Genomic DNA, 115,343 nt, shown 5'->3' with positions numbered 1-115,343 from the left:
TTGCTGGTTGCGCAGCTGCTCTACGGTTTCCGACAGATGCTGGTCGATGAACATCACCTGCCCGGCGTTGATCGCTTTGCGCAAGGTGCTGTCGACCTGGAATGGCATGCGTCGCGACAGTACGCCGGCTTCGGTCAATTGCTTGTCGAGGTCATTGCCCAGGCTGGCGCCAGTCATCAGGCTGATCTTCAGCGGCGTGACCTTGGCGCGCTCGGCCAATGCGTGGGGAACGGCTTTGGCTTCGCCGGCGCGGGTGAAACCGCTCATGCCGACGGTCATGCCGTCCTCAATCAGAGCGGCTGCGTCGGCAGCGCTCATCACTTTGTCCAACAACGAAGGCAGGCGAATACGGTCACGGTACATGGATTATTATCTCGGGCAACGAGTAGCAGGATGCGCAGTCTAGTGAATTTGACGGGCGCCTGTCCCGCTACCAAGGTCGCAAACGAGGCGTCTATTTAGCGGGTTTCAAGTAAAACACCGTTACTGGATCTGCAACAACGCGGCAAATTGTCAGACGTGTTGCGCAAGCAAAAACGCCCCGACGAGTCGGGGCGTTCGGTATCGCAGCGGGGGTGTTACTCGACCGCTTTGACCATGTCTTCGATGACTTTCTTCGCGTCGCCGAAGACCATCATGGTCTTGTCCAGGTAGAACAGTTCGTTGTCCAGACCGGCATAGCCGCTGGCCATCGAGCGTTTGTTGACGATGATGGTCTTGGCCTTGAACGCTTCGAGAATCGGCATGCCGGCAATCGGCGACTTCGGATCGTTCTTCGCGGCCGGGTTGACCACGTCGTTCGCGCCGAGCACCAGCACCACGTCGGCCTGGCCGAACTCGGAGTTGATGTCTTCCATCTCGAACACCTGGTCGTAAGGCACTTCGGCCTCGGCGAGCAGCACGTTCATGTGCCCCGGCATACGGCCGGCAACCGGGTGAATCGCGTACTTCACGGTCACGCCACGGTGGGTCAGCTTCTCGGTCAGTTCCTTCAGCGCGTGCTGTGCACGGGCTACCGCCAAGCCGTAACCCGGCACGATGATCACGGTATCGGCGTTGGTCAGCAGGAAGGTTGCGTCGTCAGCCGAACCGGATTTCACCGGACGCGCTTCTTTCGCACCGGCAGGACCTGCGTCGGCCGTGTTGCCGAAACCGCCGAGCAGTACATTAAAGAAGGAACGGTTCATCGCCTTGCACATGATGTACGAGAGGATCGCGCCGCTCGAACCCACCAGGGAACCGGCAATGATCAGCATCGAGTTGTTCAGCGAGAATCCGATACCTGCCGCCGCCCAGCCGGAATAGCTGTTGAGCATCGACACCACCACCGGCATGTCGGCACCGCCAATCGGGATGATGATCAGCACGCCCATCACGAACGCCAACGCCAGCATCAGTGCGAACGCGGTGAGGTTGCCGGTGAACATGAAAGTCAGGCCGAGTGCCAGCGTGGCCAGACCCAGCACTGCATTTAATTTGTGCTGACCGGTGAACTGTACCGGTGCGCCTTGGAACAGACGGAACTTGTACTTGCCCGACAGCTTGCCGAACGCAATCACCGAACCGGAGAAGGTGATCGCACCGATGGCCGCACCGAGGAACAGCTCCAGACGGTTGCCTGTCGGGATCGAGTCGCCCAGCTGTTTAACAATGCCCAGTGACTGCGGCTCAACCACCGCAGCGATGGCGATGAACACGGCCGCGAGGCCGATCATGCTGTGCATGAAGGCGACCAGTTCCGGCATCTTGGTCATTTCAACGCGTTTGGCCATGATCGAACCGGCGGTGCCGCCGACCAACAAGCCAACGATGACATAACCGATACCGGCAGTCGCGAGCTCGGCACCGAGCTTATAGATGAGGCCGACGGTGGTGATGATCGCCAACGCCATGCCGAGCATGCCGAACAGGTTGCCGCGCCGCGAGGTGGTCGGGTGCGACAGGCCTTTGAGGGCCTGGATAAAGCAGATCGACGCGATCAGGTAGAGCGTCGTGACGAGATTCATGCTCATTACTTCGGCGCCTCTTCTTTTACTTTCGGGGCTTTCTTCTTGAACATCTCAAGCATGCGGCGGGTGACCAGGAAGCCACCGAACACGTTGACCGCCGCCAGTGCCACGGCGAGGGTGCCCATGGTTTTGCCCAGCGGGGTAACGGTCAGTGCGGCCGCGAGCATGGCGCCGACGATCACGATCGCCGAGATGGCGTTGGTTACCGCCATCAACGGCGTGTGCAGCGCAGGTGTAACGTTCCAGACCACGTGGTAGCCGACATAAATCGCCAGCACGAAGATGATCAGGTTGTAGATACCGGGGGAGATAAGCTCTTCCATCGTCTGAATCCCTGCTTAGGCGTTTTTGCGGATGACTTGGCCGTCGCGGCACATCAGGCACGCGGCGACGATGTCGTCTTCGAGGTTGACGTCGAACTGGCCTTCTTTGGTGAAGACCAGCTTGAGGAAGTCCAGCAGGTTGCGTGCGTACAGTGCCGAGGCGTCTGCGGCGACTTCACCGGCCAGATTGGTTGGGCCACAGATGGTCACGCCATTCTCGACGACGACTTGGTCTGCCACGGTCAGTGGGCAGTTGCCGCCCTGAGCCGCTGCGAGGTCGATGACCACCGAACCCGGTTTCATCTGCGCCACGGTGTCCGCGCTCAACAGCGTCGGTGCCTTGCGGCCCGGAATCAGCGCGGTGGTGATGACGATGTCGGCCTGCTTGGCGCGTTCGTGTACGGCCTGAGCCTGACGCTGCATCCAGCTTGCCGGCATTGGCCGCGCGTAACCGCCGACACCGACGGCGCATTCACGCTCTTCATCGGTCTCGTAAGGCACGTCGACGAACTTCGCACCGAGGGATTCGATCTGCTCTTTTACCGCCGGACGCACGTCGGACGCTTCGATCACCGCACCCAGACGTTTCGCCGTGGCGATCGCCTGCAACCCGGCAACACCGGCGCCGAGAATCAGCACACGCGCCGCTTTCACGGTACCCGCAGCGGTCATCAGCATCGGCATAAAACGTGGGTAGTGGTGAGCAGCCAGCAACACAGCCTTATAGCCGGCAATGTTCGCCTGCGACGACAACACATCGAGACTCTGCGCGCGCGAGGTGCGCGGCGCCGCTTCAAGGGCGAATGCGGTAATCCCGCACTCGGCCATCTTCGCGATGGTTTCGTTGTTGAACGGGTTGAGCATGCCCACCAGCACCGTACCGCGCTTGATCAGCGTCAGTTCGGCATCGCTCGGGGCGACCACCTTGAGAATCAGCTCGGCGCCAAACGCATCATTGGCACTGCCAATGGTTGCGCCTGCCGCTTCATAGGCACTGTCGACCACACTGGCTTTTACGCCAGCGCCGGTTTGCACAGTGACCTTATGACCTTGGCTGATCAGCTTTTTAATGGTTTCCGGGGTTGCAGCAACCCGTGTTTCACCGGTCTGGGTTTCGAGAGGAACACCAATGTGCACGTCAAATCTCCTGCGTGATCTTATTGAGTAAACCCATGCACTACGGATGGTGCGACTGGGGCGGCCGATCAGCACGATCCCGCCAAATCAGGGCGGGGCGCGGCATTTTGCAGGCGAACTTTATGCCCTTCAAGGGATTATGACGGGTGACGGAAAATTAACTACAAGTCATGCCGTGACCGAATGTCGCAGATGGCCAGCTGAATCCCTTGCAGGCCGTGCCTTGCAAGGATTCTGGCCGATTATGGAAAAATTTCTCATCGGTGACGTGAATAGGCATCAATGCGTCGCCGATGGAGGCTCAAAGCCACGTCGTCAGGCGCTTGTGGGACGTCTGTACGACTTTCGGATACAGTCTGTGCAATTGCGACAAATACTTATATCTGTAGGGCTTTTGATTTCCTGACTACGGGGTTAGATATCGCCGATAGCCTTTATCCTTCTAAGCTGTAGCTCTGCGCCTGAGTTACCAACCAGTCACGAAATGCCTTCAATGACGCTGATTCGACCTTTCGTTCGGGAATCATCAGGTAATAGGCCTTGATGCTGGAGAGTGCCTGCGGGTTGGCAATCACCAAGCGTTTTTCGGCCAGTTCACGCTGGATCAGGAACGGTGGAATCAGCGCAATGCCCATGTCGTGCATGGCGGCTTGGGCGAGCATGGAGAATAGCTCGTAGCGTGGACCTGTCATGTCGCGGGGGATATTCAGGTGTTGTGAGTTGAACCATTGGCGCCAGGCATAAGGGCGGGTGGTCTGCTGCAACAAAGGTAGCTCGGCGATTGCCTCGGCTGTCAGATGTGTCTTGTCACCGAGGAGGACCGGGCTGCACACCGGCATCGGATTCTCGCCCATCAGTCTGTGGGATTCGGTACCGGACCAGTCGGCATCGCCGAAGTAGATCGCGGCATCGAACTCAGTATCGGCAAACAGGAAGGGGCGAGTGCGATTGGTCAGGTTGACGGTGACCTCCGGGTGTTTGAGCTGGAAATCCTTGAGCCGTGGCAGCAGCCATTGCGTGCCGAAGGTTGGCACCACAGCCAGTTCGATCACGTTGGTGCCTTGCTGGCCCATTACCGAGAGGGTGTCGCGCTCGACCGCATCGAGTTGCGTGGCGACGCGGCGGCTGTAGGAAAGTCCCGCCTCGGTCAGTTTCACGCCACGTCGCGAGCGTCGGAACAGTTCCACGCTGAGGAACTCCTCTAGGCTGGCGATCTGTCGGCAAATGGCGCCCTGGGTGAGGGAAAGTTCTTCAGCGGCGCGGGTAAAGCTCTCGTGACGCGCGGCGGCCTCGAAACTGATCAGCGCTGCGGTGCTGGGGATCTTCCTGCGCATGTACATCAACCTCACTAATGCGCCGCATAAAAGGCATTTCACGACGTTTCGGAGTGAGAAATTAGCACAACAGAATGCGAAATCCTCGTTTGCCGCGACCGCGAACCGCGCCTAGGATCAATACCACGTTAATTCACCCGATTTGCGAGGACACACTCATGGGCGGTAAAGCTAGCTTCAACTGGATCGATCCCCTGCTGCTGGATCAACAGCTCACCGAAGAAGAGCGCATGATCCGCGACACCGCCGAGCAGTTCGCTCAACAGAGCCTCGCACCGCGTGTTCTCGAAGCTTTCCGTCATGAGAAAACCGATCCGGCGATCTTCCGCGAGATGGGCGAAGTCGGCCTGTTGGGCGCGACCATCCCTGAGCAATATGGTGGCAGCGGTCTGAACTATGTCAGCTACGGTCTGATTGCTCGCGAAGTGGAGCGTGTCGACTCCGGCTACCGCTCGATGATGAGCGTGCAGTCCTCCTTGGTCATGGTGCCGATCAACGAGTTCGGTACCGAAGCACAGAAACAGAAATACCTGCCGAAACTGGCTTCCGGCGAGTGGATCGGCTGCTTCGGCCTGACCGAGCCAAACCACGGTTCCGATCCGGGCGCGATGATTACCCGTGCACGTAAAGTCGACGGCGGCTACAGCCTGACCGGCGCGAAGATGTGGATCACCAACAGCCCGATCGCCGATGTGTTCGTGGTCTGGGCCAAAGACGATGCTGGCGACATCCGTGGTTTCGTACTGGAGAAGGGCTGGAAAGGCCTCAGCGCTCCAGCGATTCACGGCAAGGTCGGCCTGCGTGCGTCGATCACCGGTGAGATCGTCATGGATAACGTGTTCGTGCCGGAAGAGAACATTTTCCCGGACGTGCGTGGTCTGAAAGGTCCATTCACCTGCCTCAACTCTGCACGCTACGGCATCTCTTGGGGCGCACTGGGCGCTGCCGAATTCTGCTGGCACACCGCCCGCCAATACACACTGGATCGCCAGCAGTTCGGTCGCCCGTTGGCCGCCACTCAGTTGATCCAGAAGAAGCTGGCGGACATGCAGACTGAAATCACACTGGCCCTGCAAGGCTGCCTGCGTCTGGGTCGCATGAAGGACGAAGGTACCGCTGCGGTCGAAATCACTTCGATCATGAAGCGCAACTCCTGCGGCAAGTCGCTGGACATCGCCCGTATGGCGCGCGACATGCTCGGCGGCAACGGTATCTCCGATGAGTTCGGTGTGGCCCGTCATCTGGTCAACCTGGAAGTGGTGAATACCTATGAAGGGACTCACGACGTTCACGCGCTGATCCTGGGGCGTGCGCAAACCGGCCTGCAAGCGTTCTATTAATAGGAGAGCGACCATGGGCGCGCTGTCGCATCTGCGGGTACTGGATTTATCGCGCGTGTTGGCCGGGCCGTGGGCCGGGCAGATCCTCGCCGACCTTGGCGCTGAGGTGATCAAGGTCGAGCGTCCGGGCAATGGTGACGACACTCGTGCCTGGGGACCGCCCTTCCTTAAAGACGCTTATGGTGAGAACACCTCGGAAGCGGCTTATTACCTGTCGGCCAACCGCAACAAGCAATCGGTGACCATCGACTTCACCCGCCCTGAGGGTCAGAAGCTGGTGCGCGAGTTGGCGGCCAAGTCGGACATCCTCATCGAGAACTTCAAGGTCGGTGGTCTGGCGGCTTATGGGCTGGACTATGAGTCGCTGAAGGCGATCAATCCGAACCTGATCTATTGCTCGATTACCGGGTTCGGCCAGACCGGGCCTTATGCCAAGCGTGCTGGCTATGACTTCATGATTCAGGGGCTGGGAGGGTTGATGAGCCTGACCGGTCGTCCCGAGGGTGATGAAGGTGCCGGCCCGGTGAAGGTGGGTGTGGCGTTGACGGATATCCTCACCGGTCTGTATTCGACGGTGGCGATTCTGGCGGCGCTGGCTCATCGCGATCACGACGGTGGTGGTCAGCACATCGATATGGCGTTGCTGGATGTGCAGGTTGCGTGTCTGGCTAACCAAGCGATGAATTACCTGACGACGGGCAACCCGCCGAAGCGTCTGGGCAATGCGCATCCGAACATCGTGCCTTATCAGGACTTTCCTACGGCCGACGGCGATTTCATTCTCACCGTGGGTAATGACGGGCAATTCCGCAAGTTTGCCGAAGTGGCCGGGCAGCCGCAGTGGGCTGACGATCCGCGGTTTGCTACTAATAAGCTGCGAGTAGCGAATCGGGCGGTGTTGATTCCGCTGATTCGCCAGGCGACGGTATTCAAGACGACTGCCGAGTGGGTTGCCGAGTTGGAGCAGGCGGGCGTGCCTTGTGGGCCGATCAATGATCTGTCGCAGGTGTTTGACGATCCGCAGGTGAAGGCGCGTGGTCTGGCGATAGCGTTGCCGCATGCGTTGGCGGGAATGGTGCCCCAAGTAGCTAGCCCGATTCGTCTTTCGCAGACACCGGTTGAATATCGCCGAGCGCCTCCTTTATTGGGTGAGCATACGCTGGAGGTTCTACAGAGTGTGCTGGGCCTGGGGGCGGGTGCGGTGGCTGAATTGAAGGCGGCTGGGGTGCTCTGACGATCCCTTCTATATAGAAGGGATCGTGCTTTCTCGCTATACGTCGAGGTTTCTGGTCGATTTTTAACCAATCTGCAAGTGATTGAAGGAAAAGCGAAATTAACGGTTGACGGCAGATTTCAGGTGTCTATAATTCGCCCCACTTCCGGCGCAGTCGAAACGGAAAACTCCTTGAGATTCAATGAGTTATGCAGGTTTCGGCAGCAGGTTGCTTCAGTTCATCGAAGCCAAAAAGAAGTTGAAAAAGAGGTGTTGACAGCAGCGTGTAACGCTGTAGAATTCGCCTCCCGCTGACGAGAGATCGGAGGCGCAAGTGGTTGAAGTTGTTGAAGAAATCTTCGAAAACTTCTGAAAATAATCACTTGACAGCAAATGAGGCTGCTGTAGAATGCGCGCCTCGGTTGAGACGAAAGATCTCAACCAACCGCTCTTTAACAACTGAATCAAGCAATTCGTGTGGGTGCTTGTGGAGTCAGACTGATAGTCAACAAGATTATCAGCATCACAAGTTACTCCGCGAGAAATCAAAGATGTAACCAACGATTGCTGAGCCAAGTTTAGGGTTTCTTAAAAACCCAAAGATGTTTGAACTGAAGAGTTTGATCATGGCTCAGATTGAACGCTGGCGGCAGGCCTAACACATGCAAGTCGAGCGGATGAGAGGAGCTTGCTCCTGGATTCAGCGGCGGACGGGTGAGTAATGCCTAGGAATCTGCCTGGTAGTGGGGGACAACGTTTCGAAAGGAACGCTAATACCGCATACGTCCTACGGGAGAAAGCAGGGGACCTTCGGGCCTTGCGCTATCAGATGAGCCTAGGTCGGATTAGCTAGTTGGTGAGGTAATGGCTCACCAAGGCGACGATCCGTAACTGGTCTGAGAGGATGATCAGTCACACTGGAACTGAGACACGGTCCAGACTCCTACGGGAGGCAGCAGTGGGGAATATTGGACAATGGGCGAAAGCCTGATCCAGCCATGCCGCGTGTGTGAAGAAGGTCTTCGGATTGTAAAGCACTTTAAGTTGGGAGGAAGGGTTGTAGATTAATACTCTGCAATTTTGACGTTACCGACAGAATAAGCACCGGCTAACTCTGTGCCAGCAGCCGCGGTAATACAGAGGGTGCAAGCGTTAATCGGAATTACTGGGCGTAAAGCGCGCGTAGGTGGTTCGTTAAGTTGGATGTGAAATCCCCGGGCTCAACCTGGGAACTGCATTCAAAACTGTCGAGCTAGAGTATGGTAGAGGGTGGTGGAATTTCCTGTGTAGCGGTGAAATGCGTAGATATAGGAAGGAACACCAGTGGCGAAGGCGACCACCTGGACTGATACTGACACTGAGGTGCGAAAGCGTGGGGAGCAAACAGGATTAGATACCCTGGTAGTCCACGCCGTAAACGATGTCAACTAGCCGTTGGGAGCCTTGAGCTCTTAGTGGCGCAGCTAACGCATTAAGTTGACCGCCTGGGGAGTACGGCCGCAAGGTTAAAACTCAAATGAATTGACGGGGGCCCGCACAAGCGGTGGAGCATGTGGTTTAATTCGAAGCAACGCGAAGAACCTTACCAGGCCTTGACATCCAATGAACTTTCCAGAGATGGATTGGTGCCTTCGGGAACATTGAGACAGGTGCTGCATGGCTGTCGTCAGCTCGTGTCGTGAGATGTTGGGTTAAGTCCCGTAACGAGCGCAACCCTTGTCCTTAGTTACCAGCACGTAATGGTGGGCACTCTAAGGAGACTGCCGGTGACAAACCGGAGGAAGGTGGGGATGACGTCAAGTCATCATGGCCCTTACGGCCTGGGCTACACACGTGCTACAATGGTCGGTACAAAGGGTTGCCAAGCCGCGAGGTGGAGCTAATCCCATAAAACCGATCGTAGTCCGGATCGCAGTCTGCAACTCGACTGCGTGAAGTCGGAATCGCTAGTAATCGTGAATCAGAATGTCACGGTGAATACGTTCCCGGGCCTTGTACACACCGCCCGTCACACCATGGGAGTGGGTTGCACCAGAAGTAGCTAGTCTAACCTTCGGGAGGACGGTTACCACGGTGTGATTCATGACTGGGGTGAAGTCGTAACAAGGTAGCCGTAGGGGAACCTGCGGCTGGATCACCTCCTTAATCGACGACATCAGCTGCTCCATAAGTTCCCACACGAATTGCTTGATTCATTGAAGAAGACGAAAGAAGCAGCCCGAAATTGGGTCTGTAGCTCAGTTGGTTAGAGCGCACCCCTGATAAGGGTGAGGTCGGCAGTTCGAATCTGCCCAGACCCACCAATTTTGTGTGGGAAACGCCTGTAGAAATACGGGGCCATAGCTCAGCTGGGAGAGCGCCTGCCTTGCACGCAGGAGGTCAACGGTTCGATCCCGTTTGGCTCCACCACTACTGCTTCTAAAGTTTGAAAGCTTAGAAATGAGCATTCCATCGTTGTGATGATGAATGTTGATTTCTAGTCTTTGACTAGTTCGTTCTTTAAAAATTTGGGTATGTGATAGAAAGATAGACTGAACGTTACTTTCACTGGTAACGGATCAGGCTAAGGTAAAATTTGTGAGTTCTCTTAGTTGAGAAATTCGAATTTTCGGCGAATGTCGTCTTCACAGTATAACCAGATTGCTTGGGGTTATATGGTCAAGTGAAGAAGCGCATACGGTGGATGCCTTGGCAGTCAGAGGCGATGAAAGACGTGGTAGCCTGCGAAAAGCTTCGGGGAGTCGGCAAACAGACTTTGATCCGGAGATGTCTGAATGGGGGAACCCAGCCATCATAAGATGGTTATCTTGTACTGAATACATAGGTGCAAGAGGCGAACCAGGGGAACTGAAACATCTAAGTACCCTGAGGAAAAGAAATCAACCGAGATTCCCTTAGTAGTGGCGAGCGAACGGGGACTAGCCCTTAAGTGGCTTTGAGATTAGCGGAACGCTCTGGAAAGTGCGGCCATAGTGGGTGATAGCCCTGTACGCGAAAATCTCTTAGTCATGAAATCGAGTAGGACGGAGCACGAGAAACTTTGTCTGAATATGGGGGGACCATCCTCCAAGGCTAAATACTACTGACTGACCGATAGTGAACTAGTACCGTGAGGGAAAGGCGAAAAGAACCCCGGAGAGGGGAGTGAAATAGATCCTGAAACCGTATGCGTACAAGCAGTGGGAGCCCACTTTGTTGGGTGACTGCGTACCTTTTGTATAATGGGTCAGCGACTTATTTTCAGTGGCGAGCTTAACCGAATAGGGGAGGCGTAGCGAAAGCGAGTCTTAATAGGGCGTCTAGTCGCTGGGAATAGACCCGAAACCGGGCGATCTATCCATGGGCAGGTTGAAGGTTGGGTAACACTAACTGGAGGACCGAACCGACTACCGTTGAAAAGTTAGCGGATGACCTGTGGATCGGAGTGAAAGGCTAATCAAGCTCGGAGATAGCTGGTTCTCCTCGAAAGCTATTTAGGTAGCGCCTCATGTATCACTGTAGGGGGTAGAGCACTGTTTCGGCTAGGGGGTCATCCCGACTTACCAAACCGATGCAAACTCCGAATACCTACAAGTGCCGAGCATGGGAGACACACGGCGGGTGCTAACGTCCGTCGTGAAAAGGGAAACAACCCAGACCGTCAGCTAAGGTCCCAAAGTTATGGTTAAGTGGGAAACGATGTGGGAAGGCTTAGACAGCTAGGAGGTTGGCTTAGAAGCAGCCACCCTTTAAAGAAAGCGTAATAGCTCACTAGTCGAGTCGGCCTGCGCGGAAGATGTAACGGGGCTCAAACCATACACCGAAGCTACGGGTATCATCTTCGGATGATGCGGTAGAGGAGCGTTCTGTAAGCCTGTGAAGGTGAGTTGAGAAGCTTGCTGGAGGTATCAGAAGTGCGAATGCTGACATGAGTAACGACAATGGGTGTGAAAAACACCCACGCCGAAAGACCAAGGTTTCCTGCGCAACGTTAATCGACGCAGGGTTAGTCGGTCCCTAAGGCGAGGCTGAAAAGCGTAGTCGATGGAAAACAGGTTAATATTCCTGTACTTCTGGTTATTGCGATGGAGGGACGGAGAAGGCTAGGCCAGCTTGGCGTTGGTTGTCCAAGTTTAAGGTGGTAGGCTGAGATCTTAGGTAAATCCGGGATCTTAAGGCCGAGAGCTGATGACGAGTGTTCTTTTAGAACACGAAGTGGTTGATGCCATGCTTCCAAGAAAAGCTTCTAAGCTTCAGGTAACCAGGAACCGTACCCCAAACCGACACAGGTGGTTGGGTAGAGAATACCAAGGCGCTTGAGAGAACTCGGGTGAAGGAACTAGGCAAAATGGCACCGTAACTTCGGGAGAAGGTGCGCCGGTGAGGGTGAAGGACTTGCTCCGTAAGCTCATGCCGGTCGAAGATACCAGGCCGCTGCGACTGTTTATTAAAAACACAGCACTCTGCAAACACGAAAGTGGACGTATAGGGTGTGACGCCTGCCCGGTGCCGGAAGGTTAATTGATGGGGTTAGCTAACGCGAAGCTCTTGATCGAAGCCCCGGTAAACGGCGGCCGTAACTATAACGGTCCTAAGGTAGCGAAATTCCTTGTCGGGTAAGTTCCGACCTGCACGAATGGCGTAACGATGGCGGCGCTGTCTCCACCCGAGACTCAGTGAAATTGAAATCGCTGTGAAGATGCAGTGTATCCGCGGCTAGACGGAAAGACCCCGTGAACCTTTACTATAGCTTTGCACTGGACTTTGAATTTGCTTGTGTAGGATAGGTGGGAGGCTTTGAAGCGTGGACGCCAGTTCGCGTGGAGCCATCCTTGAAATACCACCCTGGCAACTTTGAGGTTCTAACTCAGGTCCGTTATCCGGATCGAGGACAGTGTATGGTGGGTAGTTTGACTGGGGCGGTCTCCTCCTAAAGAGTAACGGAGGAGTACGAAGGTGCGCTCAGACCGGTCGGAAATCGGTCGTAGAGTATAAAGGCAAAAGCGCGCTTGACTGCGAGACAGACACGTCGAGCAGGTACGAAAGTAGGTCTTAGTGATCCGGTGGTTCTGTATGGAAGGGCCATCGCTCAACGGATAAAAGGTACTCCGGGGATAACAGGCTGATACCGCCCAAGAGTTCATATCGACGGCGGTGTTTGGCACCTCGATGTCGGCTCATCACATCCTGGGGCTGAAGCCGGTCCCAAGGGTATGGCTGTTCGCCATTTAAAGTGGTACGCGAGCTGGGTTTAGAACGTCGTGAGACAGTTCGGTCCCTATCTGCCGTGGACGTTTGAGATTTGAGAGGGGCTGCTCCTAGTACGAGAGGACCGGAGTGGACGAACCTCTGGTGTTCCGGTTGTCACGCCAGTGGCATTGCCGGGTAGCTATGTTCGGGAAAGATAACCGCTGAAAGCATCTAAGCGGGAAACTTGCCTCAAGATGAGATCTCACTGGAACCTTGAGTTCCCTGAAGGGCCGTCGAAGACTACGACGTTGATAGGTTGGGTGTGTAAGCGCTGTGAGGCGTTGAGCTAACCAATACTAATTGCCCGTGAGGCTTGACCATATAACACCCAAGCAATTTGCGAACTCGAGAGAGACCAGATTGCGGTGTGTGAAGACGAAACGAACCGAAAGTTTGATGTTCACAAAACACCGAAAGCTGTCACATACCCAATTTGCTGAAGCGAGGCCCTCTGGTCACGACTCAGTACCCGAATTTCTTGACGACCATAGAGCGTTGGAACCACCTGATCCCATCCCGAACTCAGCAGTGAAACGATGCATCGCCGATGGTAGTGTGGGGTTTCCCCATGTGAGAGTAGGTCATCGTCAAGATTAAATTCCAAAACCCCAATTGCGAAAGCAGTTGGGGTTTTGTTTTAGTAGAAACATCCGTTTTTGCTGGCTTGTTACCGTGTTGACGGGCCAGATACAGAATTTCTTGACGACCATAGAGCGTTGGAACCACCTGATCCCATCCCGAACTCAGCAGTGAAACGATGCATCGCCGATGGTAGTGTGGGGTTTCCCCATGTGAGAGTAGGTCATCGTCAAGATTGAATTCCGAAACCCCTGTCTGCTAACGCAGACAGGGGTTTTGTCATTTCAGCGCCTGCAAAAACCAATCATCAAACTGCTTTGCGTGCCTTGCTGATACGTCGAGCCTGCCATTTTCGCCACCAGATGTAGACGCCAGTCGCTGACAGTCCTGCAATTAAAACACCTAACACCGCGATCATTACCTGCCCGGTCACACCAATGATCCGTCCACCATGTATCGGGAGCTGCAACCGATAAAACTGCTCTCCCAACGTTCCCCGCCCTGCAATCTCCTGCCCTAACAAGCGCCCGTCCGTACCGTGAAAGAACAACCAGGATTTACCATGGGCTTCAGTGTCGTGCTGCCCAAATCCAGCGCCGTAGAAGTTGTACTCAAAGCTGTAATACAACTCCCCGATCGCAGCAGTCAGTCCTAACCTTTTCCCCTCCTGTAGTGCCCTTTCGTACGCTTGCTGATAACTCAACTGCGTCACCCCAAGATCACCAACAGGCATTCGCCCTCGAGCCTCATAGACGCTCGGCTCAATCGGCGAAAACAGCGACACCGCAGGCTTGAACACCTGGCTCGGTAAGTTCATCGCTACGCTGCTGATGGCGATCGGCAACAACAACAGCCACAACCACAATCCCCCCGCACGATGCAGATCGAAGTTCAGCCGGTAGGCATGCCCACCCTTGACCTTCCAGGCCGTCGACCACTTCTTCCAGAATGGCTTTCCTCTCGGTAATGTCAGCCATAGCGCCACAAAACAATCGATCACCCAGGCAACGGCCACCAACCCCATCAGCCACAATCCCCAGTTCCCCGGCAATGTCAGGTTGTAGTGAAACTCAAGGATGAACGGGACAAAATTCTTCCGTTCAAAACAGCACTCCCCCCAATAACGCTGACCCGTCTGCTCAGCGCTCACCGGGTCCAGATAAAACACCTGATTACGTTCGTCGAATGGCTTACCCGTCGCCGGATCATTACGTGGAACTGCCGCCAGTAAAGCGGTATGCCCCGCCTCATGCGGATACTCCATGTACCAGACCTGCAGCTTCGGATGCGCAGATTGCACCGCATCAACCAATTCACCCGGCGGCAGTCTAGAGCCCTGCGCAGAGGCAGCATAAAACTCCGGGTTCAACCATTCATCCAACTCATGGTTGAACGCCAGAATGCTTCCAGTAATCCCGGCCAACAGCAAAAACACTGCGGTAGCCAAACCGATATATCGATGCAACAACACCAAAAACGCACGCATTGGAATTTCCCCCCAGAAACGACAAAGCCAGCCCCTGAACATTCAGGGGCTGGCTTTTTTATGCACAGGACCAAAGGCTTAGAACTGGTAGCTGACCGTCGCCGCCACGTTGCGCTCTTCACCCATGTAGCAGAAGTTCAGGCTCGCGCAGGAAGCGACGTAGGACTCGTTGGTCAGGTTGTTCGCATTCAGACGCACATCGACGCCCTTCAAGCCGACCTTGCCCAAGTCATAGCCAATCGAGGCATCGAACAGCGTGTAGGAAGGCACCTTCAGGGTGTTTTCCGCATCGGCCCAGCTGTAGCCGACATAACGCACGCCGCCGCCCAGTCGCAGGCCATCGAGTGCCGCGCTGTCGAACTTGTAGTCCGCCCACAACGACGCCATATGACGTGGCGCTTGCGTCGGTGAGTTGCCTTTGTTCTCAATCACGTCGGTCGGGGTGCTCAACGTACTGACCATCGACTTCGAGTATTCGATATCGGTGAAGGTGTAGCTGCCAAGGACTTTGAGGTTATCGGTCAGCTGCATGTGCGCTTCCAGCTCAAGACCTTGGGAGCGCACAGCACCCACCGCGCGATAGAAGTTTTCCTGCGGCAGTTTGGTCGCCAGGTTCTCCTGATCAATGCGAAACAGCGAGGCGGTGAACAGGTTATCAGTGCCCGGCGGCTGATACTTCAAACCGACTTCCCACTGTGTGCCGTCGGTAGGTGCCAGCGGATTACCGGCGCTGTCGGCATAGGAGTTCGGGTTGAACGACTCCGAGTAACTGATGTACGGCGCCAAGCCGTTATCAAACAGGTACAACGCACCGGCACGGCCAGTGAGCTTGGTGCGGCGATCATTGATCTCTGTGCCAACCGGACGTCCGGCTTCAGCGATACGGTTTTCGTCCGAAGTCTCGACCCAGTCCTGGCGCAGACCCAGCGAGAAACGCCACTTGTCCATCTCGATCAAGTCTTGCAGGTAAACCCCGGTCTGTTCCAGACGGCGCAGGTAACTGGTCTCGCCATACATGTCGATCGCCGAGTTGCCATACACCGGATTGAAAGCATTGATCGGCGTGAGTCCGCCACTGGTCCAGTCGACCACGGTTTTACGCCGCTGATAATCCGCGCCCATCAGCACCGTGTGTTTGGTCGCACCGGTAAAAAATTCCGCCTGGAGCATGTTATCGACGATAAACGCATGCAGACGCTCGTCCCCGCCGGTGTAATAGCGGTTCAGCTCGTTGCTGCTCGGCGAGGTCCAGCCATAGGCGTAGACCTGATCCATGTTCACTTTGGAATCGAGGTAACGGAAGTTCTGGCGTGCGGTGAAGACATCGTTGAAGCGATGTTCGAATTGATACCCGAACGACTGCTGATCGCGCGAGTAACCATCAACGCCTGGCTCACCTTCGAAGAAGTGCGGCGAGATGCGGTTGCCATTGCGCTGATGAATCGTGCCGTCGGCGGGCACACCACCGTGGTAACCGCCATCCGGATCGTGTTGCAGATAAGCCTGCAGGGTCAGCGAAGTGTCTTCACTGAAATCGATACTCAGCGTGGGTGCGAGGGCGAAGCGTTTTTCCTTGTTGTGGTCGAATTGCGTGTCGGACTGATCCGTTAACCCGGTCAGACGATAGGCGATACGCTTGTCGTCATCGACCGGGCCGCTGAAATCAAAACCGACTCCACGCTGCCCCTGCGTCCCGACCGTGGCTTGCACCTGATGGTAAGCCTCATAAAGCGGTTTCTTGCTGGTCAGCGCCACCAGGCCGCCGGGCGAACTGCGGCCATACAGCACCGACGACGGTCCCTTGAGAATGTCCACGCGCTCAAGGAAATACGGGTCGACCTGCATGGTGCTGTAAGTACCGCTGTCGCCCATCGACTTGAGGCCATCGAGATAGATGTTGTCCACCGAGCCATCGTTGAAACCGCGCATCGCTACATAGTCATAGCGATGAGTCGCGCCATACGGATTGGTCAGCACGCCCGGGATGTAACGCATTGCCTGCGAGACAGTCTGCGAGCCTTGGTCATCCATTTGCTCGCGAGTGACCACCGATACGCTTTGCGAGGTTTCCAGCAACGCGGTACTGGTCTTGGTGGCGATCTGGCTGTGAGTGGCGTTGTAGCCATCCATGCTGCCCAAAGCGTTGCCGAGGGCGAAGCCTTTGATGTCGGTGGTAGGCAGGGCCAGTGCTTCGGTCTCAGCCAATGGGCGCAGGATGTAACTGCTGCCGTCCTGACTAACCGCTTCCATACCGGAGCCACCGAGCAAATGGCTCAACGCCTGATCGGTCGAATATTCACCCTGTACGCCCAGCGATTGCCGGCCCTGAGTTTGCTGCGGGGTCATCGACAACGTGATGCCAGCCTGACGGGCAAACTGATTCAGCGCCTCACCGAGAGGGCCCGCAGCCACGTTGTAGCGGTGGCTGACTTCACTGCCAGCGGGAGCCGCCGCCATGCTTATTGCAGGCATCACACCAACGCCCAATGCAGTCGAAAACAGCGCCGCTCGAACGGCGTGGCGCAACAGGCCAGATTCGGCAATGAAATTCAGAGAGTTCTTACAGGTGGCGCGGACAGTCATTGTAGGTTTCCGTAGGCAGTCGCGAAGGCTGAGTTGAAGTGCTTACTGACTAAGCCGGACTTGCTGCAAAAACCCGCCAAAAAAATTTCAGACCGCACGTTCCAGAGTCACCCACCAGCGCGTGCGATAGCGCAATTGCACCGGCAACGTCTGCGGCAGAATCGCCAGCAGTTTGTCGGTGTCTTCCAGACGGAATACGCCGGACAGACGCAGCTCCGCCACTTGCGGCGCACAGTTCAGAAAGCCCTGCCGATAACGCGCGACTTCGGCGAGAAAGTCACCCAGACGCATATTGCGTGTGACGATCAAGCCATCGATCCAGGCGCCAGCGTCCATGTCCAGCGTCGGGGCCGGGCGGACCTGGTGATGGTCGATCAGATAACTCTGCCCGGCGAGTGCTTCTACCGAGGTGCCGCCGGAGTGGATGGCAACCTGGCCATGGGTGACGCTGAGCCGCGTGCAGTCATTGTCCTGACGCAGGATGAATCGGGCATCGACGGGCTCATAAGTCCCGTGACGATTTTGTACCCGCAGTGGCCGATCAGTCGGCGCGCCCTCGTCGGAGCCACCACACGTGACAATGATCTCGCCGCGAGTCAGTTTGATCAGGCGCTGTTGCGCCGTGTAATCCAGATCCACCGCGCTGGCCGTGTTCAACTCGATCCGGGTACCTTCCGGCAACTGGAAGGCGCGCCGCTCGCCCGTCGCCGTAGCGTAATCGGCGCTCCATTGCTGCCACGCGGCAGTGTCCTTGGCCAGCCAGGCGGCGGAACCCATCAGCAATGCGCCAGACAACAGCTTCAAAGCCTGCCGACGGCCAAGGCCTTGGGCACTGTTTTCCAAAGTATTGAACGCCACCTGCGCACCGGGTACTGCACGCAGATTGTTGCTCAATTCGGCTTGCAGCGACTGCACGCGTTGCCAGGCCAGTTCATGCTCGTGGTGTTCGGCACGCCATTGCTCACACTGGCGATTCAACCGCGAATTGCCATGGTTATTGCGCAAGCGCAACAGCCAATGGATGGCTTGTTTGACCACGTGTTGCTGTGGCTCGGCACGGCGACCGAGTGCGGTGTGATCTACAGGCATCAGCTTTCGTACCGCAGCACGTAGCAGTGATACAGCGCATCGGCGACGTAACGCTCAACTGAGCGCAACGACAGGCCCATCTGCTCGGCAATCTGCTTGTGGGTCAAACCTTCGCACTGCGCCAGCAGAAAGGCCTGACGCACTTTCGGCTTAAGTCCTTCAAGCATGCGCGCGATGTTTTCTAGCAGTTCGATCACCAGCGCCCGGGCTTCGGCACTAGGCGTCTCGGCTTCGGGCAAATGAGCAATGGTTTCCAGATAGGCCCGTTCGATTTCTTCGCGACGCCAATGGTCGATCACCAGCCCGCGAGCGATGGTCCGCAGGAAAGCGCGCGGCGCCTTGAGTTCGAGGCGTTCGGTGCGTTGCAGCAGACGCAGGAAAGTGTCCTGCGCGAGATCTGCCGCATCCGCCGCATTGCCCAGCCGTGCGCGCAGCCAAGCGTTAAGCCAGCCGTGATGACTACTGTAAAGCGCCTGTACTGCAAACTCAGGTGAGGACATGAACGCGGACGTCACAAATGATAATTAGTCGCATTGTCATGAAGGGTTACGGAATTTGCAACCGTCGCTCGAACATTGCTCCTGGAAAACACCTGGTTGAAAGCTCTGGCACGCCGTTCGGCGGGAATCCGGCAGAAATACCATCCATTTCCCGCTCAACCCTAAGATTTCTCCGACACGTGCCGACAGACTGGTGAGACATGCGTGCACCAAAGTAGAGCGGCCAGAAGAACGCTGCCTGCGCTGTACATGGAATGTTGCATCCGGAACGCATCCCCACTTTTCGCATAAGAAGTCCCATGAAATGAATCTCAAGTTCAGCCATAAAATCCTGTTGGCCGCCTCGGGCGTCGTGGTCCTGGCGTTCGCGCTGTTCACCCTCTACAACGACTACCTGCAGCGAAACACCATTCGCCAGAACCTCCAGTCCTCCGTACAGCAGGCCGGTGATCTGACCGCCAGCAGCGTGCAGAACTGGATGAGCGGGCGGATTCTGGTGCTGGAAAACCTCGCGCAGAATGTTGCGCATCAGGGTAAGGACGCGGATTTCCCGGGTCTGGTCGATCAACCGGCCTTCACCTCGAATTTCCAGTTCACCTACGTCGGTCAGGCCAACGGTGTGTTCACCCAGCGTCCTGACGCGAAGATGCCTGACGGCTATGACCCGCGTCAGCGCCCTTGGTACAAGCAAGCCGTGGTAGCTGACAAAACCATGCTGACGCCGCCGTACATGGCTGCTGTCGGCGGGCTGGTGGTGACCATTGCCATGCCGGTGAAAAAGAACGGCGAACTGCTCGGTGTGGTCGGTGGTGACCTGAGCCTGGAAACCCTGGTGAAGATCATCAACTCGGTGGACTTCGGTGGCCTGGGCCATGCGTTTCTGGTCAGCGCCGACGGTCAGGTGATCGTCAGCCCGGACAAAGACCAGGTCATGAAAAACCTGAAAGACATTTACCCGAACACCAGCGTGCGCATCGAAAAGGGCAACCAGAACGTCGTGCTTAACGGTCAGGAACGTATTCTGTCGTTCACTCCGGTCAGCGACCTGCCGAATGCGCAGTGGTACATCGGTCTGTCGATCGATCGCGACAAGGCCTACGCCGCACTGAGCCAATTCCGCACTTCGGCGTTGATCGCGATGTTTGTCGCCGTGGCCGCGATTGCCTTGCTGCTGAGCCTGTTGATCAACGTTCTGATGCGTCCGCTGACCACCATGGGCCGCGCGATGCAGGACATTGCTCAGGGCGAAGGCGACCTGACCCGTCGTCTGGTGGTTGAGAGCAAGGACGAATTCGGTGAGTTGGGCAGTGCGTTCAACCAGTTCGTTGAACGGATTCACGCGTCGATTTCCGAAGTGTCCTCGGCAACCCGTCATGTGCACGATTTGTCGCAACGGGTGATGGCGTCGTCCAACGCCTCGATCATCGGCTCCGACGAGCAAAGTGCACGCACCAACAGCGTCGCTGCGGCGATCAACGAACTGGGCGCTGCTACTCAGGAAATCGCCCGCAACGCTGCCGATGCTTCGCAACACGCCAGCGGCGCCAGCGAGCAGGCCGATGACGGTCGTCAGGTGGTCGAGCAGACGATCCAGGCGATGACCGAGCTGTCGCAGAAGATCAGCCTGTCGTGCACGCAGATCGAAACCCTGAACGCCAGCACCGACAACATCGGCCATATCCTCGATGTGATCAAAGGGATTTCGCAGCAGACCAACCTGTTGGCACTCAACGCTGCGATCGAAGCGGCGCGTGCCGGTGAAGCCGGACGTGGTTTTGCGGTGGTGGCGGATGAGGTGCGTAACCTCGCCCATCGCACTCAGGAATCGGCGGAAGAGATCCACAAGATGATCACTTCGCTGCAGATCGGTTCGCGCGAAGCGGTGACCACCATGAACGCTAGTCAGGCCTCCAGCGAGCAAAGCGTGGAAGTGGCCAATCAGGCAGGTTTGCGTCTGGTCAGCGTGACTCAGCGCATTGGTGAAATCGACGGGATGAACCAGTCGGTGGCCGCGGCGACCGAAGAGCAGACCGCCGTGGTGGAAACCCTCAACGTCGACGTTAACCAGATCAACCTGCTGAACCAGCAGAGCGTGGCCAACCTCAACGAGACGTTGAAGGATTGTGATGCGTTGTCGCAGCAGGCTAATCGCCTGAAGCAACTGGTCGACAGTTTCAAAATCTGATTTTCAGATTGAAGACCGCGTTATCGTTCTTCGCGAGCAGGCTCACTCCTACAAATTAAATCGGGTTCCATCTGAAGGAACCCGATCAACTGTAGGAGTGAGCCTGCTCGCGATAGCGGTCTAGAACTCACCGCCGAACTCAGGCCTTAAACAAACAGCTTCAGCACATTCCCCATCGCATCATCCGCAAACCCCTGCACAAACTCCTTGAACCCCGGCAGCGCCTCTTCACCCCCCGAAGCAGGCTCGGCAATGATCGTCCACGTCGCCCGGGATTTGCCTGCGCCCAGCGATTGCACATTCATCGCCGCCCACAGATTCGCCACGCCCAAGGTGTTGTAAATCGTCGTCCAGGTCATGCTTCGTGCGTGTTCATCGCGGGAGTTCAGTTGCTCAACCACCACGTTGCCATCCTTGAAGCATTTCTTGCGCAGCGAGGACACGCCCTCGCCGATAGTTTCTATGTGCGACAGCGCCGGAATGAAACGGTCGAAACCGCCGAAGTGGCCGACCACCGCCCAGACTTGCGCCGCGTCCGCCGGCACTTCTACCGAAGAGACAACGTGGCAGCCGTGCGGATTTTTGATCAGAGTGTCGGGTTGCAGAGTGCTCATGGTGTTGCTCCTTTTTTGTGGCTTCAGATGAAGTTGATTTCTTTCAGGTAATCGCAGCCGCGACGCAGCAGCGCTGGGGACTTCTGTGGGTATTGCGCGCCCATCTGCTGCACGCCGGCCTCGGCGTTGGCGTGGCCGATCAGGGAAATGTCGCCGATGTCTTCTTCAAAGCCGTTGAGGTAGAAACCGAGCACGCCGAACAGCGCGTTGGCGGCGTCTACCCGGCCCAGTTGCTGCTGCCAGTCGGCGACGCTGACCAATGCGAACTCGCTGCCGGTTTCGCGGAACGAAACAACGTAGGCGTCCCAGCTCAAAGGCTCGGGGTTGTGCAGGTTGAACACCGCGCGGTCGGGCGAATAACGGCTGGCGTGGAAGGCGATGAAACGGGCGAGAAAGTCCACCGGCATCAGGTCAAAATTAAGCGCGAAGGCCGGCACCTGGCCGAGCTGGATCGAGCCTTTGAGCATCAGCATCAAGCGGTTTTTGTGCGGCTGACAAACGCCGCTCAAGCTGTTGAAACTGATGTTGCCGGGGCGATACAGATTGACCCGCACACCACGCTCCCGCGCCCGTTCGAGGATGCGTTCGCCGACCCATTTCGACAGGTTGTAGCCGTTGCGAATGTAGATCGGTGGCGTTAGCGCGGCGGGCAGTTCCAGCACCCGTCCCGCATCATCGACCGTGCTTGAGGCCGACAGCGTCGAGACGAAGTTGAAGACCTTTTTGCTTTGCCCTTCGCACAAGCGCAGCAGGGCGAAAATCGGCTCGACGTTGTCCGCCGCCAGCGACTCGTAATCGAGCACGTGATTGACGTTGGCGGCGTTGTGCACCAGTGCGCCGAACTCGCGATCAAGGCGCTGATAATCTTCGTCGTTCATGCCCAGTTGCGGGCGCGAAATATCTGCCGCGTAAACCCGCACACGACGCAGATCCAGATGCTCCAGACGGTTTTCCCGCAGTGCCTCGGCAAACCGTTGCACCGCCGTTTTCCCGCCGCCATCACGCACCAGACACGCGACTTCGCTGGCGCCCCAACCGAGTAGCGCCTCGACGATGTGCACACCGACAAAACTGTTGGCGCCGGTGACGATGACCTTGTGCACATCGCCCATGCGGCTGATCGGCAGCGGTTCGATGTCCAGTGCACGCTCGGCGTCGGCCATGGCCTGAGCGCTGAGTACGGCGCTGTCATCGGTGCCACGCACCAGCGTCGCGAGTTTGATGATGGTCGGCAGTTCGATGAAGCGATTGATCGAGATGCTGCGGCCGAACTCCTCACGCAAACGCAGCAACATGCGCGACAGCAAAATCGAGTGACCACCGAGATTGAAGAAGCTTTCGTCGGTGGAAATATCGCTGTTCGGCAACTCCAGCAATTCCGCCCAGATCTCCAGCAGCAGTGCTTCATCAGCATTCGCCGGCAGGCATTTTGGCCCGCTGTCCTGCACGTTCACCGGCAGTTCCAGCAGCGCTTTGCGGTCGACCTTGCCGTTGCTGGCGAACGGCATGCTCGGCAGCTCGGTCCACGCCACGGGTTGCATGTAGTCCGGCAAAAACTGTCGGGCGTGAACCTTTAGTGCTTCGCGCGCGGTGTCTGATTGCGGCTGGGCGAGGAAGGCCAGAATGCGCCGCTGACTGTCGATCACCACCGCCACTTGCCGGTACAACTGGCTCTCGCGCAGGCAGCGCTCGATCTCTTCCGGCTCGACCCGAAAGCCGCGAATCTTCACTTGGTTATCGCGACGTCCGCACAGCTCGATACCGTGCTCGCCCCACTTGGCCATGTCGCCGCTGCGGTAGGCGCGCAACGTCTGCCCGTCCGGCAGATTCAAGGTCAGATAACGCTCGGCGGTCTGCTGTGGATTGTTCAGATAACCGAGGCAGACGCCGGGGCCGACGATGAACAATTCGCCGACGGTGTTCTGCGGCACCGGTTGCAAATCGTCATCGAGAATCAGCACCTGGCTGTTGGCGATCGGCGCGCCGAGGCTGCGATTGCTGTCACCGGGTATCAGTTGACGCGCAGTGATCAGCACCGTGGCTTCGGTCGGGCCGTAAAGGTTATGCAGCGTGCCCTGACGGGTCAGTTGCTCGATGACGAACGGCTCGCAGACATCGCCGCCGGTCATCACTTGCACGCCTTCCAGTTGCTCCAGCGGCAGGATGCTCAACAGCGCCGGCGGCAGGAACGCATGGGTCAGTTGTCGGCGACGGATCAGCGCGATCAGTTGCAGCGGATCACGCCGTTGGGTGTCGTCGGGCACCACCAGTTCGGCACCTTCGAGCAGGGTCGGAAAGATGTCGATCAGTGACGAATCGAAGCTCAATGATGAGAACTGCAAAACTCGACTTTCTGCCTGCAACTGCACGTAATCGGCGTACCACGTGGTGAAGTGCGCAAGGTTGGCCTGACTGAGCAGCACACCTTTTGGATGGCCAGTGGTGCCCGAGGTGTAAAGCGCCATGCACGGCGCATCGAGCTCTGGGCGTCGGCACATCAGCGGTTGGCTCAGATCCGCGTCTGCGCTGGCGATGTGACTGACATCCAGCCCCGCCATGGTTTCGCCAAGCGGATGCTCGCCATCGTGCAGCAGCAACAACGCGCCGGCGTTTTGCAGAATGTATTGCTGACGCTGCAGCGGATGGCTCGGCTCCAGCGGCAGGTACACCGCGCCGCTGCCGAGGATTGCCAGAATCGAGGCGAACAACGCCGGGCTTTTCGGCAGGCAGATACCGACCACCCACGGCTGCGGGTGTTGCTCAAGCAAGGGCTGCAAGCGCTGTTGGATCGCGCGACTGTGGGCGTGTAATTGCCGATAGCTGATCGATTGTTCGGCGAGATGCAGCGCCGGTCGTTCGGCGTGGTGGATCAGGCTTTGTTGCAGGCGCTCGATTGCCGGAGTCTGCGCCTGTTCCAGCAGCGTCGGATTCGCCGTGTCGTTGAGGTGATGGATGTACGCCAGGCTGTCGAGGAACAGCAGGTCTTCCATCCGCTCGAAATCCGCCGCCGGCACCGACGCGGCCTGCTGAAAATAGTCAGCATTACGAGAGAAGCGGCTGACCAGCAACGTCACCTCGTCGATCACCTGCGTCAGAGCTCGCTGGCGCAGTGACTGACCATTGCCGGACGGCTCATCGGCAATCGGCACGCGGCTGATCAGTGAAGAACCGAGGAAGCACAGCAGATCGAGTGAAGGTAAACCGGCCTTGCTGTGCGCATTGATACCCAAGCGCAGGTGCAGGTGGGGGATTGCGCAGCGATCGCCAGCGCCGATGAAGCCATCGTCGATGATCAAGTCCACCGTCGATGCCGCAACGCCGCTGCGCTGCAATGTGTGGCCGTGTTGTTCAAGCTCCAGCGCCAGGTCGGTCATGGCCTGGCTGGCGCCAATCAGCAAAATGTCGAGACGTTTCATGTCGGCCTCCTTGTCAAACCAGGTAGTCACGCAGGGTGTGCTGCACGCAGGGCGTGTCGAGCAGCGAACTGTTGTGGAAGAACTTGACGATGTTGCCCACCAGCGGATGGTGGCGATTGATCGGGAACGCCAGCCCGGCCATTTCATCCCTGAGCGAACGGCGCGTGGCCTCGCTGACCGGCAGTGCGTCGATCAGGCGCAGGTCGAAGGATTTCTGGATGTCGTTGGTCAGGTAATGGCCGATGAACACCGGCAGAATCTGCGCGATGACCTCGCGATCTGCCGCGCTGGCGGTGTGCCAATAGATACGCACCATCCGCGCCCAGAAACTCGAATGGCGACCCTCGTCGAGCAAGTGGTCGGCCATCAGGCCTTTGATCGATGGCTTGACCGTATCGTCGCGTGCGAACGCGGCGACATCGCCGGTCACGGTGTTTTCGGCGATGGCCACGCAGATCAACTCCACCGCGCTGCGCAGGTGCTCCGGTGCCAGCGCTACAGCCGCAGGAATCGCCCGGCTCAGCTCGATTTCATCGGGCAACTGAATCGGTTCGATACCGGTCATCGCGACCGTTTGCTGCATGAAATCCATCGCCACCAGCGCGTGGTAATCCTCGTCGACCACCACGGTCATCGCGTCGTAACGACAGGCAAACGGGAAGGCCACGGCGAAGCGATTCTTGGCGATGCTGCGCGCAGTCTTGTCGACGATCTCGGTCTCGAAAATCACCACATCGTTGATAAATTTGTACAACGTCTGCACCAAGGCGAAATCGCGCTGCTGCGGACACTCGCGCAAGAAGGTTTCGCTGAGCACCAGCGGCTGACGACTGAGCGGGTAGATCAGGCGTTCATCGTCTTCCAGTACACGACGCGGGCGGGTGCGGATGGTGGCGCGGCTCTCCCAGGCGTCGGCAAAGGATTGATAGTCGGCGGCGTTCATTGGGCCACCTCCGCCAACGGTTCGCGCATGCTCAGGCGTAGGCCGTCCCATAAGGCGATGCGGCTTTCCACGGCAGCGATGGCGCTGGCGTAGACCTCGGCCTCGCGTTGCGGATCGCCGTCGACCAGGCGTTCGAGCAGGTGTTCTGCCGCCGGACCGTGATCCTCGGAGTCGACCTCGATATGCCGCTCCAGGTAATAGCGAAAGGTCGGCGCCTGTTCGATACCGATGCCCCAATCGTCAAGAATGCGCTGGAACATGGTCGGGATTACGCTCTCACGGCCATGTAGAAATGCCGCCGCCACGCTGTGTCCCGGTGCGTGCAGGGCGGTGCGCAAGGTGTCGCGGACAAACTGTGCGGCGGCCGAATCAACCTCGACGCTTTGCAGCGCGACGTCATAGCTCACGCCTTCCTGTTGCAGGGTGACGAAGCGCTCCACGGCCGTGGTGCTCGCGCCGATTTCGCGCATCGCATCCAGGTACAACTCGAAATGGCTGTAATGACCATCCGTCAGGCGATCATCCGATTCTTCGCCCAGAACGATCTCATTGATCAACCGGGCGGCGTGAGGATCGCGCGGCGGTAACCACGGCAATCGGGTACACGTCAGTTCCTGCTGCAGGCGTTTGGTCAGCGACATGAAATCCCACACGGCAAATACGTGTGTTTCCATGAAACGTTGTAACACCGATAACGAAGTGATCTCGGAAAAGATCGGGTGAATGCTAAGTTCGGCTTTCTTCAGGGCGAGTTGGTTCTTATTGGGCATCATGATGTCCTTTATCGTTGATGTTGAATGGAACTGTTCTGGCAGCTATGCAATCAGTTAAATGACGACTTACTTGTTTTCTGTCGACGGACGACAGGCTTCTTTGCTGATAGGTAAGTGCGGATCGATATAACTTTGACATGGCGTCATGTCTGCCCATAAGCCGCTACTGCTGAGCCGACGGCATTGGGCTGATACCGAGGTGAAGGGCGAAGTTCACACTTGGCGAAGAAAAGCTAATACACCGGCTAAGTATTTAACAAGAATATTTTTAATTATTTAAAGTTTGCTGTTTTTTGAAGTTGAGTTGTTCCGATAAAACTTCGTGTTGAAGTTTTATTTGGGCGTAGTTGCTCCTTTCGGCGAATAACGGCCAAAATTGATCGACAAGAGTGAATGCCTCACTCGAAGCAACTTTCCAGTAATAAGAGTTGAATGATTTAAAAGGGGCGGAAGTTGGCCGTGACCCCGCGCCATGACTTCCTTTTTCCCGTGGCAAGGCTCCTTCCGTAGGTTCCTGGTGCGGGGACTGCGCCGTCAGTGCGACGCGTCGCCCGTTCTTTATGGGGTTGGCCGTTCAAGAGTGCGGGTAAATGAGCGCCACGGCTATTACCGATTCGTCACCACCAAGGTGCAAATTTCGGGCTGAACGGCGCAGGGAGGTTAGAGCGGGCACGCGGATCCGCCCACCCGAGGGCTGGCAGATCGCGTGGGGATTTGTAAGAGAGTGATTCGCGGAGGGTGCGCGCTCAGCGTGCGGCTTGGCGGCTTTGTGCGGCGGGGGTGGCGAGATAGCGGGTAATCACGTCGACACCGCGATTGAGGTGCTGTTCAAGGAGTTTGATCGACAGTTCAATGTCACGTTCCTGCACGGCTTGCAGCATCGCCCGGTGATCGTCCTGGGACAATTTGCCCAGACCCATGGCCTCAAGGTTGAAACGCAGAAAGCGCTCTTCTTCGTTGAGGCCGTCTTCGACCAGGCGCAGCAAGCGTTTATTGGGCGCCTTGCTGTACAGGGCCATGTGGAACAAACGGTTGAGCCGGCCGATTTCCGTGTAATCGTGCTGCGCCTCCAGTTCCTCGATGTAACTCGCCGCAAGGGCGTGATCGGCAGAAGTCAGCAGCGGGATCGACTGCCGCATGGCTTCGGATTCGAGCAAGATGCGCAGTTCGTAGGTTTCCGTGGCATCGCCTTGAATCAGGGGCGCAACCACTGCGCCTTTGTGCGCAGTAACGCTGAGCAGTTCCTGGGCTTCGAGCTGGCGCAGGGCTTCGCGCACAGGCATGCGGCTGACGCCGAACAAATCGGCCAGATCCTGCTGGCGCAAGGCAGTGCCGCAGGGCAGACGCCCATCGAGAATCGCCGAGCGCAGTGTTTCTTCGATCACCGACCGGGCCAGATGCGCAGGAATCGGTCCGTCGACTTTAATGCTGTGCAGCGGTTTGGGCTTCTGTGTCACGACTACGCACCCTGTATGTCGGCCTGATTTGGATCCAAATGACACTAGTGATTGCTCTACAGGTTGTCAAACCTTGTAAAACAATGTGCTGGCAGCTGAAGTTTAGCGCGCCGGCGATGATCTCATGGTGCCATTGTTTTTTGCCGGGCTAAGCTTCACCATCAAACGCTTTCCTCCCTGCCCTCTGGAAACCTGCTGTGGCGGTATGTTTCGCGATCCCCCGGACGTTGCGCTGGCTAGGCTGCGCACTGTTGCTGGCCGGCATGATGCTGGGCGGTCTGCATGCCGATTGGGATTTTTCCACGATCAGCCGCAAAGCCACGGCGCTCTACGGGCCGCTGGGTGCCGGGCAGCAGCGCATCGATGCCTGGCAAAATCTGTTGGCCACGCAGAAGCAGGTCAGCGAGATGGAAAAGCTCAAAGTGGTGAACCTGTTCTTCAACAAACAGGTGCGCTACGTCGAGGACATCGATCTGTGGCACGAGGTCGACTATTGGGAAACGCCGATCGAAGCCTTATGGAAAGGCGCCGGCGACTGCGAAGACTACGCGATCGCCAAGTATTTCAGCCTGCGCCACCTCGGGGTTTCCAGTGACAAGCTGCGCATCACCTATGTCAAAGCGTTGCGCCAGAACCGTGCACACATGGTCCTGACTTACTATGCCACCCCCGATGCCATGCCGCTGGTGCTCGACAGCCTGATCGATCCGATTCAGCCGGCATCGCAGCGAACCGATTTGCTGCCGGTCTACTCTTTCAATGCGGAAGGGTTGTACTTGCCGGGCGCCAAGGGCAATAAAAAGGTCGGTGATACCAAACGTCTGTCACGCTGGCAGGATGTGTTGAAGAAAATGCAGGCCGAAGGTTTCCCGGTCGAGACGACTAACTAGGAGCACGCGCTCAGATGTCTTTGTTCAAACAGCTGTTGATCGCTATCTGTCTGTTCCTGGTGGTCGCCTTCACCGGCAGCTTCATGGTCAGTCTGGAAAGCTCGCGTACCCAGTACGTCAACCAGTTGCGTTCCCACGCCCAGGACGCCGCGACAGCGCTGGCCTTGTCGCTGACGCCGAATATCGACGATCCGGCGATGGTCGAGCTGCTGGTCAGCTCGATTTTCGACAGTGGTTATTACGCGAGCATCCGCGTGGTGGATCTGAAAACTGACCAGACCATCGTCGAGCGCAGCGGCATTCCGGCCGTCAGCAATGTGCCGGACTGGTTCGTCAAACTGATCGGTCTGGAACCGGCTGGTGGCGATGCACTGGTCAGCCGTGGTTGGGAACAGGCAGCGCGGGTCGAAGTGGTCAGCCATCCGATGTTTGCCGTGGCCAAGCTGTGGCAGAGCGCGTTGGGCAGCCTCGGCTGGCTGCTGATCTGCGGCGCAGTGAGTGCGGTGCTCGGGGCACTACTGCTGCGCCGGCAGTTGAAGCCGCTGGATTACATGGTCAAGCAATCCCACGCCATTGCCCGCCGCGAATTCCTCAGCCTGCCGGATCTGCCGCGCACGCCTGAGTTGCGCCGCGTGGTGCAGGCGATGAACCAGATGGTCGAAAAGCTCAAGGCGCTATTCCAGGAGCAGGCCGAGCGCAGTGAAAAACTGCGCGCCGAGTCCTATCAGGACAATCTCACCGGGCTGGCCAACCGGCGTTATTTCGAGATGCAGTTGAACAACCGGGTGAGCAACCCGGAGCAGGCCAGTTCCGGTTATCTGCTGCTGTTGCGGGTTAAGGATCTGGCGGGGCTCAACCAGCGCTTGGGCGGTCAGCGTACAGATGAATTGTTGAAAGCAGTAGGCGAGCAACTGTCGCGTGAATGCGCCAAATACCCGGAAACCCAGAACCTCGTCACGCGTATTCGTGGCGGTGAATTCGCCGTGCTGGCGCCGGGGCTGGTGCGCGAGGAAGCGCTGCAACTGGCGCAGAATCTCGACAGTGCCCTGAGCAGCCTGCACGCCACGGGCGCTACCGATGTGGCGGCGGTAGCGTCGATCGGCCTGGCGCCGTTCGCTCACGGCGATTCGCCGCAACAGGTGCTGACGCTCGGCGATCAGGCGCTGGCGCAGGCTGAAGGGCAGGGTGAGCAGAACTGGGCCTGCATCGATCAGAGCCTGACGGCGGACGTTGGCGACGATCACCACGCCTGGCACCGCTTGCTCGATCAGGCCTTGAGTCAGCAGCGTTTCGAGCTGTATTTCCAACCGGTGGTCGCCGCCGCAGACACGCAACTGGTGCTGCATTACAAAGTGCTCTCACGCCTGCTCGATGATCAGGGCCAGACCATTCCGGCCGGGCGCTTCTTGCCATGGTTGGAGCGCTTCGGCTGGACCGCTCGACTGGATCGCTTGATGCTGGAACGCGTGCTGGAACAGATGAAAGTGCATGAGGATTCGCTGGCGCTGAACCTGTCCTCGGCGACCCTGGCTGATCCGCAGGCGCTGAACAAAGTCTTCGAGATTCTGCGCGCGCATTCCAATCTGGGCGCGCGCCTGACCCTGGAAATCGGTGAGGAACAATTGCCGGAGCAGGCGGTGCTGGAGCAGTTGACCCGGCGTCTGCGTGAACTCGGCTTTTCGCTCAGCCTGCAGCGCTTTGGTGGGCGCTTCAGCATGATTGGCAACCTGGCGCGGTTGGGGCTGGCGTACCTGAAGATCGATGGCAGCTACATTCGTGCGATTGATCAGGAGAGTGACAAGCGTCTGTTCATCGAGGCGATCCAGCGGGCGGCGCACAGCATTGATCTGCCGCTGATTGCCGAGCGGGTCGAGACGGAAGGGGAGTTGTCGGTGATTCGCGAGATGGGTTTGTATGGGGTTCAGGGGCAGTTGTTGGGTGAGCCGCGGCCTTGGCGGTAAGAGCAACCCTCACCCTAACCCTCTCCCAGAGGGAGAGGGGACTGTCCGTGGGATATTGACGCAATACGCCGACGTGAGCGATTTGCGCTGAATCCATAATCGACTCGATTGCTCAGGTCGATGTACAGCGCCAGACACCTCGGTCAGCTCCTGCTGAATCCATAATCGACTCGATTCCTCAGGTCGGTGTATGACGCCAGACACCTCGGTCGGCTCCCTCTCCCTCCGGGAGAGGGCTGGGGTGAGGGTCGGCTTTTGATTCTGACGGGATCAGATCAACCCGCCCTCATCCTCATCGATCAACTGACTCAACCCGCCCAACGCCTCACGCGCCTGAGTCCGGTCCATCAGCTTGGCCTGAGCCGCCGGCGGCAGATCGGTGACGCGGATCACGCCTTTCTGGGTCAGCACCTGAATCAGGTCGTCGAGGACCCGAATCATTTCGAAGTCACTCTGCTTGAGCTGTTTCAGGCTGGTTTCCACCACTTCGTTGGCGAACCAGGCCTGGATTTCATGGCTGTCGGCCGGCAGCGTTTCCGTGGCCTCGGCGTAGGCCGCGGCTTCCACGCGAATCAACAGACCTTGCGCATCGCGTTGCACGTAAAACATTGAGCATCCCTCGGAAATGAACCAGCGTCATGCTGTCAGCAGCATAGCCAACTGCACGCGAGTATGCGGTGCGGCGACGTAATCGTCACCGTCGCGGTAGGCGCAAACGTGACGGCCGCCCCAAATGGGGCGGCCGTTTTGTTCACGCATCAGCTGTTGTTGTGGTCGACCTTGATGGTCGGATCGCTGCCAGCAATCAGGTTATGAATGTTGGCGCTCGACCAGTTGTTGCCTTCCAGTTTGATCGTCACGTCCGGGGTTGCAGCAGCGGCGTCGCCCGAGTTGAACTTGCCCGCCGAACTGACCTGCAGCGACGACGTGCCATCGACCGTGGTGATCTTCAGGAAGTTGTCGATGGTGCTACCGGTCTCGCCCTGCAGCAGATCGCGCAGATCGATACGATCACCTTCACTGGCCTTGAAGTCCTTGATCACGTCGTTGCCGGTGTCGCCCGCTTTCCAGACGAAGGTGTCGGCACCCGAACCACCGATCAGGATGTCGTTGCCCTGACCGCCGATCAGCGTGTCGTTGCCGGTACCGCCGAGCAGGATGTCATTGCCTTTGCCGCCATCGAGCCAGTCGTTGCCGCCCGAGCCGAAGAGGATGTCATTGCCCGCGCCACCCAACAGTGTGTCGTTACCGTCATGCGCACCGGACACATCGAACGCCTGATAGTGCTCGGTGATGTACTGGTGCACGTTGCTGGTGGTGACCTTGCTGACGTCGACCCCGGTTTCCTTGGCAACGAACGCCTGCATCGCCTGATAACCCTCGCCGGCAATGCCGTTGAAGCTGACCAGATCGCCGAAGAGGATGTCGTTGCCCTCGCCACCGCTGACGGTGTCGTTGCCCGGCATCGTTGCTTCGGTGTGGCCGATGATCGAGTTGGCCAGATCCTTTGGGTCGATGTTGGTCTGCGGTGTTTTATCCGAATCGTAAGGTCTCAGATCGTTGAGGCTGACGTCGTTGTTCAGTCCGATAGCCTCGACGCTCGACAGACCGCTGAGCAAGGCAAAACCACTGGTCGAGTTGCTGGTCGTCGACGAGTTAGTGCTGTTGCCGGTACCCGCCAGGCTCGACAACTCATAAGTGCCGTCGCCCTGCGCGTGGATGGTGCCCAGATTAGAGCTGCTCCAGCCCCACCACGAATTGTAGGTTTGCAGGGTTACGGTGCCGGCGCTGTTGATCGTCAACGCATGGGTATTGTCGATGTAGGTGCTGAAGGTGTCGCCCGGCTTGTAGTTGCTGGTTTTCACTACATCGTCGAGCTTCACGTTGCCGTACAGCGTCGGGTTGGTCTGCTCGCCGCTCTGGTAGTAGGTCGGCTGGCCATCGGTGATGAAGTACGTAAGGTTCTTCGCGCCGCTGTTGGCCAACGCTTCCGTGCTCTGGAACCAGTTGGCCGTGGTCTTGAAGACGTCCTCGTAGTTGGTGCCGCCGCCGGAGGCCATCGAGTCCAGTACCGCTTTAAGTTGCGTCAGCGCGTTCGGGTCGTTGAGGTTTACCGACACCGACTTGTTGACCTGGGTATCGAAGTCGACGAGGAAAATGTTCACTGTGCCCGAATTGCTGCCGCCCAGGCTCTGCTTGAGGCTGTTGAACACCGACGTCAGAGAGTCTTTGGCGGCGTTGAGCGACGACGCGCTCATGCTGCCGGAGCTGTCGACCATGAACGCGATGTTGTAGTTGGTGCCCGGGACCACGGTCAGGCCACCGATGTCGGCGACGATGATGTCGTTGCCATCGGTGCCGGTGACGGTGTCATCGCCCGAGGTCGCCACGACCGCGTTGTAGACGGCCGGCACCACGCTGACCGGAATGGTCGCGGTGCTGCTGGCCGAGCCGCCGACCATCTCGGTGGAGGTCGAGGTCACGGTCAGGTTGAACTGGCCGTTGTAGTACGGCGGTGGCGTTACGGTCAGGCTGCCGAGGTTCCAGCCGGTGACGTTGGCGTCGCCGCTGCTGGCGGTAACAGTAAAGGTATGACCCGCACCATCGCTGAGCACCGAGCCGACTGGCGCGCCGCTGATCTTCACGCTCAGGGTTTCCGAGCCGTCGGTGTCGGTCAGGGCGGTGGTGACCGCCGACAGTTTCACCGTGGTGCCTTCGGCGCCGGTGTTGAGTTTGTAGCCGTCGTAATAGCCTTCGCCGTTAGTGCCGTGCAGATCGGAGACGGTCACGCCCGAATTCACCAGATCCTTCACGCCGGTGTAGATCGGTACGCCGGCGCTGCTCAGGTCGATCGGCGTACTGCCGTTGACCGACAGGTTGACGTCGTAGCTGCCCGGGCCGCTCTGGTTGTGGTGGTAGATGTCCAGGGTGTAGTAGCCGCTGGTGGTCGGGGTGAAGGAACCGTTGAGGTTGCCGCCCACGCCCCACGTGGTCGATGCCACATTCTTGCCACCAATGGTGACCAACAGGCTGTCATCGCCGATGCCGCTGAAGGTGTAGGTCTTGCCGGCTTCCAGATAAATCAGGCCGGAAGTCTTCGACGCGGTGCCGGCGGTCACGCTGCCGTCGGACTGGACGTTGTTCACGTTAGTGCTGGTGTTCGGTGTGCCGGCGCCGTCGATGACGTTTTTCAACGTGGTCGAATCCGCGCCGTTGCCGTTGGTGCCCAGACCCGACAGGCCGGTCCAGACTTCCTTGATCAGGCCGGTGGACTTCACGCTGTTGTCGGCGACGCTCACGGTCGGCGCATCCGCCACCGGAGTGACATCGATCTTCACGGTGCCGGTGTTACCCAACAGTTGGCCGTCGGTTGGCTGGAATTTGATCTGCGCGTAGTCCGCCTGATTGTTGCCCAGGCCGGTGCCGCCGTAACCGTTGACGCCCGACTCGTTGGCATCCGGCAGGAAGCGCAGCTTGCCCGCGTCGATGTCAGCCTTGCTGAAGGTCTGGTTATTGGCGACGTCTTTCCAGGTCGAACCGTCCAGATACTGCAGTTTGCCTTCGCCCGGCAGCTGGGTGATTTTGATGCCGAGGCTGCTGGCCGGGCTGTCGACGTCGGTGACGCCGAAGGTCGACCAGCCGAGTACCAGCGGCGTGTCTTCGGTGCCGGTGACATTGCTCGGTGCAGCCACCGGAGCGTCGTTGACCGCCACCACGTTGACCGTGGTGGTCGCGGTGTTGGAGTAATTGCCGCCATCGGTCACGGTCACGGTGATGATCCGCGGCACGGTGCTCGGGTTTTCACTGCTATTGGTGAAGCTGATGTTCTTGATGGCCTGCATGTAATCAGCCAGTGTCGCGTTGCCCGACAAGGTCAGGGTCACGGTGCCGTTGGTGCTGTTGGCATTGATGGTGATGCCGTTGACGCTGTTGCCCAGGTTCAGCGCATCGCCGTCCTGACGGTTGGTCAGGACCACGGTGGCACCGGTGAGCAGGGTGCTGTCCGGGTCGGTGATGCTGATGTCAGTGTCGGCAATCGACACGCCCGCGCCCGGGGTGTTTTCGGTGAAGGTCACCTTGTAGTCGGCACCGGTGGCGCCGCTGGAGTTGTTGGCATCCAGGTCGAGCACGGGCGGCGCGTCGTTGTCGATGATCGAGGTGCTGACGCTGCCGTTGGTGGCGCTGACCGCGAGGTTCTCGAAGTTGCCGCCGGTGGCGGAATCGATCTTGACCACGAAGTTCTCGGTGCCTTCGGTGATCTTGTCATCGATGGTGGCGACGTTGAACTGCGCGCTGCTCGCACCTGCCGGGATCTTCACGGTGTACACGCCGGTGAAGTCCGAACCGTCGGCGGCGGTACCGCTGTAGACGATTTTCAGGGTCACTTCGGTTTGCGCCGGGTGGTTCAGGCTGACCGTGTAGCTGGCGGTCTGGCCTTCGGTCACCGAACTGCTGCCAGTGATGCTGACGGTGGTGGTGTCGATGGTGTCGGTGACGCTTGTCACGGCTGGCGTGTTGTTGGTCACCAGATTTTCGAAGCCGCCGCCGCTGGTGCCGGTGATGCTTGCCTGCACGTTGCCGGCGTCTTTGTAGACGTCATCGGCCGGAGCCGGGACGGTCACGGTGCCGGTGGTTTTGCCAGCGTCGATGGTGATTACCGAGCCGTTGCTCAGGGTTACGGTGACTGGCGAGCCAGCGGCGTTGGTCAGGGTCGCGGTGTAGGTGATCTGGCCACCTTCGGCCACGGTGCCGGTCGCGGACAGCGTCAGGTTGGTGGTGTCGACGGTGTCGGTCACGGTGGTGCTGACCGGGGTTTTGTCGGCGACGAGGTTTTCGTAGTTGCCGCCCGTGACGTTGTTGATCGAGTTGGTCAGCGGGGCGTGACCGGTCAATGCGTCGTTAGGCGCAGTGGTGGTCGCGGTGCCGGTGGTCTGGCCAACACCGATGGTGATGGTCTGACCGTTGGCCAGCGTTACCACAACTGGCGAGCCAGTCACTGGAGCACCGACCGTGGCGGTGTAGACGACGTTGCCGCCCTCTGCCGCAGTGGTCGTTGCCGTCAGCTTCACGGTAGTGGTGTCGATGGTGTCGGTGACGCTGGTGATAGCCGGAGTCGTGCTTGGCACCAGATTTTCGAAGTTGCCACCGGTGGCGTTGCTGATCGTGGCCTGCACGGTGCCGGCGTCTTTGTAGACGTCGTCCGCTGGTGCAGGAACGGTCACGGTGCCGCTGGTTTTGCCGGCGTCGATGGTGATCACCGAACCGTTGCTCAGGGTTACGGTGACTGGCGAGCCAGCGGCGTTGGTCAGGGTCGCGGTGTAAGTGATCTGGCCACCTTCGGCCACGGTGCCGGTCGCGGACAGCGACAGGTTGGTGGTGTCGACGGTGTCGGTCACAGTGGTGCTGACCGGAGTCTTGTCGGCGACCAGGTTCTCGTAGTTACCGCCGCTGACGTTGGTGATCGCGTTGGTCAGTGGCGCGTGACCGGTCAATGCGTCGTTAGGCGCAGTGGTGGTCGCGGTGCCCGTGGTCTGGCCTACACCGATGGTGATGGTTTGACCGTTGGCCAGCGTTACAACCACAGGCGAACCGGTCACCGGAGCACCGACGGTCGCGGTGTAGACGACGTTGCCGCCCTCTGCCGCAGTGGTCGTTGCCGTCAGCTTCACGGTAGTGGTGTCGATGGTGTCGGTGACGCTGGTGATAGCCGGAGTCGTGCTTGGCACCAGATTTTCGAAGTTGCCACCGGTGGCGTTGCTGATCGTGGCCTGCACGGTGCCGGCGTCTTTGTAGACGTCGTCCGCTGGTGCAGGAACGGTCACGGTGCCGCTGGTTTTGCCGGCGTCGATGGTGATCACCGAACCGTTGCTCAGGGTTACGGTGACTGGCGAGCCAGCGGCGTTGGTCAGGGTCGCGGTGTAAGTGATCTGGCCACCTTCGGCCACGGTGCCGGTCGCGGACAGCGACAGGTTGGTGGTGTCGACGGTGTCAGTGACGTTGGTCGAAACCGGTGTCTTGTCGGCCACGAGATTTTCGTAGTTGCCGCCAGTGACGTTGGTGATCGAGTTGGTCAGCGGAGCGTGACCGGTCAACGCATCGTTTGGTGCGGTAGTGGTCGCAGTCCCCGTAGTCTGGCCGACGCCAATGGTGATGGTCTGACCGTTGGCCAGGGTCACGACAACCGGCGAACCGGTGACTGGCGCGCCGACCGTGGCGGTGTAGACAACGTTGCCGCCCTCGGCTGCAGTTGTGGTTGCAGTGAGTTTTACGGTGGTCGTGTCGATCGTGTCGGTGACGCTGGTTACGGCCGGAGTCGTGCTCGGCACGAGGTTTTCGAAGTTGCCACCGGTGGCGGTGCTGATGGTCGCCTGCACGGTACCCGCGTCTTTGTAGACGTCATCGGCTGGCGCTGGAACGGTTACGGTGCCAGTGGTTTTACCGGCGTCGATGGTGATCACGGCGCCGTTTGACAAGGTTACGGTCACTGGCGAACCAGCGGCGTTGGTCAGCGTGGCGGTGTAAACAATCGAACCGCCTTCAGCCACAGAACCGGTCGCACTGAGCGACAGGTTGGTGGTGTCGACAGTGTCGGTCACGGTAGTGCTGACCGGCGTTTTGTCAGCCACGAGGTTTTCGAAGTTACCGCCGGTCACGTCGGTGATCGCGTTTGTCAGCGGTGCATGACCGGTCAACGCATCGTTTGGCGCGGTAGTGGTCGCGGTGCCGGTGATCTGGCCAACACCGATGGTGATGGTCTGACCGTTCGACAGGGTGACCACGACTGGCGAGCCCGTCACTGGCGCGCCGACAGTTGCGGTGTAGACGACGTTACCGCCTTCAGCGGCAGTGGCGGTCGCGGTCAGTTTCACCGTGGTGGTGTCGATGGTATCGGTGACGCTGGTAATAGCCGGAGTCGTGCTCGGCATCAGATTTTCGAAGTTGCCACCGGTGGCGTTGCTGATCGTCGCCTGCACGTTGCCGGCGTCTTTGTAGACATCATCGGCTGGCGCTGGAACGGTCACGGTGCCGCTGGTTTTGCCAGCGTCGATGGTGATCACGGCGCCGTTCGACAGGGTGACGGTCACTGGCGAACCAGCGGCGTTGGTCAGCGTAGCGGTGTAAACAATCGAACCGCCTTCAGCCACAGAACCGGTCGCACTGAGCGACAGGTTGGTGGTGTCGACGGTGTCAGTCACGTTGGTGCTGACCGGGGTTTTGTCGGCCACGAGGTTCTCGTAGTTGCCGCCCGTCACGTTGGTGATCGAGTTGGTCAGCGGAGCGTGGCCAGTCAATGCATCGTTTGGCGCTACGGTGGTTGCGGTGCCCGTGGTCTGGCCTACACCGATGGTGATGGTTTGACCATTGGCCAAATTCACGATAACTGGCGAGCCGGTTACCGGTGCGCCGACGGTTGCGGTGTAGACGACGTTGCCACCCTCAGCCGCCGACTCGGTGGCCGTCAGTTTCACGGTGGTGGTGTCGATGGTGTCGGTGACGCTGGTCACAGCCGGCGTCGTGCTCGGCACCAGGTTCTCGAAGTTGCCGCCCGTTGCCGTCGAAATCGTCGCTTCGACTTTGCCCGCGTCTTTGTAGACGTCATCGGCTGGCGCAGGAACAGTCACGGTACCGGTGGTTTTGCCGGCTTCGATGGTAATCACCGCGCCGTTCGACAGGGTCACGGTGACTGGCGAACCAGCCGCGTTGGTCAGCGTCGCGGTGTAAACAATCGAGCCACCCTCAGCCACGGTGCCGGTCGCGCTCAGCGACAGGTTGGTCGTGTCAACAGTGTCGGTGACGTTGGTCGAAACCGGTGTCTTGTCGGCAACAAGGTTTTCGTAGTTGCCGCCGGTCACGTTGGTGATCGCGTTGGTCAGCGGAGCGTGGCCAGTCAATGCGTCGTTTGGCGCCGTGGTGGTCGCGGTACCGGTGGTCTGGCCGACGCCGATGGTGATCGTCTGACCGTTGGCCAAGGTTACGACAACCGGCGAGCCGGTGACTGGCGCGCCGACAGTCGCGGTGTAGGTGACGTTGCCACCCTCTACTGCCGACTCTGTCGCTGTCAGTTTGACGGTGGTGGTGTCGATGGTGTCGGTGACGTTGGTCACAGCCGGAACAGTGCTCGGAACCAGGTTCTCGAAGTTGCCGCCAGTCGCGGTCGAAATGGTTGCTTCGACTTTGCCGGCATCTTTGTAAACGTCATCCGCCGGCGCAGCGACGGTGACGGTGCCAGTGGTTTTACCCGCCTCAATGGTGATCACGGCACCGTTGGACAGGGTCACGGTGACTGGCGAGCCAGCCGCGTTGGTCAGCGTTGCGGTGTAGATGATCGAACCACCTTCAGCAACCGACCCCGTCGCGCTCAGCGACAGGTTAGTGGTGTCGACGGTATCGGTGACCGTGGTTGAAACCGGGGTCTTGTCGGCCACCAGATTTTCGTAGTTGCCGCCGGTTACACCGGTGATCGAGTTGGTCAGTGGCGCCTGACCGGTCAGCGCATCGTTCGGTGCGGTGGTGGTCACGGTGCCGGTGGTTTTGCCAACTTCGATGGTGATGTTCTGGCCGTTGGCCAAGGTCACGACAACCGGCGAACCGGTTACTGGCGCGCCTACAGTGGCGGTGTAAGTGACGGTGCCGCCTTCAGCGACCGATGTATCTGCCGTCAGTTTGACGGTCGAGGTGTCGATGGTATCGGTGACTTCGGTCACGGCCGGAACAGTGCTCGGCACCAGGTTTTCGAAGTTGCCACCGGTAGCGGTGGAGATCGTCGCTTCAACCTTGCCCGCGTCTTTGTAGACGTCATCGGCTGGCGCTGGAACGGACACGGTGCCAGTGGTTTTGCCGGCTTCGATGGTGATCACGGCACCGTTGGACAGGGTCACGGTGACTGGCGAGCCGGCAGCGTTGGTCAATGTCGCGGTGTAGACGATCGAACCACCTTCAGCGACCGATCCCGTCGCACTGAGCGACAGATTGGTGGTGTCGACAGTGTCAGTGACGTTGGTCGAAACCGGGGTCTTGTCGGCCACCAGATTCTCGTAATTACCGCCGGTAACACCGGTAATCGCGTTGGTCAGCGGTGCGTGGCCGGTCAGCGCATCGTTCGGCGCGGTGAAGGTCACGGTGCCAGTGGTTTTACCGACTTCGATGGTGATGTTCTGACCATTGGCCAGCGTCACCACGACAGGCGAGCCGGTCACTGGAGCGCCGACAGTGGCGGTGTAAGTGACGGTGCCGCCTTCAGCCACGGAGGTATCGGCCGTCAGTTTGACGGTCGAGGTGTCGATGGTGTCGGTGACTTCGGTCACGGCCGGAACGGTGCTCGGCACCAGGTTTTCGAAGTTGCCACCGGTCGCGGTCGAAATGGTTGCTTCGACTTTGCCTGCATCTTTGTAAACGTCATCCGCCGGCGCAGCGACGGTGACGGTGCCGGTGGTTTTGCCGGACTCGATGGTGATCACGGCGCCGTTGGACAGGGTCACGGTGACTGGCGAGCCAGCCGCGTTGGTCAGCGTTGCGGTGTAGATGATCGAGCCACCTTCAGCAACCGAACCCGTCGCGCTCAGCGACAGGTTAGTGGTGTCGACGGTATCGGTGACCGTGGTTGAAACCGGGGTCTTGTCGGCCACCAGATTTTCGTAGTTGCCGCCGCTCACCTCAGTGATCGCATTGGTGATCGGCGCGTGGCCGGTCAATGCATCGTTCGGCGCGGTGGTGGTCGCGGTGCCGGTGGTCTGGCCGACGCCGATGGTGATGGTCTGACCGTTAGCGAGGGTCACGACCACAGGCGAACCGGTCACTGGCGCGCCGACGGTTGCGGTGTAAGTCACGCTGCCGCCCTCAGCCGCCGATTCGGTCGCGGTGAGTTTGACGGTGGTGGTGTCGATGGTGTCGGTGACGTTGGTCACGGCCGGCGCGGTGCTCGGCACCAGATTCTCGAAGTTGCCGCCGGTTGCATCTTTGATTGTCACTTCGACTTTGCCGGCGTCTTTGTAGACGTCATCGGCAGGCGCTGGAACCGTCACGGTGCCGGTAGTTTTGCCGGCCTCGATGGTGATCACCGAACCGTTGCTCAGGGTCACGGTTACCGGGGTGCCGGCCGGGTTGGTCAGGGTCGCGGTGTAAACGATCGAACCGCCTTCTGCTACCGAATCGGTTGCGGTCAGATTCAGGTTGGTGGTGTCGGTGGTGTCCGAAACCGCGGTGTCGGCGGATTTGCCGTCGACTGCGAGTTTTTCGTAGTTGCCGCCAGTGGCGCCGTCGATGGTCACGCTCAGCGAGCTACCGCCGGCCAACGGGCTGTTCGGCGCGACGAAGTTCACCGAGCCGGTGGTTTCACCGACAGCGATGGTGATGGTCTGACCGTTGGACAGGGTCACGACAACCGGCGAGCCAGTCACTGGCGCGGTCACGGTCGCGGTGTAGACCACGGTTTCGCCTTCGGCGACGTTCGCCGTGGCGGTCAGCGACACGGTGGAGGTGTCGATGGTGTCGTTGACGGTGGTGACGGCCGGGGTCGTGCTGGTAACGAGGTTTTCGAAGTCGCCACCGGTCGCGCCTTTGATGGTCGCTTCAACGGTGCCGGCGTCTTTGTAGACGTCATCTTTAGGTGCGTCGACAGTCACGGTGCCGGTGGTTTTGCCGGCGTCGATGGTGATCACCGAGCCGTTGCTCAGGGTCACGGTGACTGGCGAGCCAGCCGCGTTGGTCAGGGTTGCGGTGTAGGTGATCTGGCCGCCTTCGTTCACCGAACCGGTGGCGCTCAGCGACAGGTTGGTGGTGTCGACGGTATCAGTCACGTTGGTGCTGACCGGGGTTTTGTCGGCTACGAGGTTTTCGTAGTTGCCGCCGGTTACGCCAGTGATCGAGTTGGTCAGCGGCGCATGGCCGGTTAACGCATCGTTTGGTGCGGTGGTGGTCACGGTGCCGGTGGTTTTACCCACTTCGATGGTGATGTTCTGACCGTTGGCCAGGGTCACGACAACTGGCGAACCGGTCACAGGTGCACCGACAGTGGCGGTGTAGGTGACGGTGCCACCTTCAGCCGCTGACTCGGTGGCGGTCAGTTTGACCGTCGAAGTGTCGATGGTATCAGTGACGTCGGTAACGGCTGGCGTGGTGCTCGGAACGAGGTTCTCGAAATCGCCGCCGGTGGCGTCCTTGATGGTCACTTCGACTTTGCCGGCGTCTTTGTAGACGTCATCGGCGGGCGCAGGAACTGACACGGTGCCAGTGGTTTTGCCCGCTTCGATGGTGATCACCGAGCCATTGCTCAGGGTCACGGTCACCGGCGTGCCGGCCGGGTTGGTCAGGGTCGCGGTGTAAACAATCGAACCGCCTTCAGCCACGGTGCCAGTCGCGGTCAGCGTCAAATCGGTGGTGTCGACGGTGTCGGTCACGGTGGTGCTGACCGGAGTTTTATCGGCGACGAGGTTTTCGTAATTACCGCCGGAAACGCCAGTGATCGCATTGGTCAGCGGGGTGTGGCCGTTCAACGCATCATTCGGTGCGGTGGTGGTGACGGTGCCGGTGGTTTTGCCGATTTCGATGGTGATGTTCTGACCGTTGGCCAAGGTCACGACGACAGGCGAGCCGGTGACTGGTGCACCGACGGTGGCGGTGTAAGTGACGGTGCCACCTTCAGCCGCAGACTCGGTGGCGGTCAGTTTGACGGTGCTGGTGTCGATGGTGTCGGTGACTTCGGTCACGGCCGGAACAGTGCTCGGCACCAGATTCTCGAAGTTGCCGCCGGTTGCATCTTTGATTGTCACTTCGACTTTGCCGGCGTCTTTGTAGACGTCATCGGCAGGCGCCGCAACGGTGACGGTGCCGGTGGTCTTGCCCGCTTCAATGGTGATCACCGAGCCGTTGCTCAGGGTCACGGTCACCGGCGTACCGGCCGGGTTGGTGAGGGTCGCCGTGTAGATGATCGAACCGCCCTCGGCCACCGAATTGGTGGCGCTGAGGGACAGATCGGTGGTGTCGACGGTGTCAGTAACTTTGGTCGACACCGGAGTCTTGTCGGCCACGAGGTTCTCGTAGTTGCCGCCGCTGACACCAGTGATCGAATTACCCAGCGACGCCTGACCGGTCAGCGCATCGTTCGGCGCAGTGAACGTCACGGTGCCAGTGGTTTTGCCGACTTCAATGATGATGCTCTGGCCGTTAGCCAGAGTGACCACGACAGGCGAACCGGTGACCGGCGCGCCGACAGTGGCGGTGTAAGTGACAGTGCCACCTTCAGCGACAGTGGTGTCGGCCGTCAGCTTCACGGTCGAGGTGTCGATGGTGTCAGTCACATCGGTAACGGCTGGCGTGGTGCTTGGCACCAGGTTTTCGAAGTTGCCGCCTGTGGCGTCCTTGATCGTGACTTCGACTTTGCCGGCGTCCTTGTAGACGTCATCGGCAGGCGCCGCAACGGTCACCGTGCCAGTGGTTTTGCCGGCCTCGATGGTGATCACCGAGCCGTTGCTCAATGTCACGGTGACTGGCGTGCCAGCCGGGTTGGTCAGGGTCGCGGTGTAAACAATCGAACCACCCTCAGCCACGGTGCCAGTCGCACTCAGCGACAGGTTGGTGGTGTCGACGGTGTCGGTCACCGACGTCACGGCCGGAGTTTTGTCGGCCACAAGGTTTTCGTAGTTGCCGCCGCTGGCGCCGTCGATTTTCACGCTCAGCGTGTTGCCGCCAGCGAGGGCATCGTTCGGTGCGGTGAAGTTGACACTGCCGCTGCTGGCGCCGACCGGAATGGTGATGGTCTGGCCGTTGGACAGAGTCACCACAACCGGCGCGCCGGTGACTGGAGCGGTTACGGAGGCGGTGTAAACCACCACGCCGCCTTCAGTGGTGCTGGCGGTAGCGGTCAGCGAAACGGTGCTGTTGTCGATGGTGTCGGTCACGTCGGTGACCGCTGGAGTCTTGTCGACCACCAGGTTCTCGAAGTTGCCGCCGGTGGTCTTGGTGATGCTCGCATCGACCTTGCCAGCGTCCTTGTAGACGTCATCGGCCGGTGCTGCGACGGTCGCGGTGCCGGTGGTCGCGCCCTTGGCGATGTTGATCACCGCGCCGTTGCTCAGGGTCACGGTCATCGCCGTGCCTGCCGGGTTGGTCAGGCTCGCGGTGTAGACGATCGAGCCGCCCTCGGCAACCGAGCCGGTGGCGCTCAGGCTGATATTGGTGGTGTCGACGGTGTCGGTCACGGTGGTGACCACCGCGGAACGGTTGGCATCGACCTGTTCGAAGTTGCCGCCACTGTGGCTGGCGATCGCAGTCTGTACCTTGCCGCCGTCGATGTACGGCGTATTGGCAGGCGCAGCGAAGTTCACCGAACCGCTGGTGGCGCCGGCGGCGATGTTGATCACCGCGCCGTTGGCCAGGGTCACGGTCATAGCGGTGCCGGCCGGGTTGCTCAGGGTCGCGGTGTAGGTGATCTGGCCACCTTCGCTGACGGTGTCGCTGGCGCTGAGGGTCAGCGTGGTTTTGTCGATGGTGTCATTGACGGTGGTGCTGACCGGGGTCTTGCTGACATCAAGCTTCTCGAAGTTGCCGCCAGTCGCATCGGTCATGGTCACGGTGAGCTTGCTGACGTCTTTGTAGACGTCGTCGCTCGGCGCGGCGATGGTCACCGAACCGCTGGTTTTGCCAGCCTCGATGGTGATGGTCTGGCCGTTGCTCAGGTTGACGGTCACCGGCGTTTGCGCGGCGTTGGTCAGGGTCGCGGTGTAGGTGATCGACGTGCCTTCAAGCACATAGCTTTCGGCGCTGAGGGTCAGGTGCGTGGTGTTGATGGTGTCGGCAACATTGGTCACCGCTGGCGTCGGATTGGCCACCAGATTTTCGAAGTTGCCGCCGTCGGTGCCCTTGATGGTCACTTCGACTTTGCCGGCGTCTTTGTAGACGTCATCGGCCGGGGCTGGGACGGTCACGGTACCGGTGGTCTTGCCGGCGTCGATGGTGATGGTCGAACCGTTGCTCAGGGTCACGGTCACCGGCGTGCCGGCCGGATTGGTCAGGGTTGCGGTGTAAACGATCGAACCGCCTTCGTTGACGTTGCCGGTGGCGGTCAGCGAAACGGTGGTGGTGTCGACGGTGTCGGTCACGGTGGTGCTGACCGGGGTTTTATCGGCGACCAGGTTTTCGTAGTTGCCGCCGCTGACGTTGGTGATTGCGTTGGTCAGTGGTGCATGGCCGGCGAGCACGTCGTTCGGTGCGGTGGTCGACACGGTGCCGGTGGTTTGGCCGACAGCGATGGTGATGCTTTGGCCGTTAGCCAGGGTGACTACGACTGGCGAGCCGGTCACTGGCGCGCCAACAGTGGCGGTGTAGGTGACGGTGCCACCTTCAGCAGCAGTTTCGGTGGCAGTCAGCTTCACCGTCGAGGTGTCGATGGTGTCAGTGACGTCGGTCACGGCTGCAACGGTGCTTGGCACCAGGTTCTCGAAGTCGCCGCCGGTGGCGTCCTTGATGGTGACTTCGACTTTGCCGGCGTCCTTATAGACGTCATCGGCAGGTGCAGCGACGGTCACGGTGCCGGTGGTTTTGCCCGCTTCGATGGTGATTACCGAGCCATTGCTCAGGGTCACGGTGACGGGCGAGCCTGCTGCGTTGGTCAGGGTCGCGGTGTAAACGATCGAGCCGCCTTCAGCCACGGTACCGGTGGCGCTGAGCGTCAGGTTGGTGGTGTCGGTGGTGTCGGTCACGGTGGTGCTGACCGGGGTTTTGTCAGCGACCAGATTTTCGTAATTGCCGCCGCTGACCTCGGTGATTGAGTTGGTCAGTGGAGCATGACCGGTCAGCGCATCGTTCGGTGCGGTGGCAGTCGCGGTGCCGGTGGTCTGGCCGACGGCGATGGTGATGGTCTGACCGTTGGCCAGGGTCACGATGACCGGCGAGCCGGTGACTGGCGCGCCGACGGTCGCGGTGTAAGTGACGGTGCCGCCTTCAGCTGCGGTTTCGGTCGCGGTCAGTTTCACCGTCGAAGTGTCGATGGTGTCAGTGACGTCGGTGACGGCTGGGGCGGTGCTCGGAACGAGGTTCTCGAAGTTGCCGCCGGTGGCGTCCTTGATGGTCACTTCGACTTTGCCGGCGTCCTTGTAGACGTCATCGGCTGGGGCTGCGACGGTCACGGTACCGCTGGTTTTACCGGCTTCAATGGTGATCACCGAACCGTTCGACAGGGTCACGGTGACGGGCGAGCCTGCGGCATTGGTCAGGGTCGCGGTGTAGGTGATCTGGCCGCCTTCAGCCACGGTGCCGGTCGCACTCAGTATCAGGTCGGTGGTGTCAGTGGTGTCAGTCACAGTGGTGCTGACCGGGGTTTTGTCGGCGACGAGATCTTCGTAATTGCCGCCGCTCACGCCCGTGATCGCGTTGGTGATCGGTGCATGGCCGGTCAACGCGTCATTCGGTGCCGTGGTGGTCACTGTGCCGGTGGTTTTACCCACTTCGATAGTGATGTTTTGACCGTTGGCCAGGGTCACCACAACTGGTGAACCGGTCACCGGAGCGCCAATAGTCGCGGTGTAAGTGACGGTGCCACCTTCAGCCGTCGACTCGGTGGCGGTCAGTTTGACCGTGGTGGTGTCGACGGTATCGGTTACGTCGGTGACGGCCGGAGCGGTGCTCGGAACGAGGTTCTCGAAGTTGCCGCCGCTGGCGTCCTTGATCGTGACTTCGACTTTGCCGGCGTCTTTGTAGACGTCATCGGCTGGTGCGGCGACGGTCACGGTGCCGGTGGTTTTGCCGGCTTCGATGGTGATCACCGAACCGTTCGACAGGGTTACGGTGACAGGCGAACCTGCGGCGTTGGTCAGGGTCGCGGTGTAAGTGATCTGGCCGCCTTCAGCCACAGAACCGGTGGCGCTGAGCGACAGGTTGGTGGTGTCGGCAACATCGGTAACGCTGGTTGAAACCGGAGTCTTGTCGGCAACCAGATCTTCGTAATTGCCGCCCGAAACCCCAGTGATCGAGTTGGTCAGCGGCGCATTGCCGGTCAACGCATCGTTAGGCGCGGTGGTGGTCACGGTGCCGGTTGTTTTGCCGACTTCGATGGTAATGCTCTGACCGTTGGCCAGGGTCACGATGACAGGCGAACCGGTCACCGGCGCGCCGACAGTGGCGGTGTAAGTGACGGTGCCGCCTTCAGCGACGGAGGTGTCGGCCGTCAATTTAACGGTCGAGGTGTCGATGGTGTCGGTGACTTCGGTCACGGCTGGAACGGTGCTCGGCACCAGGTTCTCGAAGTTGCCGCCGGAAGCGTCCTTGATAGTCACTTCAACTTTGCCGGCGTCTTTATAGACGTCATCGGCTGGCGCCGGAACGGTCACGGTGCCGGTGGTCTTGCCCGCCTCGATGGTGATCACCGAACCATTGCTCAAGGTCACGGAGACTGGTGTGCCGGCCGGGTTGGTCAGGGTCGCGGTGTAAACAATCGAACCACCTTCGGCCACAGTCCCGGTCGCTGTCAGCGACAGGTTGGTGTCGTCGATCGAGTCGGTAATGGTGGTGGTCGCTGGCGTCGTGTTCGGCACCAGGTTTTCGAAGTTGCCACCGGTAGCGCCAGTGATGGTGGTGCTGACGGTACTGCCATTGTTGTAAACGTCGTTGGCCGCGGTTGGCACGTTGACCGAGCCCGTGGTCTTGCCGGCTTCAATGGTGATGGTCGAACCGTTCGACAGAGTGATCGTCACCGGAGTTTGCGCGGCGTTGCTCAGCGTCGCGGTGTAAGTGATCTGGCCGCCTTCAACGACTGTGCCGGTGGCGGTGAGGCTGACGCTGGTGGTGTCGATCGAATCGGTGACCGTGGTGGTCGCCGGCGTAGTGTTCGGCACCAGGCTTTCAAAATTGCCGCCAGTAGCGCCGGTAATGGTGGTGCTGACGGTGCCGCCATTGTTGTAAACGTCATTGGCCGCGGTCGGCACGTTGACGGTGCCCGTGGTCTGGCCGGCTTCAATGGTAATGGTCGAACCGTTCGACAGGGTGACGGTCACCGGGGTTTGCGCCGGGTTGGTCAGCGTTGCGGTGTAGGTGATCTGGCCACCCTCGACCACTGTGCCGGTGGCGGTCAGGGTCAGGTTAGTGGTGTCGATCGAGTCGGTGATGGTAGTCACCGCTGGCGTCGTGTTTGGGACCAGGTTTTCGAAGTTGCCGCCGCTGGCACCGGTGATGGTGGTGGTGACGGTGCTGCCATTGTTATAGACGTCGTTGGCCGGGGTCGGCACGTTGACGGTGCCCGTGGTCTGGCCGGCGCCGATGGTGATGGTCGAGCCGTTCGACAGGGTGACGGTCACCGGGGTTTGCGCCGGGTTGGTCAGCGTTGCGGTGTAAGTGATCTGCCCGCCTTCGGTGACACTCGGCCCCGCCGTCAGGGTGACGGTGGTGGTGTCGATGGTGTCGGTGACCTGGGTCGTGGCCGGAGTGGTCGGCGGCGTCACGGTGATGCCATTGCCGCCGGTGGTGCCGGTGACGGTCACGTCGATCTGGGTCGGGTCGTTATAAACGGTGTCGTTCGGCGCCAGCGGCACGTTGACGGTGCCCGTGGTGGAGCCGGCTGTAATCACGATCACCACGCCGTTGGACAGGGTGATGGTCAGGTCGGTCAGCGGCGCCTGGGTCAGGGTTGCGGTGTACACCAGCACGCCGCCGGCTTCGGTGATGGTCGGCGTGGCGCTGAGGCTCAGGGTCGACTCACGCAGGGCGTTGGTGGTGGTATCGGTGGTCTGGCCGCCGGTGATGTTTTGCGCGGTTTGACCGGCAGCATTGATGCCTGCGGTCGGGAAACCAATGGTCGGGTCAACGCGGCCAGCGGTGGCGTCGAGCATCACGAAACTGTGACCGCCACCGGCGGCACCGCCAGTGCCTGCGGCGCTCGGGCCGGCAGCGGTGGCATCGAGGGCGGTAGTCGGGTCGACACCGGCGGCGATGGCTTGCTGCAGTTCTGCTACCGACGGCGCAGCCTGCGCGGTGGCCTCAGCCAGGTCCTTGCTGGAGTCGGGCGCGGTGGCGCTCCACTGGGTTTCGCGACCCAGATCGAGGGTGCGGCCATCAGCCAATTCAAGTGACACGGCGCCGGAGAGGCCGGTGTCGATCTGGTCGCCAACGAACAGGCGATCGCCTTCAACGAGTACGCGACGCACGCCCTCTGGGGACACCACGAATACCTGACCGACAATGCTTTTGACGATGGCAACAACACTGCTCATTGAAGACTCTCCGGGTGTCACGTTCAGTTGACTTCCATGGACCTGACGGCATGGGCGCCGATTCAGTCTGGACGTACTTTAAAAATTTGCGAAACAAGTTTGACGCGTGTTTTCGTCAATAATTTGGCTATATTCTTTCGCTATTAACTTTATGCCAAACTATTGACCTTCTGGGTGCCATCCTAAACAATCGCCCCACTAATGTCACATTGATATTTCCGCGGCGACCTGTCCTTCAGCGTGTGATCCAGTTCCTGTTTTGAACTTTCCGACATACGGTCAATCTGGTTGCCATCATCCGACGCAGCGCCACGTTTTGCTGTGATTCAAGACAAGAAGTTCTGGGAAATTCCTATCATGCGTTCGCCCCTGCTTTTCGCCGTACCCTTCGCTCTCGCCGCCTCTTTTGTACAAGCACAATCCTTACCAGAAGCCATGCAGCAGGCACTGGATGTCCATCCGGAAATCCAGGCAGGGGTCAACAGTCGTTTGGCGGCGGATTATCAATTAAGAGCGGCGAAAGGGGGATACCTGCCGAAGGTCGATCTGCTCGGCGGTTATGGCCGTGAGGGTACCGACAGCGTCACCACCCGCGCCAATTCCGGTAACCACTACGAAACCCTGAATCGCAGCGAGTCAAGTTTACGTCTCTCGCAAATGGTCTTTGACGGTTTTGCGACGTCCAGCGAAGTCGGGCGTCAACAAGCCACCGTTAACTCTCGCGCCTATTCGCTGCTTGGCACTTCCGAGCGCACAGCGTTGACAGTTGCCCAGGTCTACCTGGACGTGTTGACCCGTCGCGAATTCGTGCGTCTGGCCGAAGAAAACCTCAAAAGCCACCAGCGCATCTACGACCAGATCCAGCTGCGCACCCAGCGCGGCGTCGGCAGTGGCGCCGATCTTGATCAGGCCGAAGCGCGGATGGCCCAGGCCCGCAACAACCTGATCACCGAGCAAACCAACCTCGCCGACTCGGAAACCAACTTCCTCAGCGCCGTCGGCCAGATGCCCGATCAACTCGAGCGTCCGGCGCCGTTCATGGCGATGATGCCGGCCAACCTCAATGAAGCGCGCCAGCAGATGCTGGAAAACAGCCCGATCCTGCGCTCGGCCGAATCCGACATCGCCGCTGCCGAGAAGCAGTACGAAACCGCCAAGTCGACCTTCTACCCACGTTTCGACGCCGAACTGGGCCGTACCGCCGACAACGATCTCGACGGCCAGAACGGTCACAACAACGAGTGGCAAGCCATGCTGCGCATGCGCTTCAACCTGTATTCCGGTGGCAGCAACAAGGCCGATCTGGAGTCCAAGTCGTACCTGTCGAACCAGGCGCTGGACATCCGCAACAACGCTTTGCGTCAGTTGAACGAAGAGCTGGGTCTGGCCTGGAACGCCTTGAACAACGCTAACGCGCAGGTGCCGATCGCGCAGCAGTACGTCGATCACAGCACCTCGGTGCGCACCGCCTACCAGCGTCAGTTCAGCCTCGGCGAACGCACCCTGCTCGATTTGCTTGACAGCGAAAACGAGTTGTTCACCGCTTCGCGGCGTCTGGCTGAAATCAAAAACATTCAGTTATTTACTCAGTACCGAATCAAGGCGACCATGGGCGAGTTGCTCAGAAGCCAGGGAGTGGTCGCACCGTTGGCATCCGTTGTGCAGAACGACGTGAAGCCCAAGGTCCAGCTGCCTGGGATGAATTGAGTTATCCCTTTTCAACTGTCAAAGAGTGTCGAGCGTGGAATCAGAAGTCAGTCGAGTTCAACTCAGTCATGATCCACGCGCGTTGCACGACGATCCGTTACTGGACGGTCTGCTCGCCCTTTGCATGCTCCATCAGAAACCCGCCAGCGCGGCGATGCTGACCACGGGCCTGCCGCTGCCCAAACAACGCCTGAGTGTCGAGTTGCTGCCCCGCGCGGCGGCTCGCGCCGGTCTGCAAGGTCGAGTGCTGCAGCGCAAACTGGAAGAAATTCCGGCGATCGCCATGCCGGCGTTGCTGCTGCTCAAGGATGGCCGCAGTGCCGTTCTGTTGGGCTGGCAAGGTGACGACGAGGCTCGGGTGCTGCTCAGCGAAAGCGATGGCGGCGAATCCGTGGTCAGTCGCGAACTACTCGCCGACGATTACACCGGCAAAGTGTTCTTCGCCCAACCGCAACACAAATTCGACGTCAACCACGGCACGCTGATTCCGCGTGCGCGCTCGTGGTTTCGCGACACCCTCAAGCGTTCGCGCTGGCTGTACGCCGATGCCATCGCCGCGAGTTTCCTGATCAACATCATCGCCATGGCCGCGCCGCTGTTCGTGATGAACGTCTACGACCGCGTGGTGCCGAACCAGGCCGAAGCCACCCTGTGGGTGCTGGCGTTGGGTATCACCGGTGCCTACATCTTCGACCTGGTGCTCAAGAGTCTGCGCGCCCTGTGCCTGGATCTGGCCGGGAAGAAAACCGACCTGATCATTTCCGCTACGCTGTTCGAGCGCATCGTCGGCATGGCCATGAAGTACCGTCCGGCACGGGTCGGCAGTTTTGCGCAGAACATCCACGAGTTTCAGAGCCTGCGCGACTTCCTTGCCTCGCTGACCCTGACCAGCCTGATCGACCTGCCGTTCACCATCCTCATCTTCATCGTCATCGCCATTCTCGGCGGGCATCTGGTGTGGATTCCGGTGCTGGCGTTCCCGATTGCGTTGCTGATCGGCTACGCCTTGCAGAAGCCGCTGGTGGCCACCATGGAACGCACCATGGCCCTCGGTGCCGAGCGCCAGTCGAGCCTGATCGAAACCCTCGCCGGCCTCGACGCGGTCAAGGTCAACAACGCCGAGAGCGAGCGCCAGTACCAGTGGGAACAGACCATTGGCACCCTCAGCCGCCTCGAGCTGCGAGTGAAAATGCTCTCCGGTCTGGCGATGAACATCACCCTGCTGATCCAGCAACTGGCCGGGGTGATCATGATCGTCTTCGGCGTCTACCAGATCATCGCCGGTAACCTGAGTATGGGCGGTCTGATTGCCTGCTACATGCTCAGCGGCCGCGCACTGAGCCCGCTGGCGTCGCTTTCGGGTTTGTTGACCCGTTACCAGCAGGCACGGGTGACCATGACTTCGGTCGACCAGATGATGGAGCTGCCGCAAGAACGCAACTTCGAAGAGCGCCCGCTGAGCCGCAAGGTTCTGCAAGGCGCGATCGAGTGCCGCCAGCTCAACTTCACTTATCCGGAACAACAGAACCCGGCGCTGAAGAACATCAATCTGGTGATCCGTCCCGGCGAGAAAATCGGCATCATCGGCCGCAGCGGCTCGGGCAAGAGTTCGCTGGCGAAACTGCTGGTGGGTCTGTATCAGCCGGACGACGGCGCGTTGTTGGTCGACGGTGTGGATATTCGTCAGATCGACGTCAGCGAACTGCGTTACAACATCGGCTACGTGCCGCAAGACATTCAACTGCTGGCCGGCACCCTGCGTGACAACCTCGTCTCCGGCGCACGTTATGTCGAAGACGAGCTGGTCCTGCAGGCGGCCGAACTGGCTGGCGTCCACGAATTCGCCCGCCTGCACCCGCAAGGTTACGAACTGCAAGTCGGCGAGCGCGGGCAGAACCTCTCCGGCGGTCAACGGCAGAACGTTGCGCTGGCTCGGGCCTTGTTGCTCAACCCACCGATTTTGCTCATGGACGAGCCGACCAGTGCGATGGACAACACCGGTGAAGAACGCCTCAAGCAACGCCTCGCCGCCGTCATTGAAAACAAGACCGTGGTGCTGGTGACGCACCGGGCTTCACTGTTGTCGCTGGTCGATCGTCTGCTGGTGATCGACCGTGGACAGATTCTCGCCGATGGCCCGAAAGCCGCCGTGATGGAAGCGTTGAAGAAGGGGCAGATCAGTGTTGCTTAAGTCGGGTTTCAAGGATTCGATCCGTCGCTACTTCAAAGGCTCGGCATCGTTGCAGGGCCAGCCCCTGCCGGAGGTCAACAAAGCGCTGATCGAAGACGCCCCGCGCGTCGTACGCCTGACCATCTGGGCGATCATCGGCTTCTTTATCTTCCTGCTGCTGTGGGCCAACTTCGCCGTGATCGACGAAGTGACCAAGGGCGACGGCAAGGCGATTCCGTCGTCGAAGATCCAGAAAATCCAGAACCTTGAGGGCGGGATCATCTCCGAACTGTTCGTCAAGGAAGGCCAGATTGTTGAAGCAGGCGCGCCGTTGATTCGCCTCGACGACACGCGATTTGCTTCCAACGTTGGCGAAACCGAAGCTGATCGCCTGTCGATGCTGCTGCGCGTAGAACGCCTCAGCGCCGAGGTCGATGACCGCCCGCTGAATTTCCCCGAGGACGTACTTAAAGCCGTGCCGGGTCAGGCGAAAAGCGAAGAGTCGCTGTACATCAGCCGCCGCCAGCAGTTGCACGACGAGATCGGTGGTTTGCAGGAGCAGTTGATTCAGCGTCAGCAAGAGCTGCGCGAATTCGCCTCCAAGCAAGCGCAGTATCGTCAGCAACTCGGCTTGCAGCGTCAGGAAATCAACATGTCCGAGCCGCTGGTGGCGCAGGGCGCGGTGTCGCCGGTGGAAGTCTTGCGTCTGAAGCGTGCCGAGGTGGAAACCCGCGGTCAGCTGGATGCAACGACGCTGGCGATTCCGCGTGCCGAATCGGCGATCAAGGAAGTGCAGCGCAAGATCGACGAGACGCGCGGCAAATTCCGCAGCGAAGCGCTGACCCAACTCAACGAGGCGCGCACCGACCTGAACAAGGCCAGCGCCACCGGCAAGGCGCTGGAAGACCGCGTCAGCCGCACGCTGGTGACATCGCCGGTGCGCGGTATCGTCAACAAGTTGCTGGTCAACACCATCGGCGGCGTGATCCAGCCAGGCAGTGACATGGTCGAAATCGTACCGCTGGATGACACCTTGCTGGTCGAAGCGAAAATCCGTCCGCAAGACATTGCCTTCCTGCATCCGGGGCAGGAAGCGATCGTCAAGTTCACCGCGTACGACTACACCATTTACGGCGGGCTCAAAGCCAAGCTCGAGCAGATCGGTGCCGACACCATTACCGACGAAGACAAGAAAACCACGTACTACATCATCAAGGTGCGTACTGAGCGCAGCCACCTCGGCACGGACGAGAAGCCATTGCTGATCATCCCGGGGATGGTCGCGTCGGTGGACATCATTACCGGCAAGAAGTCGGTGTTGAGTTATCTGCTCAAGCCGATCATCCGCGCGCGGGCCGAGGCGTTGCACGAGCGTTGATTTTTTAGTGGCCTCACTGGCCTCATCGCGAGCAGGCTCACTCCTACAGTAATCGCATTTCTCCAGATGGAATGCGATCCCTGGAGCGAGCCTGCTCGCGAAGGCGTCAGTGGGAATACCGCATCCCTGTCAGTAAGTGACAAAAACCGTCACTCACCACTCAGTCCATTCCTCACCATTCGCCATATCGTTATTCATTAACGGTATTTAATTTCCTATTCTTATAGCTATAAAGTCATCCCCCTGCGTACCTGCCGACCAATCGGCGCGCCGCACGACCTGAACCAACACGCAATCCAGCGTGAGTGTCTGATCGACGAGCGCGCCCATGAGCGCGCCGTGCGTGGGAGATGGAAAGATGTCCGCAGCTACTGCTTCCCCAAGCGCCGCGACCGCCGCGCCGCAATCCTTTGAAATTCGTCCGTTCAGCGGTGCCGTAGGCGCCGAAATCATCGGCCTCGACCTCACACGGTCGATCAATGATCAAGACTTTGCGCGCATCCATCGCGCGCACCTGGATCACCACGTCGTGGTGTTCCGCGACCAGCAAATCACCCCGCAACAGCAAATCGACTTCAGCCGCCGCTTCGGCGTGTTGCAGATCCATGTGCTCAAGCAGTTCCTGCTGGCCAACCACCCGGAAATCCTCATCGTTTCCAACATCATCGAAAACGGCCAGAACATCGGCCTCGGTGATGCTGGCAAGTTCTGGCACTCCGATCTTTCTTATAAAGAGCTGCCAAGCCTCGGCTCGATGCTCCACGCTCAGGAGTTGCCAGAGGAGGGCGGCGACACGCTGTTCGCCGACATGCACAAAGCCTGGGACAACTTGCCCGAAGCGTTGCGCAAAGCGGTCGAAGGCCGCAGTGCCGCGCACTCCTACACGGCGCGTTACAGCGAAACCAAATTCGAAGGCAACTGGCGCCCGACGCTGACCCCGGAGCAACTGGCTCAGGTCGCGGAAGTGGTGCACCCGGTGGTGCGCACGCACCCGGAAAACGGCCGCAAGGCGTTGTTCGTCAGCGAAGGTTTCACCACGCGCATCGTCGGCCTGCCGGAAGACGAGAGCCGGCAGTTGCTGACCGAGCTCTACGCCCACAGCGTGCTGCCGCAAAACATCTACCGCCATCAGTGGCAGCCCCACGACCTGGTGTTCTGGGACAACCGTTCGCTGATCCATCTCGCCGCCGGCTGCCCCGCGCACCTGCGCCGCAAGCTGTATCGCACGACCATTCAGGGCGACGCGCCTTTCTGATTCGCCGGAGATTGATCAAATCATGAACGCTCCCTTGCCAGGCCACGCGGCCAGCAACCCGATCGCCCGCAGCGAAGCGCTGCTGGCGGTCGATCACGTCAGCCTCGAATACCGCACGCCGCAACGCGTGGTGCGCGCCACCCACCAGGTCAGTTTTGAAATCGATCCAGCCGATCGCTACGTGCTGCTCGGCCCCTCCGGTTGCGGCAAATCCACCTTGCTCAAAGCGGTCGCCGGGTTCATTCAACCGTGCGAAGGCGAGATCCGTCTGCAAGGCCAGCGCGTCGACGCGCCGGGGCCGGACCGCATCGTGGTGTTTCAGGAGTTCGATCAACTGCCGCCGTGGAAAACTGTCAAACAGAACGTGATGTTTCCGCTGCTTGCATCGCGCACCCTGAAGAAAAAAGAAGCCGAAGAACGTGCGCTGCACTATCTGGAAAAGGTCGGCCTGGCGGCATTTGCCGATGCTTATCCGCACACTTTGTCTGGCGGCATGAAAGCGCGGGTGGCGATTGCCCGAGCGTTGGCGATGCAGCCGAAGATCCTCTTGATGGACGAGCCGTTCGCCGCCCTCGATGCACTGACCCGGCGCAAGATGCAGGAAGAATTGCTGCTGCTCTGGGAAGAGGTGCGCTTCACCCTGCTGTTCGTCACCCACTCGATTGAAGAGGCGTTGGTGGTCGGCAATCGCATCCTGCTGCTGTCGCCGCATCCCGGCCGAGTGCGCGCCGAAGTGCACAGCCATCAATACGATCTGCACAGCCTCGGTGGCGTGGCATTCCAGGAGTCGGCACGGCGCATTCATCGTCTGCTGTTCGACGAAGGCCAGTCGCCGGAAACCGAGCGTGACCACGACTTCAACGATATTCGCATCGCCTATTGAGCGGCCAGGAGGACTACCCGATGAGCCATTCATCATCTGTGCGTGAAGAATTCGAAGTTGTGCTGGAGCCGTTGACCGAAGTGCCGGTCGAGCGTGAACTGTCGCTCGGCACGCGGCTGTGGCAACAGGGCTGGCTGCGTAAAGGCCTGATCCTGATTGTGCTGGCGGTGCTGTGGGAAGTGGTCGCGCGGATCCAGAACAATGACCTGATGCTGCCGAGTTTCCTGCAGACCAGCCACGCGCTGTTCGAGGGCCTGCTCAGCGGTGAGTTGCTGGCCAAGGTGTGGATATCGTTGGTGGTGTTGATCAAGGGTTACCTGATCGGCATCGTTCTGGCATTTGCACTAACCACGCTGGCCGTTTCGACGCAATTGGGTCGCGATTTGCTGAGCACGATGACCTCGATGTTCAACCCGTTGCCGGCGATTGCCCTGTTACCCTTGGCGCTGCTGTGGTTTGGCCTGGGGCAGAACAGCCTGATTTTCGTACTGGTGCATTCGGTGTTGTGGGCACTGGCGTTGAACACCTATGCCGGGTTTCTCGGGGTTTCGGAAACCCTGCGCATGGCTGGGCGCAACTATGGTCTGAAGGGTTTGCGACTGGTGCTGTTCATCCTGATCCCGGCGGCGCTGCCGTCGATTCTGGCCGGGTTGAAGATCGGCTGGGCATTTGCCTGGCGCACGTTGATCGCGGCGGAACTGGTGTTTGGCGCGACCAGTGGCAAAGGTGGGCTGGGTTGGTACATCTTCCAGAATCGTAATGAGCTGTATACCGACAAGGTGTTTGCCGGCTTGGCGGTGGTGATTCTGATCGGGTTGCTGGTGGAGAATCTGGTGTTCGATACGCTGGAGCGAGTGACGGTCAAGCGCTGGGGTATGCAGCGGTAATTTTTGGTGTGGCGGCTGGCCTCATCGCGAGCCTGCTCGCGAAGGCGTCTTTGAAGGCGCCGCCAAAGCTGAAGGATGTTTGCTAGCATTGCGCCCAGATCAATCCTGATCAGCCAAGAGTGCTCAGCATGCAGCTCCCGGACATGAACCTTCTGGTCGCCCTCGACGCCTTGCTCGACGAGGGCAGTGTGGTCGGCGCCGCACGGCGAATGAACCTCAGCCCGGCGGCCATGAGCCGCACCCTGACGCGAATCCGCGAAGCCATCGGTGATCCGATCCTCGTGCGTGCTGGACGTGGCTTGGTGCCGACACCCAAGGCGCTGGAGTTGCGCGAACAGGTGCGCGACGTGGTCGAGCAGGCCGCGCTGTTGTTCCGTTCCGCCGACACCGTAGAGTTGGGCACACTGCGCCGGCGCTTCAGCATTCGCGCCAATGACTTCTTCATCGGTGTCTATGGCGGCAAGCTGTTTGACACCCTCGATCAACTCGCGCCGCACTGCGAACTGCGCTTCGTCCCAGAGGGCGACGGCGATGATGAAGCCCTGCGTGAAGGGCGCATCGATCTGAGCGTCAGCAACACCCGGCCCGTCACCCCTGAAGTCAAAGTGCAAAACCTGTTTTCTACACACTTTGTCGGATTGGTGCGCGAAGATCATCCATTACTCGACGGCGAAATCACCGCCGAGCGCTACGCCGGGTTTTCCCATATCAGCATGTCGCGACGCGGCATCGCGCGCGGCCCGATCGATACGGCGCTGAATGCGCTAGGCCTGGAGCGGCGCGTGGCGGTGATCGCGCCGAGTTTCCATGCGGCGATGTTTGCGCTGCCGGATTCCGACCTGATCTTGCCGGTGCCCAAAGAGGCGTTGCTCAGCGTGCGTCGCCTGGGTTTGAAGCTGCGCTCATTCGACCTGCCGATCCCGTTGCCGACGCTGATGCTGACCCAGGCCTGGCACCCGCGTTTCGACAAGGATCCCGCCCACCGCTGGCTGCGCGAAACCCTCAAGGCCTGTTGCGACGAAACGTGGCTGGCTGCCCAGCCTTGAAGATCAAAAGATCGCAGCCTTCGGCAGCTCCTACACTGGAATGCATATCCCTGTAGGAGCTGCCGAAGGCTGCGATCTCTTGCTTTGAATGATTGCGTCCGGCGCACTTATAAGCTGCCAATAAGTCAATTTTCGTCATTGCCAAGCCCGACTAAGATGCTCCGGTATTTTTCCCTCCGGAGTGAGTATTCATGACATCCCTGACGGCGGCAGCGCCCATCGCTGCGGCCAGCCCGGCGAAGGCGGCGACGCCACCGGTGTTCGGGGCGCGGATCATCATTGGCCTGGTCGGCGTGCTGCTGGCGGTGCTGGTGTCGGGCCTCAACGAGATGGTCACCAAGGTGGCCCTGGCCGACATCCGCGGCGCGCTGCACATCGGTTACGACGAAGGCACTTGGCTGGTGGCTAGTTACACCGCCACCTCAGTCGCGGCCATGGCCTTCGCGCCGTGGTGTTCGGTGACCTTCTCGCTACGCCGCTTCACCCTCTGCGCGATCGGTCTGTTCACTCTGCTCGGCGTGCTGTGCCCGTTCGCACCCAATTACGAAAGTCTGCTGCTGATGCGCATCCTGCAAGGTCTGGCCGGCGGCGCATTGCCGCCGATGTTGATGACCGTCGCCCTGCGCTTTTTGCCAGCGAACATCAAACTCTATGGCCTGGCCGGCTACGCACTGACGGCGACATTCGGCCCCGGCCTCGGCACGCCGCTGGCCGGATTGTGGACCGAATACGTCGGCTGGCAGTGGACGTTCTGGCAAATCATCGTGCCTTGCCTGATCGCCTTGGCGATGGTCGCGTGGGGCATTCCGCAGGACCCGCTGCGTTTGGAACGCCTCAAATCGTTCAACTGGAAAGGTCTGCTGCTGGGCTTTCCGGCGATCTGCATGTTGGTGATCGGTTTGCTGCAAGGCAATCGACTGGACTGGTTCGAGTCGAGTCTGATTTGTGGATTGCTCGGTGCCGGTTCGTTGTTGCTGGTGGCGTTTCTGATCAACGAGTGGTCGCAGCCGATTCCGTTTTTCAAATTGCAGATGCTCGGTATCCGCAACTTGTCGTTCGCGTTGATGACGTTGGCCGGTGTGCTGGTAGTCCTGCAGGCGGTGGTGTTGATTCCATCGAGTTATCTGGCGCAGGTGCAGGGTTATCGGCCGGCGCAGACCGCGCCGATCATGCTGATCGCCGCATTGCCGCAGTTGATCGCGCTGCCACTGGTGGCGGCGCTATGCAACCTGCGCTGGGTCGATTGCCGCTGGGTGCTTGGCATCGGTCTGAGCATGTTGGCACTGTCCTGTCTGGGTGGATCGCAGCTGACCTCGCAGTGGATTCGCGACGACTTCTACGTCCTGCAATGGCTGCAGATTTTCGGTCAGCCGATGGCGGTGCTGCCGCTGTTGATGCTTTCGACCGGCAGCATCACACCGCTGGACGGTCCCTTCGCATCGGCATGGTTCAACACCGTGAAAGGCCTGTCGGCCGTGGTCGCCACCGGGGTGATCGAGGCGCTGACCACGTCGCGCCTGCATTTCCACTCAAGCATGTTGGTCGACAGCCTCGGCAATTCGCCGCTGGCCGACCGCAGCGATCCGGGCCTCGCCCATCGCCTGCACGAGCAGGCCGTGGTGCTGACCTCTTCCGATCTCTACGTGTGCATGGCCGGCGTCGCGGTGGCGCTGATCCTGCTGATTTTCTGGCTGCCGACGCGGATCTTTCCGCCGCGGGCGCCGACCTGATTGCTTCACTGAAACAGAAGGTTTTATGACGACTCAAGCAAAGCAAAAACTCGCGGTGGCCATAGCCGCCGCATTGGCGGTCGGCGTGCTGGTTTACCTGGCGCTGCCCGGCGTGTTTGGCAAACGTACCCAGCAAAACACCAATGACGCCTTTGTCTCCGCCGACTACACGCTCGTCGTGCCGCGCGTGGCCGGGTTTATCAAGGAAGTGCTGGTGGAGGACAACCAGCAAGTGAAGGCGGGCCAGTTGCTGGCGCTGATCGATGATCGCGACTTGCGTGCCTCGGCCGAAGCGGCAGACGCGCAAACCCTGGTGGCGCGGGCACAGTTGCAGAACGCCAAAGCGACGCTGGAACGCCAGACGTCGGTGATCGCCCAGGCGCAGGCCTCGGTGGTGTCGGCCAAGGCTGAAATGGCTTTCGCTCAGCAGGAGTTGAATCGCTACACCCACTTGGCGGGCGTTGGCGCCGGTACGGTGCAGAACGCGCAACAGGCGCGCACGCGCATCGATCAGGCCACGGCGCATCTCGATACCGCCACGGCGAAACTGGCGGCAGAGCGCAAGCAGGTCGACATTCTCACGGCTCAGCGGGATGCCGCCGAAGGCAGTCTGAAACACGCGCAAGCGGCGTTGGAAATCGCCAGTTTCGAACTCTCCTACACGCGTATCACCGCGCCGCAGGACGGCATGATCGGCGAGCGCGCCGTGCGCGTCGGCGCTTATGTGACGCCGGGCAGCAAGCTGTTGGCAGTCGTGCCGCTGAAACAGGCTTACGTGGTGGCGAATTTTCAGGAGACGCAACTGACCGATGTGCAGCCGGGGCAGGAGGTGCAGGTGCGTGTCGACAGCCTTGGCGGCGAAGCGTTGAGCGGTCGGGTCGAGAGTATTGCCCCGGCGACGGGCGTGACCTTTGCGGCGGTGAAACCGGATAACGCCACGGGCAACTTCACCAAGGTGGTGCAGCGGATTCCGGTGAAGATCATGCTGGAACCGGGTCAGCCATTGGCCGAGCGCTTGCGCGTGGGGATGTCGGTGGAGGCGAGTATTGATACCGCCAGCTCGGCGACGTTGGTGCGTGAGGTGACTCAGCGATGAGCCATGTTGATCGAACCGACGCCTTCGCGAGCAGGCTCGCTCCCACAGGGGCTGCGCATTCCAGAATGTGGGAGCGAGCCTGCTCGCGAAGAGGCCAGTGGCAGCAAATCACTCTGAGTGCCTTGCTCACAATGAGTCTCACCGCCTGCACCGTAGGCCCAGACTTCCAGAAGCCCGAAGCCCCACAAATCGCCGACTGGGCCAAACCCGCCAAGTCCGCCCCCAGCCAAGCCGTCAGCGAACCCCTCAACGAACGCTGGTGGGAAGTCTTCCACGACGCGCAACTCTCTGCACTCACTCAACGTGCGGTGAAGAGCAACCTCGACCTGCAACTGGCCAGCAGCCGCCTGCAACAAAGCCGCGCCGCTCGCCAGGTCATCACCGCTGACCGCTATCCAAACACTGCGGCCACCGGCAGCTACGCGCGCCAACGCAACAGCGGCAAAGGCCTGAGCGACCCGTCCGGACACAACGGCGATTCCGCCTTCAACCTGTGGGACGCCGGTTTCTCCGCCTCGTGGGAACTGGATTTCTGGGGCCGCGTGCGCCGCGAAACCGAAGCGGCCGACGCTAACCTTGAAGTCGCTGAGAACGACCGTCGCGGGGTGCTGTTGGCGGTGCTTGCCGACACCGCACAAAACTACATTCAACTGCGCGGCGTGCAGAACACCCGCGCCGTCACCGAGCAGAACCTCGATGTCGCGCGGCACAGCCTGAAACTCTCGCAACTGCGTCTGGCCGACGGCGTGGCGACCGATCTCGACGTCGCCGAAGCCGCCGCGCAAGTCGCGGCCATCGAATCGCGCTTGCCGGCGCTGGAACAACGTCAATCGCAGTTGATCAACGCGATAAGCCTGCTGATGGGCGAACCGCCACAGGCATTGGCCAAGGAGTTATCCACAGACGCCGCCGTGCCGCAGTCGCCGCGGCAAGTCGCCATCGGCCTGCCGTCGCAACTGGCCGAACGCCGCCCGGACATCCGCCAGGCCGAAGCGCGTCTGCACGCCGCCACTGCCAACATCGGCGTGGCCAAGGGCGATTTCTATCCGCGCATCACCTTGTCCGGCAACCTCGGCTCGCAAGCCATGCAACTCAGCGACTTTGGCTCGTGGGGCTCACGCGCGTTCGGCATCGGCCCGCAATTCAGCCTGCCGTTGTTCGACGGCGGACGTCTGCGTGGCGTGCTGCAATTGCGTGAAGCGCAGCAGCAGGAAGCGGCCGTCGCCTACCAGCAAACCGTACTGCGTGCCTGGCACGAAATTGACGATCAACTGACCGCCTACAACGCCAGTCAACGCCGCCGCGACAGCCTCGCCGAAGCCGTACGGCAGAACCAGATCGCCCTGCGCACCGCACAACAGCAATACGTCGAAGGCGTGGTCGATTTCGTCAACGTCCTCACCGTGCAAAGCGCGCTGCTGGCGACGCAGGAGCAGTGGGTGGAAAGCTCCACTGGCGTGTCGCTGGCGATGGTCGGGTTGTACAAGGCATTGGGCGGCGGTTGGCAATCGGTGTATCCAGAGGCGAAAGTCGCCGTCGGGTTGCCGGGTGTCGTGAAAGCGCCAACCGGCATCGACGGTTCCGCCGTGGCTGACCTAAAGTGATGGGCAGGTTGGCGCGTCATACTCTCGTGGCGCTGCGGCGCGGCAAGAGGAAGCGATGGCGGTCAACAGAGTCACGCCAATGGGCGACACGCAAGATCCGTTTGCCGTGCCCGGTTCCTGGTTCGGCAGCCTGCGTTGGGTGCGCTGGGTAAAAAATCACTGGCTGTGGCCAATTCTCGCGCTGGCCGCGTTCGTGCGTTTTTATGATCTGACAGCGGCAGCGATCTGGGGCGATGAAGGTTCCAGTCTGCTGCTGGCGCGCTACTCACTGAGTGAAATCTGGCAGCACGCGGCATTCGATGTGCATCCGCCGCTGTATTTCATGCTGCTGCATGGCTGGGTCGAATTGTTCGGGGACGGCATTCTCGCGGTCCGCGCTCTCAGTGCGCTGGCCGGCATTACGGCGGTCGGGCTGGGCGTGTGGCTGGTGGATCGCCTGGCCACTCGCCGCGCCGCGTTCATCGCCGGATTGTTACTCGCACTGCTACCGACGGCGGTGCGCTACAGCCAGGAAGTGCGCATGTACGCGCTGCTCGGTGCGCTGCTGATTGCCGCAAGCCTGGCGCTGGTCTACTGGATCCGGCGCCCGCAACGCCAGCGCTATCTGGTGTATTACCTGCTGCTGATGAGCGCCGCGCTCTACACCCACTATTTCGCCGTGCTCGCGGCGCTGTGTCACTGGCTTTATCTGATCGCGATCCGCGTACAGCGCGGTTACCGGTTCCGGCATATCCAGCGCGGGAACTGGTGGCTGGCGAACCTGGCCATTGTCGTGCTGTATCTGCCCTGGTTACCCAAACTGCTCGACTTGATGCAGCACATGCAACAACTCGAAGTCGGCGGTGATGTCGGCTGGGAGCCAGCGGTGACGTTGGGGTCGTTGCCGTCGATGATCTGGTCATGGCTGATTCAGGACGATGGTGAGAGTCTGCCGCTGCTGGTCTTTGGCGCGCTGCCGTTGGCACTGCTGGTGCTGGCAGTTGTGGCCGTCATGCGCGATCGCAGTGTGTCGCGCGGCAGCATTCTGCTGGCGCTGTACACCGGTCTGCCGCTGTTGCTGGTGTTCGCGGTGTCGTTCATCACGCCGGTATTCATTGAGCGATATCTGACGGCATTTGCCCTCGGTTTACCGATGCTCGCGGCGTTGGCCATTGATCGTTTGTATAGCCGCGTTCGCATGCTTGCACTGGCGGTGCTGGTAGCGCTGGTCGGCGTGGAACTGGTCGGTGTGAGCAACAACGCCACGGTCGACACTCATGATCAACTCGACACGGTCGTGAAGTACGTCAACCAGCATTTCCTTCCCGGTGACCGCATCGTCACCAGCGACATGCTCTGGTATCTGAGCTACGTCTACTACGATCGCACCGGGGCGCAGGTGCGCCTCTTCACTCCACCGAACGCCGATGGCCAGTCGACGCGGCCAAATGAGTACGGGTTCGGCACGCTGGTAACGAGTGATGTCTATCTGAACAGCCTGACCGAGCTGCCCGCCGGAGGCCGGGTCTGGCTGGTCGGAACCGTCGACGAGCCACAAGAGTTCTCACCGCGACCCGCAACCTGGCGGGCCAGCGCTGAAGTCCATGCGGGCGGGATGCAAGCACGCTTGTTCGTGACCGAACCTGCGGGTGAATAGGCGGGTCATGACTTGCCGGACAAATCCGCCATGCCCTTGAGCAACTCGATCGGCAACGGGAAGACAATCGTCGAACTCTTGTCCCCGGCAATCGAACTCAAGGTTTGCATATAGCGCAACTGCATTGCCCCAGGCTGGCGACCGAGCATTTCCGCTGCCTGCATGAGTTTTTCCGAGGCTTGCAGTTCGCCTTCGGCGTGAATCACCTTGGCCCGACGTTCGCGCTCGGCTTCCGCCTGTTTGGCGATGGCGCGGACCATCGATTCGTTGAGATCGACATGCTTGATCTCGACGTTGGCAACCTTGATCCCCCAGGCGTCGGTCTGCGCATCGAGTACTTGCTGAATGTCGATGTTCAACTGCTCGCGTTCAGCCAGCAGTTCATCCAGTTCGTGTTTGCCGAGCACTGCACGCAAGGTGGTTTGTGCCAGTTGGCTGGTGGCCGACAGATAATCTTCAACCTGAATAATCGCCTTCTGCGGATCGAGCACGCGGAAATACAGCACAGCGTTGACCTTCACCGACACGTTGTCGCGGGTGATCACATCTTGCGGCGGCACATCGAGAACCACCGTGCGCAGGTCGACCCGAACCATTTGCTGGACCACCGGAATCAGCAGGATCAGGCCGGGACCTTTGACTTGCCAGAAGCGGCCAAGCTGAAACACCACGCCGCGCTCGTATTCACGCAAGATGCGAAACGTCGAACCGGCCAAGGCAATGACCAGTAACAGCAGCGCAACAAAACCGATTTGCAGACCCATGATCACTCTCCGAGCGGCGCCGCTTCAGTCGCGGCCACTTGCAGCAACAGTCCCTTGCGCCCGACCACGCGCACCGATTGCCCGGTTTGCAGCGGGGTGGCGCTGAGCACTTGCCAGCGTTCACCTTGCAGTTGCACCCAGCCGTTGCGCGCATCGCCCGGTTGCACCGTGGTGATCGCGGTCACGCTGCCGAGCAGGCCGGCGTCACCACTGACGGCGTGGCGCGGGCGGGTTTTCAGGGCGCGGATCAGCAGCGCGAGCAACAGCAGGGCACTGATAAGACCAAGGCCGATCATCATCGGCGCCGGCAATTCGGCGTTGCTCAGAATCAGCGCGCCGATGACGAACATGATGATTCCGGCCAAGCCGATCACCCCGTAATTGGGCAGCGCCGCTTCGGCGATCAGAAAGACGATGCCCAAGGTAATCAGCCACAAACCGGCCGGACTCATCGGTGGCAACGGGGGGTCGGCGGCGAGGGCTGAGCCACTGATCAGCAGGAGCAAGGCAAACGCACAACATCGGCTGTTCACGTGACCCTCCGCGAGCATCATGTCTGGTTCTTACAGTCTAGTTGAGGGTTGCAGTGGTTGAATTTTGATCAGTGTGAGGATGTGTCCAGTGAGCGGATTTCCCTGCATCGACGGCCCGCCGAACTAGACTCAAAAGCACGGCAACCACCGTTCAGCGCAACACCGAGGTGCATCATGCGTATGGCAAGAAAGGTGCAGAGCAGCCTGAACCGGGCGCACTGCGAATACGACATCGTCGCTCACCGTCACTCGTCCAGCAGCCTGGAAACCGCACGGGTCGCCGGGGTGCCCGCCGAGCGGGTGGCCAAATCGATCATCCTTGACGACCACCACGGTCACTACCTGATGGCCGTGCTGCCGGCCAGCCGTCACCTTGACCTGAGCAAAGTGCGCCTCAGTGGCGAATGGCAACTGACCCGCGAAAGCAATCTGGCGCACATCTTCGACGACTGCGAACGCGGCGCGGTGCCGCCGCTGGGCGACTCCTATGGCCTGGACATGGTTATCGACCCGTTGCTGACGCGGCAGAAGGATATTTATCTGGAGGCGGGCAACCACAACTACCTGCTGCACATGAGCATGCCCGAGTTTCTGAAAATGGTGCCGCATGCCGAGGTGCGGGAGTTGAGTGATTAGGCTTTGTGGCGCCGGCACTGACGCCTTCGCGAGCAGGCTCGCTCCCACAGGTTGATCACATTCCCCTGTGGGAGCGAGCCTGCTCGCGAATAATCTTCCAAACAGCCCATTTTTGAAGGAGTTGATCAATGGAAAGCCCAACGCACAGCTTGCCATCCCTGTTCAAACAACTCGGCCTTCCGGACGATCCGGTCAACATCGACAAATTCATCACCACCCATTCCCCGCTCAAACCCAACCTTCATTTGGCTGATGCGTTTTTCTGGACGAAGAGCCAAGCGGAGTTTTTGCGTGACGAGATTCTGGATGACGCCGACTGGGCGGAGGTAGTGGATCGGTTGGATGTGTTGTTGCGAAAGGGACGGGAAGGCTGACTGGACGCCCACCTCTTGTCATTCAATTGAGTGGAACGGTTGTTGAGGATCAAAAAATAGACCAAAATCACGACCTCAATTGAGGTCCTTTATTATGCAAAGCGTTCTGGCCGATATGGCTGTCAGTGTCTCAGAATTAAAGAAAAACCCTTCCGCAGTGCTGAGCGGTGCACATGGCGGCGCCGTGGCCGTTCTTAACCACAATCGCGTCATGGGCTATATGGTGCCAGCGGATGTGTACGAAGCAATGATGGAGCGACTCGATGATCTGGAGCTTGCTGAAATCGTTCGCGCCCGCAGCCATGAGACGCCAATTTCGGTAAGCCTGGATGACCTATAAGCTCGAATTTTTGCCATCCGCTCACAAAGAGTGGAACAAGTTGGGTCATACACTACGAGAACAATTCAAAAAGAAGCTGGGCGAGAGGTTGAAGCTGCCAAGGGTTTCTGCTGATGCTCTACACGGGATGCCGAACTGCTACAAAATCAAACTCAAGGCTTCCGGCTATCGCTTGGTTTATCAGGTGATCGATGAGCGCGTTGTTGTTTCGGTTGTCGCAGTCGGTAAGCGCGAGCGCAGCAGTGTTTACGAGAATGCAAAAAAGCGCTGAATAAGCTCTCAGCGCCAATTCCTACAGGCAAGCAGGCAATTTGTTTCAAAACTTGACTGAAATTCCCCTCCAATGCGATATTGATAGTTAGCAAACTAACAGTGTGCATTTCCCCGTGCCCGATTCCCTCGACGCTCTCCAAATGAACATCAGCAGTGCCATGGTGGTGGCCGCCAGGCATTGGCGGAAGATCTGCCAGACCACGCTGGTCAACTATGGAATCTCCGAAGCCTGCGCCGTGCCGCTATTGATGATCGGCCGCTTGGGCGAGGGCGTGCGCCAGGTTCAGGTGGCGCAGGCGGCCGGGATGGAGAGTCCGTCGCTGGTGCGTCTGCTCGATCAGTTGTGTCATTCCGGCTACGTCTGCCGCACCGAAGATGCCCAGGATCGCCGCGCCAAATGTCTGAGCCTGACCGACACCGGTCGTGAACTGGTGCAAGCGGTCGAGATCGAACTGGTGCGCTTGCGTCACGAGGTGCTCGAAGGCATCGAGCAAAGCGATCTGGAAGCTACGCTTCGGGTACTCAGAGCTTTTGAGGCGGCCAACCCGCCATGGGTGGTTAATTCTTGAACGGTTTTTTCTCCGGCATTCCGCCGGCCCGTGACTGGTTCTACGGGATCCGGACTTTTGCAGCGTCGATGATCGCGCTGTACATCGCCTTGCTCATGCAAATGCCGCGTCCGTATTGGGCGATGGCCACGGTGTATATCGTCTCCAGCCCGTTTCTCGGGCCGACCAGTTCCAAGGCGTTGTACCGTGCCATCGGTACTTTTCTCGGTGCGGCAGCGGCGGTTTTTTTAGTGCCGATGTTCGTGCAGAGTCCGTTTGTGCTGGTGGTGGTCATTGCGCTGTGGACGGGCATTTTGTTGTTCCTGTCTCTGCAACTGCGCACGGCCAACAACTACGCATTGATGCTCGCCGGTTACACCCTGCCGCTGATTGCCTTGCCGGTTGTGGATAACCCGCTGGCAGTGTGGGACGTAGCAGAGGCGCGCACCGAAGAGATTTTCCTCGGCATCGCCGTTGCCGCCGTGGTCGGCGCGATGTTCTGGCCGCGTCGTCTGGCGCCCGTATTCAATGACGCGGTGAGCAAGTGGTTCGCCGACGCAACGACCTATAGCCTGAAATTCCTCAGTCGCGATGTGCAGCCCGAAGAAGTCACCGCACTGCGCATGGCCATGGTTGCCAACTTCAACAGCCTCGAATTGATGATCGGCCAGTTGCCCCACGAAGGCGCACTACCGCAAACCGTGCGCAACACCAAAGAACTGCGCGGGCGAATGATTCATCTATTACCGGTGATCGATGCGCTGGAAGATTCGCTCTATGCCCTCGAACGGCGCACGCCGGAACTGGTGGAAAAGTTCGAACCGCTGCTGGCCGCAACCCGCGAATGGCTCGCTCATCAGGACGCCGATCTCGACCGCTGGCAAGCCCTGAAAGATCAGCTCGAAGCCCTGCAACCGAGTGCCGAAGCACTGCAAGACCGCAAACAACTGCTGTTCTCCAACTCGATTTATCGCCTCGGCGAATTCATCGATTTATGGCAGGACTGCCGCAGTCTGCAGGACGCGATTCTCTGCGAGCGCCAGGACAGCTGGCGCGCGGTCTACCGTCACTGGCGCCTCGGTCGTCTGACGCCGTTCATTGATCGTGGGCTGATGCTCTACTCGGCGGCCTCGACCGTTGTGGCGATCATCACCGCCTCGGTGCTGTGGATTCTGCTCGGCTGGCCGGACGGCGGCAGTGCGGTGATTCTCGCCGCGGTGGCCTGTAGCTTCTTCGCCTCGATGGACGACCCGGCACCGCAGATTTACCGGTTCTTTTTCTGGACCGGCATGTCGGTGCTGTTCGCCAGCCTTTATCTGTTTTTGATTCTGCCCAACCTGCATGACTTCCCTATGCTGGTGCTGGCGTTTTCCGTGCCGTTCATCTGCGTCGGCACCCTTACCGTGCAGCCGCGGTTCTTCCTCGGCATGCTGCTGACGCTGGTTAACACCTCCTCGTTCATCAGTATTCAGGGGGCTTACGACGCGGACTTTTTTGCCTTCGTGAACTCCAACCTGGCGGGTCCGTTAGGGCTGTTGTTCGCGTTTATCTGGACGCTGGTGGCGCGTCCGTTCGGCGCCGAACTGGCGGCCAAACGCCTGACCCGCTTCAGCTGGAAAGACATCGTCCACATGACCGAGCCGGCCAACCTCGCCGAGCACCGGAAACTGGGCGTGCAGTTGCTCGATCGACTGATGCAGCACCTGCCGCGTCTGGCCCTCACCGGCCAGGACACCGGCATCGCCATGCGCGAAGTGCGCGTCGGCCTCAACCTGCTCGATTTGCTCGCCTACACCCCTCGGGTGAGCGGCGCGCCGAACGCGCTGTTGCAGCAAGTGGTCAGTGAAGTCGGCGAGTATTTCCGCGCCTGCCTCAAGGCTGGCGAACGCTTGCCGGCGCCGGCCCCGTTGCTGATGACCCTGGATCGTACCCGCCGCGCGCTCAATGGCCACGGCGACGATGAAACCCGTCTGAACCTGTTGCACGCCTTGAGCGGTTTGCGTCTGGCGCTGTTGCCCGGCGTCGAATTCGTCTCCAGTGCCGACTCCGAAGAACCGCTGCCCGATGGAGCGCCCCTATGATCGGTGATCTGGACATCAGCGGCATTTTCCTGCCGACCCTGCTGGTGTTGATGGGCATCACTTATGTGCTGTTTTTGCTGGTGCATGCCGTGCTTACGCGCGTGCACTTTTACCGTCTGGTCTGGCACCGGGCATTGTTCAACGTGGCCCTCTACGCGGTACTGCTGTACGGCGTGGACTCACTCAGTCGATACCTGATGACATGAAAAAACCGTTTTTGACCATCGGTCGCGTAGTACTGACCCTGCTGATCGTGACTTTTGCCGTTGTCCTCGTCTGGCGCATGGTGATGTATTACATGTTTGCGCCATGGACCCGCGACGGCCACATTCGCGCTGACATCATCCAGATCGCCCCGGACGTGTCCGGGTTGATCCAGCAGGTGGAAGTGAAAGACAACCAGTTGATCAAGCGCGGCCAGGTGCTGTTCAGCATCGACCAGGACCGTTTCAAACTGGCCCTGCGTCAGGCCAAAGCGGCTGTCGCCGATCGCGAAGAAACCCTCGCTCAGGCCCAGCGTGAGGCCAAGCGTAATCGTGGCCTCGGTAACCTCGTGCCGGCCGAGCAACTGGAAGAAAGCCAGTCGAAGGTCGCTCGCGCGCAATCGGCACTGGCCGAAGCCATGGTCACCGTGGACAGCGCTCAGCTCAACCTCGACCGCTCGGTAATCCGCAGCCCGGTCGACGGTTACGTCAACGACCGCGCGCCGCGTCCGCAGGAATTCGTCACCGCCGGGCGTCCGGTGTTGTCGGTGGTCGACAGCAATTCGTTCCACATCGACGGCTATTTCGAAGAGACCAAGCTCGACGGCATTCATGTCGGCCAGTCGGTGGACATCCGTGTGATCGGTGACCGCGCCAAACTGCGTGGGCATGTCGAAAGCATCGTTGCCGGTATCGAAGACCGCGACCGCAGCAGCGGCAGCAACTTGCTGCCGAACGTTAACCCGGCATTCAGCTGGGTGCGGCTGGCGCAGCGGATTCCGGTGCGGATTGCCTTTGATGATGTGCCGGCAGATTTCCGCATGATTGCCGGTCGCACTGCTACGGTCTCGATCATTGAAGACTCAAAGGTCGACGATAAAAAGCAGGAGCCCGGGCAATGAGCAGGGCGCTGATGATCGCCGGGTTGGGCGTGATGCTCTCGGCCTGTCAGATGGTCGGGCCGGACTATCAGGTGCCTGAGGATGCAGCGGTTCAGCGCAAGGATTTTCAGGGCGAACTGGCGGTTGCCGGAAAACCGGTCGTCTCGGCGCCGGTGCCAGCGGATTGGTGGCGTCTTTATAAGGATGCGCGGCTGGATCAACTGGTGCAGCAAGCCATGGCTTCCAATACCGATCTGCGCGTCGCGGCGGCGAACCTGCAACGGGCTCGAGCTCAGGTCGATGAGGCCGAAGCAGCGGGCGGCTGGAGCGCAGGTGTGAAGATGGGCGCGCAGCGTTTGCAAGAGTCTGGTCAGGCATTCTTGCTGCCGGAAAAAGTCCCGGTCGATAACGTCGGCGACATCGGCATCAGCGCTTCTTATCAGTTCGATCTGTGGGGCACCTTGCAGCGTGGCATCGAAGGCGCCAAGGCCAATGCCGACGCGACCCAGGCCGCGGCAGACACGGCGCGGATCACCTTGGTGGCAGACGTCGTGCGCGCCTACACCCAAGTCTGCGCGGCCAATGAAGAACGTGAAATCGCCGAGCATTCCCTCGACCTGCAATCGCAAAGCACCACGCTGATCCAGCGTCTGCGCGACGCCGGTCGCGGTGACGAAACCCAGGTCACTCGCTCGCAAACCCAGTTCAAATCCTTGCGCGCCGAACTGCCCCGCTATGAAGCCGCGCGTCAGGCAGGGCTGTTCCGTCTGTCGATGCTGTTGGCGAAACCGGTCGATCAATTGCCGGCCGGTACCGCTACCTGCGCAGAACTGCCGAAAATCGCCCAACTGGTGCCAGTCGGCGATGGCGCTGCGCTGCTCAAACGTCGCCCGGACATTCGCCAGGCCGAACGTCGTCTGGCCGCTTCGACCGCCGGGATCGGCGTCGCCACTGGCGAGTTGTATCCGGACATCAGTATCGGCGCGACCATCGGCACTGTTGGTCTCATCGATGACTTGGGTGATCCGTCGACCAACCGCTGGGGCTTTGGCCCGTCGCTGAGCTGGAAGGTGCCGACCAACGGCGCCCGCGCGCGAATCCGCGAGGCAGAAGCGGCGACCCAAGGCGCCTTGGCGCACTTCGACGGCGTGGTGCTCAACGCCATTCGCGAAACCCAGACCGGCCTCGCTCAGTACAGCGCATTGCTGCAACGCCGCGACGCACTGGCCGATGCCGAGCAGTCGGCGAAACTGGCCGCCGACCAGACCCACCGCTTCTTCCAGGCCGGCCGCGAGTCATTCCTCGCTGATCTGCAAGCAACGCGCACCTACACCGATGTCACCGCGCAACTGGCCGCCGCCAACACCCAGGTTGCGATGAGCCAGATCGATTTGTTCCTCGCCTTGGGCGGCGGCTGGGAAAGCGGACGAACGCACGCTCCAAGCCCCAGCAAACCCTGAGGCCGTTGCTATGCTTTGAAGTGTTGGAAGGGCGCCCCGTGCAAAGCACCCTTCCAGCGCACATTGCTAGTGCTGGTCTAGGGGAAACCAATAATGAAAAACCCTTACGCTCTCGGCTTCTGGTGCGCCCTCGCAGCGCTGGTGCTGCTCTCGGCCACCTATTTCTACGGCATCATGCTGGCCCACCAGATCGACAAGGCCATGGTTTTCCTCGACAGCGCCGTCGCGCTGATTGCGGTCATGGCTATCGTCGTCGTGGCGTGGGCGTCGCTCCAGGTGCAGCGGGTCAAGAAACGGCAGCTTGAACAGGGCAAGACCCTGGTGCTGATCTGGGATACCAAAGTCGCCCTGCGCCGGGTCGAAACCGTGTTCGACCGGTATTTCTGGGGCAGTTACTGGCAGCCGGGCCGGACATTCGCCGAAGTCATGGGCGAACTCACCGGCACGCCGCTGGAAAAAAGTCTCGAAGCGCTGAAAAAGCAGTGTCTGGAACTCGACAAGCAGATTGATGGCGAGGGCTGGCACTGGCTCAACAATGCCCGGGAATTGTCCGATGTCGCTACAGCCATGGCCCGCGAGCGTTATCAACTTGATTTCTGCGATCCGCGCGCCGACGTCTCGGGCGGAGCGGTGATTGATCGGGACTTTGAAGTGCTGGTGTACACCTGGACCGCGCGGCTGAAAAGCTTTGATCATCAGCTGGATGAGATCGAGGTTCAGTATTCCTGATTCCCGCCGAATCGACCGGCCTCATCGCGAGCAGGCTCACTCCTACATTTGGAATGCGTTCCCCTGTAGGCCTTCGCCTGCTCGCGATGGCGACTTAAAAAACACCGAAACTCTCGCAGCCCGCTCACTGTCCACTCTCCCCATAGACACTCTTTAACCTTTAAACATTGGGCCACCTTGCGCGCCCGGTGCTAATCTCCACCGCTGAATTCAGCGCAGTCGAGCCGCGACCCGGTCACGGGTTCAGGGAAGACGACCACACTCACAGCCACGGAAATCGATCAGGTCATTCATGAATAAATCAGCAGGCGTGCTCCTCGGAATTGTTGTTGCCATCGGCGCGATCAGCGCAGGCGGGGCCTGGTACACCGGGACCAAGATCGAAGGCGTGCTCAACAACGCCGTCAGCAATGCCAACCAAGAGCTGCAAACGGCCATGGCCGGTTCCAATGGCACTGCGTCGCTGGAACTGGTGTCGCTGGAGCGCCACACCTTCACCAGCACCGCGCACTACCGCCTCAAAGGTGAAGGCGAGATGTTCGGCGATGCACCGGTCGAACTGCTGTTCGTAGACCACATCGAACATGGCCCGCTGCCGTTCTCGCGTCTGGTTTCGCTGAAATGGCTGCCGGTCATGGCCACCAGCAACTACGAGCTGGAAAAGAACCCGGCCACCGAGAAGTGGTTCGCCGCCACCAAGGGCGCCGCGCCGCTCAAAGGCGTGACCAGCATCGGCTACGACGAATCCACCACCAGCACCCTCGACTTGCTGCCGTTCGAAACCGCACTGGATGAGCAGTCGAGTCTGAAGTTCTCCGGCCTGACCATGAACATCTCCGCTAACGCCAAAGCGCAGAAGGTCAAGGCGGACGGCTACATGGACAACCTGAAACTGGTCACCGTCGCTGAAGATCAGGCGCCGGTGCAGGTCGAACTCAACGGTCTGACCCTGGCCAGCAACCTCGCCAAGAGCAGCTACGGCTACTACACCGGGGAAAACACCCTGGTGCTGACCAACAGCAAAACCACTTTCGGCACCAAGCAGTCGGTGCTCGGTGTGAAGAACTTCGAAATGAAGAACCTCACCGAAGAAAACGGCAGCAATGCCTCGGGTCGTGCTGACTACAAGGTTGGCGAAGTCAGCCTCAACGACAAGAAAGTCGGCTCGGCGAATATGGCCATGAGCCTGAAAAACCTCGACATCCCGTCGACCATGTCGCTGATGCAGATTTACCAGACCAAACTGCAGCCTTATGAAAAAGCCGCCGCCGAAGCTGCAGCCCAGGGCTTGCCAGCGCCAGAGCTGAACCTGACCGAAGCGGAAAATGCGCAAGTCAAAGCCGACCTGCAAAAACTGCTGGCCGCCGGCCCACAGTTTGCGCTGGAAAACCTCTCGTTCAACACCGCCAACGGCGAGAGCAAGGCCAATCTGGTGATCGACCTGACCAAGCCGCAATCGATGGATTTGCCGCCGGATCAACTGGGCAAACAACTGATCGCATTGCTGGACCTGAATATTCAGGTATCGAAGCCGATGCTGGTCGATCTGCTCAGCGTGCAGGCGCAACTGGATGGTCAGACTGACGCCAAGGCGATCGTCGATCAGTCCAAGGAAGCGGCCGATATGTTCGCCGGCATGGCGGTCGGTTCGCAGCTGGCGGTCGTCGACGGCAGCAACGTCGTGACCAAGTTGCATTACGCCGCCAATCAGGTCGAATTCAACGGCCAGAAGATGACCGTCGAGCAGTTCGTCGGCTTCCTGATGAGCAAGTTCGCCGGCGTCACGCAAGTGCAGTAATCCTGCGTTCTTGATAGCAACGCCCGGCCTCTGTATCGCACAGACGCCGGGCGTTTTGCTGTCTGGCGTTCGGGTTTTCGGCTGAACCGCCAGCACGATTCTGAACAATTATTGTGTTCTGGATATTGCTCTGCGCTTGCGTGCAAAACTGCCTGACTAAGCTTGGCCGTTGCATGTGCATTGGCGGCCACCGTTACGAAAGGGCAAGGAGGGCATTGCGACCCGGCTGGCCATGTAAGGATGCTGACGAATGCCGCGGATTGATGTTCCCGTATTACATCGTGGTTTACGCCCTTTGTTTCGAGTCGCGCTGTGCAGCCAATTGCTCTGGCCGGCGCTGGCGTTTGCCGACACCCCCTACGATCAGATGGTGCGCGACGCCCGTGCCGGGCAAACCACGCCTGCGCTGACGGTTTTGCGCCAGGTGCCACTTGGGCAGTCGACCACCGGGCAGATCAGCGATCACCTGCAAATCGCCAGTTGGGCTGGCCTCGATGCCGAAGTGGTGCAGGTCTATGAAACCCAGGGCCGCGACCGTGTCCTGCCGGTTCAGGCGCTGACCGCCACCGCCCGCGCTTATCGCAACCTCAAACGTTGGGATCAGGCCACTCAGGTCTACAACAAGGCTTTGGCGTTGGAGCCGGATAATGCCGACCTGCAATTGGGCCTGGCCCTGACTCAGGCTGACGCCGGTAAACCCGACGAAGCGGTGAGCCGCGCCAAAGCACTGGTGGCGGCCAAACCTGATGATCCGTCGCGCCGCCTCGCCTTGGGCTACGCCCTGACCCGTGACAACAAACCTTACGACGCCCTGTTCGAATACGATCAGGCCTTCAAACGCGCCGGCAACAAACCGCAAGTCGCCCGTGAATACGTGGTCGCCCTGCAAAAGGCGCGTCTGCCGGAGCCGGCGCTGCGTCTGGCCAATCAGCGTCCGGGCCTGATCGATCCGGTCACGTTGCGTCGCCTCGAAGGCGATCTGGCCGCCGAGCGCGTACGTCTCGCCGAACTCGCCACCCGCAGTGAAAAAGAACGCTACGTCATCGCCGACCGCGCGCTGGCCGACTACGACAAACTGCTCGCCACCTGGACATCGGACGCGACCGCTCACGACGACGTGATTCGCTGGCGCATCGACCGCATGGGCGCGCTCAAGGCCCGGGCGCGCACCGCCGACGTCATCACTGAATACCAAAAGCTGCAAGCCGAAGGCGTGAAGATTCCGACCTACGCACTGCGTTGGGTAGCGGCGTCGTATCTGGATCAGCGTCAGCCAGAAATCGCTACCGACCTCTATCGCCAAGTGCTGGCGGCGCCGGATGCCGATGTCGGCGACCGACTCGTAGACACCACTGCGCTGTACTACTCGCTGCTGGAAAGCGACCGCGCTGATGAGGCGCGCAAAGTCGCCGAGGACGCCGCCAAGTCCCAGCGTCCGCGTGTCGAACTCAAGGGGTTGCCGATCGGCAACCCCAATGATGAATGGATGGACGCCCAGCAACTGGCTGCGCAGGCCGGCACTTACAGCGCTGACTTGCCCCATGGCGAGGAGCGCTTGCAGACGCTGGTCGATCAGGCGCCGGGTAACGTCGGTTTGCGTCTGGCTCAGGCCGATTTATACCTGGCCCGTAACTGGCCGCGCCGCGCAGAAATGCAGCTCAAGGAAACCGAGAGCATGGTGCCACGCGCCATGGGCCTGGAAATTGGCCAGGCCCACACCGCGATGGAATTGCAGGAATGGCGGCAAATGGATGCGCTGACCGACGACGTCGTCGCACGCTATCCGGATAACCGCCAGGTACAGCGTCTGGCCCGTGAGCGCGAAGTGCATGACATGTCCGAGCTGCGCGTCGAAGCCTACGGCGGCAAGGCCAATGGTGGCGGTAGCGGCGATGCCGGAGCCGTCAGTGGCAGCCGCGATTTTGGCATCCAGACCACCCTGTACAGCCCGCCGATCAATGAAGATTGGCGCGTGTTCGCCGGCGCCGGGTATGCCACCGGTGACTTCGCCGAAGGCACCGGGCACCACCGCTTTCAGCGTGTTGGCCTGGAACGCCGCACTCGTGACATGACCCTTGAAGCCGAAGTGTCCAATCACGATTACGGTTTCGGCGACAAACAGGGCGCGCGGCTGGCGATCGCCCGTGACATCAACGATCACTGGCAGTACGGCGGCAGCCTCGAATACCTCTCGGCCGAGACGCCGTTGCGCGCGCTCAACAGTGACATCAAGGCCAATGGCGGCAGCGGTTTCATTCGCTGGCGCGCCAACGAAAGCCGCGAGTGGCGTCTGTCGGTAAGCCCGTCGCACTTCAGCGACGGCAACAACCGCGTCGAAGCCTTGCTCACCGGCCGCGAGGGCGTCTACAGCGCGCCGAACGTGCAGGTCGATGCAGGACTGGAAGTCGGCACCAGCCACAACTCCAAGTCCGATGACGTGCCGTACTTCAACCCCAAATCCGACTTCAGCGTGATGCCGCTGGTCAACGTCAATCACGTGCTCTACCACCGCTACGAAACGGCCTGGAGCCAACAATTCCAGGCCGGTGCGGGAACGTACAGCCAGCGTGAGCACGGCACCGGCGGCATGGCCCTGCTCGGTTACGGTCAGCGTTATGCCTGGAACGACGTGTTCGAGGTGGGCGGTTTGTTCAGTGTGATCAATCGGCCTTACGACGGTGATCGGGAGACCGATCTGCGTCTGCTCGTCGACCTCACTTTCCGCTTCTAGAAGAGTTTGAAGATGCCTTTGATTTCGCGTTTCATCCTTCTGCTGGGAGCGCTGCTGATCAGCGCCTGCGCCCAGCAAGCTCCGGCCTTCGCGCCGCCGTCCGAGCGTCCGCTGGCGGCCAGCGAAAAACCGTGGCCGAAAAATCACGTGCTCGGCATTGCCTATCACGACGTCGAAGACCTCGATCCTGATCAGGCCGTGGTGGCGGTGCGCACCGAGCGCATGATCGAACAGCTCGCGTGGCTGCGCGAGAATGGCTACAAACCAGTGACGGTCGACCAGATCATGGCCGCACGCAAGGGCGGCCCGGAGCTACCGGCGAAAGCGATCCTGCTCAGCTTCGACGACGGTTATTCGAGTTTCTACACTCGCGTGTTACCGGTGCTTCGCGCCTACAACTGGCATGCGTTGCTGGCACCGGTCGGTAGTTGGATCGACACGCCGCTCAATCAACCGGTGGATTTCGCCGGTGCTCCGCGTGCGCGTTCCGACTTTCTGACCTGGGATCAGATTCGCGAAATCTCACACTCCGGGCTGGTGGAAATCGCTGCTCACACCGACGCCAATCACAAAGGGATTCTGGCCAACCCGCAGGGCAATATGCAGCCGGCGGCGGCGACCCGGCGCTACGATCCAGTGACCAAACGCTATGAATCCGAGGCCGATTTCCAGGCGCGGATTCGCACCGACGTGAATAACATCTCTGAAAAAATCCGTAAGGTCACCGGTAAAAAACCACGCGTCTGGGTCTGGCCGTATGGCGCGGCGGACGGCACATCGCTGACCGTGGTCGGCGAGGAGGGCTACGAAATGGCCCTGACCCTCGAAGACGGTCTCGACGCCCTCGACAACCTGATGAGCAGCCCGCGCTTTCTTGTCGCTTCGGATCCTGACGGCGAGCGTTTCGCCAACAGTATCGTCGACGTGCAGTCGGATTTCGTCATGCGCGTTGTGCATGTTGATCTGGACAACGTTTACGACCCGGATCCGGCGCAGCAGGACATCAACCTCGGAAAACTGGTGCAGCGCATCGCTGACTTGGGCGCCAACACGGTGTTCCTGCAAGCCTTCGCCGATCCCAAGGGCGATGGCCTGGTGCATTCGCTGTACTTCCCCAACCGTCACTTGCCGGTGCGTGCGGATATTTTCAACCGCGTCGCCTGGCAACTGCGTACCCGCGCTAACGTGAAGGTCTTCGCGTGGATGCCGGTGCTGAGTTTTGGTCTCGACTCGAAACTGCCGCGCGTGACCCGTTGGGACCCGAAAACCGGCATCACCTCGGTGGATCCGGATCAGTACCAACGCTTGTCGCCGTTCGATCCTGAAGTGCGACGGATCATCGGTGAAATCTACGAAGACGTGGCGCGCCTGACCTCGGTCAACGGCATTCTTTACCACGACGACGCGGTACTGTCGGATTTCGAAGATGCCGGTCCTGAAGCCTTGAAAGCCTACGCTGCCCACGGTTTGCCGGGTTCGATTGCCGCATTGCGCGACGATCCGGCAGCGATGCAGCGCTGGACGCGTTTCAAGAGCAAATACCTCATCGACTTTACCAACGAGCTGACCGCCAAAGTCCGTGCGATTCGCGGCCCGCAGGTGCTGACCGCGCGCAATATCTTCGCCGAGCCGATGCTCAACCCCGAGAGCGAAGCTTGGTACGCACAGAACCTCGATGACTTCCTCGTGACCTACGACTGGACGGCGCCGATGGCCATGCCGCTGATGGAAAAACAGACCCAGGCAGAGTCCGGTCCGTGGCTGGAAGCGCTGGTGGCCACGGTCAAAAAGCGCCCAGGGGCGCTGGATCGCACGGTGTTCGAATTGCAAGCGCGGGACTGGACGAAAAAGGATCAGGCCGACATCGACGGTGCGCATCTGGCGGACTGGATGGGCCGCCTCAAGCGTCAGGGTGCGACCAGTTTCGGTTACTACCCGGACAACTTCCTCGACAACCTGCCGGACCTGAAAACCGTAAGGCCTGCACTCTCCAACAAATGGAATCCATAACATGCTGGATAGACTGTTAGCCCTGCTTGTTCTGGCGCTCGTTCTCGGCGTGCCGCTGGGCCTGATCTTCCTGGTCACCGGGCAGTTCCTGATGGACTTCGTGTTCTTCTACCCGTTGTTCATGTCCGGGTTGTGGATCGCCGGCGGCCTGTATTTCTGGCTGCACTGGGAGCGCCACTGGCCATGGAAAGACGACACGCTGCCGCCACCGCTGGAAGGCGAGCCGCTGATCTCGATCCTGATCCCTTGCTATAACGAAGGTGACAACGCCGCCGACACCATCCATGCAGCACTGGCCCAGCATTATCCGAACATCGAAGTTATCGCGATCAACGACGGCTCCAAGGACAACACCGCCGAAGTGCTGGATGCGCTGGCCAAGGAAGATCCGCGTCTGCGCGTGCTGCATCTGGCGGAAAACCAGGGCAAAGCCGTTGCTCTGAGGATGGGCGCCATCGCGGCACGCAGTGAGTATCTGGTGTGCATCGACGGTGATGCGCTGCTGGCGCCGAACACCGCAGCCTATCTGGTCGCACCGATGCTGGATAATGCACGCCTGGGGGCGGTGACCGGCAACCCGCGGATTCGCACGCGCTCGACGCTGGTCGGGCGGGTGCAGGTCGGTGAGTTCTCGTCGATCATCGGGCTCATTAAGCGTACGCAACGGGTGTTCGGGCGGATTTTCACCGTCTCCGGCGTGATCGTCGCGTTCCGCCGTACCGCGCTGAACCGCGTCGGTTACTGGAGCCCGGACATGATCACCGAAGACATCGATATCAGTTGGAAGCTGCAACTCGATCACTGGAGCATCTTCTACGAGCCGCGCGCACTGTGCTGGATCCTCATGCCGGAAACCCTCGGCGGTCTGTGGAAGCAGCGTCTGCGCTGGGCCCAGGGCGGTGCCGAAGTACTGTTCAAGAACATTCGTGGCATCTGGCAGTACCGCCATCGTTACCTGTGGCCGCTGCTGTTCGAATACTGCCTGTCGACCGGTTGGGCGTTCACCTTCCTGCTGTCGGTGATTTTCTGGGGCGTCGGCAAGTTCGTGGTCATGCCGGAAGCCATCGCGGTGGATCACTTGATGCCGCCGGCGTTTACCGGGTTGCTGCTGGCCTTCGTCTGCCTGGTGCAGTTCGCGGTCAGCATCGTCATCGACCGGCGCTATGAGCCGGGATTGGGTCGCACAATGTTCTGGGTGGTCTGGTATCCGTTGGTGTTCTGGCTTATCAGCCTGCTGACCACGTTGGTCAGCTTCCCCAAAGTGCTGTTCGGCCAACATCAGAAACGTGCGCGTTGGGTCAGTCCTGACCGGGGCATCAAACCGATCGGCGACGACGAAGAGGAGGTCATCAAATGAAAATCATCCGGACCCGTCAGCGGCCGTTCCTGGTCGTGGTCGATGTGATTCTTACCGTGGTGGCGTGGATTGGCCTGCTGTTTCTGCTGATCCGTGGCTTGTGGCCGCTGGTCGAAACTCACGCGGGCGGCCCGCTGATCGATAAATCGGCGTTCGACGCGCTGGGCACCCTGCAGATTTATTTGTGGATTGCCTTGGTCAACGCGGTGATTCTGATCGGTTGGGCGCGTTATCAGCAGCGCAAAAGTCGCAGTTTCGCCCAGCGTCGGTTGCCGTCGCCGGTGATTGACGATGAAGGGCTGAGCAAGAGTTTCAAACTCTGCGATGACCGCTTTCAGAAACTGCGCACGCCCGGGGTGATGACCATTCACAACGATCAGGAAGGCGACATCAGCCATGTGGTGACACATTTCTGGCCGGTTCAGCCGCAGGAGTTGCCGCCGCCACTGGCACCGCTGGAGCACCCGCGGGTGATCTTTCTGCATGCCGAAGATGATGACAATCGCGAGCCCTTGCTTCGTTAATTGATCGTTCCCACGCTCCGCGTGGGAATGCCTCTAGGGACGCTCTGCGTCCAGTGACGCGGAGCGTCACGGGCTGCATTCCCACGCAGGAGCGTAGGAACGATCAATCGGCCGCTAATCGCGGATCAGTTCCCAAGCCTCTTCCATCGGCAGCAGTTGCTTCATGCGCTCGGTGAGTAACGCCATCGCTCTTTCTTTCTTGCAAGCCACGGCGGCAACTACCATACCGTTTCTACCGAACAGACCAATAAATGGCGGATGTTCAGGCTCGCCGAGAAACTCCACCTCATCCCATTGCTCAGCGTGGCCGAGATAGTCGTAATTCTTGCCAAAATGCCAGGTCCAGAAGAACGGCACGTCGAGGTAATGTTCTTCGCCACCGAGCATGTTGGCGGCAGCGATGCGAGCGTGTTGCTGGGCCAGGCGCCAATGTTCGATGCGTTGCGGCTGGCCGTGCAGCGGGAATGTGGCGATGTCGCCGATGGCCCACAGGCCCTCGGTGACACGCATGCCATCATCGACGCGCAATGACTGATCTTTTTCCCTCGGTAATGACGCAAAAGACTCGGTAGCCGGGTGTACGCCGACCCCGGCCAGCACCAGATCCGCCGAAAGACGCAGACCGTTGTCCAGCAGCACCGCCTCGACCTTGCCATCGCCGATGATCTCGGTGGCTTCGTGCTCGGTGATGAATTTCACCCCATTGTGTTCGTGCAGCGTACGGATTGCTTTGCCCACGGCCTCGCCGAATTGCGCGGCGAAAGGAATCGCGTGGCGAGCCAACACCGTGACGTCGAGGCCGTACTGACGCAGGGCCGAAGCGCATTCGAGGGCGATGAAGCTGTCGCCGATGATCACTGCACGTTGTTCCGGTCTGGCAGTGTTCATGATCCGTTCTGCCTGAGCTTTTGAGCGCAGCACGAATACCTGCGGAAGATCGGCGCCGGGTAAATCCAGCGGATTGGGTTCGCCGCCAGTGGCGAGCACCGCCGCGTCGTAACGCAGCGACTGGCCGTCTTCGAGGTGAAGGGTTTTCGCCGAGGCATTGATTGAGCTGATTTCACCTCGTTGGCGTTCAATGCACTGCTCTTTATAGAAGTCATCTTCACGCAGCGGTGGTACTTCTTGCGGGGGCATGTCCCCGGCGAGAACAAATTTGCTCAGTACCGTACGGTCGTAACCGGCATCGGCCTCGCGGTCGATCATGACGATGCGGCCACCGAAACCCTTTTCCCGCAGCGCCGCTGCACATGCCGTACCTGCCGCTCCGGCACCGACGATTACAAAAGTCCGCGAATCATCCGCTGGAGGTGCATGCGGATCCGGCAACGGCTGATCATCGACCCAAACGTCATCGCCGCGCAGCTCCAGTGGATACCGCTTGAGGCTGTCGAGCGCTGGCGGCTCACATAGTGCGCCGTCTTCTGCGCGAAACGCAGCCTTGTGCCACGGGCAGATCAGGCGTCCCTGACACAACGCACCGTCAGCCAGCGGCGCCCCGGCATGTGGGCATTCGCCTTGAAATGCGCGTAATTGCCCAGCGGCGCGCAGCAGCACAATCTTGCAGTCGCCGATTTCAACTTGCAGGCCACGGTCTTCAGGGACATCGGCGATACGGGCGACGCGGTGCAGGGACATGAGCGACTTCCTCGCAGGCATTTCTCTTGTGAGTTTGCGTCGTAGTGCGAGGTTCAGCCATTTGCTACTGCCACGGCATGAACGGTACGGCTATAGTTTGCAGGCCGAACACGGCCCAACTGCACAAGGTGCTCCCGGAATGACCCGATTGACCTCTCTCAACCCTTGGCTTGCGGCCATTGCCGTCACCCTTTGCGTGCAGTTTCCGGCGCAGGCCCAGGAGCGTTTCACCCTGAGCATTCCGGGTGTTTCCGATAACCGCCTGTTCACCTCGGCCGCGGCCAGCGATGCGGCCGGCTGCGGTGGCAAGAACCAGTCGCCGGCCCTGAGCTGGAACGCAGGTCCCGCCGGCACCCAGAGTTACGCAATCGTCATGCACGACCCGGACGGCCAGAAAGGCCTGGGTGTCGATCACTGGATTCACTACGGCATCAAGTCCACCACACGGCAGATTGCCGCTGGCGTCGGTGCCAAGTCCGCGTTAGAAGGTGTCGGTGGCACCAACAGCAAGGGCAACACCCACTACATGGGGCCGTGCCCGCCAGTGGGCGACAGCGCGCACCACTACGTCATCCAGATCTACGCGCTGGATCTGGCGCCGGACGCCTTGCCGGCCGGTCTGACCCGCGCCGAGCTGATGGAAAAAATCAAAGGCCACGTACTGCGTAACAGCAGTGCGGTGCGGCGTTATCACCGCTGAAAAATTTTTTAGCGGCGTTTAACCCAAACTGAAAGGGCTGCCCGTCTCAGTGGATGAATGATCAATTTCATCCCGAGGTCAGCCCCCATGTCTCATCCTCTCTTGCGTCCTGTTGCGGTTGCTGTGTTACTGGCGCTTGCCGGTTGCGGTGCTTCGTCCACACCCGATTCCGCTGCTGTGCCAGCGCCGGCGCAGCCCGAAGTTCTAGTACAGCAGGAAGCGGTCATGGCCGGTGGGGCGATGGCCAAGCGCATGGCTCATCCTGCGCCAATCGCCAGTTTCGCAGCGATGCCAAGCGCAGACAGTTATCCACAGCGCTACCGTGACGAGCCGCGCGAGCAATATCAAAAACTGGCCGATAACCCGATCCATAGCGTCGTCGAAACCCCGGTTTCAACGTTCAGCGCTGACGTTGACACCGGCGCTTATGCCAACGTCCGCCGCTTGCTCAATCAAGGCCGACTGCCACCGGAAGGCACGGTGAGGCTGGAGGAAATGGTCAATTACTTCCCTTATGACTACGCGCTGCCCGGCGACGGATCGCCGTTTGGCGTGACTACTGAACTGGCCACCTCACCGTGGAACCCGCACACCCGCCTGCTGCGCATCGGCATCAAGGCGTCCGACCGGGCGGTGGCGGAAATCGCCCCGGCCAATCTGGTGTTTCTGGTCGATGTGTCCGGCTCGATGGATCGCCGCGAGGGCTTGCCGATGGTCAAAAGCACGCTGAAATTGCTGGTCGATCAATTGCGCGATCAGGATCGCGTGTCACTGGTGGTGTATGCCGGCGAATCCAGAGTGGTGCTTGAACCGACTTCCGGGCGCGAGAAAGCGAAAATTCGTACAGCCATTGAGCAATTGACTGCCGGCGGTTCGACCGCTGGTGCCTCCGGTATCGAACTGGCCTACCAAATGGCGCAGCAGGCCTTCATCCCAAAAGGTATCAACCGCATCCTCCTGGCCACCGATGGTGACTTCAACGTCGGCGTCAGCGACTTCGACAGCCTCAAGCAAATGGCTGCGGATAAACGCAAAACCGGAATTTCGCTGACAACCCTGGGTTTCGGTGTGGATAACTACAATGAACACTTGATGGAACAACTGGCCGACGCCGGCGACGGTAACTACGCCTACATCGACAATCTGCGCGAGGCGCGCAAAGTGTTGGTGGATCAGTTGAGTTCGACCCTCGCCGTGGTGGCAAAAAACGTCAAATTGCAGGTGGAGTTCAACCCGGCGCAGGTCAGCGAATATCGCCTGCTTGGCTATGAAAACCGCGCGTTGAAGCGTGAGGATTTCAGCAATGACAAAGTCGATGCCGGCGAAATCGGCGCAGGACACACGGTGACCGCGCTGTACGAAATTGTTCCGGCGGGCGAGAAGGGCTGGCTGGAGCCGCTGCGTTACGGCAAGTCGGAGCCGGTTGTTTCCGGGAAAAGCGGAGAATTGGCGATGCTGCGTGTGCGTTATCAACAGCCTGAAGGTGGGAAAAGTCTGCTGATCGAGCGGCCGATAGCCAATCAGACCGCGCCGGCTAGCGAGGATCTGCGTTTTGCTGCTGCCGTTGCCGCGTTTTCCCAGCAGCTCAAGGATGGCCGTTACACCGGCGACTTCAGCCTGAAAGACACGGAGACACTGGCCCGTGGCGCTCGTGGTGATGATCGCTTCGGTTTGCGCAATGAGTTCGTGCAACTGGTCGAACTGGCGCAGAGCTTGCGCAACTCAACCGCATCGAACGCGTTGGCCACTGAACAACGGATTGAATAAGTGAGTCGTCTGAAAGGCTTCATCAGTCAGCTGTTTGCCTCGGCAGACAGCTCAACCGCCAGCAGCGATGAATCGCTGCTGGCGCGTTATCGCGAGGGCGACGGCGCCGCGTTCGAGATCTTGTACGCGCGCCATCGCCAAGGCCTGTACCGGTTTCTGCTCGGCTTGAGCGGCAAACCGGAACTGGCCGACGAAGTATTTCAGGAAACCTGGCTGAGCCTGATTCGCAGCGCCAGTCAGCCACAAGGCCGGGCGACATTTCGTACGTGGCTGTTCCAGATCGCGCGCAATCGCCTGATCGATTACTGGCGCAAGCATGGCGCCCAGCAACCGCTGCACGACAGTTATGATGAGCAAGCGCATGCCGTCAGCGATGAGGCGAACGATCCCGAACAACTGCTCAGCCTGAGCCGCGACAACCAGCGTCTGGAAAGCGCCCTGCAAACCCTGCCCGCCGACCAGCGCGAAGTGTTCCTGCTGCGTACCCACGGCGACCTCGACCTGGCACAAATCGCCAGCCTCACCGAAGCATCGCTGGAAACCGTCAAAAGCCGCTTGCGCTACGCCCAGCAAAAACTGCGTCGGCTGCTGGCCGAGGAGGTACTGACATGACTGACGCCCGCCAGACACCCGAAGATCCGCTGATCAAACATGTGCGCGAACAGCACAACGCCGAACCACCAGCGCACCTCGATGCGTTCATCCTCAACGCCGCGCAGCGTCAAACCCCTGCGCCGACACCAAGCCTGTGGAAACGCTGGCTCGACGTCTGCCGCAAACCGCGCTGGCAAGTCGCATTCGCCAGCCTCGTCGGCGTGGCATTGATGCTGTCGCTTGTCCAGCGTGCTCCTGAGCCGCTGCGTCAGTACGACTACATTCCTGCCCCCGAGCTAGCAGTGCCCATGACCGACACGGACTCAGCGCAACTGCACCGATTGTCCGCCCCGGCCGGCGCCCTGCCAGCCCCTGTGCCGATGATGGAAATGGCCGCGCCGATGCAAGATCAAGCCATCAGCGCCGATGAAACCAAACTCAGCAAACGCGCCACCGCCCCGGCCAACGGCCTCGACGCACAACTGCGCGAAGTCCTGCGCCTGCGCGAATCCGGCCAATCGCAAGCCGCCGACAGCCTGTTCAACAACCTGCACAAACGCTACCCGAACGCCGATCTCGACGCCCGACTCGAACAGTTGCAGAAAAAATGACCGCCTGATCCCCCAGCCATTTGGCATTACCCCGCAAAAACGCGCACTATCGGGGCATTGCCGATGCGCTGGAGGACAACGTGGCAGCAAAAATTGACCGCATCGCCCAACTGCTCAACTGCCCGGAGAAGGGCGAAGAGATGCGGCGCGCGATTACCGAGACGCGTAAGGAGTTTCTGCTTAACCAGTCGGAAGAGGATGTCGTCGATGAAGGCGACGTTTTTGAGGAGGTTGAGGAGGAAGAAGACGACGATGATGATTACGACGAGTTTGACTGGACGACGGAGTAACGTCGTTCCGGTCCCTTTGCGTCACCCACAAAAAAGCCCCGGACCATCACAGTCCGGGGCTTTCTCGTTTAAATCAATGGTGCACCAGGCGGGATTCGAACCCACGACCCCTGCCTTCGGAGGGCAGTACTCTATCCAGCTGAGCTACTGGTGCAGCGGGCGACATCATACCTAGGTCGGCTCGGGGCGTCCATGCTGGGTTTCGGCACGGATTGTCAGTGCGCGTGTCGGCGCAAATCGCTGCATTCCATAAAGCTGTAACGTCCTGCAAAACCCTCGCTTGGCGCTTTCTCGGGACTGTTCTATGGTTTTGTGGCGGCTGAGGCTTTTGGCGCGTTGATCTGAAAAATTCCACAAACACGCCGTTTTTGTTCTTTTTTTCGAACGACCTATTGTCCTTTAACCCCTTTGATCCTACGATCCGTTTGAGATTTCAAACGCTCGTTGACCGGGCGTTGAAGCGCCAGTGTTTCGAATCGTGCACGGTTGAAGCGCCACACCCGGTCACTGATTTCCCTGACGGCAGCCTCGCGAGGCGCCTTTCTACAATCATAATTTGCTCCGCGCAGGCCGCGGTGCTGTTAAGGAAAGCCGACATGCAGCTTAAAGACACCCTGTTGTTCCGCCAGCAAGCCTTCATTGATGGCGCTTGGGTCGATGCGGACAACGGTCAGACGATCAAGGTCAACAACCCGGCCACCGGTGAAATCCTCGGTACCGTGCCAAAAATGGGCGCCGCCGAAACCCGCCGTGCCATTGAAGCCGCTGATAAAGCGCTGCCGGCCTGGCGTGCACTGACCGCCAAAGAGCGTGCCGGCAAGCTGCGTCGCTGGTTCGAACTGATGATCGAGCACCAGGACGACCTCGCGCGCCTGATGACCCTCGAGCAGGGCAAGCCGCTGGCCGAAGCCAAGGGCGAAATCGTTTACGCCGCTTCGTTCATCGAGTGGTTCGCCGAGGAGGCCAAGCGCATCTACGGTGATGTGATTCCGGGCCACCAGCCAGACAAGCGCTTGATCGTGATCAAGCAGCCAATCGGCGTGACCGCTGCGATCACCCCGTGGAACTTCCCGGCCGCGATGATCACCCGTAAAGCCGGCCCGGCACTGGCCGCCGGTTGCACCATGGTGCTCAAGCCTGCTTCGCAAACTCCGTTTTCCGCTTTCGCCCTGGCCGAACTGGCTCAGCGCGCGGGCATTCCTGCGGGCGTGTTCAGTGTCGTTTCCGGCAGCGCCGGCGACATCGGCAGCGAGCTGACCAGCAACCCGATCGTGCGCAAACTGTCCTTCACCGGTTCGACCGAAATCGGTCGTCAGCTGATGTCGGAATGCGCCAAGGACATCAAGAAAGTCTCGCTGGAACTGGGCGGCAACGCGCCGTTCATCGTGTTCGACGACGCGGACCTGGATAAGGCCGTCGAAGGCGCGATCATTTCCAAATACCGCAACAACGGCCAGACCTGCGTCTGCGCCAACCGTCTGTACATTCAGGATTCGGTCTACGACGCGTTCGCCGAGAAGCTGAAAGTGGCCGTGGCCAAACTGAAGATCGGCAACGGTCTGGAAGACGGCACCACCACTGGCCCGCTGATCGACGAAAAAGCCGTGGCCAAAGTGCAAGAACACATCGCTGACGCTGTAGCCAAAGGCGCCACCGTGCTGGCTGGTGGCAAGGCGATGGAAGGCAACTTCTTCGAGCCGACCATCCTCACCAACGTGCCGAAAAATGCCGCCGTGGCCAAGGAAGAAACCTTCGGTCCACTGGCGCCGCTGTTCCGCTTCAAAGACGAGGCCGAAGTGATCGCGATGTCCAACGACACCGAGTTCGGTCTGGCTTCGTACTTCTACGCTCGTGACCTCGGTCGTGTGTTCCGTGTCGCTGAAGCGCTGGAATACGGCATGGTCGGCGTCAACACCGGGCTGATCTCCAACGAAGTCGCGCCGTTCGGCGGCATCAAGGCCTCGGGCTTGGGCCGTGAAGGCTCCAAGTACGGCATCGAAGATTACCTGGAAATCAAATACCTCTGCCTGGGCATCTAAGCTCGGACAAGGATCGCTGCAAACGCAAAGGGCACGAGAGCGCTGTCCCTTTGCGTGGTTTCAAACCGGAATTTTCTCTGCGGCCAGGAACGCCGTGGCAGTCGATCATCGCATGCTGCCACCGTCGATTTCTCCCGCTTAATCCTTGAACCACGCCGCCCGATGAGCGGCGAATGAGGACTGTAATGAGCAAGACTAACGCTGAACTGATGGCCCGTCGTACCGCAGCTGTTCCACGTGGTGTTGGCCAGATTCACCCGATCTTCGCTGAATCGGCAAAAAACGCTACCGTGACTGACGTTGAAGGTCGTGAGTTCATCGACTTCGCCGGCGGCATCGCTGTACTGAACACCGGCCACGTGCACCCGAAAATCATCGCCGCCGTGACCGAACAGCTGAACAAGCTGACCCACACCTGCTTCCAGGTACTGGCTTACGAGCCGTACGTTGAGCTGTGCGAAAAGATCAACGCGAAGGTCCCAGGTGATTTCGCCAAGAAAACCCTGCTGGTCACCACCGGTTCCGAGGCCGTGGAAAACGCCGTGAAAATCGCCCGTGCCGCCACTGGCCGTGCCGGCGTGATCGCCTTCACCGGCGCTTACCACGGTCGTACCATGATGACCCTGGGTCTGACCGGTAAAGTCGTGCCGTACTCGGCCGGCATGGGCCTGATGCCAGGCGGTATCTTCCGCGCGCTGTACCCGAACGAACTGCACGGCGTGAGCATCGACGACTCGATCGCTTCCATCGAGCGCATCTTCAAGAACGACGCCGAGCCGAAAGACATCGCCGCAATCATCATCGAGCCTGTGCAGGGTGAAGGTGGTTTCTACGTTGCGCCGAAGGAATTCATGAAGCGCCTGCGCGCGCTGTGCGACCAGCACGGCATCCTGCTGATTGCTGACGAAGTGCAAACTGGCGCTGGTCGTACCGGTACGTTCTTTGCCATGGAACAGATGGGCGTTGCTGCCGACCTGACCACGTTCGCCAAATCCATCGCTGGCGGCTTCCCGCTCGCCGGTGTTTGCGGCAAGGCCGAATACATGGACGCCATTGCGCCAGGCGGCCTGGGCGGCACCTACGCCGGTAGCCCGATCGCTTGCGCCGCTGCTCTGGCAGTGATGGAAGTGTTCGAAGAAGAGCAACTGCTGGACCGCTGCAAGGCTGTCGGCGAACGTCTGGTCACTGGCCTGAAAGCTATCCAGGCCAAGTATCCGGTGATTGGCGAAGTCCGAGCCCTGGGCGCGATGATCGCGGTCGAGCTGTTCGAAAACGGTGACAGCCACAAGCCAAACGCTGCAGCAGTAGCGTCGGTTGTGGCCAAGGCTCGCGACAAGGGCCTGATCCTGCTGTCCTGCGGCACCTACGGCAACGTTCTGCGCGTCCTCGTACCGCTGACCTCGCCGGACGAGCAACTGGACAAAGGCCTGGCGATCATCGAAGAGTGCTTCTCCGAGCTCTGATCACCCCGTGTGACCTGATCGACAAAAACCCGCTTCGGCGGGTTTTTTTACGCCCCTTGAAACACATCGAGCGCTTTAGCGCTGTATCGAATGGCCAGCATTGGCTAAGGTTCAGGCATTGCAAGGGAGAGCGCGCATGACTGCCGTTGATTTACCCGCCGTACCGCGAGTGCTGATTGCCGAGGCTGATCCGTGGTCTCGCGACTTGCTCAAACAAGTGTTGCTGAACGTGCGTTGCGATGCACGGCTGGATCTGTGTGCCGATGGCCAGCAAGCCATGTCGATGCTCAGCGAAATTCCGTATGACCTCGCCATCGTCGATTGGGAACTGCCCGGCGTCGATGGTTTGAATGTGCTGCGCAGCGTGCGTCAGCGCAAGCGCAATCCACCGCTGCCGTTCATTCTGATGAGCAACCGCAACGACAGCGCCAGTGTGCGCGAAGCGATTCCGCTGGCGCCAACGGCGTATCTGACCAAGCCGCTGAATATGGAAAATCTGACTGAGCGTTTACAAGGCTTGTTGCTGAATGCCGGTGAAGAGGTGTTCTGTGAGGTGCCGGCATTGGCGCCGGGCATGACCTTGGCAGTATTTCTTGAGCGCCGCCGCGAGCAAGCCGACGGCGCACCGTTGATGACCGATGTGCAGGTGGCGGTGAAGCGCAGCCTCAATCCCAATGGCCTCGATCTGAAGTTGCTGGAAGATGAGATCAAAACCGATCCACAGATCACGGCGGTGTTGATCGCTGCGGCCAACAGCGCGGCGCAGCACCACGGCGCGCCGGTGCAAACACTGGCGCAAGCCCTGCATCGCTTGGGCACCGGACAGAGCATGAACCTGATTCTGGGGTTGGCACTCAAACGCAGCGCCAGACTCAGTGATCCGTGCCTGGCGGATTACGCCGAACGTTACTGGGGGTTGTCGCTGCACACCGCTGAATACGCCCGCACGCTGGCGCGCTTGCTCGATCTCGATCAGGAGCGCTGTTACTGCGCGGGCATGCTGCATCGCTTGGGTGATCTGGCGTTGCTGCGTTGTCTGCAGGAATGGCAGCAGGCCGGTGGTGAGCTGGATGAGCTGGAGGAAGTCGGCGAGGCGCTGGCGGAATTTGGCGCGGCATATGGTTCGGCCCTGCGTACTCGCTGGCGATTGCCGCTGGAGCTGCGTGAGCTGATTGCCTCGGTCTACCAGCTCGGTGGCGGCGTGTATTCCCGCGAGGCGCTGGTGATGAACATGTCGGCGCAGATGGCCCGCTTGACCGAGCATGAGGGCGTGGAGGAGTTGGCGAAGAGCCGCACGGCGCGGTTGCTCAAGATCGGGCTGCCGGAGTTGATGCGGATGCGCAAATAACCTGACTTACACAATTCCAATGTAGGAGTGAGCCTGCTCGCGATAGCGGTGTGTCAGTCAATTCTGTGTGTCCGACACACCGCTATCGCGAGCAGGCTCACTCCTACAATGGATCTCTGTGTAGCTGAGATACGGGTCAGGCAGAAATGATGCGGTTCTTGCCCTGCCGTTTGGCCTCATACATGGCCGCATCCGCACGGGCGAACAGGCTGTCGAGGCTTTCGTCTTCCCCGGTAAGGCTGGTCAGCCCCTGGCTGACTGTGATGCCGTACGTCTGCCCGTCATGGCTGAAGCTCAACCGCTGAATTTCCTGCTGCAGTCGCTCGGCCACTTGCATGGCCATGTCCGGTGCGCACCCTGGAAACACCGCCGCAAACTCTTCCCCGCCAATCCGCCCGAACAGATCACCGCGACGTAACGAGCCACGCCCGCACTCGGCAATCCGCTGCAACACGTTGTCGCCTTCGGGATGGCCGTAACTGTCGTTGATCACTTTGAAGTCATCGATATCGAGCAGCAAAAACGCCATGGGCGAACCCTGCGCACGCGCCTCTTCGAACTCGCGGTTGGCGCACTCGAAGAAGTGACGGCGGTTGCTGCTTTGCGTCAGCACGTCGGTGGTCGCCAAGCGATGCAGCTCGGTTTCCATCTGCTTCTTGTCAGTGATGTCCTCGGCGATGCCGACGATGATCACCGGTTGCCCCGGCTCGTCCTGACGGTTGATGAAGCACTTATCGCTGAGCCAGCGCACCTGGCCGTCGGCGGCGATGATGCGGTATTCGCGATCTTCTACCGCACCTTTGTGCAGGACTTCGGTGAGGCTGCGTTCGGCGTATTCCAGATCGTCGGGGTAGATGCTGTCACGCCATTGGTTGTAGTCGGCGAGCAGCAGGCCGGCGGAGCGACCGAAAATCCGTTCGTAGGCGGGGCTGACGTACAGCACCTGACGGGTTTCCCAGTTGAAAGCCCAGAGCACGGCGTTGACGCTGACCAGCAATGAGCTAAACAGCTGCTCGCGTTCGCTTAGCCGAGCGACCTCGCCTTGGGCATGCATCAACGCCATCAGGGTTTGCGCGGCCTCGGGCCACTGCGGTAAGGATGAGTCTTTTTGGTTGTTATTGACCATCGGCACAGATCTCAAAGGACGTGCCGCAATTCGACAACGGCCACAGTACAGCCCGCCGGGATGGCGAAGTGTCTTTGAGATAGGCGATTTTTAGCGAAGTTCCGAAGGGTGCACCCGGGAGCCGGGTGCACCGATCAACGGTCTCAGACTGCTGCAGGACGCAGCGAGTAGGTTTTCAACTGGTCAGCGAACTCGCGCAGGGACTGGATGCCACTGGCTTCCGCCTCGTGAATCCACTCTTTGATGGCCGCGAGCATGTCGTGGCCATTTGCGCTGGTCTTGACCCAGATCTGCTGCAGGGCCAGGCGTTTTTCGTAAATTACCTTCAACGCCTGACTGTGCTCGAGCATGGTCTGGATGCGCACGTGGTGACGATCTTCCAGCAGGCTGGTTTCCCGCGACAGCAGACGCTTGGCGCGGTGGAACTGGTGGCGCACCGAATGATCGACCTTGGCCAGTTCTTGCTTGACCAGCGGACCGATCACCAATTTGCGGTACTGGGCCATGATCTGGAAACGGTTGTTGAGGATGGCCATGGCGGTGTCCATGTCCAGATTGCCCTTGCCTTCGACGCGGTGGGCGATCGGCGCTACACGCTGAACCTTGGCCAGACGCAGGAAGCTGAAGACTTTGATCCACGCCCAGCCGAGGTCGAACTCCCACTTCTTCACCGACAGCTTGGCCGAGTTAGGGTAGGTGTGATGGTTGTTATGCAGTTCTTCGCCGCCGATCAGGATGCCCCACGGCACCAGATTGGTCGCCGCGTCGCGGCATTCGAAGTTGCGGTAACCGACAGCATGGCCCAGACCGTTGATGACGCCGGCAGCCCACACCGGGATCCACATCATCTGGATCGCCCAGATGGTGATGCCGATGGTGCCGAACAGCAGCAGGTCGATAACGCCCATGATTGCCACGCCCAGCAGCGGGTAGCGGCTGTAGACGTTGCGTTCGATCCAGTCTTCGGGGCAGTTCTTGCCGTAGATGCGCAGGGTTTCCGGGTTCTGCGCTTCGGCGCGGTACAGCTCGGCGCCGGTGCGCAGTACCGTCGACAAACCCTTGATGACCGGGCTGTGCGGGTCGTCTTCGGTTTCGCACTTGGCGTGGTGTTTACGGTGGATGGCGGTCCACTCGCGGGTGTTCTGCGCCGTGGTCAGCCACAGCCAGAAACGGAAAAAGTGCTTCAGACCGGCATTCAGCTCCAGCGAGCGATGGGCCGAGTAGCGGTGCAGATAGACCGTGACGGCAACAATCGTCACGTGGGTCATCAGCAGGGTGACTGCGACCAGAGACCAGGCCGACAAGCCAAGAAAACCTTCGTACCACATAGGCTATAGGGCCCTCGATAAAGATAAAAACAGCCGTTGCATTATCACCAAGCACACAGATAAAACCAGTCGCCCTTTCAGATAAGAGTCGCTGGATGTTTCTTGACCTATAATTCCAACCTTTTTGTAGGGACATGGACAGCCGAATGCCTGCCACTTACCGCGATGCATTGCGTGCAGCGCTGCTCTATCTCGTGCTTGCCGCTGTCTGGCTGCAAGGTACTGATCATTTATTAAACAATTTCTTCGATAACTCCGTCGATCTTGCCCGATGGCAACTGATCAACGGTTACGTCTTTGCGGCGCTCAGCGCCGGGCTGATTTTCCTGGCGCGGGCGCGATTGTGTGAGTTTCTCGGGATTGGCGCGCGTTTGCGCGAGCGCCACGCTGATCGCGAACGCCTGCGTCAGGCCGCGGCGGTCTTCGATTGCACCCGCGAAGGGGTGTTGGTGACCAACCATCAAGGGCTGATCGTGCACGTCAATCGCGCGTTCATCGAGATTACCGGTTATCAGCGTGAAGAAGTCATTGGGCAACAGCCGAGTCTGTTCAAATCCGGCCACCATCCGCCAGGGTTCTATCAGGCGATGTTCGCTACCCTTGAGTCGCAGGGCGAATGGAGCGGCGAGATCTGGAACCGGCGCAAAAGCGGCGAGATTTATCCACAGTGGCAGACCATCCGGGTCATTCACGATGATCAGGGCCGGCTCAGCCATTACGTCGCGGTGTTTTCCGACATCAGCGCGATCAAGGATTCCGAGCATGAACTCAAACACCTCGCACACCACGATCCGCTGACCGATCTGCCCAATCGTCTGCTGTTCAGCGATCGCGCCGAGCAGGCGCTGGCCTCGGCGCAAAACCACAAGCGCGGCTGTGCATTGCTGATGCTCGATCTCGATCACTTCAAGATGATCAACGACAGCCTCGGCCATAACGTCGGCGATCGCTTGCTCAAGGCCGTGGCGGCGCGTTTGCAAGCGCTGTTCGGCCCCGGGATTACCCTGGCGCGGCTCGGCGGCGATGAGTTCGCGGTACTGGCGGAAAGTTGTCCACAGCCGGTGCAGGCGGCGGCGCTGGCGCAACGCATTCTCGATGCGCTGAAGGAGCCGTTCTGTATTGATGGCAATCAGTTGTTCATCAACGCCAGCCTCGGCATCAGTCTGTTCCCCAGCGATGCGCTAAGCGCCGAGCAACTGTTGCGCAATGCCGATGCGGCGTTGTTCAAGGCCAAAAGTAGCGGTCGCAACGGTTACGCCTTGTACACCGAAGAACTTACCGCCCACGCCCAGCAACGTGTGGAGATCGCATTCGAGCTGCGCCGCGCGCTGGAGCAGCAGGAACTGCGGGTTTACTACCAACCCGTGCATGACTTGAAAACCAGTCGCCTGATTGGCGTCGAAGCCTTGGTGCGCTGGCAGCATCCGGTGCGTGGTCTGGTGTCGCCGGCGGAGTTCATTCCGATCGCTGAACGCACCGGGTTGATCGCCGAAATCGACGCTTGGGTCATGCAGCAGGCGTGTCGGCAGATGTGTGAGTGGCAGCAGGCCGGGATCGTGCTGTCTTTTGTCGCGGTAAATGTGTCTTCGCGCCTGTTTGCCCGGCGTGAGTTGTATCAGCAGGTGGCGCAGGTGCTGCACGACACCGGGCTGGATCCGGCGTATCTGGAGCTGGAGGTGACTGAAAGCGCGGTGATGGATGATCCAGAGGTGGCTCTGGAGCAGATGCATCGTTTGCGCGAACTGGGTATTCGCCTGGCCATCGATGATTTCGGCACGGGCTATTCGTCGCTGTTACGGCTCAAGCGCTTGCCGGTGCAGAAATTGAAGATCGATCAGGGTTTCGTTGCCGGGTTGCCGTGGGATGAAGATGACGCGGCGATTGTCCGGGTGATTATCGCGTTGGCCCGGAGCATGGGCATGCAGGTGCATGCCGAGGGTATTGAACAGGTTGAGCAGGCGGCGTTTCTGTTGGGACAGGAATGTGACCTGGGGCAGGGGTACTGGTTTGGGCGGCCGAGTCCGGCAAAGGAGATTGATTGGGCGAGAACTCCGGTGATTGGTTAAAAGATCAAAAGATCGCAGTCTGCAAGCCCTTGCCCGGCCACATAATGTTTTCTAGTTATATAAACATTCTTAAATAGTCTTTTTAAGAATATCCGCGCCTCTCTTATATTGCTCCTACGCCGAACGCAGTGCCGCCCACTGCCAGGCAAATCCCATTCAAAGGAGCAGCACCATGAGCGCATCCCTTCGCAGCGTTGACGGTCAGGACGAAAGCGCCATCTTGCGTGAAATCCAGAGCGCCCTGCGCGATCTGCGTTTCGGCGCGGTGGAGATCACTGTGCATAACGCGCAAGTCGTGCAGATCGAACGCAAAGAGAAATTCCGTTTGCAGCAACCGGGCAAACAACCGGGCTGAGTTGAAGATCAAAAGATCGCAGCCTGCGGCAGCTCCTACAGGGGGCTGTGTGTAGGAGCTGCCGAAGGTTCGGGCCGCGATCGGACGATCTTTAGCCGGCACATCCGATTCCAGATATTCATAAGAAAAAGCCACCACCAAGAATTCCAGGAGCTTTCACCATGTCGTCGATTCGCCGTTACGCTTTGGCCGCCCTGGCCAGTGCTGTGTTTGCCGGTTCCGCCGTTGCCAAGGATTACGAACTGCTCAACGTGTCGTATGACCCGACGCGCGAGCTGTATCAGGATTACAACGCTGAATTCATCAAGTTCTGGCAGAAAGACCACGCTGGCGACACCGTTAAAATCCAGCAATCCCACGGTGGTTCGGGCAAGCAGGGCCGTGCGGTGATCGACGGTCTGCGCGCTGACGTCGTGACCCTGGCGCTGGCCGGCGACATCGACGAAATCGCCAAACTCGGCAAGACCCTGCCCGCCGACTGGCAGAAGCGTCTGCCGGAAGCGAGCACGCCGTACACCTCGACCATCGTCTTCCTGGTGCGCAAGGGCAACCCGAAAGGCATCAAGGACTGGGGCGATCTGGTCAAGAACGACGTCTCGGTGATCACCCCGAACCCGAAAACCTCCGGCGGCGCCCGCTGGAACTTCCTCGCCGCGTGGGCCTATGGCCTGAAAGCCAACGGCGGTGACGAAGCCAAAGCCAAAGAATATGTGCAGACCCTGTTCAAGCACGTGCCAGTGCTGGATACCGGTGCACGCGGTTCGACCATTACCTTCGTCAACAACGGTCAGGGTGATGTGTTACTGGCTTGGGAAAACGAAGCGTTCCTGGCACTGAAAGAAGATGGCGGCGCCGACAAGTTCGACATTGTCGTGCCTTCGCTGTCGATCCTCGCCGAGCCGCCAGTGGCGGTGGTCGACAAGAACGCCGAGAAGAAGGGCAACGAGCAGATCGCCGAAGCCTATCTGAAGCACTTGTACAGCCCGGCCGGTCAGGAGATCGCCGCGAAGAACTTCTACCGTCCGCGTGACAAGGACGTGGCCGCGAAGTACGCCCAGCAGTTCCCGAAACTGGACCTGGTGACCATCGACAAGGACTTCGGCGGCTGGAAAACCGCGCAACCTAAATTCTTCAACGACGGTGGCGTGTTCGACCAGATTTATCAGGCGCAGTAATCTGACTTCAGCCACACATCAAGCCTGAAGCCAGGCGCGGAAAATGTGGGAGCGAGCTTGCTCGCGAAAGCGGAGTGTCAGACGACGTAGAGTTGGCTGATACTCCCTCTTCGCGAGCAAGCTCGCTCCCACATTGGTGCGTTCAGCGGAATGCTTTTTAACCAAGGACTTTTATGTCGCGTCGTATCTCCCCCGTCATACCCGGCTTCGGGCTGACGCTGGGCTACACCTTGGTGTACCTCAGCCTGATTGTGCTTATCCCGCTGGCGGCGATGTTCGTCCACGCCGCCCAACTCACCTGGGATCAGTTCTGGGCGATCATCTCCGCACCGCGGGTGCTTGCGGCCTTGAAGCTGAGCTTCGGCACCGCGCTGTGCGCTGCGATCATCAACGGCATCATCGGCACGTTGCTGGCCTGGGTGCTGGTGCGCTACACCTTCCCGGGGCGCAAGGTGATCGACGCGATGATCGATCTGCCGTTCGCCCTGCCGACAGCGGTGGCCGGTATCGCGCTGACCGCGCTGTATGCGCCGGCTGGTCTGGTCGGCCAATTCGCCGCTGACCTCGGTTTCAAAATCGCCTACACCCCGCTCGGTATCACTCTGGCGCTGACCTTCGTCACCCTGCCGTTCGTGGTGCGCACGGTACAGCCGGTGCTGGCCGACATTCCCCGTGAAGTCGAAGAAGCTGCCGCGTGCCTCGGCGCGAAACCCTTGCAGGTGTTCCGCCACATCCTCGTACCTGCGCTGCTGCCAGCCTGGCTCACCGGTTTTGCCCTGGCGTTCGCGCGTGGCGTCGGCGAGTACGGTTCGGTGATTTTCATCGCCGGCAACATGCCGATGAAAACCGAAATCCTGCCGCTGCTGATCATGGTCAAACTCGACCAATACGATTACACCGGCGCTACCGCCATCGGCGTGCTGATGCTGGTGGTTTCCTTCGTCCTGTTGCTGCTGATCAACTTGCTGCAGCGGCGCATCGAAACCCCATAAGGAGGCGCGAACATGTCCCAATCGTCTATTGCGGCCGCCTCTTCGGCCAACGCTGCACGCCGTGGCAGTGCCACTTCGCGCAGAATCCTGATCGGCCTTGGCTGGCTGGTCTTTTTCCTGTTTCTGCTGCTGCCGTTGTTCATCGTGGTATCGCAGGGTTTGAAAAATGGCCTCGGTGCGTTCTTCACCGCGATCTTTGAACCGGATGCACTGTCGGCACTGAAACTCACCGTATTCGCCGTGTTGATTTCGGTGCCGCTGAACCTGGTGTTCGGCGTCAGCGCCGCGTGGTGCGTGAGCAAGTACTCGTTCCGCGGCAAGAGCATGCTGGTGACCCTGATTGACCTGCCGTTCTCGGTATCGCCGGTGATCGCCGGTCTGGTCTACGTGCTGATGTTTGGCGCGCAGGGCCTGTTCGGGCCTTGGCTGCAGGATCACGACATCCAGATCGTCTTCGCCTTGCCGGGCATCGTGCTGGCGACGATCTTCGTCACCGTGCCGTTCGTGGCTCGTGAACTGATCCCGCTGATGCAGGAACAAGGCACGCAGGAAGAGGAAGCCGCGCGTTTGCTCGGCGCCAATGGCTGGCAGATGTTCTGGCACGTCACCGTCCCCAACATCAAATGGGGCCTGATCTATGGCGTGGTGCTGTGTACCGCGCGGGCCATGGGTGAATTCGGTGCGGTGTCGGTGGTGTCCGGGCACATTCGCGGGGTGACCAACACCTTGCCGTTGCACGTCGAGATCCTCTACAACGAATACAACCACGTGGCCGCGTTCGCTGTGGCGAGCCTGTTGCTGATCCTGGCGCTCTTCATCCTGCTGCTCAAGCAGTGGAGCGAAAACCGTATCAACCGCCTGCGCGCCAGCGCCGCGGAGGAATAATTCATGTCGATCGAAGTGCGTAACGTCAGCAAGAATTTCAATGCCTTCAAGGCGCTGGACAACATCAGCCTGGACATCCACAGCGGTGAGTTGGTGGCGCTGCTCGGCCCGTCGGGCTGCGGCAAGACCACCCTGCTGCGGATCATCGCCGGTCTGGAAACCCCGGATCAGGGCAACATCGTCTTCCACGGCGAAGACGTCTCCGGCCACGATGTGCGTGATCGCAACGTCGGTTTTGTGTTCCAGCATTACGCGTTGTTCCGCCACATGACCGTTTTCGATAACGTCGCCTTTGGCCTGCGCATGAAACCGAAAAACCAGCGCCCGAGCGAAAGCCAGATCGCGACCAAGGTTCATGAGTTGCTGAACATGGTGCAGCTGGATTGGCTGTCGGATCGTTATCCGGAGCAGTTGTCCGGTGGCCAGCGTCAGCGGATTGCTTTGGCCCGTGCCTTGGCGGTCGAACCGAAAGTACTGCTGCTGGATGAGCCGTTCGGCGCGCTTGATGCCAAGGTGCGTAAAGAACTGCGCCGCTGGCTGGCGCGGTTGCACGAAGACATCAATCTGACCTCGGTGTTCGTGACCCACGACCAGGAAGAGGCGATGGAAGTCGCCGACCGTATCGTGGTGATGAACAAGGGCGTGATCGAACAGATTGGCTCACCGGGCGACGTCTACGAAAACCCGGCCAGCGATTTCGTTTATCACTTCCTCGGCGATTCGAACCGCTTGCTGCTGAGCGACGACAATCACGTGCTGTTCCGCCCGCATGAAGTATCGTTGTCCAAACACGAACTGGAAGATCACCATGCCGCTGAGGTGCGTGATATCCGGCCGTTGGGCGCGACCACGCGGGTGACGTTGAAGGTAGAAGGGCAGACTGATCTGATCGAGGCCGAAGTGGTGAAAGACCATGACAGCCTGATCGGCTTGGCCAAGGGTGAAACCCTGTTCTTCAAGCCGAAGGTCTGGCAGAAAGTCGCCAGCCTTTAAGATCAAAAGCTTCGCGAGCAGGCTCGCTCCCACAGGGAATTCGGTCGGACATGAATTTTGTGTTCAGCACCAGTCCACTGTGGGAGCGAGCTTGCTCGCGAAAGCGATTCAGACAGCCGCACGATTCGGATTAACCCGCACCACCCCCGCCCGCGCCTCGATCTGCTCTTTCAATTCATGCCGCATCCCGAGCATGAACGCCAACTCGGCCACCACAAACAACGGCCCGACAATCAGCCCGCTGACATCGTCGACAAACGCCGGTTTGCGCCCTTCATAGTGATGCCCGACAAACTGTATCACCCAGCCGACCACAAACATCGCCAGACCACTGCTCAGCCAGACCAGGGTGCTCTGCTGCGCCAGCACATGCCCGGCCCAGACCGACAGGCCCATCAGCACCGTCATCAATACCCCGAGCTTCACTTCCAGCCGCAGGTAAAACCACGCCGAGGCCAGCGCCAACACAGCGGCTGGAGATACCCACAACCCGCCCAGCGACCATTCTGGCCGCGACAACAAAACCGCCACCGCCACCACAATCAGCGGAATGCCGATAAAGTGGCTGGCGATGTTGCGCGGATCACGGTGGTAGGCAGCGTATTGACTGAGATGGTCGACGAGGCTTTTCATTGTTGTTCCTCCGGTAGGGTTGATCGCATCATCCCTCGGGATCAGGGTTCGCTCTGTCAGGCAGGCGACAATCCAGGAGTGTTTATGCAAATGCGTTCGCGATTGATGACCGGGCAGTGGTTCAGTCATCTGCCGGCGTCCTTTCAGGATAGTCTGCTGGCGGCGGCCCGGGAGAGGCGGCTGACGGCGGGTCAGCGCCTGTTTCAGCGCGGCGATGCGCCGTGCGGCTTGTATGCGGTGCTCGACGGCGCGGTGCGCATCGGTGCTGTCAGCGAGCAGGGCAAGGAGGCTTTATTGAGCCTGGTCGAGGCGCCGCACTGGTTCGGCGAAATCTGCCTGTTCGATGGCCAGCCGCGTACGCATGACGCCTATGCCGTCGGGCCGTGCACCTTGCTCAACATTCCTCAGGCGACGCTGTTGAAGTTGCTTGATGAAAATCCAGTGTACTGGCGGCATCTGGCGCTGCTGATGAGCCACAAACTGCGCCTGACCTTCATCAACCTCGAACAACTGAGCCTGCTGCCGGCCCCGGCGCGTCTGGCGCATCGCTTGCTGATGATTGCCGAAGGCTACGGCGAACTCGACGCGCCACGCCGGGTGCTGCAACTGCCGCAGGAACAGCTGGCGTCGATGCTGTCGCTGTCTCGGCAGACCACCAACCAGATTCTCAAGGATTTGCAGGGACAGGGGATTATCGGGCTGGGGTATGGCGAGATCGAAATCCTCGACGCCGCGCGATTGCGCGCCCTGGCCACGATCTAACGGGCACCCGAGATCCCCTGTGGGAGCGAGCCTGCTCGCGAAAGCGGTGGGTCATTCAACTGAGATTTCGACTGAACCGACGCCTTCGCGAGCAGGCTCGCTCCCACATTTTTGATCTGTGCTGGTTTTACGAACCGCGATAGGTCGAAAAACCGTACGGGCTGAGCAGCAGCGGGATGTGGTAGTGCTGATCGGTCTGCTTCACTTCAAAAATCACCGGAATCTCCGGGAAGAAGGTGTCGTGCTTGATCTTCTTGAAGTACTCGCCGGTCTTGAACACTACGCGGTATTCACCCGCTTCAAAAGGCTGTTTGGCCGGGAACAGCTCGGCGATCCGCCCCTGTTCATTGGTGGTGCCTTGGGCCAACGGCTGCCAGTTCTGGCCAACGTGTTTTTCCAGAGTCACGTCGATGCCCGGCGACGGCAGGCCATTTTCCAGATTGAGCACGTGCACGCTCAACGGATTACCGGCGGCGAATGCAAGGCTTGAAAACGCGCTCAGGCCGAGCGCGGCGAAGGTCATGCGCAAAGTGCTCATGGATGCATCTCCTTATTGGGAACGGGTAGTGGCCAGACCGGTTTTCCCGGCCGCCTTGATCGCACAGTTTTCGTCTTGCTCACCGCCACCGGAACCGGCCACGCCCATCGCGCCCACCAGTTCAGTGCCGAGGAACAGCGGGATCCCGCCGCCGAGCAGCAGCAACTCGTCGAGGGTGTTGAGGTTGGCGGTTTCCGGGTTGCTGCGAGCGCGTTCGGCGAACAGCCGGGTGGCGGTTTTGGTCGACAGCGCGGTGTAAGCCTTGCGCTGGCTGGCAGCAGTGTTGTGCGGGCCGACACCGTCGCCGCGCAAGGTCACCAACAGATTGCCGCCGCGATCGAGTACCGACACCGTGCCGGTGCAGTTGGCCATTGCCGTGTCGGCGAGCAGCTGTGCAGTTTTCAGGTCGAGGTCGGCGTGACGTGGCAGTTCAGGGCTGGCGACAGCCGCGCCACTGAGGCCGATCATCAGGCTTGCAACGAGGAATTTGACGGTCATGGACAGGCTCCAAAAGCGAAGGTCGTCACCTTAATCGCCGGTCTTCGTCAGAACCTCGTCAGTCTGATTACAAGTTTGTAATGGGCAACGCTGCCGAAGGCGCCTAGCCTGTGTGCCTATCAATCGAGGTGTGCCATGCGTTTGCTGGTCGTAGAAGATGAAGCCAAAACCGCGAATTTCCTCGCCAAAGGCCTGGGCGAGTCGGGTTTTGCCGTGGACGTGGCACTCAATGGTCTCGATGGTCGCTACTTTATCGAGCAGCAGGAATACGACCTGATCATCCTCGACGTGATGCTCCCCGGCCTCAATGGCTGGCAATTGCTGCAACTGATCCGCCAGCGCGGCGCCACGCCAGTGCTGTTCCTCACCGCCAAGGACGCCATTGAAGACCGCGTGCGCGGCCTCGAACTGGGCGCCGACGATTACTTGCTCAAACCCTTCGCCTTCGCCGAACTGCTCGCGCGCGTGCGCACCTTGCTGCGGCGCGGGCCGATGCGCGAAGCCGAGTCGTACACCATCGCCGATCTGGAAATCGACGTGCTGCGCCGCCGCGTCAGCCGTGGTGGCCAGCGCATCGCCCTGACCAACAAAGAATTCGCCCTGCTGCAACTGCTTGCCAGTCGCCAGGGCGAAGTGCTGTCGCGCACGCTGATTGCCTCGCAGGTGTGGAACCTGAATTTCGACAGCGACACCAACATGGTCGAAGTGGCGGTGCGTCGTTTGCGCGCGAAAGTCGATGATCCTTACATGCCGAAACTGATCCACACCGTGCGCGGCGTCGGTTATCAGCTGGAAGCTCCTGACGATGCGCTCTAGGTCGATCGCCTGGCGTTTGGCGCTGGCGTTCGCATTGGTTTGCGCTTTGGTGCTGAGCGCGATTGGCGTGTTTCTCTACCGCTCGCTGGCCACGGAAATCGCTTGGCGTGATGACCTCGCGTTGCTCGGTCGACTGGAGCAAGTGCGTGCCTTGCTCGCCGACAGCGATAGCTTGGGCGCATTGCAGGCACGGCCGCGGCTCTATCAGAACATGCTCGGCAATCTCGACAGCCTGCTACTGGTGCGCCGTGCCGATGGCTCCAGTGTGATCGCTATCAACCCACGGCAACGCGAGTTGCCCGCGCTGAACGCGATCCCCCGCGAGCAAACGCCGCAGCGCCCCGATGTGCTCACGTGGCAAGCACCGGACGGTGCCGAATTGGCGCTGTTGTCCGGCGAAGCGCAAGGGCCGAATGGCGAGCCGCTGACGGTCATCGCCGGTAAAGTGCTGAGTGAGCGCGAGCAGATGCTCGGCAGCTATCGCATGCGCTTGTACCTGTCGGTTGGCCTCGGTGCGTTGCTCGCCTTTGCCCTAGGCTTGCTGTTGCTACGCCGGGGCTTGCGACCGTTACGGCAGTTGAGCGCAGCCGTGCGCGGCATCGATCTGCGCAGCCTCGATCAACGTTTACCTGCCGCTGGCACACCCACGGAACTGCTTGAACCGGTACAGGCACTCAACGGCATGCTGGCACGACTGGACGACAGCGTGCAGCGCCTGTCGCAGTTCTCCGCCGACCTCGCCCACGAGATTCGTACGCCGCTGCACACGCTGTTGGCGAGCAACGGCCAGGCGCTGAATCATCCGCGCAGTACCGAGGAGTATCAGGAAGTCCTGGCCTCGAACATGGAAGAGTTCGAGCGACTCAAACGCATGGCGGAGAACCTGATGTTCCTCGCTCGTGCGGAGCAGGCAGAACGTGCGCTCAATCTGCAATTGCTGGATCTGCACAGCGTTGGCGGCGAACTGTGTGATTACTTTGAAGCCTTGGCCGATGACCGCGATCTGCGGCTGGACAATCAACTGCATGGCGAACTGCTTGCCGATCAGCAATTGCTGCAACGGGCGCTCGGGAATTTATTGGCGAATGCCGTGCGCCACGCTGACTCCGGAACCGTGATCAGCTTGCGCCGCCGCGACGAGTCAGGTTGGTGCTGGTTGCAGGTGCACAACCACGGGCCGGCGATTGCACCCGAGCATCTGGGTAAACTGTTCGACCGTTTCTACCGCGTCGATCCTTCACGGGCAGAGCCGGGGGATTCGGGTGGGTTGGGGTTGGCGATTGTCCAGTCGATCATGCAACTGCATGGGGGACAGGTGCGGGTGAGCAGTGATGCTGATGGCACCATTTTTGAGCTGGGTTTTGGTGTTAACAGGTGATTACTACTTGCTCACTCGGAATTAGGCTAATCTTGCTCACTGACTGCATCAAATGCGATGCAAATTAAGCAAATATCTGAATTTGCACCGTATTTGATGCAGGAAATAACATGGAACAGCTTGGTGAATTGATCAAAGCCCTGCGCAAGGCGAACAAAATGACTCAGCAGGCACTGGCTCAGCAATACGGAATGAGCCGCGCGACGATTTCGGGGATCGAAAACAACACTATTTCGGAAATCGGCGTGCGTAAAGTCGAAGCGATCCTCAACGGATTTGGCTATGAGCTGACGGCGGTTCCACGTCAGTCTCGTCGACCGACACTCGATACGCTGCAAAAGGTTAACTTCCATGACTGAGTCGTCGGATCGATTAAACGTCTGTGTCGGCGGGCAAGCGGTAGGGACGTTGGCGCGCGGGCAAGATCGAGTCGACAGCGTCTTCAATTACCGCGAGGAAGCCAGTGCTGAAAATGCCGTGTCGCTGACAATGCCGTCCCGCCTGGAAAGTTATGGTTGGCAGCATGGTATCCATCCGGTTTTCGAGATGAATCTGCCGGAAGGTGCGCTACGTGATGAGCTGGTTCGGCGCTTCAGTAAGGCGGTTCGCGGCTTCGATGATTTTGCGTTGCTGGCTATTGTCGGCCCCTATCAGCTCGGTCGGTTATCCATTGCCAGCGCATCGATGACGGATCGGCCGCCCGAAACGTCTCTGGCCGATCTGCTGGTGCACGATGGTGCACAAGACCTGTTCGAGGAACTGTTGCAAACCTATGGTCAGTATTCCGGTGTGTCCGGTGTGCAACCCAAAGTGCTGGTGCGTGACAGCGCGGCCGCGATTGATCGCCTGACTCATCGCGGGTCCACTCACCTGGTTAAAGCTTTTCGCGCCGATGAATATCCGCATTTGGCGACCAACGAATACTTTTGCATGCGTGCTGCGCAACACAGCGGGCTTGAGGTTCCGCAGTTTGAACTGAGCGAACATGGCAAGTTTCTGGTAATCGAGCGCTTTGACTTGAGCCCTACGGGCTACCTCGGTTTCGAGGACTTCTGCGTACTCAATGGTTGGTCATCGAAAGCCAAATACGACGGCTCTTACGAAGGTGCGGCCCGGCAGATCAAAGCGTTTGTTTCACCTGCATTGCTCAATCAGGCGCTGGAAGCATTTTTCAAAATAGTGGCTTTGTCCGCAGGCCTGAAAAACGGCGACGCGCATCTAAAAAATTTTGGCGTGCTTTACGAAAACTGCGGCGAGGAATCAGTAATCAGGCTCGCCCCCGCATACGACATTATCACCACCTCGGTCTACATAAAGAACGACAGTATGGCGTTGCTGTTGGGTGGTTCGAAGGCTTGGCCAAAGCACAAAATGCTGGTGCGCTTCGGTCGAACTGCCTGCAATCTGACCGAAGCGCGTTGCAATGAATTACTGCAGCAAGTCGCTAATGGCATGCAGGTAACGATGGGCGAACTGGCCGGGTACAGCGCAGGTCATCCAGCGTTCGCTGAGATGGGTGCTGCGATGATCGAACAATGGTTGTCTGGTATGGCGCGCAGCCTGATTAAAAGCTGACAATCAGCGCAACCCATCACGAAACTGCCCCGGCGTCAGCCCCGTCCAGCGCTTGAACGCGCGGCTGAAGCTGCTGGTGTCGGCAAACCCGAGCAAATAACTCACCTCACTCAACGAGCACTGCGGATCGCGCAGGTGCAGCAGCGCCAGATTCTCCCGGCTCTCGTTGAGCAACGTATCAAAGCGACAACCTTCATCCGCCAGATGCCGTTGCAGGCTGCGCAAACTCAGGTGCAAGGCTTGGGCAATGCGTTCAGCACTCGGCTCACCTTCCGGCAGTTGTTCTTCAATGGCATCGCGCACCTTGCGCTCCCAGGTCAGCGGTTTGAGCTGGGCCATGGTGCGTTTGAGCACGGCTTCGTTGTGTTCGGCGAGTTCCGGGTTGGCGTCGTCGAGGTGGCTGTCAAAGTCGGCAAGGGCGAACTCCAGGCGATCCTCCGCACAACCAAAATGCACCGGAGCGCGGAAGACTTTGTGCCATTGAAGCGCATCGCTCGGTTCCGGGCGGCGCAGATAAACCGCTAGCGGCGCGTAATCGCGACCAAGACGATTGCGGCAGGTGCGCACGTAGATCGCGGTAAACGCATCGATGGCTTCGAAGGCGGGTGCCGGGTTGCCTGACGGAATTTTCAGACGAAATTGATAGCAGTCGTCGCCACGACTCAGCTCCAGTTCCAGCGCATCGCTGACCACCGGGTGATAGCGCACGATGCGCTCGAACACCTCGCGCAAACTGCCGCTGGCGACCAGCGCATAACCGAGGGCATGGAACGTGGTCGGGCTGACGAAGCGCGACACGCGCAGACCAATCGCCGGATCGCCACTGACCTGCACGGCAATTTCCCAAAGGCGTGTGGTGCCGGACAATGGATAGCGCGCGTTGGGGTCGTCCATCAAATTCGGGTCGAGCCCGGCCTGCTGGCACAAGGCTATGCTGTCCAGCCCCAGCGCATCGAGTTGTTTGCGCAAGGCACGGGTCCAGCTGGCGAGGGAGGTCGGTTCCTTCATGCTGATTGGCGCTTCCGGTCAACAGGTTGGCGTTCTCGGCTACCGCGATTGAAGCTCTGGCGAGGCACGATGCGAACATCATAAACCCGAGGATGGAAGCATGGACGGTACTTCTGCAAGTCCCCAGCGACACAATGCGGCCCAGCGATCAGCGCATATTCGCCAAGTGGTGCTGGCCAAAGGCGTCGAACTGCGCGAGCGCTACCCGATTCTCCAGCATCAGGATGCGCTTGGGGCGGGGATTCTGGCCTTTGCCCTGATCGGGATGATCGGCTCGGCGGCGCTGTACATCACCGGCCATATGGCGTGGTGGGTGTGCTTGTTGCTCAACGCGTTTTTTGCTTCGTTGACCCATGAGCTGGAACACGACCTGATCCACAGCATGTATTTCCGCAAGCAGCGCGTGCCGCACAACCTGATGATGGGCCTGGTGTGGCTGGCGCGGCCGAGCACGATCAACCCGTGGATCCGTCGGCATCTGCACCTCAATCACCACAAGGTCTCCGGCACTGAAACCGACATGGAAGAACGCGCGATCACCAACGGCGAGCCGTGGGGTTTTGCGCGCCTGTTGATGGTCGGTGACAACGTGATGTCGGCGTTCATCCGCATGCTGCGGGCGCCGACCTGGGCGCACAAGTGGAGCATTCTGAAACGGGTTTTCAAAGTCTATGCACCGCTGGCGCTGGTGCATTGGGGCGCGTGGTACGTGTTTCTCGGTTTTCACGCTGCCAACGGCATCGCATACCTGCTGGGCTCACCGATCGAATGGTCAGCGACGACGTTGTCGGTGATGCAGTTGATCGATATTGCCGCCGTGGTGATCATCGGCCCGAACGTGTTGCGCACCTTTTGCCTGCACTTCATCAGTTCGAACATGCATTACTACGGCGATGTCGAGCTGGGCAATGTGCTGCAGCAGTGTCAGGTGCTCAACCCTTGGTGGCTGTGGCCGTTGCAGGCGTTTTGCTTCAACTTTGGCAGCAGTCACGGTATTCATCATTTTGTCGTGAAGGAACCGTTTTATATTCGCCAAATGACGGTGCCGGTGGCGCATAGGGTGATGCGTGAGATGGGCGTGCGGTTTAATGATTTTGGCACGTTTGGGCGAGCGAACCGGTTTGTTCGTCGGGATGAAATCGCGGTGTCTGGGGAGGCGGTGGAGGCCTGACGAGCTGCCCTCACCCTAGCCCTCTCCCGGAGGGAGAGGGGACCGATTGGGGGATATTGGGGAAGTACGCCGACCTGAATGTTCCTCATTGAATCCATAATCGACCCGATTTTTCAGGTCGATGTATAGCGAAAGACACCTCGGTCGGCCCCCTCTCCCTCTGGGAGAGGGCTGGGGTGAGGGGCTTTTGATCTCGCCCTTAATCCGGCTGAAATGGCGACTCACTCAAAATCACCCCAGTCTCCTCGACATACTGCTGCCAATGCCCGATCAACGCGCTGAGCTTCTCCGGCCGACTCACCGCCAGATCATGAATTTCCCCCGGATCACTACTCAAATCATACAGCTGCCAGGTCGCCGGCCCGACCGGCCCAGGAATCCACACCGCTTTCCACGACCCCTGGCGAATCGCCCGACGCCCGAACAACTCCCACCCTGTCACCGTGTGCTCGTCGTGCACCTGTGCAGTTTCGCCCGACAAGAACCCCAGCCACGATTTGCCGCGCAACGGCGCCACCGGTTTGCCGTGCCAGAGCTTGCCCGGATGACGCACGCCAGCCAGATCGAGAATGGTCGGTGTGATGTCCATCACCGTGCCGAAACCATGGCTGATCTGCCCTTTGATCGCCAATTGCGGATAGTGCAACAGCGCCGGCACGCGAATCCCGCCCTCGGTGGTAAAAGCCTTGAACAGCCGCGACGGCGCGGTCGCCACTTGCGCCCAATTCGGCCCGTACCAGACATAGGAATTGGCGCGGCCAATGTTGTCGAGGCTGTTGTCGTAGTGCTGGCTGAGATAGGTCACCAGTTCCGGGCCGAATTTCGGGAACGCTTCCAGCAGCGCGCCTTCGGCACCGTTGTCGGACATGAACAGGATGAACGTGTTGTCGAGCTGCCCCTGCTGGCGCAGATAGTCGATGACCCGGCCAATGTTCCAGTCCATGCGCTCGACCATCGCCGCGTAGACTTCCATGGCCCGCGCGGAAATCTGTTTTTGTTCCTCGCTCAACGCGTTCCACTGCTGGGTTAACTGAATCAGCGGGTGCGGCTCTACGTCCGGTTCAATCAGACCGAGGGCTTTGAGTTTTTCCAGACGCTCCAGACGCAGCACTTCGGGGCCAGCGTCATAGCGGCCACGGTATTTCTCGACGATCTCGGCGGGCGCCTGCAACGGCCAGTGCGGCGCGGAGAACGGCAAGTAGGCGAAGAACGGCCGGGTCTGGTCACGTTCCTTGAGGTACTGCAGCAATTTGTCGCCGAATGCATCGGAGGAATAGAAGTCCTTCGGCAGTTCGTCGAGAAACGTGTCGTCCTCGATGTACAGCGCCGGCGTGGATTTCAGCAGGCCGGGCGTTTGCTCATCGTAGGTCGGCTCGAAACCATAGTGGTTGGCCGCGCCCGGCAGCAGCGAAAACGAGCGCTCGAAACCTCGTGCGTGCGGCGCCAGTTCAGCCTTCAAACCCAAGTGCCATTTGCCGCTCATCAAGGTTTGATAACCGGCCTCGCGCAGCAGCTCGGGCAGGGCGACGACGCGGTCATTGAGATAGCCCTCGTAACCCGGTTTGCCGATCAGATCCGGGGTCAGCGTTTCGGCCATGGTGCCAATGCCGGCGATGTGGTGATCGGTGCCGGTGAGCAACATCGAGCGGGTTGGCGAGCAGGTTGGCGCGGTATGAAAATCAGTCAGACGCAGACCGTTGTTGGCCAAGGCATCGAGGTGCGGCGTGGCGATTTCGCCGCCGAACGCGCCGATGTCGGAGAAGCCGAGATCGTCGGCCAGAATCACCAGAAAATTGGGACGTTGCGGCATCGCAAAACTCCTGTTCAGCAGGCAATGAACGTCAGCGGCAGATCGCGGATCTGCACCGGTACGCTCGGTTGGTAATGGTCGTCACTGGTCAGTTCGTGCAGCAGTTCTTCACGCAACTGATGGAAGTCGAAACTGCTGCGCTGGCGCGGGTGCGGCAGGGCGATGTCGACCACTTGCTTGATCCGCCCCGGGCGCGGCTCCATCACCACCACGCGATCGGCGAGGAAGATCGCTTCTTCGACGTCATGGGTGACGAGAATCGTGGTGATTTTTGCGCGGTCGCGGATCGCCAACAGCTCGTCCTGCATCTGCTGACGGGTGAGTGCATCGAGCGCGCCGAAGGGCTCGTCGAGCAGCAGAATTCTTGGGCTGGCAACCAGGCCGCGAGCAATCGCCACACGCTGGGCCATGCCGCCGGAAAGCTGATGCGGATAGGCGCGGGTGAAGTCGCGCAGGCCGACCAGCTCGATGAAGTCGTTGATCCGCTGTTGCTTCTGCGCCGCGCTCAGCGGCTCGTTGACCAGGCCCAGACCGATGTTGTCAGCAACGGTCAACCACGGAAACAAACGGTGCTCCTGAAAGACGATGCCGCGCTCGCCGCCGATGCCGCTGACGGCTTTGCCGTCCACGGTGATCTGCCCGCGAAACTGCGTATCAAGGCCCACCAATAACCGTAGTAACGTCGATTTACCGCAGCCGCTGGAACCGACAATCGCGACAAACTCGCCCTCGGCAATGTCTAGGTTGAATTCGCGAATCGCCTCCAGTTCGAAGCCGTCGACGTCGAAGGATTTGCCTACATGTTTGAAGCTGACAATCGGTGCGTTCATGCGTGTCTCCAGCGGGTCGCGCGAATTTCCAGGCGTTGGCCAATGAGGTTGAGCAGGGCGCCGGTGAGGCCGACGAAAAGCATGCCGGCCATGATCAAGTCCATGCGTAGCAACTGTTGGGCGCCGATCATCTGGCTGCCGATGCCGCCGTTGGACGGCATGAAATATTCAGCACCGATGGTGCCGAGCCAGGCGTAGATCAGGCTCAGGCGCAGACCGGCGAAAATCCCCGGCGCGGCGCCCGGCAGCACCAGCCGACGCAGGCGTTGGCCGAGCCTCAGACGCAACACTCGGGCGGCTTCGTTGAGTTGTGGCGAGAGGTTGGCGACGCTGCGCTGCGTGGCGATAAACAGCGGAAAGAAGGCGGCGAGGGCGACGAACACCCACTTGGCCAGTTCGCCGAGACCGAACCACGCGGTGAGCAGCGGCACCCAGGCGAAGATGGCGATCTGGCGTAGGGCGGCGAGGGTCGGGCCGAGCAGGCGTTCACTGATGTTCGACAAACCCAGCAGCAGGCCCAAGGCAAATCCGAGGCCGCCGCCAAGCAGCAGACCACCGAGTGTACGACCAAGACTGAGGGCCATACCGCTGATCAACGTGCCGTCGAGCAGACCATCCCATGCCGTGCTTAAAACGGCCAGCGGGCTGACCAGAATGTTGGCGTCGACCCACTGCAGTTCGTTCGCCAGTTGCCACAACGCCAGCAAGCTCAGCGGCAGCAGCCATGGCTGCAGACGCTGCCAGCCTTCATAGCGCGGGCCGCGGCGAATTTCAGCGGTGGCCGGATGCGGCCAGTGCACCAGTTTTTTGTCCAGCAGACCGATGCCGCGATCCATCGCCACACCGATCAAACCGATGACCACGATGCACACGAACACGATGTCGAGCATGAATAGCTGCCGCGCCCAGACCATCAGATAACCGATGCCTTCGCTGGAGGCGAGCAGTTCGACGGCCAGCAACGAAGTCCATCCGGCGGCCAGCGCCAGACGTACGCCAGCCATGAACGCGGGGAGGGTGGCGGGCAGCACCAGGCGACGGATCAGCAGGTGTGGCGGCAAGCGTAAAACAGCGGCAGCTTCGCGCAGTTTTGGTTGTGCATCTCTTACGCCGACCAGTGTGTGCAGGGTTACCGGAACCACGATGGCTTTGATCAGCACCACCAGTTTCAGCACTTCGCCGATGCCGAAAAACACCATGAACAAGGGAATCCACGCCAGCGTCGGTATTTGTGAAAGTCCGGCGAAGGTCGGGAAGATCAAGCGTTCAAGGCGACGACTGAATCCCAGTGCTGCGCCGAGCAATGCACCCGCAGAAACCCCCGCGAGCAGTCCCCAGAACAAACGCTGCAGACTGATCCACAAGTGGCCCCATAACTCGCCCTGCGATAACTCGACAGCGCTGTTCCACACCAGTGACGGCGCAGGCAGGATCTGTTCGCTCATCCATTCGTTGCGGGCGGCCAGCCACCACAGGGCGAACAGGCTGAGGGGCAACAGCCACGGCAACAGGCGTTGGTTCAGGCTTGGCCAGGTACGGCGGCTTTTCAGCGGCGGCGCGGGCAGTGGGAGACTGAGCAAGGATGGGCGGGCCATGGATGACCTCCGTTGTCGGGTTGGCTCAAGATCAAGATCAAAAGATCGCAGCCTTCGGCAGCTCCTACGGGGGAATGCGTCCTTGAATTGACCCCTGTAGGAGCTGCCGAAGGCTGCGATCTCTAGCGGTATTAACTAAGATCAAATGGTTATAAATAATTTTTAATAAGTTATTTTTAGAGATAAGCAGCGCCATTTAAGGCTTCCAGCCCACACGCATCCAATGCATTCGAAGAATATTTTCGATGCTGTTAATGCATACGCCGCTGCAAGCCCCGTTATTGCTTGCTTAGCGTTAAAAGCTATAAAAATGTGCGTTTATAGTATTTAAGCGAAGGTGTTAATTCGGCCTACTTTCGACTCCTCAACGCCCGTCGTGATCAAGGAGCTGCACCCATGAACTTTCCCTTCAAACGTGTTTTCAGTCTGTTTGCCGTTCCTGCTCTGGCGGGCCTGTTGGCGTTCACCGCGCATGCCGACGAACTCAAGGAAATCAGAATCGCCGTGCCTGACCTGAGTGCCGGCACCCAGCACAGCGGCGGTGGCGTGGTTGATGTGCTGCGCGATCAGCAGATCTTCGAAAAGGCCTTCGCTGATCAGGGCATCAAGATTCAGTGGAGTTTCTTCAAAGGTGCGGGGCCGGTGATCAACGAGGCATTTGCCAATGGTCAGGTTGATCTGGCGTATCTGGGCGATCTGGCGGCAATCATCGGCAAGTCCAATGGCCTCGATACGCGGTTGCTCAGCGCCAGTGCCCGTGGGGTGAAGCAGTATCTGGGCGTGGTGCCGGGGTCGGGGATCAAGACGCTCCAGGATCTCAAAGGCAAGCGTGTGGCGATTTTCCGCGGTACCGCGACGCAGTTGTCGTTTGATGCGGCGCTGGCCAGTCAGGGTTTGAGTGAGAAGGATCTGAAGGTCATCAATCTGGACTTCAACGCAGCGGTCGCGGCGTTGGCAGCCAAGCAGATCGATGCGTCCTGGGGCAGTTCCGGGTTGACCGCATTGCAGGCCAAAGGGCTGGCCGAGTTGCCGCTGAACACCAAGGATCTCGGTGGCGCAGGCAGCGTGCAGTCGGTATTGGTCGGCACGGGCAAGTTTGTCGACGCGCACCCGGAGGTCGTGGCCAAGCTGCTCAAAGCCCAACAGCAAGCTGTTGAGTGGTTGACGCAGGACAGCAACAAGGCTGCTTACGTGCAATTGGTCTCAGGATTGGCGAGTTATCCGCCGGTGATTCTGACGCAGGATCTGCAGGATCAGAAATTGAGCGAAGTGTTCCCGTCGACACTGGATCCGGTGTTCCTCGGCAGCTTGCAGGACAAAGTTGATCTGGCGGCGCAGCAGAAGCTGATTCGCAAGCCGTTCAAGGTCAATGACTGGGTGGCGCCTGAGCTGGCAGCGGCCAAGCTCTGAATCCTAGCGCCTGATCCGGCGCCATCGCGAGCAGGCTCACTCCTACATTTGGAATGC

Annotated in this window: 80 protein-coding genes, 3 tRNA genes and 4 rRNA genes (1 of these 87 running past the window's edge); 58 read left to right on the top strand and 29 right to left on the bottom strand. The window is 59.7% G+C overall.

Annotated features, from left to right (window positions below; all coding sequences use genetic code 11):
* The 5 genes from ACI514_RS24745 to ACI514_RS24725 form a co-directional block, all read right to left on the bottom strand.
* Window positions 1–363 carry the 5' portion of an acetyl-CoA hydrolase/transferase family protein gene (locus ACI514_RS24745; protein WP_123593397.1) on the bottom strand. The gene continues 1,131 nt to the left of window position 1, outside the view, so 363 of the gene's 1,494 nt are visible here — the first part of the coding sequence; its start codon is at window positions 361–363; its stop codon lies off the left edge, out of view.
* Window positions 364–578: 215 nt separating this feature from the next.
* On the bottom strand, window positions 579–2,012 hold the full coding sequence (locus ACI514_RS24740) for an NAD(P)(+) transhydrogenase (Re/Si-specific) subunit beta (RefSeq protein ID WP_160054577.1): 1,434 nt from the start codon (window positions 2,010–2,012) through the stop codon (window positions 579–581).
* On the bottom strand, window positions 2,012–2,332 hold the full coding sequence (locus tag ACI514_RS24735) for an NAD(P) transhydrogenase subunit alpha (RefSeq protein ID WP_003187417.1): 321 nt from the start codon (window positions 2,330–2,332) through the stop codon (window positions 2,012–2,014). Before ACI514_RS24735 ends, ACI514_RS24740 begins: the two co-directional genes overlap by 1 nt.
* A gap of 15 nt (window positions 2,333–2,347) precedes the next feature.
* Window positions 2,348–3,469, bottom strand: coding sequence for a Re/Si-specific NAD(P)(+) transhydrogenase subunit alpha (locus ACI514_RS24730; RefSeq protein WP_122604768.1), 1,122 nt, complete (start codon window positions 3,467–3,469; stop codon window positions 2,348–2,350).
* Window positions 3,470–3,903: 434 nt separating this feature from the next.
* Window positions 3,904–4,803 (bottom strand): LysR family transcriptional regulator, encoded by a 900-nt coding sequence (locus ACI514_RS24725; RefSeq protein ID WP_405122561.1) that lies wholly within the window; start codon window positions 4,801–4,803, stop codon window positions 3,904–3,906.
* A gap of 158 nt (window positions 4,804–4,961) precedes the next feature.
* On the opposite strand from ACI514_RS24725, the gene ACI514_RS24720 reads away from it, so the two are divergent.
* The 8 genes from ACI514_RS24720 (at window position 4,962) to rrf (ACI514_RS24685) (ending at window position 13,399) form a co-directional block, all read left to right on the top strand.
* Entirely contained in the window at window positions 4,962–6,143 is a 1,182-nt protein-coding gene (locus ACI514_RS24720; RefSeq protein ID WP_007953903.1) for an acyl-CoA dehydrogenase, read from the top strand.
* A 13-nt stretch (window positions 6,144–6,156) separates the two neighbouring features.
* The gene (locus ACI514_RS24715; RefSeq protein WP_160054584.1) at window positions 6,157–7,377 is read left to right on the top strand and encodes a CaiB/BaiF CoA-transferase family protein; all 1,221 of its coding nucleotides are present in this window, start codon (window positions 6,157–6,159) and stop codon (window positions 7,375–7,377) included.
* Window positions 7,378–7,964: 587 nt separating this feature from the next.
* Window positions 7,965–9,501 (top strand): 16S ribosomal RNA (locus ACI514_RS24710).
* A gap of 81 nt (window positions 9,502–9,582) precedes the next feature.
* Window positions 9,583–9,659, top strand: a tRNA-Ile gene (locus ACI514_RS24705).
* Window positions 9,660–9,689: 30 nt separating this feature from the next.
* Window positions 9,690–9,765, top strand: a tRNA-Ala gene (locus ACI514_RS24700).
* A 247-nt stretch (window positions 9,766–10,012) separates the two neighbouring features.
* Window positions 10,013–12,906 (top strand): 23S ribosomal RNA (locus tag ACI514_RS24695).
* 156 nt (window positions 12,907–13,062) lie between these two features.
* A 5S ribosomal RNA gene (gene rrf / locus ACI514_RS24690) occupies window positions 13,063–13,178 on the top strand.
* Window positions 13,179–13,283: 105 nt separating this feature from the next.
* Window positions 13,284–13,399: ribosomal RNA gene (rrf, locus tag ACI514_RS24685) — 5S ribosomal RNA — on the top strand.
* The 16S, 23S and 5S rRNA genes sit together here with 2 tRNA genes alongside, the layout of an rRNA operon.
* A gap of 72 nt (window positions 13,400–13,471) precedes the next feature.
* Here the strand turns inward: rrf (ACI514_RS24685) and ACI514_RS24680 are convergent.
* From ACI514_RS24680 to ACI514_RS24665, 4 genes are all read right to left on the bottom strand, one after another.
* Window positions 13,472–14,650, bottom strand: coding sequence for a PepSY domain-containing protein (locus ACI514_RS24680; RefSeq protein WP_160054586.1), 1,179 nt, complete (start codon window positions 14,648–14,650; stop codon window positions 13,472–13,474).
* Between the two features lie 78 nt (window positions 14,651–14,728).
* Window positions 14,729–17,233, bottom strand: a complete 2,505-nt coding sequence (locus ACI514_RS24675) for a TonB-dependent siderophore receptor (RefSeq protein ID WP_160054588.1) — start codon at window positions 17,231–17,233, stop codon at window positions 14,729–14,731.
* 87 nt (window positions 17,234–17,320) lie between these two features.
* Window positions 17,321–18,322, bottom strand: a complete 1,002-nt coding sequence (locus ACI514_RS24670; RefSeq protein WP_405122560.1) for a FecR domain-containing protein — start codon at window positions 18,320–18,322, stop codon at window positions 17,321–17,323.
* A complete protein-coding gene (locus ACI514_RS24665; protein WP_160054592.1) occupies window positions 18,322–18,822 on the bottom strand; it encodes a sigma-70 family RNA polymerase sigma factor in 501 nt (166 codons plus the stop codon). The genes ACI514_RS24670 and ACI514_RS24665 overlap by 1 nt, the downstream gene beginning before the upstream one ends.
* A gap of 304 nt (window positions 18,823–19,126) precedes the next feature.
* Here ACI514_RS24665 and ACI514_RS24660 point away from each other — a divergent pair, with 304 nt between their 5' ends.
* Window positions 19,127–21,007 carry a methyl-accepting chemotaxis protein gene (locus ACI514_RS24660; RefSeq protein WP_034151784.1) on the top strand — a complete coding sequence of 627 codons (1,881 nt, stop codon included), beginning with the start codon at window positions 19,127–19,129 and terminating at the stop codon, window positions 21,005–21,007.
* Between the two features lie 146 nt (window positions 21,008–21,153).
* On the opposite strand, the gene ACI514_RS24655 is transcribed toward ACI514_RS24660, so the two are convergent.
* From ACI514_RS24655 to ACI514_RS24635, 5 genes are all read right to left on the bottom strand, one after another.
* Window positions 21,154–21,621, bottom strand: coding sequence for an SRPBCC family protein (locus tag ACI514_RS24655; RefSeq protein ID WP_405122559.1), 468 nt, complete (start codon window positions 21,619–21,621; stop codon window positions 21,154–21,156).
* Between the two features lie 23 nt (window positions 21,622–21,644).
* On the bottom strand, window positions 21,645–25,037 hold the full coding sequence (locus tag ACI514_RS24650; RefSeq protein ID WP_405122558.1) for a non-ribosomal peptide synthetase: 3,393 nt from the start codon (window positions 25,035–25,037) through the stop codon (window positions 21,645–21,647).
* A gap of 13 nt (window positions 25,038–25,050) precedes the next feature.
* On the bottom strand, window positions 25,051–25,980 hold the full coding sequence (locus tag ACI514_RS24645) for a diiron oxygenase (RefSeq protein ID WP_160054598.1): 930 nt from the start codon (window positions 25,978–25,980) through the stop codon (window positions 25,051–25,053).
* Window positions 25,977–26,750, bottom strand: coding sequence for a DUF3050 domain-containing protein (locus ACI514_RS24640; protein WP_405122557.1), 774 nt, complete (start codon window positions 26,748–26,750; stop codon window positions 25,977–25,979). Before ACI514_RS24640 ends, ACI514_RS24645 begins: the two co-directional genes overlap by 4 nt.
* A 749-nt stretch (window positions 26,751–27,499) precedes the next feature.
* Entirely contained in the window at window positions 27,500–28,210 is a 711-nt protein-coding gene (locus tag ACI514_RS24635; protein ID WP_160054602.1) for a GntR family transcriptional regulator, read from the bottom strand.
* Between the two features lie 197 nt (window positions 28,211–28,407).
* Here ACI514_RS24635 and lapG point away from each other — a divergent pair, with 197 nt between their 5' ends.
* Both lapG and lapD read left to right on the top strand, forming a co-directional pair.
* On the top strand, window positions 28,408–29,100 hold the full coding sequence (lapG, locus tag ACI514_RS24630; protein WP_160054604.1) for a cysteine protease LapG: 693 nt from the start codon (window positions 28,408–28,410) through the stop codon (window positions 29,098–29,100).
* Between the two features lie 14 nt (window positions 29,101–29,114).
* A complete protein-coding gene (lapD, locus tag ACI514_RS24625) occupies window positions 29,115–31,061 on the top strand; it encodes a cyclic di-GMP receptor LapD (RefSeq protein ID WP_405122556.1) in 1,947 nt (648 codons plus the stop codon).
* 270 nt (window positions 31,062–31,331) lie between these two features.
* On the opposite strand, the gene ACI514_RS24620 is transcribed toward lapD, so the two are convergent.
* Together ACI514_RS24620 and ACI514_RS24615 are read right to left on the bottom strand one after the other, a co-directional pair.
* Window positions 31,332–31,670, bottom strand: coding sequence for a hypothetical protein (locus tag ACI514_RS24620; protein ID WP_007918987.1), 339 nt, complete (start codon window positions 31,668–31,670; stop codon window positions 31,332–31,334).
* A gap of 149 nt (window positions 31,671–31,819) precedes the next feature.
* Entirely contained in the window at window positions 31,820–49,258 is a 17,439-nt protein-coding gene (locus tag ACI514_RS24615) for an immunoglobulin-like domain-containing protein (RefSeq protein ID WP_405122555.1), read from the bottom strand.
* 357 nt (window positions 49,259–49,615) lie between these two features.
* Here ACI514_RS24615 and ACI514_RS24610 point away from each other — a divergent pair, with 357 nt between their 5' ends.
* From ACI514_RS24610 to ACI514_RS24560, 11 genes are all read left to right on the top strand, one after another.
* Window positions 49,616–50,965, top strand: coding sequence for a TolC family outer membrane protein (locus tag ACI514_RS24610; protein WP_007918308.1), 1,350 nt, complete (start codon window positions 49,616–49,618; stop codon window positions 50,963–50,965).
* Window positions 50,966–50,999: 34 nt separating this feature from the next.
* Window positions 51,000–53,156, top strand: a complete 2,157-nt coding sequence (locus tag ACI514_RS24605) for a type I secretion system permease/ATPase (RefSeq protein WP_160054610.1) — start codon at window positions 51,000–51,002, stop codon at window positions 53,154–53,156.
* Window positions 53,146–54,513, top strand: a complete 1,368-nt coding sequence (locus ACI514_RS24600) for an HlyD family type I secretion periplasmic adaptor subunit (protein WP_007918311.1) — start codon at window positions 53,146–53,148, stop codon at window positions 54,511–54,513. The genes ACI514_RS24605 and ACI514_RS24600 overlap by 11 nt, the downstream gene beginning before the upstream one ends.
* 358 nt (window positions 54,514–54,871) lie before the next feature.
* On the top strand, window positions 54,872–55,768 hold the full coding sequence (locus ACI514_RS24595) for a TauD/TfdA dioxygenase family protein (protein ID WP_405122554.1): 897 nt from the start codon (window positions 54,872–54,874) through the stop codon (window positions 55,766–55,768).
* 22 nt (window positions 55,769–55,790) lie between these two features.
* Window positions 55,791–56,651 (top strand): ABC transporter ATP-binding protein, encoded by an 861-nt coding sequence (locus ACI514_RS24590; RefSeq protein ID WP_016985557.1) that lies wholly within the window; start codon window positions 55,791–55,793, stop codon window positions 56,649–56,651.
* A 20-nt stretch (window positions 56,652–56,671) separates the two neighbouring features.
* Window positions 56,672–57,538, top strand: a complete 867-nt coding sequence (locus tag ACI514_RS24585) for an ABC transporter permease (protein ID WP_016985558.1) — start codon at window positions 56,672–56,674, stop codon at window positions 57,536–57,538.
* Between the two features lie 128 nt (window positions 57,539–57,666).
* Window positions 57,667–58,584 carry a LysR family transcriptional regulator gene (locus ACI514_RS24580; protein WP_025113444.1) on the top strand — a complete coding sequence of 306 codons (918 nt, stop codon included), beginning with the start codon at window positions 57,667–57,669 and terminating at the stop codon, window positions 58,582–58,584.
* Window positions 58,585–58,775: 191 nt separating this feature from the next.
* Window positions 58,776–60,314, top strand: coding sequence for an MFS transporter (locus ACI514_RS24575; protein ID WP_405122553.1), 1,539 nt, complete (start codon window positions 58,776–58,778; stop codon window positions 60,312–60,314).
* Between the two features lie 25 nt (window positions 60,315–60,339).
* Window positions 60,340–61,410: an HlyD family secretion protein gene (locus tag ACI514_RS24570; protein WP_405122552.1), complete on the top strand. Its 1,071-nt coding sequence runs from the start codon at window positions 60,340–60,342 to the stop codon at window positions 61,408–61,410.
* Window positions 61,407–63,014, top strand: coding sequence for an efflux transporter outer membrane subunit (locus tag ACI514_RS24565; RefSeq protein WP_238785189.1), 1,608 nt, complete (start codon window positions 61,407–61,409; stop codon window positions 63,012–63,014). The genes ACI514_RS24570 and ACI514_RS24565 overlap by 4 nt, the downstream gene beginning before the upstream one ends.
* 55 nt (window positions 63,015–63,069) lie before the next feature.
* Entirely contained in the window at window positions 63,070–64,650 is a 1,581-nt protein-coding gene (locus tag ACI514_RS24560) for a glycosyltransferase family 39 protein (protein WP_405122551.1), read from the top strand.
* A 5-nt stretch (window positions 64,651–64,655) separates the two neighbouring features.
* Here the strand turns inward: ACI514_RS24560 and ACI514_RS24555 are convergent, their stop codons facing one another.
* Both ACI514_RS24555 and ACI514_RS24550 read right to left on the bottom strand, forming a co-directional pair.
* Entirely contained in the window at window positions 64,656–65,414 is a 759-nt protein-coding gene (locus tag ACI514_RS24555; RefSeq protein ID WP_007917711.1) for a slipin family protein, read from the bottom strand.
* Window positions 65,415–65,416: 2 nt separating this feature from the next.
* Window positions 65,417–65,947: an NfeD family protein gene (locus ACI514_RS24550; RefSeq protein ID WP_174244424.1), complete on the bottom strand. Its 531-nt coding sequence runs from the start codon at window positions 65,945–65,947 to the stop codon at window positions 65,417–65,419.
* Window positions 65,948–66,121: 174 nt separating this feature from the next.
* Here ACI514_RS24550 and ACI514_RS24545 point away from each other — a divergent pair, with 174 nt between their 5' ends.
* The 15 genes from ACI514_RS24545 to pgaD all read left to right on the top strand — a co-directional run bounded on the left by ACI514_RS24545 (window position 66,122) and on the right by pgaD (window position 81,892).
* Entirely contained in the window at window positions 66,122–66,583 is a 462-nt protein-coding gene (locus ACI514_RS24545; RefSeq protein WP_064389062.1) for an aminoacyl-tRNA deacylase, read from the top strand.
* 128 nt (window positions 66,584–66,711) lie between these two features.
* On the top strand, window positions 66,712–66,957 hold the full coding sequence (locus tag ACI514_RS24540; protein WP_160054628.1) for a DUF2789 domain-containing protein: 246 nt from the start codon (window positions 66,712–66,714) through the stop codon (window positions 66,955–66,957).
* Window positions 66,958–67,051: 94 nt separating this feature from the next.
* Window positions 67,052–67,297 (top strand): type II toxin-antitoxin system Phd/YefM family antitoxin, encoded by a 246-nt coding sequence (locus ACI514_RS24535; protein WP_095122322.1) that lies wholly within the window; start codon window positions 67,052–67,054, stop codon window positions 67,295–67,297.
* Entirely contained in the window at window positions 67,287–67,568 is a 282-nt protein-coding gene (locus tag ACI514_RS24530; RefSeq protein ID WP_095122320.1) for a type II toxin-antitoxin system RelE/ParE family toxin, read from the top strand. Before ACI514_RS24535 ends, ACI514_RS24530 begins: the two co-directional genes overlap by 11 nt.
* 142 nt (window positions 67,569–67,710) lie before the next feature.
* Window positions 67,711–68,139, top strand: coding sequence for a MarR family winged helix-turn-helix transcriptional regulator (locus ACI514_RS24525; RefSeq protein ID WP_038367319.1), 429 nt, complete (start codon window positions 67,711–67,713; stop codon window positions 68,137–68,139).
* Window positions 68,136–70,199, top strand: coding sequence for an FUSC family protein (locus ACI514_RS24520; protein ID WP_405122550.1), 2,064 nt, complete (start codon window positions 68,136–68,138; stop codon window positions 70,197–70,199). The genes ACI514_RS24525 and ACI514_RS24520 overlap by 4 nt, the downstream gene beginning before the upstream one ends.
* Complete coding sequence (locus tag ACI514_RS24515) at window positions 70,196–70,405, top strand: DUF1656 domain-containing protein (RefSeq protein ID WP_007917703.1); 210 nt, start codon at window positions 70,196–70,198, stop codon at window positions 70,403–70,405. Before ACI514_RS24520 ends, ACI514_RS24515 begins: the two co-directional genes overlap by 4 nt.
* Window positions 70,402–71,304: an HlyD family secretion protein gene (locus ACI514_RS24510; RefSeq protein ID WP_160054632.1), complete on the top strand. Its 903-nt coding sequence runs from the start codon at window positions 70,402–70,404 to the stop codon at window positions 71,302–71,304. The genes ACI514_RS24515 and ACI514_RS24510 overlap by 4 nt, the downstream gene beginning before the upstream one ends.
* Window positions 71,301–72,743, top strand: a complete 1,443-nt coding sequence (locus tag ACI514_RS24505) for an efflux transporter outer membrane subunit (RefSeq protein ID WP_405122549.1) — start codon at window positions 71,301–71,303, stop codon at window positions 72,741–72,743. Before ACI514_RS24510 ends, ACI514_RS24505 begins: the two co-directional genes overlap by 4 nt.
* A gap of 93 nt (window positions 72,744–72,836) precedes the next feature.
* On the top strand, window positions 72,837–73,472 hold the full coding sequence (locus tag ACI514_RS24500; RefSeq protein ID WP_160054636.1) for an NADH:ubiquinone oxidoreductase subunit N: 636 nt from the start codon (window positions 72,837–72,839) through the stop codon (window positions 73,470–73,472).
* A 292-nt stretch (window positions 73,473–73,764) separates the two neighbouring features.
* Entirely contained in the window at window positions 73,765–75,270 is a 1,506-nt protein-coding gene (locus ACI514_RS24495; protein WP_160054638.1) for a YdgA family protein, read from the top strand.
* 250 nt (window positions 75,271–75,520) lie between these two features.
* Window positions 75,521–78,001, top strand: a complete 2,481-nt coding sequence (gene pgaA / locus ACI514_RS24490; RefSeq protein WP_405122548.1) for a poly-beta-1,6 N-acetyl-D-glucosamine export porin PgaA — start codon at window positions 75,521–75,523, stop codon at window positions 77,999–78,001.
* Window positions 78,002–78,013: 12 nt separating this feature from the next.
* A complete protein-coding gene (pgaB, locus tag ACI514_RS24485; protein WP_405122547.1) occupies window positions 78,014–80,011 on the top strand; it encodes a poly-beta-1,6-N-acetyl-D-glucosamine N-deacetylase PgaB in 1,998 nt (665 codons plus the stop codon).
* 1 nt (window position 80,012) lies between these two features.
* Window positions 80,013–81,368 carry a poly-beta-1,6-N-acetyl-D-glucosamine synthase gene (gene pgaC / locus ACI514_RS24480; RefSeq protein ID WP_150708645.1) on the top strand — a complete coding sequence of 452 codons (1,356 nt, stop codon included), beginning with the start codon at window positions 80,013–80,015 and terminating at the stop codon, window positions 81,366–81,368.
* Complete coding sequence (pgaD, locus tag ACI514_RS24475) at window positions 81,365–81,892, top strand: poly-beta-1,6-N-acetyl-D-glucosamine biosynthesis protein PgaD (RefSeq protein ID WP_160054646.1); 528 nt, start codon at window positions 81,365–81,367, stop codon at window positions 81,890–81,892. The genes pgaC and pgaD overlap by 4 nt, the downstream gene beginning before the upstream one ends.
* Window positions 81,893–82,006: 114 nt before the next feature.
* Here the strand turns inward: pgaD and ACI514_RS24470 are convergent, their stop codons facing one another.
* Complete coding sequence (locus ACI514_RS24470) at window positions 82,007–83,530, bottom strand: FAD-dependent oxidoreductase (RefSeq protein WP_405122546.1); 1,524 nt, start codon at window positions 83,528–83,530, stop codon at window positions 82,007–82,009.
* A gap of 139 nt (window positions 83,531–83,669) precedes the next feature.
* On the opposite strand from ACI514_RS24470, the gene ACI514_RS24465 reads away from it, so the two are divergent.
* The 5 genes from ACI514_RS24465 to ACI514_RS24445 all read left to right on the top strand — a co-directional run bounded on the left by ACI514_RS24465 (window position 83,670) and on the right by ACI514_RS24445 (window position 87,492).
* The gene (locus ACI514_RS24465; protein ID WP_405122545.1) at window positions 83,670–84,230 is read left to right on the top strand and encodes a YbhB/YbcL family Raf kinase inhibitor-like protein; all 561 of its coding nucleotides are present in this window, start codon (window positions 83,670–83,672) and stop codon (window positions 84,228–84,230) included.
* Window positions 84,231–84,317: 87 nt separating this feature from the next.
* Entirely contained in the window at window positions 84,318–85,997 is a 1,680-nt protein-coding gene (locus ACI514_RS24460) for a vWA domain-containing protein (protein ID WP_405122544.1), read from the top strand.
* A 30-nt stretch (window positions 85,998–86,027) separates the two neighbouring features.
* Window positions 86,028–86,609 (top strand): RNA polymerase sigma factor, encoded by a 582-nt coding sequence (locus ACI514_RS24455; protein ID WP_174244488.1) that lies wholly within the window; start codon window positions 86,028–86,030, stop codon window positions 86,607–86,609.
* Window positions 86,606–87,202 (top strand): hypothetical protein, encoded by a 597-nt coding sequence (locus ACI514_RS24450; protein WP_405122543.1) that lies wholly within the window; start codon window positions 86,606–86,608, stop codon window positions 87,200–87,202. The genes ACI514_RS24455 and ACI514_RS24450 overlap by 4 nt, the downstream gene beginning before the upstream one ends.
* A 20-nt stretch (window positions 87,203–87,222) precedes the next feature.
* Window positions 87,223–87,492 (top strand): hypothetical protein, encoded by a 270-nt coding sequence (locus tag ACI514_RS24445; RefSeq protein WP_405122542.1) that lies wholly within the window; start codon window positions 87,223–87,225, stop codon window positions 87,490–87,492.
* Window positions 87,493–87,569: 77 nt separating this feature from the next.
* Here the strand turns inward: ACI514_RS24445 and ACI514_RS24440 are convergent.
* Window positions 87,570–87,646, bottom strand: a tRNA-Arg gene (locus tag ACI514_RS24440).
* Window positions 87,647–88,088: 442 nt separating this feature from the next.
* Between ACI514_RS24440 and gabD the strand changes: the two genes are divergently transcribed.
* The 3 genes from gabD to ACI514_RS24425 all read left to right on the top strand — a co-directional run bounded on the left by gabD (window position 88,089) and on the right by ACI514_RS24425 (window position 92,342).
* Window positions 88,089–89,531: an NADP-dependent succinate-semialdehyde dehydrogenase gene (gene gabD, locus ACI514_RS24435; RefSeq protein ID WP_160054658.1), complete on the top strand. Its 1,443-nt coding sequence runs from the start codon at window positions 88,089–88,091 to the stop codon at window positions 89,529–89,531.
* A 185-nt stretch (window positions 89,532–89,716) separates the two neighbouring features.
* On the top strand, window positions 89,717–90,994 hold the full coding sequence (gabT, locus tag ACI514_RS24430; RefSeq protein ID WP_007917687.1) for a 4-aminobutyrate--2-oxoglutarate transaminase: 1,278 nt from the start codon (window positions 89,717–89,719) through the stop codon (window positions 90,992–90,994).
* A gap of 136 nt (window positions 90,995–91,130) precedes the next feature.
* Entirely contained in the window at window positions 91,131–92,342 is a 1,212-nt protein-coding gene (locus ACI514_RS24425) for an HDOD domain-containing protein (protein ID WP_405122541.1), read from the top strand.
* Window positions 92,343–92,478: 136 nt separating this feature from the next.
* Here the strand turns inward: ACI514_RS24425 and ACI514_RS24420 are convergent, their stop codons facing one another.
* Both ACI514_RS24420 and desA read right to left on the bottom strand, forming a co-directional pair.
* On the bottom strand, window positions 92,479–93,468 hold the full coding sequence (locus ACI514_RS24420; protein WP_160054662.1) for a sensor domain-containing diguanylate cyclase: 990 nt from the start codon (window positions 93,466–93,468) through the stop codon (window positions 92,479–92,481).
* Window positions 93,469–93,611: 143 nt separating this feature from the next.
* Window positions 93,612–94,796, bottom strand: coding sequence for a delta-9 fatty acid desaturase DesA (desA, locus tag ACI514_RS24415; protein ID WP_405122540.1), 1,185 nt, complete (start codon window positions 94,794–94,796; stop codon window positions 93,612–93,614).
* Between the two features lie 146 nt (window positions 94,797–94,942).
* Between desA and dibA the strand changes: the two genes are divergently transcribed.
* The 6 genes from dibA (at window position 94,943) to ACI514_RS24385 (ending at window position 101,262) form a co-directional block, all read left to right on the top strand.
* A complete protein-coding gene (gene dibA, locus ACI514_RS24410) occupies window positions 94,943–96,862 on the top strand; it encodes a phosphodiesterase DibA (protein ID WP_160054666.1) in 1,920 nt (639 codons plus the stop codon).
* A 172-nt stretch (window positions 96,863–97,034) separates the two neighbouring features.
* On the top strand, window positions 97,035–97,217 hold the full coding sequence (gene oscA, locus ACI514_RS24405) for a sulfur starvation response protein OscA (protein ID WP_077570118.1): 183 nt from the start codon (window positions 97,035–97,037) through the stop codon (window positions 97,215–97,217).
* 161 nt (window positions 97,218–97,378) lie between these two features.
* Window positions 97,379–98,392: a sulfate ABC transporter substrate-binding protein gene (locus ACI514_RS24400; protein WP_007917681.1), complete on the top strand. Its 1,014-nt coding sequence runs from the start codon at window positions 97,379–97,381 to the stop codon at window positions 98,390–98,392.
* 173 nt (window positions 98,393–98,565) lie between these two features.
* Window positions 98,566–99,384: a sulfate ABC transporter permease subunit CysT gene (gene cysT / locus ACI514_RS24395; RefSeq protein WP_008080019.1), complete on the top strand. Its 819-nt coding sequence runs from the start codon at window positions 98,566–98,568 to the stop codon at window positions 99,382–99,384.
* Between the two features lie 12 nt (window positions 99,385–99,396).
* Window positions 99,397–100,269, top strand: a complete 873-nt coding sequence (gene cysW, locus ACI514_RS24390; RefSeq protein WP_038367233.1) for a sulfate ABC transporter permease subunit CysW — start codon at window positions 99,397–99,399, stop codon at window positions 100,267–100,269.
* Window positions 100,270–100,272: 3 nt separating this feature from the next.
* Window positions 100,273–101,262: a sulfate/molybdate ABC transporter ATP-binding protein gene (locus tag ACI514_RS24385; RefSeq protein WP_003220514.1), complete on the top strand. Its 990-nt coding sequence runs from the start codon at window positions 100,273–100,275 to the stop codon at window positions 101,260–101,262.
* 108 nt (window positions 101,263–101,370) lie between these two features.
* On the opposite strand, the gene ACI514_RS24380 is transcribed toward ACI514_RS24385, so the two are convergent.
* Entirely contained in the window at window positions 101,371–101,895 is a 525-nt protein-coding gene (locus ACI514_RS24380) for a DUF962 domain-containing protein (RefSeq protein WP_405122539.1), read from the bottom strand.
* Window positions 101,896–101,979: 84 nt separating this feature from the next.
* On the opposite strand from ACI514_RS24380, the gene ACI514_RS24375 reads away from it, so the two are divergent.
* A complete protein-coding gene (locus ACI514_RS24375) occupies window positions 101,980–102,657 on the top strand; it encodes a Crp/Fnr family transcriptional regulator (RefSeq protein ID WP_405122538.1) in 678 nt (225 codons plus the stop codon).
* A 127-nt stretch (window positions 102,658–102,784) separates the two neighbouring features.
* Here ACI514_RS24375 and uraH read toward each other — a convergent pair whose 3' ends face one another.
* Together uraH and ACI514_RS24365 are read right to left on the bottom strand one after the other, a co-directional pair.
* Window positions 102,785–103,195 (bottom strand): hydroxyisourate hydrolase, encoded by a 411-nt coding sequence (gene uraH, locus ACI514_RS24370; protein WP_405122537.1) that lies wholly within the window; start codon window positions 103,193–103,195, stop codon window positions 102,785–102,787.
* Between the two features lie 12 nt (window positions 103,196–103,207).
* The gene (locus ACI514_RS24365; protein WP_160054672.1) at window positions 103,208–103,693 is read right to left on the bottom strand and encodes a heme-binding protein; all 486 of its coding nucleotides are present in this window, start codon (window positions 103,691–103,693) and stop codon (window positions 103,208–103,210) included.
* 135 nt (window positions 103,694–103,828) lie between these two features.
* Between ACI514_RS24365 and ACI514_RS24360 the strand changes: the two genes are divergently transcribed.
* The 4 genes from ACI514_RS24360 to ACI514_RS24345 all read left to right on the top strand — a co-directional run bounded on the left by ACI514_RS24360 (window position 103,829) and on the right by ACI514_RS24345 (window position 107,462).
* Entirely contained in the window at window positions 103,829–104,509 is a 681-nt protein-coding gene (locus ACI514_RS24360; RefSeq protein ID WP_016987597.1) for a heavy metal response regulator transcription factor, read from the top strand.
* Window positions 104,499–105,887 (top strand): heavy metal sensor histidine kinase, encoded by a 1,389-nt coding sequence (locus ACI514_RS24355; RefSeq protein ID WP_405122536.1) that lies wholly within the window; start codon window positions 104,499–104,501, stop codon window positions 105,885–105,887. Before ACI514_RS24360 ends, ACI514_RS24355 begins: the two co-directional genes overlap by 11 nt.
* Before the next feature lie 110 nt (window positions 105,888–105,997).
* Window positions 105,998–106,246, top strand: a complete 249-nt coding sequence (locus ACI514_RS24350; RefSeq protein ID WP_160054676.1) for a helix-turn-helix domain-containing protein — start codon at window positions 105,998–106,000, stop codon at window positions 106,244–106,246.
* On the top strand, window positions 106,239–107,462 hold the full coding sequence (locus ACI514_RS24345; RefSeq protein WP_160054678.1) for a type II toxin-antitoxin system HipA family toxin: 1,224 nt from the start codon (window positions 106,239–106,241) through the stop codon (window positions 107,460–107,462). The genes ACI514_RS24350 and ACI514_RS24345 overlap by 8 nt, the downstream gene beginning before the upstream one ends.
* Window positions 107,463–107,465: 3 nt before the next feature.
* Here the strand turns inward: ACI514_RS24345 and ACI514_RS24340 are convergent, their stop codons facing one another.
* A complete protein-coding gene (locus tag ACI514_RS24340; protein WP_405122535.1) occupies window positions 107,466–108,470 on the bottom strand; it encodes an AraC family transcriptional regulator ligand-binding domain-containing protein in 1,005 nt (334 codons plus the stop codon).
* Between the two features lie 100 nt (window positions 108,471–108,570).
* Between ACI514_RS24340 and ACI514_RS24335 the strand changes: the two genes are divergently transcribed.
* Window positions 108,571–109,641, top strand: coding sequence for a fatty acid desaturase (locus ACI514_RS24335; RefSeq protein ID WP_405122534.1), 1,071 nt, complete (start codon window positions 108,571–108,573; stop codon window positions 109,639–109,641).
* A 199-nt stretch (window positions 109,642–109,840) separates the two neighbouring features.
* Here the strand turns inward: ACI514_RS24335 and ACI514_RS24330 are convergent, their stop codons facing one another.
* Genes ACI514_RS24330 through ACI514_RS24320 form a run of 3 tightly spaced genes read right to left on the bottom strand, consistent with a single transcriptional unit; the run spans window position 109,841 to window position 113,876 of the window.
* A complete protein-coding gene (locus ACI514_RS24330) occupies window positions 109,841–111,451 on the bottom strand; it encodes an arylsulfatase (RefSeq protein ID WP_405122533.1) in 1,611 nt (536 codons plus the stop codon).
* Window positions 111,452–111,465: 14 nt separating this feature from the next.
* Window positions 111,466–112,281 (bottom strand): ABC transporter ATP-binding protein, encoded by an 816-nt coding sequence (locus ACI514_RS24325; RefSeq protein ID WP_150750241.1) that lies wholly within the window; start codon window positions 112,279–112,281, stop codon window positions 111,466–111,468.
* Window positions 112,278–113,876: an ABC transporter permease gene (locus ACI514_RS24320; RefSeq protein ID WP_160054688.1), complete on the bottom strand. Its 1,599-nt coding sequence runs from the start codon at window positions 113,874–113,876 to the stop codon at window positions 112,278–112,280. The genes ACI514_RS24325 and ACI514_RS24320 overlap by 4 nt, the downstream gene beginning before the upstream one ends.
* A 396-nt stretch (window positions 113,877–114,272) precedes the next feature.
* On the opposite strand from ACI514_RS24320, the gene ACI514_RS24315 reads away from it, so the two are divergent.
* Window positions 114,273–115,286, top strand: a complete 1,014-nt coding sequence (locus ACI514_RS24315; RefSeq protein ID WP_405122532.1) for an ABC transporter substrate-binding protein — start codon at window positions 114,273–114,275, stop codon at window positions 115,284–115,286.
* Window positions 115,287–115,343: the final 57 nt, after the last annotated feature.

It is taken from the genome of Pseudomonas sp. M20 (assembly GCF_045037865.1).
In the GTDB taxonomy this organism is placed as follows: domain Bacteria; phylum Pseudomonadota; class Gammaproteobacteria; order Pseudomonadales; family Pseudomonadaceae; genus Aquipseudomonas.
This window is presented reverse-complemented; position numbering and strand designations above follow the sequence as displayed.

Coding starts and splice junctions, on each gene's coding strand:
- ACI514_RS24365 (WP_160054672.1), bottom strand. CDS start 103,693: ATGACCGTCAAATTCCTCGTTGCAAGCCTGATGATCGGCCTCAGTGGC.
- ACI514_RS24715 (WP_160054584.1), top strand. CDS start 6,157: ATGGGCGCGCTGTCGCATCTGCGGGTACTGGATTTATCGCGCGTGTTG.
- ACI514_RS24720 (WP_007953903.1), top strand. CDS start 4,962: ATGGGCGGTAAAGCTAGCTTCAACTGGATCGATCCCCTGCTGCTGGAT.
- ACI514_RS24345 (WP_160054678.1), top strand. CDS start 106,239: ATGACTGAGTCGTCGGATCGATTAAACGTCTGTGTCGGCGGGCAAGCG.
- ACI514_RS24325 (WP_150750241.1), bottom strand. CDS start 112,281: ATGAACGCACCGATTGTCAGCTTCAAACATGTAGGCAAATCCTTCGAC.
- uraH (WP_405122537.1), bottom strand. CDS start 103,195: ATGAGCACTTTGCGCATGACCTTCGCCGCGCTCGGCCTGAGCGCGTTT.
- ACI514_RS24535 (WP_095122322.1), top strand. CDS start 67,052: ATGCAAAGCGTTCTGGCCGATATGGCTGTCAGTGTCTCAGAATTAAAG.
- pgaC (WP_150708645.1), top strand. CDS start 80,013: ATGCTGGATAGACTGTTAGCCCTGCTTGTTCTGGCGCTCGTTCTCGGC.
- ACI514_RS24360 (WP_016987597.1), top strand. CDS start 103,829: ATGCGTTTGCTGGTCGTAGAAGATGAAGCCAAAACCGCGAATTTCCTC.
- ACI514_RS24585 (WP_016985558.1), top strand. CDS start 56,672: ATGAGCCATTCATCATCTGTGCGTGAAGAATTCGAAGTTGTGCTGGAG.
- ACI514_RS24645 (WP_160054598.1), bottom strand. CDS start 25,980: ATGAACGCCGCCGACTATCAATCCTTTGCCGACGCCTGGGAGAGCCGC.
- gabT (WP_007917687.1), top strand. CDS start 89,717: ATGAGCAAGACTAACGCTGAACTGATGGCCCGTCGTACCGCAGCTGTT.
- ACI514_RS24495 (WP_160054638.1), top strand. CDS start 73,765: ATGAATAAATCAGCAGGCGTGCTCCTCGGAATTGTTGTTGCCATCGGC.
- ACI514_RS24330 (WP_405122533.1), bottom strand. CDS start 111,451: ATGCCGCAACGTCCCAATTTTCTGGTGATTCTGGCCGACGATCTCGGC.
- pgaA (WP_405122548.1), top strand. CDS start 75,521: ATGCCGCGGATTGATGTTCCCGTATTACATCGTGGTTTACGCCCTTTG.
- ACI514_RS24385 (WP_003220514.1), top strand. CDS start 100,273: ATGTCGATCGAAGTGCGTAACGTCAGCAAGAATTTCAATGCCTTCAAG.
- ACI514_RS24590 (WP_016985557.1), top strand. CDS start 55,791: ATGAACGCTCCCTTGCCAGGCCACGCGGCCAGCAACCCGATCGCCCGC.
- ACI514_RS24740 (WP_160054577.1), bottom strand. CDS start 2,012: ATGAGCATGAATCTCGTCACGACGCTCTACCTGATCGCGTCGATCTGC.
- ACI514_RS24420 (WP_160054662.1), bottom strand. CDS start 93,468: ATGGTCAATAACAACCAAAAAGACTCATCCTTACCGCAGTGGCCCGAG.
- ACI514_RS24540 (WP_160054628.1), top strand. CDS start 66,712: ATGGAAAGCCCAACGCACAGCTTGCCATCCCTGTTCAAACAACTCGGC.
- ACI514_RS24680 (WP_160054586.1), bottom strand. CDS start 14,650: ATGCGTGCGTTTTTGGTGTTGTTGCATCGATATATCGGTTTGGCTACC.
- ACI514_RS24470 (WP_405122546.1), bottom strand. CDS start 83,530: ATGTCCCTGCACCGCGTCGCCCGTATCGCCGATGTCCCTGAAGACCGT.
- ACI514_RS24610 (WP_007918308.1), top strand. CDS start 49,616: ATGCGTTCGCCCCTGCTTTTCGCCGTACCCTTCGCTCTCGCCGCCTCT.
- ACI514_RS24640 (WP_405122557.1), bottom strand. CDS start 26,750: ATGCCCAATAAGAACCAACTCGCCCTGAAGAAAGCCGAACTTAGCATT.
- ACI514_RS24525 (WP_038367319.1), top strand. CDS start 67,711: ATGAACATCAGCAGTGCCATGGTGGTGGCCGCCAGGCATTGGCGGAAG.
- pgaD (WP_160054646.1), top strand. CDS start 81,365: ATGAAAATCATCCGGACCCGTCAGCGGCCGTTCCTGGTCGTGGTCGAT.
- ACI514_RS24530 (WP_095122320.1), top strand. CDS start 67,287: ATGACCTATAAGCTCGAATTTTTGCCATCCGCTCACAAAGAGTGGAAC.
- ACI514_RS24545 (WP_064389062.1), top strand. CDS start 66,122: ATGCGTATGGCAAGAAAGGTGCAGAGCAGCCTGAACCGGGCGCACTGC.
- ACI514_RS24500 (WP_160054636.1), top strand. CDS start 72,837: ATGAAAAACCCTTACGCTCTCGGCTTCTGGTGCGCCCTCGCAGCGCTG.
- cysW (WP_038367233.1), top strand. CDS start 99,397: ATGTCCCAATCGTCTATTGCGGCCGCCTCTTCGGCCAACGCTGCACGC.
- ACI514_RS24335 (WP_405122534.1), top strand. CDS start 108,571: ATGGACGGTACTTCTGCAAGTCCCCAGCGACACAATGCGGCCCAGCGA.
- ACI514_RS24675 (WP_160054588.1), bottom strand. CDS start 17,233: ATGACTGTCCGCGCCACCTGTAAGAACTCTCTGAATTTCATTGCCGAA.
- ACI514_RS24340 (WP_405122535.1), bottom strand. CDS start 108,470: ATGAAGGAACCGACCTCCCTCGCCAGCTGGACCCGTGCCTTGCGCAAA.
- ACI514_RS24465 (WP_405122545.1), top strand. CDS start 83,670: ATGACCCGATTGACCTCTCTCAACCCTTGGCTTGCGGCCATTGCCGTC.
- ACI514_RS24320 (WP_160054688.1), bottom strand. CDS start 113,876: ATGGCCCGCCCATCCTTGCTCAGTCTCCCACTGCCCGCGCCGCCGCTG.
- ACI514_RS24725 (WP_405122561.1), bottom strand. CDS start 4,803: ATGCGCAGGAAGATCCCCAGCACCGCAGCGCTGATCAGTTTCGAGGCC.
- oscA (WP_077570118.1), top strand. CDS start 97,035: ATGAGCGCATCCCTTCGCAGCGTTGACGGTCAGGACGAAAGCGCCATC.
- ACI514_RS24735 (WP_003187417.1), bottom strand. CDS start 2,332: ATGGAAGAGCTTATCTCCCCCGGTATCTACAACCTGATCATCTTCGTG.
- ACI514_RS24355 (WP_405122536.1), top strand. CDS start 104,499: ATGCGCTCTAGGTCGATCGCCTGGCGTTTGGCGCTGGCGTTCGCATTG.
- ACI514_RS24650 (WP_405122558.1), bottom strand. CDS start 25,037: ATGAAACGTCTCGACATTTTGCTGATTGGCGCCAGCCAGGCCATGACC.
- ACI514_RS24515 (WP_007917703.1), top strand. CDS start 70,196: ATGATCGGTGATCTGGACATCAGCGGCATTTTCCTGCCGACCCTGCTG.
- ACI514_RS24580 (WP_025113444.1), top strand. CDS start 57,667: ATGCAGCTCCCGGACATGAACCTTCTGGTCGCCCTCGACGCCTTGCTC.
- ACI514_RS24450 (WP_405122543.1), top strand. CDS start 86,606: ATGACTGACGCCCGCCAGACACCCGAAGATCCGCTGATCAAACATGTG.
- ACI514_RS24375 (WP_405122538.1), top strand. CDS start 101,980: ATGCAAATGCGTTCGCGATTGATGACCGGGCAGTGGTTCAGTCATCTG.
- ACI514_RS24670 (WP_405122560.1), bottom strand. CDS start 18,322: ATGCCTGTAGATCACACCGCACTCGGTCGCCGTGCCGAGCCACAGCAA.
- desA (WP_405122540.1), bottom strand. CDS start 94,796: ATGTGGTACGAAGGTTTTCTTGGCTTGTCGGCCTGGTCTCTGGTCGCA.
- ACI514_RS24350 (WP_160054676.1), top strand. CDS start 105,998: ATGGAACAGCTTGGTGAATTGATCAAAGCCCTGCGCAAGGCGAACAAA.
- gabD (WP_160054658.1), top strand. CDS start 88,089: ATGCAGCTTAAAGACACCCTGTTGTTCCGCCAGCAAGCCTTCATTGAT.
- ACI514_RS24575 (WP_405122553.1), top strand. CDS start 58,776: ATGACATCCCTGACGGCGGCAGCGCCCATCGCTGCGGCCAGCCCGGCG.
- ACI514_RS24400 (WP_007917681.1), top strand. CDS start 97,379: ATGTCGTCGATTCGCCGTTACGCTTTGGCCGCCCTGGCCAGTGCTGTG.
- ACI514_RS24665 (WP_160054592.1), bottom strand. CDS start 18,822: ATGTCCTCACCTGAGTTTGCAGTACAGGCGCTTTACAGTAGTCATCAC.
- dibA (WP_160054666.1), top strand. CDS start 94,943: ATGCCTGCCACTTACCGCGATGCATTGCGTGCAGCGCTGCTCTATCTC.
- ACI514_RS24555 (WP_007917711.1), bottom strand. CDS start 65,414: ATGGGTCTGCAAATCGGTTTTGTTGCGCTGCTGTTACTGGTCATTGCC.
- ACI514_RS24660 (WP_034151784.1), top strand. CDS start 19,127: ATGAATCTCAAGTTCAGCCATAAAATCCTGTTGGCCGCCTCGGGCGTC.
- ACI514_RS24560 (WP_405122551.1), top strand. CDS start 63,070: ATGGCGGTCAACAGAGTCACGCCAATGGGCGACACGCAAGATCCGTTT.
- ACI514_RS24505 (WP_405122549.1), top strand. CDS start 71,301: ATGAGCAGGGCGCTGATGATCGCCGGGTTGGGCGTGATGCTCTCGGCC.
- ACI514_RS24655 (WP_405122559.1), bottom strand. CDS start 21,621: ATGAGCACTCTGCAACCCGACACTCTGATCAAAAATCCGCACGGCTGC.
- ACI514_RS24570 (WP_405122552.1), top strand. CDS start 60,340: ATGACGACTCAAGCAAAGCAAAAACTCGCGGTGGCCATAGCCGCCGCA.
- ACI514_RS24565 (WP_238785189.1), top strand. CDS start 61,407: ATGAGCCATGTTGATCGAACCGACGCCTTCGCGAGCAGGCTCGCTCCC.
- ACI514_RS24510 (WP_160054632.1), top strand. CDS start 70,402: ATGAAAAAACCGTTTTTGACCATCGGTCGCGTAGTACTGACCCTGCTG.
- ACI514_RS24380 (WP_405122539.1), bottom strand. CDS start 101,895: ATGAAAAGCCTCGTCGACCATCTCAGTCAATACGCTGCCTACCACCGT.
- ACI514_RS24620 (WP_007918987.1), bottom strand. CDS start 31,670: ATGTTTTACGTGCAACGCGATGCGCAAGGTCTGTTGATTCGCGTGGAA.
- lapD (WP_405122556.1), top strand. CDS start 29,115: ATGTCTTTGTTCAAACAGCTGTTGATCGCTATCTGTCTGTTCCTGGTG.
- cysT (WP_008080019.1), top strand. CDS start 98,566: ATGTCGCGTCGTATCTCCCCCGTCATACCCGGCTTCGGGCTGACGCTG.
- ACI514_RS24615 (WP_405122555.1), bottom strand. CDS start 49,258: ATGAGCAGTGTTGTTGCCATCGTCAAAAGCATTGTCGGTCAGGTATTC.
- ACI514_RS24460 (WP_405122544.1), top strand. CDS start 84,318: ATGTCTCATCCTCTCTTGCGTCCTGTTGCGGTTGCTGTGTTACTGGCG.
- ACI514_RS24425 (WP_405122541.1), top strand. CDS start 91,131: ATGACTGCCGTTGATTTACCCGCCGTACCGCGAGTGCTGATTGCCGAG.
- ACI514_RS24315 (WP_405122532.1), top strand. CDS start 114,273: ATGAACTTTCCCTTCAAACGTGTTTTCAGTCTGTTTGCCGTTCCTGCT.
- ACI514_RS24595 (WP_405122554.1), top strand. CDS start 54,872: ATGTCCGCAGCTACTGCTTCCCCAAGCGCCGCGACCGCCGCGCCGCAA.
- pgaB (WP_405122547.1), top strand. CDS start 78,014: ATGCCTTTGATTTCGCGTTTCATCCTTCTGCTGGGAGCGCTGCTGATC.